The sequence below is a fragment of the Micromonospora solifontis genome (genome assembly GCF_003725545.1).
Taxonomy (GTDB): Bacteria; Actinomycetota; Actinomycetes; order Mycobacteriales; family Micromonosporaceae; genus Micromonospora; species Micromonospora solifontis.
Window position 1 is genome coordinate 1 of record NZ_RJLN01000014.1, and the last position, 89705, is coordinate 89705.

87 protein-coding genes, 1 pseudogene and 2 riboswitches are annotated in these 89705 nt (G+C 73.4%); of the genes and pseudogenes, 42 read left to right on the forward strand and 46 right to left on the reverse strand.

The features are described from left to right. Nucleotides 1–803: 803 nt before the first annotated feature. On the reverse strand, nucleotides 804–1487 hold the full coding sequence (locus EFE23_RS07125; RefSeq protein WP_123240102.1) for a response regulator: 684 nt from the start codon (nucleotides 1485–1487) through the stop codon (nucleotides 804–806). Nucleotides 1488–1510: 23 nt separating this feature from the next. Further along, the gene (locus tag EFE23_RS07130) at nucleotides 1511–2800 is read right to left on the reverse strand and encodes a sensor histidine kinase (protein WP_199736955.1); all 1290 of its coding nucleotides are present in this window, start codon (nucleotides 2798–2800) and stop codon (nucleotides 1511–1513) included. A 211-nt stretch (nucleotides 2801–3011) separates the two neighbouring features. Between EFE23_RS07130 and phoU the strand changes: the two genes are divergently transcribed. Next, the gene (phoU, locus tag EFE23_RS07135; protein ID WP_123240103.1) at nucleotides 3012–3665 is read left to right on the forward strand and encodes a phosphate signaling complex protein PhoU; all 654 of its coding nucleotides are present in this window, start codon (nucleotides 3012–3014) and stop codon (nucleotides 3663–3665) included. A 49-nt stretch (nucleotides 3666–3714) separates the two neighbouring features. On the opposite strand, the gene EFE23_RS07140 is transcribed toward phoU, so the two are convergent. Further along, on the reverse strand, nucleotides 3715–4482 hold the full coding sequence (locus EFE23_RS07140; protein ID WP_123240104.1) for a phosphoglyceromutase: 768 nt from the start codon (nucleotides 4480–4482) through the stop codon (nucleotides 3715–3717). 151 nt (nucleotides 4483–4633) lie between these two features. On the opposite strand from EFE23_RS07140, the gene EFE23_RS07145 reads away from it, so the two are divergent. Next, complete coding sequence (locus EFE23_RS07145; protein WP_123240105.1) at nucleotides 4634–5956, forward strand: MDR family MFS transporter; 1323 nt, start codon at nucleotides 4634–4636, stop codon at nucleotides 5954–5956. Nucleotides 5957–6202: 246 nt separating this feature from the next. Beyond that, nucleotides 6203–7456 (forward strand): MFS transporter, encoded by a 1254-nt coding sequence (locus EFE23_RS07150; RefSeq protein WP_123240106.1) that lies wholly within the window; start codon nucleotides 6203–6205, stop codon nucleotides 7454–7456. Nucleotides 7457–7784: 328 nt separating this feature from the next. Here EFE23_RS07150 and EFE23_RS07155 read toward each other — a convergent pair whose 3' ends face one another. From EFE23_RS07155 to mshA, 3 genes are all read right to left on the reverse strand, one after another. Next, nucleotides 7785–8663, reverse strand: coding sequence for a hypothetical protein (locus EFE23_RS07155; RefSeq protein WP_123240107.1), 879 nt, complete (start codon nucleotides 8661–8663; stop codon nucleotides 7785–7787). Nucleotides 8664–8739: 76 nt separating this feature from the next. After that, on the reverse strand, nucleotides 8740–9273 hold the full coding sequence (locus EFE23_RS07160) for a type III secretion system chaperone family protein (protein WP_123240108.1): 534 nt from the start codon (nucleotides 9271–9273) through the stop codon (nucleotides 8740–8742). 52 nt (nucleotides 9274–9325) lie between these two features. Next, nucleotides 9326–10690 carry a D-inositol-3-phosphate glycosyltransferase gene (mshA, locus tag EFE23_RS07165; RefSeq protein WP_123240109.1) on the reverse strand — a complete coding sequence of 455 codons (1365 nt, stop codon included), beginning with the start codon at nucleotides 10688–10690 and terminating at the stop codon, nucleotides 9326–9328. Nucleotides 10691–10862: 172 nt separating this feature from the next. Here mshA and EFE23_RS07170 point away from each other — a divergent pair, with 172 nt between their 5' ends. Beyond that, nucleotides 10863–11624: an SDR family NAD(P)-dependent oxidoreductase gene (locus EFE23_RS07170; protein WP_123240110.1), complete on the forward strand. Its 762-nt coding sequence runs from the start codon at nucleotides 10863–10865 to the stop codon at nucleotides 11622–11624. Nucleotides 11625–11628: 4 nt separating this feature from the next. Further along, nucleotides 11629–12408, forward strand: a complete 780-nt coding sequence (locus EFE23_RS07175; RefSeq protein WP_199736956.1) for a class I SAM-dependent methyltransferase — start codon at nucleotides 11629–11631, stop codon at nucleotides 12406–12408. A 99-nt stretch (nucleotides 12409–12507) separates the two neighbouring features. On the opposite strand, the gene EFE23_RS07180 is transcribed toward EFE23_RS07175, so the two are convergent. After that, a complete protein-coding gene (locus EFE23_RS07180) occupies nucleotides 12508–13599 on the reverse strand; it encodes a UDP-N-acetylmuramate dehydrogenase (RefSeq protein WP_123240112.1) in 1092 nt (363 codons plus the stop codon). A 70-nt stretch (nucleotides 13600–13669) separates the two neighbouring features. On the opposite strand from EFE23_RS07180, the gene EFE23_RS07185 reads away from it, so the two are divergent. From EFE23_RS07185 to EFE23_RS07215, 7 genes are all read left to right on the forward strand, one after another. After that, nucleotides 13670–14425, forward strand: a complete 756-nt coding sequence (locus EFE23_RS07185) for a maleylpyruvate isomerase family mycothiol-dependent enzyme (RefSeq protein WP_123240113.1) — start codon at nucleotides 13670–13672, stop codon at nucleotides 14423–14425. A gap of 280 nt (nucleotides 14426–14705) precedes the next feature. After that, on the forward strand, nucleotides 14706–16016 hold the full coding sequence (locus tag EFE23_RS07190) for an ABC transporter substrate-binding protein (protein WP_123240114.1): 1311 nt from the start codon (nucleotides 14706–14708) through the stop codon (nucleotides 16014–16016). A 72-nt stretch (nucleotides 16017–16088) separates the two neighbouring features. After that, complete coding sequence (locus EFE23_RS07195; protein WP_123240115.1) at nucleotides 16089–17081, forward strand: carbohydrate ABC transporter permease; 993 nt, start codon at nucleotides 16089–16091, stop codon at nucleotides 17079–17081. Continuing rightward, nucleotides 17078–17911: a carbohydrate ABC transporter permease gene (locus tag EFE23_RS07200; RefSeq protein ID WP_123240116.1), complete on the forward strand. Its 834-nt coding sequence runs from the start codon at nucleotides 17078–17080 to the stop codon at nucleotides 17909–17911. Before EFE23_RS07195 ends, EFE23_RS07200 begins: the two co-directional genes overlap by 4 nt. Then, on the forward strand, nucleotides 17908–19287 hold the full coding sequence (locus EFE23_RS07205) for a GH1 family beta-glucosidase (protein ID WP_123240117.1): 1380 nt from the start codon (nucleotides 17908–17910) through the stop codon (nucleotides 19285–19287). The genes EFE23_RS07200 and EFE23_RS07205 overlap by 4 nt, the downstream gene beginning before the upstream one ends. 19 nt (nucleotides 19288–19306) lie before the next feature. After that, nucleotides 19307–20314, forward strand: coding sequence for a LacI family DNA-binding transcriptional regulator (locus EFE23_RS07210; RefSeq protein ID WP_123240118.1), 1008 nt, complete (start codon nucleotides 19307–19309; stop codon nucleotides 20312–20314). Nucleotides 20315–20469: 155 nt separating this feature from the next. Next, nucleotides 20470–21375: a GNAT family N-acetyltransferase gene (locus EFE23_RS07215; RefSeq protein ID WP_123240119.1), complete on the forward strand. Its 906-nt coding sequence runs from the start codon at nucleotides 20470–20472 to the stop codon at nucleotides 21373–21375. On the opposite strand, the gene EFE23_RS07220 is transcribed toward EFE23_RS07215, so the two are convergent. Both EFE23_RS07220 and EFE23_RS07225 read right to left on the reverse strand, forming a co-directional pair. Beyond that, a complete protein-coding gene (locus tag EFE23_RS07220) occupies nucleotides 21368–21886 on the reverse strand; it encodes an O-acetyl-ADP-ribose deacetylase (protein ID WP_123240120.1) in 519 nt (172 codons plus the stop codon). The two genes, EFE23_RS07215 and EFE23_RS07220, sit on opposite strands and share 8 nt — an antisense overlap. Nucleotide 21887: 1 nt before the next feature. Continuing rightward, a complete protein-coding gene (locus EFE23_RS07225) occupies nucleotides 21888–22679 on the reverse strand; it encodes an EI24 domain-containing protein (protein WP_123240121.1) in 792 nt (263 codons plus the stop codon). A gap of 110 nt (nucleotides 22680–22789) precedes the next feature. On the opposite strand from EFE23_RS07225, the gene EFE23_RS07230 reads away from it, so the two are divergent. Next, complete coding sequence (locus tag EFE23_RS07230) at nucleotides 22790–23779, forward strand: helix-turn-helix transcriptional regulator (protein ID WP_123240122.1); 990 nt, start codon at nucleotides 22790–22792, stop codon at nucleotides 23777–23779. On the opposite strand, the gene EFE23_RS07235 is transcribed toward EFE23_RS07230, so the two are convergent. Further along, a complete protein-coding gene (locus EFE23_RS07235; RefSeq protein WP_123240123.1) occupies nucleotides 23770–24684 on the reverse strand; it encodes an SDR family oxidoreductase in 915 nt (304 codons plus the stop codon). The two genes, EFE23_RS07230 and EFE23_RS07235, sit on opposite strands and share 10 nt — an antisense overlap. A 77-nt stretch (nucleotides 24685–24761) precedes the next feature. Between EFE23_RS07235 and EFE23_RS07240 the strand changes: the two genes are divergently transcribed. Next, nucleotides 24762–25433 (forward strand): nucleotidyltransferase domain-containing protein, encoded by a 672-nt coding sequence (locus tag EFE23_RS07240; protein WP_123240181.1) that lies wholly within the window; start codon nucleotides 24762–24764, stop codon nucleotides 25431–25433. 2 nt (nucleotides 25434–25435) lie between these two features. On the opposite strand, the gene EFE23_RS07245 is transcribed toward EFE23_RS07240, so the two are convergent. The 5 genes from EFE23_RS07245 to EFE23_RS07265 form a co-directional block, all read right to left on the reverse strand. After that, complete coding sequence (locus tag EFE23_RS07245; protein ID WP_123240124.1) at nucleotides 25436–26173, reverse strand: alanyl-tRNA editing protein; 738 nt, start codon at nucleotides 26171–26173, stop codon at nucleotides 25436–25438. Between the two features lie 11 nt (nucleotides 26174–26184). Next, nucleotides 26185–27072 (reverse strand): alpha/beta fold hydrolase, encoded by an 888-nt coding sequence (locus tag EFE23_RS07250; protein WP_123240125.1) that lies wholly within the window; start codon nucleotides 27070–27072, stop codon nucleotides 26185–26187. Beyond that, entirely contained in the window at nucleotides 27069–27392 is a 324-nt protein-coding gene (locus tag EFE23_RS07255; protein ID WP_123240126.1) for a DUF2516 family protein, read from the reverse strand. The genes EFE23_RS07250 and EFE23_RS07255 overlap by 4 nt, the downstream gene beginning before the upstream one ends. A gap of 72 nt (nucleotides 27393–27464) precedes the next feature. Next, entirely contained in the window at nucleotides 27465–28127 is a 663-nt protein-coding gene (locus tag EFE23_RS07260) for a hypothetical protein (RefSeq protein WP_123240127.1), read from the reverse strand. After that, a complete protein-coding gene (locus tag EFE23_RS07265; protein ID WP_123240128.1) occupies nucleotides 28124–28741 on the reverse strand; it encodes a helix-turn-helix domain-containing protein in 618 nt (205 codons plus the stop codon). The genes EFE23_RS07260 and EFE23_RS07265 overlap by 4 nt, the downstream gene beginning before the upstream one ends. Before the next feature lie 111 nt (nucleotides 28742–28852). Between EFE23_RS07265 and EFE23_RS07270 the strand changes: the two genes are divergently transcribed. Further along, nucleotides 28853–29650 carry an alpha/beta fold hydrolase gene (locus EFE23_RS07270; RefSeq protein ID WP_123240182.1) on the forward strand — a complete coding sequence of 266 codons (798 nt, stop codon included), beginning with the start codon at nucleotides 28853–28855 and terminating at the stop codon, nucleotides 29648–29650. A gap of 164 nt (nucleotides 29651–29814) precedes the next feature. Here EFE23_RS07270 and EFE23_RS07275 read toward each other — a convergent pair whose 3' ends face one another. From EFE23_RS07275 to EFE23_RS07290, 4 genes are all read right to left on the reverse strand, one after another. Beyond that, nucleotides 29815–30774, reverse strand: a complete 960-nt coding sequence (locus tag EFE23_RS07275; protein ID WP_123240129.1) for an asparaginase — start codon at nucleotides 30772–30774, stop codon at nucleotides 29815–29817. Between the two features lie 94 nt (nucleotides 30775–30868). Then, nucleotides 30869–31696 (reverse strand): beta-keto acid cleavage family enzyme, encoded by an 828-nt coding sequence (locus EFE23_RS07280; protein WP_123240130.1) that lies wholly within the window; start codon nucleotides 31694–31696, stop codon nucleotides 30869–30871. Between the two features lie 118 nt (nucleotides 31697–31814). Beyond that, nucleotides 31815–32927: a CAF17-like 4Fe-4S cluster assembly/insertion protein YgfZ gene (gene ygfZ, locus EFE23_RS07285; protein WP_123240131.1), complete on the reverse strand. Its 1113-nt coding sequence runs from the start codon at nucleotides 32925–32927 to the stop codon at nucleotides 31815–31817. Continuing rightward, on the reverse strand, nucleotides 32924–33352 hold the full coding sequence (locus EFE23_RS07290) for a Fur family transcriptional regulator (RefSeq protein ID WP_123240132.1): 429 nt from the start codon (nucleotides 33350–33352) through the stop codon (nucleotides 32924–32926). The genes ygfZ and EFE23_RS07290 overlap by 4 nt, the downstream gene beginning before the upstream one ends. A 63-nt stretch (nucleotides 33353–33415) precedes the next feature. On the opposite strand from EFE23_RS07290, the gene EFE23_RS07295 reads away from it, so the two are divergent. Beyond that, nucleotides 33416–34276, forward strand: coding sequence for an aminotransferase class IV (locus EFE23_RS07295; RefSeq protein WP_123240133.1), 861 nt, complete (start codon nucleotides 33416–33418; stop codon nucleotides 34274–34276). An 89-nt stretch (nucleotides 34277–34365) separates the two neighbouring features. On the opposite strand, the gene EFE23_RS07300 is transcribed toward EFE23_RS07295, so the two are convergent. Further along, on the reverse strand, nucleotides 34366–34953 hold the full coding sequence (locus tag EFE23_RS07300; protein ID WP_123240134.1) for a heme-binding beta-barrel domain-containing protein: 588 nt from the start codon (nucleotides 34951–34953) through the stop codon (nucleotides 34366–34368). A 55-nt stretch (nucleotides 34954–35008) separates the two neighbouring features. Continuing rightward, nucleotides 35009–35113, reverse strand: coding sequence for a small membrane protein MtfM (mtfM, locus tag EFE23_RS29430; RefSeq protein ID WP_046570768.1), 105 nt, complete (start codon nucleotides 35111–35113; stop codon nucleotides 35009–35011). A 12-nt stretch (nucleotides 35114–35125) separates the two neighbouring features. Here mtfM and EFE23_RS07305 point away from each other — a divergent pair, with 12 nt between their 5' ends. From EFE23_RS07305 to EFE23_RS07315, 3 genes are all read left to right on the forward strand, one after another. Then, a complete protein-coding gene (locus EFE23_RS07305) occupies nucleotides 35126–35500 on the forward strand; it encodes a DsrE family protein (RefSeq protein WP_123240135.1) in 375 nt (124 codons plus the stop codon). 86 nt (nucleotides 35501–35586) lie between these two features. Further along, entirely contained in the window at nucleotides 35587–35970 is a 384-nt protein-coding gene (locus EFE23_RS07310; RefSeq protein WP_123240136.1) for an SCP2 sterol-binding domain-containing protein, read from the forward strand. Then, nucleotides 35967–38024: an amylo-alpha-1,6-glucosidase gene (locus EFE23_RS07315; RefSeq protein WP_439650832.1), complete on the forward strand. Its 2058-nt coding sequence runs from the start codon at nucleotides 35967–35969 to the stop codon at nucleotides 38022–38024. Before EFE23_RS07310 ends, EFE23_RS07315 begins: the two co-directional genes overlap by 4 nt. 49 nt (nucleotides 38025–38073) lie before the next feature. On the opposite strand, the gene EFE23_RS07320 is transcribed toward EFE23_RS07315, so the two are convergent. From EFE23_RS07320 to EFE23_RS07340, 6 genes are all read right to left on the reverse strand, one after another. Beyond that, nucleotides 38074–38841 carry a hypothetical protein gene (locus tag EFE23_RS07320; protein WP_204335095.1) on the reverse strand — a complete coding sequence of 256 codons (768 nt, stop codon included), beginning with the start codon at nucleotides 38839–38841 and terminating at the stop codon, nucleotides 38074–38076. A 275-nt stretch (nucleotides 38842–39116) separates the two neighbouring features. Beyond that, nucleotides 39117–39440, reverse strand: a complete 324-nt coding sequence (locus EFE23_RS07325) for a DUF1416 domain-containing protein (protein ID WP_123240139.1) — start codon at nucleotides 39438–39440, stop codon at nucleotides 39117–39119. Between the two features lie 2 nt (nucleotides 39441–39442). Further along, on the reverse strand, nucleotides 39443–40318 hold the full coding sequence (locus EFE23_RS07330) for a sulfurtransferase (protein ID WP_123240140.1): 876 nt from the start codon (nucleotides 40316–40318) through the stop codon (nucleotides 39443–39445). Nucleotides 40319–40524: 206 nt separating this feature from the next. Next, nucleotides 40525–40602 (reverse strand): Ms5788A family Cys-rich leader peptide, encoded by a 78-nt coding sequence (locus EFE23_RS29525; protein WP_311202345.1) that lies wholly within the window; start codon nucleotides 40600–40602, stop codon nucleotides 40525–40527. An 80-nt stretch (nucleotides 40603–40682) separates the two neighbouring features. Further along, nucleotides 40683–41465 (reverse strand): LmeA family phospholipid-binding protein, encoded by a 783-nt coding sequence (locus tag EFE23_RS07335; protein ID WP_123240141.1) that lies wholly within the window; start codon nucleotides 41463–41465, stop codon nucleotides 40683–40685. 145 nt (nucleotides 41466–41610) lie between these two features. After that, nucleotides 41611–42660 carry a hypothetical protein gene (locus EFE23_RS07340; RefSeq protein ID WP_123240142.1) on the reverse strand — a complete coding sequence of 350 codons (1050 nt, stop codon included), beginning with the start codon at nucleotides 42658–42660 and terminating at the stop codon, nucleotides 41611–41613. Nucleotides 42661–42911: 251 nt separating this feature from the next. Here EFE23_RS07340 and EFE23_RS07345 point away from each other — a divergent pair, with 251 nt between their 5' ends. The 7 genes from EFE23_RS07345 (at nucleotide 42912) to pstB (ending at nucleotide 50111) form a co-directional block, all read left to right on the forward strand. Next, the gene (locus EFE23_RS07345; RefSeq protein WP_123240143.1) at nucleotides 42912–43625 is read left to right on the forward strand and encodes a winged helix-turn-helix transcriptional regulator; all 714 of its coding nucleotides are present in this window, start codon (nucleotides 42912–42914) and stop codon (nucleotides 43623–43625) included. A gap of 177 nt (nucleotides 43626–43802) precedes the next feature. Beyond that, nucleotides 43803–44657 (forward strand): polysaccharide deacetylase family protein, encoded by an 855-nt coding sequence (locus tag EFE23_RS07350; RefSeq protein WP_123240144.1) that lies wholly within the window; start codon nucleotides 43803–43805, stop codon nucleotides 44655–44657. Between the two features lie 66 nt (nucleotides 44658–44723). Further along, nucleotides 44724–45653 carry a mycothiol synthase gene (gene mshD, locus EFE23_RS07355; RefSeq protein WP_123240145.1) on the forward strand — a complete coding sequence of 310 codons (930 nt, stop codon included), beginning with the start codon at nucleotides 44724–44726 and terminating at the stop codon, nucleotides 45651–45653. 301 nt (nucleotides 45654–45954) lie between these two features. Then, a complete protein-coding gene (gene pstS / locus EFE23_RS07360; RefSeq protein ID WP_123240146.1) occupies nucleotides 45955–47058 on the forward strand; it encodes a phosphate ABC transporter substrate-binding protein PstS in 1104 nt (367 codons plus the stop codon). A 32-nt stretch (nucleotides 47059–47090) separates the two neighbouring features. Next, nucleotides 47091–48170 (forward strand): phosphate ABC transporter permease subunit PstC, encoded by a 1080-nt coding sequence (gene pstC, locus EFE23_RS07365; RefSeq protein ID WP_123240147.1) that lies wholly within the window; start codon nucleotides 47091–47093, stop codon nucleotides 48168–48170. 58 nt (nucleotides 48171–48228) lie between these two features. Then, the gene (gene pstA, locus EFE23_RS07370) at nucleotides 48229–49314 is read left to right on the forward strand and encodes a phosphate ABC transporter permease PstA (protein WP_123240148.1); all 1086 of its coding nucleotides are present in this window, start codon (nucleotides 48229–48231) and stop codon (nucleotides 49312–49314) included. Nucleotides 49315–49334: 20 nt separating this feature from the next. Next, on the forward strand, nucleotides 49335–50111 hold the full coding sequence (gene pstB, locus EFE23_RS07375; RefSeq protein WP_123240149.1) for a phosphate ABC transporter ATP-binding protein PstB: 777 nt from the start codon (nucleotides 49335–49337) through the stop codon (nucleotides 50109–50111). A 66-nt stretch (nucleotides 50112–50177) separates the two neighbouring features. Here pstB and EFE23_RS07380 read toward each other — a convergent pair whose 3' ends face one another. Beyond that, complete coding sequence (locus tag EFE23_RS07380; protein WP_123240150.1) at nucleotides 50178–51365, reverse strand: epoxide hydrolase family protein; 1188 nt, start codon at nucleotides 51363–51365, stop codon at nucleotides 50178–50180. A gap of 63 nt (nucleotides 51366–51428) precedes the next feature. On the opposite strand from EFE23_RS07380, the gene EFE23_RS07385 reads away from it, so the two are divergent. Continuing rightward, the gene (locus EFE23_RS07385; protein WP_123240151.1) at nucleotides 51429–52409 is read left to right on the forward strand and encodes a helix-turn-helix transcriptional regulator; all 981 of its coding nucleotides are present in this window, start codon (nucleotides 51429–51431) and stop codon (nucleotides 52407–52409) included. 83 nt (nucleotides 52410–52492) lie between these two features. Here the strand turns inward: EFE23_RS07385 and EFE23_RS07390 are convergent, their stop codons facing one another. Continuing rightward, nucleotides 52493–53320, reverse strand: a complete 828-nt coding sequence (locus EFE23_RS07390; RefSeq protein ID WP_123240152.1) for an NUDIX hydrolase — start codon at nucleotides 53318–53320, stop codon at nucleotides 52493–52495. Between the two features lie 71 nt (nucleotides 53321–53391). Here EFE23_RS07390 and EFE23_RS07395 point away from each other — a divergent pair, with 71 nt between their 5' ends. Continuing rightward, complete coding sequence (locus EFE23_RS07395; RefSeq protein WP_123240183.1) at nucleotides 53392–54360, forward strand: Gfo/Idh/MocA family protein; 969 nt, start codon at nucleotides 53392–53394, stop codon at nucleotides 54358–54360. A 36-nt stretch (nucleotides 54361–54396) separates the two neighbouring features. Here the strand turns inward: EFE23_RS07395 and EFE23_RS07400 are convergent, their stop codons facing one another. The 3 genes from EFE23_RS07400 to EFE23_RS07410 all read right to left on the reverse strand — a co-directional run bounded on the left by EFE23_RS07400 (nucleotide 54397) and on the right by EFE23_RS07410 (nucleotide 57141). Then, nucleotides 54397–55401, reverse strand: coding sequence for an inorganic phosphate transporter (locus EFE23_RS07400; RefSeq protein WP_123240153.1), 1005 nt, complete (start codon nucleotides 55399–55401; stop codon nucleotides 54397–54399). 4 nt (nucleotides 55402–55405) lie between these two features. After that, nucleotides 55406–56032, reverse strand: coding sequence for a DUF47 domain-containing protein (locus tag EFE23_RS07405; protein WP_123240154.1), 627 nt, complete (start codon nucleotides 56030–56032; stop codon nucleotides 55406–55408). A 131-nt stretch (nucleotides 56033–56163) separates the two neighbouring features. Beyond that, complete coding sequence (locus EFE23_RS07410) at nucleotides 56164–57141, reverse strand: PPK2 family polyphosphate kinase (RefSeq protein ID WP_199736957.1); 978 nt, start codon at nucleotides 57139–57141, stop codon at nucleotides 56164–56166. Between the two features lie 363 nt (nucleotides 57142–57504). Between EFE23_RS07410 and sigJ the strand changes: the two genes are divergently transcribed. Next, the gene (gene sigJ / locus EFE23_RS07415) at nucleotides 57505–58461 is read left to right on the forward strand and encodes an RNA polymerase sigma factor SigJ (protein WP_123240155.1); all 957 of its coding nucleotides are present in this window, start codon (nucleotides 57505–57507) and stop codon (nucleotides 58459–58461) included. Between the two features lie 7 nt (nucleotides 58462–58468). Here the strand turns inward: sigJ and EFE23_RS07420 are convergent, their stop codons facing one another. Beyond that, nucleotides 58469–58975: a DUF402 domain-containing protein gene (locus tag EFE23_RS07420; protein ID WP_123240156.1), complete on the reverse strand. Its 507-nt coding sequence runs from the start codon at nucleotides 58973–58975 to the stop codon at nucleotides 58469–58471. Nucleotides 58976–59099: 124 nt separating this feature from the next. On the opposite strand from EFE23_RS07420, the gene EFE23_RS07425 reads away from it, so the two are divergent. Continuing rightward, a complete protein-coding gene (locus EFE23_RS07425) occupies nucleotides 59100–61241 on the forward strand; it encodes an ATP-dependent DNA helicase (protein WP_123240157.1) in 2142 nt (713 codons plus the stop codon). Between the two features lie 17 nt (nucleotides 61242–61258). On the opposite strand, the gene EFE23_RS07430 is transcribed toward EFE23_RS07425, so the two are convergent. Next, nucleotides 61259–62623: an AI-2E family transporter gene (locus tag EFE23_RS07430; RefSeq protein ID WP_123240158.1), complete on the reverse strand. Its 1365-nt coding sequence runs from the start codon at nucleotides 62621–62623 to the stop codon at nucleotides 61259–61261. 88 nt (nucleotides 62624–62711) lie between these two features. Here EFE23_RS07430 and EFE23_RS07435 point away from each other — a divergent pair, with 88 nt between their 5' ends. Together EFE23_RS07435 and EFE23_RS28425 are read left to right on the forward strand one after the other, a co-directional pair. After that, nucleotides 62712–63059 (forward strand): GroES family chaperonin, encoded by a 348-nt coding sequence (locus EFE23_RS07435; protein WP_123240159.1) that lies wholly within the window; start codon nucleotides 62712–62714, stop codon nucleotides 63057–63059. Nucleotides 63060–63140: 81 nt separating this feature from the next. After that, entirely contained in the window at nucleotides 63141–63308 is a 168-nt protein-coding gene (locus tag EFE23_RS28425; protein ID WP_199736958.1) for a hypothetical protein, read from the forward strand. Nucleotides 63309–63344: 36 nt separating this feature from the next. On the opposite strand, the gene EFE23_RS07440 is transcribed toward EFE23_RS28425, so the two are convergent. After that, entirely contained in the window at nucleotides 63345–64832 is a 1488-nt protein-coding gene (locus EFE23_RS07440; RefSeq protein WP_123240160.1) for a PrsW family intramembrane metalloprotease, read from the reverse strand. Nucleotides 64833–64855: 23 nt separating this feature from the next. Continuing rightward, nucleotides 64856–64976, forward strand: a riboswitch (SAM riboswitch). Nucleotides 64977–65026: 50 nt separating this feature from the next. Between EFE23_RS07440 and EFE23_RS07445 the strand changes: the two genes are divergently transcribed. Beyond that, nucleotides 65027–66289, forward strand: coding sequence for an aminotransferase class V-fold PLP-dependent enzyme (locus EFE23_RS07445; protein ID WP_123240161.1), 1263 nt, complete (start codon nucleotides 65027–65029; stop codon nucleotides 66287–66289). A gap of 85 nt (nucleotides 66290–66374) precedes the next feature. On the opposite strand, the gene EFE23_RS07450 is transcribed toward EFE23_RS07445, so the two are convergent. Further along, nucleotides 66375–67643 carry an FUSC family protein gene (locus EFE23_RS07450; RefSeq protein WP_123240162.1) on the reverse strand — a complete coding sequence of 423 codons (1269 nt, stop codon included), beginning with the start codon at nucleotides 67641–67643 and terminating at the stop codon, nucleotides 66375–66377. A 69-nt stretch (nucleotides 67644–67712) separates the two neighbouring features. Here EFE23_RS07450 and EFE23_RS07455 point away from each other — a divergent pair, with 69 nt between their 5' ends. Next, entirely contained in the window at nucleotides 67713–68351 is a 639-nt protein-coding gene (locus EFE23_RS07455; RefSeq protein WP_123240163.1) for an HD domain-containing protein, read from the forward strand. 105 nt (nucleotides 68352–68456) lie between these two features. On the opposite strand, the gene EFE23_RS07460 is transcribed toward EFE23_RS07455, so the two are convergent. Next, nucleotides 68457–68813 carry a DUF4031 domain-containing protein gene (locus EFE23_RS07460; protein ID WP_123240164.1) on the reverse strand — a complete coding sequence of 119 codons (357 nt, stop codon included), beginning with the start codon at nucleotides 68811–68813 and terminating at the stop codon, nucleotides 68457–68459. A gap of 57 nt (nucleotides 68814–68870) precedes the next feature. Between EFE23_RS07460 and EFE23_RS07465 the strand changes: the two genes are divergently transcribed. Continuing rightward, nucleotides 68871–70271, forward strand: a complete 1401-nt coding sequence (locus EFE23_RS07465) for an FAD-binding oxidoreductase (RefSeq protein WP_123240165.1) — start codon at nucleotides 68871–68873, stop codon at nucleotides 70269–70271. A gap of 3 nt (nucleotides 70272–70274) precedes the next feature. Here EFE23_RS07465 and EFE23_RS07470 read toward each other — a convergent pair whose 3' ends face one another. Next, nucleotides 70275–70778, reverse strand: coding sequence for a hypothetical protein (locus EFE23_RS07470; protein WP_123240166.1), 504 nt, complete (start codon nucleotides 70776–70778; stop codon nucleotides 70275–70277). 63 nt (nucleotides 70779–70841) lie between these two features. Further along, a complete protein-coding gene (locus EFE23_RS07475) occupies nucleotides 70842–72707 on the reverse strand; it encodes a glycerol-3-phosphate dehydrogenase/oxidase (RefSeq protein ID WP_204335082.1) in 1866 nt (621 codons plus the stop codon). Nucleotides 72708–72735: 28 nt separating this feature from the next. Between EFE23_RS07475 and EFE23_RS07480 the strand changes: the two genes are divergently transcribed. The 3 genes from EFE23_RS07480 to EFE23_RS07490 all read left to right on the forward strand — a co-directional run bounded on the left by EFE23_RS07480 (nucleotide 72736) and on the right by EFE23_RS07490 (nucleotide 76593). Beyond that, complete coding sequence (locus EFE23_RS07480; protein ID WP_123240167.1) at nucleotides 72736–75276, forward strand: S8 family serine peptidase; 2541 nt, start codon at nucleotides 72736–72738, stop codon at nucleotides 75274–75276. Between the two features lie 79 nt (nucleotides 75277–75355). Next, nucleotides 75356–76285 carry a GNAT family N-acetyltransferase gene (locus EFE23_RS07485; RefSeq protein ID WP_123240168.1) on the forward strand — a complete coding sequence of 310 codons (930 nt, stop codon included), beginning with the start codon at nucleotides 75356–75358 and terminating at the stop codon, nucleotides 76283–76285. Nucleotides 76286–76350: 65 nt separating this feature from the next. Continuing rightward, entirely contained in the window at nucleotides 76351–76593 is a 243-nt protein-coding gene (locus EFE23_RS07490) for a hypothetical protein (RefSeq protein WP_123240169.1), read from the forward strand. 69 nt (nucleotides 76594–76662) lie between these two features. Here the strand turns inward: EFE23_RS07490 and groL are convergent, their stop codons facing one another. The 3 genes from groL to EFE23_RS07510 all read right to left on the reverse strand — a co-directional run bounded on the left by groL (nucleotide 76663) and on the right by EFE23_RS07510 (nucleotide 80102). Continuing rightward, on the reverse strand, nucleotides 76663–78285 hold the full coding sequence (groL, locus tag EFE23_RS07495; RefSeq protein WP_123240170.1) for a chaperonin GroEL: 1623 nt from the start codon (nucleotides 78283–78285) through the stop codon (nucleotides 76663–76665). A 272-nt stretch (nucleotides 78286–78557) separates the two neighbouring features. Beyond that, nucleotides 78558–79790: a hypothetical protein gene (locus tag EFE23_RS07505; protein WP_123240172.1), complete on the reverse strand. Its 1233-nt coding sequence runs from the start codon at nucleotides 79788–79790 to the stop codon at nucleotides 78558–78560. A gap of 108 nt (nucleotides 79791–79898) precedes the next feature. Beyond that, the gene (locus EFE23_RS07510; protein WP_039909088.1) at nucleotides 79899–80102 is read right to left on the reverse strand and encodes a cold-shock protein; all 204 of its coding nucleotides are present in this window, start codon (nucleotides 80100–80102) and stop codon (nucleotides 79899–79901) included. 223 nt (nucleotides 80103–80325) lie between these two features. Here EFE23_RS07510 and EFE23_RS07515 point away from each other — a divergent pair, with 223 nt between their 5' ends. Further along, the gene (locus EFE23_RS07515) at nucleotides 80326–80856 is read left to right on the forward strand and encodes a GNAT family N-acetyltransferase (protein ID WP_123240173.1); all 531 of its coding nucleotides are present in this window, start codon (nucleotides 80326–80328) and stop codon (nucleotides 80854–80856) included. A gap of 66 nt (nucleotides 80857–80922) precedes the next feature. Here the strand turns inward: EFE23_RS07515 and paaN are convergent, their stop codons facing one another. Continuing rightward, entirely contained in the window at nucleotides 80923–82596 is a 1674-nt protein-coding gene (gene paaN / locus EFE23_RS07520) for a phenylacetic acid degradation protein PaaN (RefSeq protein WP_199736959.1), read from the reverse strand. A gap of 157 nt (nucleotides 82597–82753) precedes the next feature. On the opposite strand from paaN, the gene EFE23_RS07525 reads away from it, so the two are divergent. Beyond that, on the forward strand, nucleotides 82754–84964 hold the full coding sequence (locus EFE23_RS07525) for a hypothetical protein (RefSeq protein WP_123240175.1): 2211 nt from the start codon (nucleotides 82754–82756) through the stop codon (nucleotides 84962–84964). On the opposite strand, the gene EFE23_RS07530 is transcribed toward EFE23_RS07525, so the two are convergent. From EFE23_RS07530 to EFE23_RS07540, 3 genes are all read right to left on the reverse strand, one after another. Beyond that, nucleotides 84954–86126, reverse strand: coding sequence for a GNAT family N-acetyltransferase (locus EFE23_RS07530; protein ID WP_123240176.1), 1173 nt, complete (start codon nucleotides 86124–86126; stop codon nucleotides 84954–84956). The genes EFE23_RS07525 and EFE23_RS07530 overlap by 11 nt on opposite strands. Nucleotides 86127–86341: 215 nt before the next feature. Beyond that, nucleotides 86342–87631, reverse strand: a complete 1290-nt coding sequence (thrC, locus tag EFE23_RS07535) for a threonine synthase (protein ID WP_123240177.1) — start codon at nucleotides 87629–87631, stop codon at nucleotides 86342–86344. An 11-nt stretch (nucleotides 87632–87642) separates the two neighbouring features. Next, nucleotides 87643–87775, reverse strand: a riboswitch (SAM riboswitch). A 250-nt stretch (nucleotides 87776–88025) separates the two neighbouring features. Beyond that, complete coding sequence (locus tag EFE23_RS07540; protein ID WP_123240178.1) at nucleotides 88026–88991, reverse strand: DMT family transporter; 966 nt, start codon at nucleotides 88989–88991, stop codon at nucleotides 88026–88028. A gap of 90 nt (nucleotides 88992–89081) precedes the next feature. Here EFE23_RS07540 and EFE23_RS07545 point away from each other — a divergent pair, with 90 nt between their 5' ends. Both EFE23_RS07545 and EFE23_RS07550 read left to right on the forward strand, forming a co-directional pair. Then, a complete protein-coding gene (locus EFE23_RS07545; RefSeq protein ID WP_123240179.1) occupies nucleotides 89082–89387 on the forward strand; it encodes an ArsR/SmtB family transcription factor in 306 nt (101 codons plus the stop codon). Nucleotides 89388–89494: 107 nt separating this feature from the next. Next, nucleotides 89495–89705, forward strand: a pseudogene (locus EFE23_RS07550) (hypothetical protein); the annotation flags it as partial.

Here is an 89705-nt window from a genome sequence, read left to right on the forward strand (position 1 = left end):
GGCAGGACACCCCCACCGAAATCGGACACCCCGGCCACCGCGACCGGACAACCAGCTCACCGCGACCGGACCATCCAGCCCACCGTGATCGGACGGCCCACCCCAGCGGGACTGACAAACACCCCACAACGACCCGCTCGAACGGTCCGCGAGGCCTGCCGCCCGCGCCGCTCGCCATGCTCTTCTTCGGCCGGCCGCCGGAAGAGCTGCTCGTGAGCCGACCGCGACATCGCGGATGTGGCGGTATCCGACCGCCCCGGACACGCCCAACTCGCCGACCTGCACCGGCCGACCCCCGAACGGGGCACTCGGCCTGCCGCACAGGGCGGCCATCAGCAATCCGGACACCGCGACCTGCCGCAGCGTGGTAGCCGCGGCGTTCCAGCACTGGCCGGGCCTCCCCGGCCAGCACCGGGCATTCACCCCACAACGACCTGCCCGACCGGTCCGTGAAAGCCTGCCGCTCGCTGGCGGCCCCGCGGCCGACTGCTGTGCGCGGGGGCCCTTCGCCGATGATCGACTCGGGTTGCGGCGAGGTGGGGCTTCGGAGCGGCGGCCTGACCCCGGTCCGCGGCATGCCGAGTGGCTCCGGGTGGGGCCCGTGCAGGTCGCCGAGGTGGGCGTGTCCGGGGCTGTCGGATACCGCCAGTTCGGCGATGCGGTGTAAGGCCAAGTAGGGGACCCGCGCCCGGCCGGGTCCGCTCGACTCGCGACCCCACCTGCCGGTGCCCGTCCTCGACCATCCGGCCCGGCTGGCGGGGAGATGGGAGATCAGGCTGCCCGGGGCGAGGCGGGAGGGGCCGTCACGGCTCGAACTTGTAGCCCAGGCCCCGGACGGTGACGATGTAGCGCGGCGCGGACGGCTCCGGCTCGACCTTGGAGCGCAGCCGCTTGACGTGCACGTCCAGCGTCTTGGTGTCGCCCACGTAGTCGGCGCCCCAGACCCGGTCGATGAGCTGGCCCCGGGTGAGCACCCGGCCGGCGTTGCGCAGCAGCAGTTCCAGCAGCTCGAACTCCTTGAGCGGCAGTTGCACGGGCGCCCCGTCGACGGTCACCACGTGCCGCTCGATGTCCATCCGGACCGGACCGGCGGCCAGCGTCGGCGCACCCGACTCGGCCGCCTCCGCGCTCTGCCGGCGCAGCACCGCCCGGATGCGGGCGACCAGCTCGCGCGGCGAGTACGGCTTGGTCACGTAGTCGTCGGCCCCGATCTCCAGGCCGACCACCTTGTCGATCTCGCTGTCCCGCGCGGTCACCATGATGATCGGGACGTGCGACCGCTGCCGGAGCTGGCGGCAGACCTCGGTACCCGACATCTCCGGCAACATCAGGTCGAGCAGCACGATGTCGGCGCCGGTCCGGTCGAACTCGGTGAGGGCGGAGGGGCCCGTCGCGGCGACGGAGACCTCGAAACCCTCCTTGCGGAGCATGTAGGACAGGGCGTCGGAGAACGATTCCTCGTCCTCGACCACCAGTACGCGGCTCAACGGGGTGTTTCCTTTCCTGTCGGTCAGACCTGCCGGAGCTCGGCCGGGCCGGCCTCGATCTCAGCGGAGTTGAGTGTCGCCTCCAGGTCGTCCGGGGGACGGGCGGGCAGCCGGAGGGTGAACGTCGACCCCCCACCAAGAGTGCTCGAGACATCCACCCGACCGCCATGGTTGCTGGCGATGTGCTTGACGATGGCCAGGCCGAGGCCGGTGCCGCCGGTCGCGCGGGAGCGGGCCTGGTCGGCCCGGTAGAACCGCTCGAAGATCCGGTCGACCTCGTTCGGGGCGATGCCGATGCCCTGGTCGGCCACGGCGATCTCCACGTGCTCGTCGGTGGCCCGGGCGGTCACCCGGACCATGGTGTCCTCGCCCGAGTAGTTGATCGCGTTCTCCACCAGGTTCGCCACCGCGGTGGCGAGCTGGCTGTCGCTGCCGTACACGGTGAGGCCCCGCTGGCCGTCCACGGCGATCTCCACCCGGCGGGCGGCGGCCGCGGTCCGGGTCCGGTCCAGCACCTCGGCGATCACCCAGTCGACCGCGACCGGCTCAGGCGCGGGCTGCGGCTCGGCGCCCTGGAGCCGGGTGAGTTCGAGCAGCTCCTGGACCAGCCGGCCGAGCCGGGTCGACTCGTGCTGGATCCGTTCGGCGAACCGTCGGGCGGCGACCAGGTCCGCGGAAAGGTCCGCCGCGCCGCCGCCGGCCGGCTCGGTGGCGTCCACCAGCGCCTCGGCGAGGAGCTGGAGGGCGCCGATCGGGGTCTTCAGCTCGTGGCTCACGTTGGCCACGAAGTCCCGCCGGACCCGGGCCAGCCGGTGCGACTCGGTGACGTCGGCCGCCTCGATCGAGACGTAACCGGCGCCGAGCCCCATGGCGCGCAGATGCACGCCGAGCGGGTTGTCCCCCGCGCTGTCGCGGCCGCGTGGCAGGTCCAGCTCGATCTCGCGCCGCACGCCCGTGCGCCGGACCTGCCCGGCGAGGGTACGGATCAACGGGTGGGCGGCGATCGAACCCGGCGTCGTCCCGGTGCGGAGCAGACCCATCGCCCGCGCTGCCGGGTTGACCAGCACCGGCGTGTCGTCCGGGGCGAGCACCACCACACCGGCCCGGAGCGAGTCGATCGTCTTGCGGCCGAGAGCGGAGAGCCCGCCCAGCTCGTCGTCGGGAATCAGTGGCCTCCCTGCACTCCGGCGGAAGCTCTCGCCCCCCGATGCCGACCGGCGCCACCAGGCCCGGACGGGCTCGGACAGCAGCAGCCCGGCGACCAGTCCGGCCACCAGAGCCACGGCCACCCCGGCCGCCACCGCCCATTCCACCCGGCGATCGTAGGGTCATTGTTCACCTGGCGATCGGGCAGAAGGGGACGAACCACTCTCGCTTTCCGGGAAGTTCACTTCCGGGTCCCGCGTCGTTCACCGGCGTTCACCTTCCTGCCGGCTCCCCCGACCTACGGTTGTCGCGCACCTGCTCACGCCATGCACGGCCCTCTCCGGGCCGGGCGGCGACCACCGACCCCAGGAAGTGACGATGCGCGACGAGTTCCGGGCCGACCTGCAGATCGTCAGCCAGCTGCTGGTGGACATGGCGGAGGGGGTCCGCGCCGCCCTGCGCCAGGCCACCCGGGGCCTGCTCACCGCCGACCGCGCGGCGTCGGAGACCGTGATCGCGCGGGACGCCGAGATCGACGACCTCTACCGGCACGTGGAGGAGCGGGTCTGCGACCTGCTGGCCCGACAGGCGCCGGTCGCCTCCGACCTGCGTGCCATGATCACCGCCCTGCACGTGGCGGCCGACCTGGAGCGGATGGGCGACCTGGCCGACCACGTGGCGAAGACCGCGCTGCGCCGGCACCCGTCACCCGCGGTGCCGGCCGAGCTGCGGCCGGTCTTCACCGACATGGCCGGGATCGCCGACCGGATGGCCGAGAAGATCGCCGCGGTGCTGGCCAAGCCCGATGCCGACCTCGCGGCCGAGCTCGACCGCGACGACGACGCCATGGACGACCTGCACAAGAGCCTCTTCGGCGTGCTGCTCGGGGACGACTGGCCGTACGGGGTGGAGACCGCGATCGACGCCACCCTGCTCGGCCGCTTCTACGAGCGCTTCGCCGACCACGCGGTGAACGTCGGCGAGCACGTCGTCTACCTGATCACCGGCGAGGCCACGCCGTCGCCGAACTGAGCCGAACCCGACGAAGGCCCCGGGACCGGGGCCTTCGTCGTAGGGACGGTCAGCGGCCCTGGTTGGCGACCGCGGCGGCGGCCTCCTTGGCGGCCTCCGGGTCCAGGTACGTCCCACCGAGGACCTGCGGGCGCAGGTCGGGGTCGAGGTCGTACCGCAACGGGATGCCGGTGGGAATGTTCAGCTTGGCGATCGCCTCGTCGGAGATCTGGTCGAGGTGCTTGACCAGAGCGCGCAGCGAGTTGCCGTGCGCGACCACCAGCACCGTCCGCCCGGCCATGATGTCCGGCACGATCGAGTCGTACCAGTAGGGCAGCATCCGGTCGACGACGTCCTTCAGGCACTCCGTACGCGGCATCAGCTCCGGCGGGAGCAGCGCGTACCGGGGATCCCCGACCTGCGACCACTGGTCGTTGTCGTCGATCGGCGGCGGCGGCATGTCGTACGACCGCCGCCAGAGCATGAACTGTTCCTCGCCGTACTCGTCCAGGGTCTGCTTCTTGTTCTTGCCCTGCAGCGCGCCGTAGTGCCGCTCGTTGAGCCGCCACGACCGGCGCACCGCGATCCAGTGCCGGTCGGCGGCGTTCAGCGCCAGCTCGGCGGTGCGGATCGCCCGTCGCAGCACGCTGGTGTGCACCACGTCCGGCAGCAGGTTGTGCTCGCGGAGCAGCTCACCGCCGCGCCGCGCCTCGCTCTCACCCTTGGCGGTCAGGTCGACGTCGACCCAGCCGGTGAAGAGGTTCTTCGCGTTCCAGTCGCTCTCGCCGTGCCGCAGCAGGACCAGCGTCCCGACGGTGGGCCCCTCGCTCGCAGTCATGCGGATCATCCTGCCGTACCGCGTGCACGGACACGCGGGGAGCGGTCGTGACGACCACCACGTGGAAAAGCTGATGACCGGCGCTCGGGATCGGCACTAGGTTGTAAGGCGCTGAAGATATATCGGTCATTACCGAAACGGGGGCGTCGGGATGCGGACGGTACGGAGCTGGTTCCGGGACACGACAGGCGGGCTGCCGCGGGCGTTCTGGTACCTCTGGACCGGCACCCTGATCAACCGGCTCGGCTCGTTCGTGCTGGTCTTCCTCGCCATCTACCTGACCCGGGAGCGCGGCTTCTCGGCCTCGCAGGCCGGCCTGGTGATCGGGCTCTGGGGCGTCGGCGGCGCGGTCGGCACCACGGTGGGCGGCACTCTGACCGACCGGTGGGGGCGCCGACCCACCCTGCTCACCGCCCACCTCGGCGCGGCGACCATGATGCTCGCGCTCGGCCTGGCCCGGCCGCTCTGGGCGGTGGCCCTGGGCGCGCTGCTGCTGGGCACCTTCGCCGAGGCGGCCCGCCCGGCGTTCGGCGCCATGATGATCGACGTGGTGCCGGAGAAGGACCGGCTGCGCGCCTTCTCGCTGAACTACTGGGCGATCAACCTCGGCTTCGCCTGCGCCGCGGTCCTCGCCGGGTTCGCCGCTCAGGCCGGCTACCTGCTGCTCTTCGTGGTCGACGCGGCCACGACCCTGGTCACCGCACTGATCATCTTCGCCCGGGTGAAGGAGACCCGGTCGGCCGTCGCCGGCCCGACCGTCAAGCACGCCGCCCCGGCCGGGGCGCTGCGGACCATCCTCACCGACCGGGTCTTCCTGGGGTTCGTGACGCTCAACCTGTTCGCCGCGCTGGTCTTCCTCCAGCACATCTCGATGCTGCCGATCGCCATGGGCGACTCCGGTCTGAGCCCCGCCACGTACGGCTCGGTGATCGCGCTCAACGGGGTGCTGATCGTGGTCGGTCAGCTCTTCGTACCCCGGCTGATCAAGGGCCGGAGCCGCTCGCACGTCCTGGCCCTCGCCGCGCTGGTGATGGGCGTCGGCTTCGGCCTGACCGCGTTCGCCGGGGCGGCCTGGTTCTACGGCCTCACCGTGCTCGTCTGGACGGTGGGCGAGATGCTCAACTCGCCCTCCAACTCCACCCTCATCGCCGAGCTCTCCCCCGCCGCGCTCCGCGGTCGCTACCAGGGCGTCTTCTCGCTCTCCTGGCAGCTCGCGGGGGCGACCGCGCCGATCCTCGGCGGCCTGGTCCGGGAGCACGCCGGCAACACGACGCTCTGGCTCGGCTGCGCCCTGGTCGGCGGCGTTGTCGCGGTGGCCCACCTGGTCTCCGGCCCGGCCCGGGAGCGCCGGGCGGCGCAGCTGCGGACCCCGGCCACCCCGGCCCGGCCGGTCACGGTGACCCGCACCCCGGCGCCCGAGGCGGCCGAGGCCGCGGCTACCGCGCCCGCCGAGCCGGTCCGCGCCGCCCCCTGAGGTACGCCGGCCCCGGCCCCGTCGTCGCACCCCGCTGGGGCGTCCGGGCGGTGGGGGCCACGCATCCGGGCGGGGCCGCTGGCCGCAGGCTGATCCGTTCACGTCGTCAGGTTTGCAGGCGCTCAGACAGGTCATCTCCGGCAGCGGGACGAGGCGGCGGTAGGTGACCAGCGCCACGCTGGCGCGGGTCGGTCCGGCTGCCTACGGTCGACGGCGGAGCTGTTAACAAACCTTCATGGAGGACGGGTGCGCGGCCTGCGGCGCTGGTGGGACGACTCGGCCGGCGGACTCCCCGCCACCTTCTGGTACCTCTGGTCCGGTCTGCTGATCAACCGGGCCGGCGCCTTCGCGATGCTCTTCCTCTCGCTCTACCTGACCGCCGCGCGCGGGGCGTCGCCCGCCCTCGCCGGACTGGTGGTCGGGGCGTACGGGGCGGGCGGGGCGGCGGGCACGCTGCTCGGCGGGGTGCTCGCGGACCGGTGGGGCCGGCGGGCCACCCTGCTCGCCGCGCACCTCGGCGCGGCCGGGCTGATGGTGGCGCTGGCGTTCAGCCGGCACCTGCTGGTGATCGCCGTACTCGCCGCGCTGGTCGGGGTGGTGCACTCGATGCCCAGCCCCGCCTTCGTCGCGGCCATCGTGGACGTGGTGCCGGAGGATCGCCGCGCCCGCGCGTTCAACCTCCAGTTCTGGGCGTTCAACCTCGGCATGGCGGTGGCGTCGCTGCTGGCGGGCGTGCTCGCCGAGGCGAGCTTCCTCGCGCTCTTCCTGGTGGACGCCGGCACGACCCTGGCCGCGGCGGCGGTGCTCGCGCTGAAGGTTCCGGAGACGCTCGACCGGCGTATCCGGGTCCCCGCCACGACGGGCCGCCGGCCCGGGCTGCACACCGCGCTGACCGACCGCGTCTTCCTCGTCTTCGTCGGGCTGACCTTCCTGCTGGCCGTGCTCACCATGCAGACCTCGACGATCATGCCGCTGGCGATGCGCGACGACGGCCTGCGCCCCTCCGCGTACGGGATGGTGGTGGCCCTGGGCGGCGCCCTGATCGTGGCCGGGCAGCTCTTCGTGCCCCGGCTGATCGCGCCGTACCGGAAGGCGACCGTGCTGTCGGTCTCCACCGGCCTGATGGCGCTCGGCTTCGGCGTGCTGGCCGTCGCCGACGAGCTGCCGCTCTACCTGGGCGCGGCGGTGGTGTGGACGGTCGGGCAGATGCTCGCCGCGCCGCCGAACGCCCAGATCAACGCGGATCTCGCCCCGCCGGAACTGCGCGCCCGCTACCAGTCGGTCTTCTACCTGACCTTCCCGGCGGCGTCCTTCGTCGCGCCGGCACTCGGCGGCCTCAGCCTGGAGCACCTCGGCGAGCGCCACTGGCTGGTGGTCGGCGCCCTGGGACTGGTCGCGGCGGCCGGGCACCTGCTGGCCGGGCCGTCCCGGGAACGTCGGGTCGACACGCTCCGGGCCGCCGTGGCGGGCCGGGAGAAGGCGCTGGCCGGGAAGCGTTGAACGGCATCGAGCGCCCACCCTGACCCCCGTCAGGATGGGCGCTCGCACCGTACACCCGGCGGCGGCGGGCGACACTCACCCCCGTAAGCGTCGCCCGCACGCGCCGCCGGTTCCACGGGTGGCACCGTCCCCCAACGGTGTGCTCCACCCGATCCCTCGCGCCTCGCCTGCGCGGATCTGATCGATCCGTCGCTCCCCCGAACGATTACAAGCGTGGCGCGGTGCAATAAAGTTAGTTCGCCCGGATCTCCGGATTCAACTCAGATCGCTGTCTCGCCCGTCACAACGATGGCCAACAGCGGATCCCCGCCAGCCATTCCCGTAAACCTCACGCGTCCTCCCGATTCGGGTTCTCCGTACGGAAGAAGTTGCTCTGCCGCCCGTCCCGCATCTGCTCCTGGTAGATCAGGTTCAGACCGCGCTGGTCGAAGGTCCGGAACCAGTCGTCCCAGGTGACCTGGCGGATCCGGCTGCTCTCCCGGTACCCGGGGATGTTGAAGGTGAGCACCCCCGGACGGCCCTCCCGCTCGGTGCCGGCGATGGTGGCCGGCTTCGCGTTGCGGGCCCGCGCCCACCGCTGGATCACCTCATGGTTCGCCGTGACCAGGCTCCGGCCCGGACGCTCCGGACGGTCGCTCAACGAGGTGATCTGCTGGGACGAACTCACCGAACGGGACGCCGACCGCCCGCTGCGGACCGCGGTCGCCCCCGTACCCCGGGCGGGAGCGGCCCGGGACGGGGCGGCCTTACGGGCGGGCGCCGCCTTGCGGGCCCCCGTCGCCCTGGCCCGGGCGCCGGTGGCCTTCGCGGCCGGCGCCGCCTTGGCCCGCGAGGCCGGTGCCTTGGCCCGTGCGGAAGGCGCCTTCTTCGCGGCGGCCGTCTTCCGCGCGGCCGTGGTCTTCTTGGCGGCGGTGGTCTTCTTGGTCGCCGACGCCCGGCCGGCGGGGCCGGTGCTCTTCCGCGCCGCGCCGCCCCCGGCCCGGCTCTCCGACCGCAGGGTCCGGGCGAGCGTCTTCACCAACTCCGGCTTGCGCAGCGCGGAGATCCCGGAGACGCCGCGCCGGCGGAGCTGGCCCCGGATGTCGTCGACCTTCATCCGGGAGATCTCGGACTCGGAAATTCCCGGCGTGTTCGGGGTCTGGTTGCCGGTTCGCCGTTTGGTCCTGGTCGCCGTCGTGCCGCGACCTGAGCTGATGCGCTGAGCCATGGGACACGCTCCTCGACAGTCCGTCCTCGGCCCGCGGTGGGTCCCAAGTGCCGCACCGCGCGGTGCGGCATACCCGTCAGGACGGCTCCGAACCTCCGGCCCCGGAGGTCGCGCCCGCCGAGGGTTCGAAGAGGTGCGCGAAGGCGGCCAGGTTGGCGGTCGACTCGCCCCGCTTGACCCGCCACTCCCACTCCCGGCGGATGGCGGTGCCGAAGCCGATCTCCAGCATGCCGTCGAAGGACTCGTCGGCGTAGGTCAGCACGGCGCCGAGCAGCCGGTCCAGCTCGTCCTCGTCCACCCCCGACAGGCTGACCCGGCCGGTCAGGTAGACGTCGCCGACCGCGTCGATGGAAAAGGACACCCCGTACATCCGGGCGTTGCGCTGGAGCAGCCAGGCCCAGAGCTCCTCGCGGCGCTCGTCGGGCTGGCGCATCACGAACGCCTCGATCCGCAGCGCGTGCTCACCGACGATCAGGTTGCAGATCGTCTTGAGCTTGTGGGTGCCCGGCAGGGTGACCGCGTACGACGCCTCGCCGGTGGACTCCCACTCCAGCTCGCGCTCGGCGCAGACGGACTCGATCAGCGCGGCGACCTCACTCCTGCGGCTCATCGCACCCACTCTACGGTCGGTTCCGCACCCGCGCCGCGCGCCCGGCGGCCGGTCACCAGGAGCAGGACAGGGCCGGATCCCCGGCGAGCCGGCCGGCCAGCCGGGCCCGCTGCTCCGCGATCGCCTCGCCGTACACGGTGAGCAGGCCGGAGACCGTGCGGTGCCAGGAGAAGTCGCGGGCGTGCCGCTCCGCGCCCCGGCCCAGCGCCACCCGGCGCAGCCGATCGGGCAGCAGGCGAGCCAGCGTACGGGCCCAGTCGACCGGGTCGTGGCCGTCGATGAGCACCCCGCTGACCCCGTCCCGGACGGCGGTCACCAGCCCGCCCACGGCCGCCGCCAGCACGGGCGTGCCGCAGGCCTGGGCCTCCAGCGCGACCAGCCCGAACGACTCGTTGTACGAGGGCACCGCGACCAGGTCGGCGGCGCGATAGAGGGCGGGCAGGTCGTCGCCGGTCTGCGGCGGCAGGAAGCGCACCCGGTCGGCGACGCCGAGGGAGTTGGCCAGCTCGATCAGGGCGGTGGGCCGGTCCAGGCCGCTGCCGCTGGGGCCGCCGCAGATCACCACGGTCAGCTCGGCGGCCAGCGCGGGATCCCGCTCGCGCAGCGCGGCGGCCGCCCGGATCAGCACGTCGGGGGCCTTGAGCGGCTGGATGCGGCCGACGAAGGCCACCACGTACCCGGTGGTGGGCAGCCCGAGCCGGTGGCGGGCGGCGAGCCGGGCCGCCTCCCGGTCGCCGGCGGCCGGGCGGAACCGGTCCAGGTCCACGCCGGGCTCCACCACGGCCACCCGGGCCGGGTCGGCGGCGTACCGGTCGATCAGGTCGCGGGCCTCGACCCGCGTGTTCGCGACCAGCCGGTTGGCCTCGGCGACCACCTGCTCCTCGCCGATGACGCGGGCCTTCGGCTCGGGCCGGTCGCCGGCGGCGAGCTGGGCGTTCTTGACCTTCGCCAGGGTGTGCGCGGTGTGCACCAGCGGCACCCCCCAGCGTTCCTTGGCCAGCCAGCCGACCTGCCCGGAGAGCCAGTAGTGCGAGTGGATGAGGTCGTAGTGGCCCGGCGGGCGGGCCGCCTCGGCGCGCAGCACGCCGGCGGTGAAGGCGCAGAGCTGGCCGGGCAGCTCCTCCTTGGTCAGCCCCTCGAGCGGGCCGGAGGTCACGTGCCGGACGTGCACGCCCGGGGCCATCTCAACCACCGGCGGCAGGTCGCCCGAGGTGGCGCGGGTGAAGATCTCCACCTCGACGTCGGCCTCGGCGAGCCGGCGCGCGACCTCCAGGATGTAGACGTTCATGCCCCCGGCGTCACCCGTGCCGGGCTGGTGCAGTGGCGAGGTGTGCACGGAGAGCGTCGCGATCCGGCGTGGCCGCGGCCACGGCAGAACACCTCGCTGACGACCGACACCGGTGTGCAACTCCGCCACGTCCGCTCCCTCTGTCACGGTTGATGCCGTCCCCGCACGCCCGGCGCTTTTCGGACAACGTCCTCGCCGGATGTCATCTTCCCGATCGGCGGGTGCTAATGCGTGGGGGCGGCCCGCCGGCGTGACGGACCTCATCGCCGCATCGGGGCGTACGCCGGGAGAGAATGACCGGATGACCTCTGTCGCGATCGTCACCGGGGCCTCCAGCGGGATCGGCGCGGCCACCGCCCGCCGGCTGGCCACCGAGGGTTTCCACGTGCTCGCCGCCGCGCGGCGGACCGACCGGCTGGCCGGCCTGGTCGCCGAGATCGAGGCGGCCGGCGGCGCGGCCACGGCCGTGGCGTGCGACGTCACCTCGGACGAGTCGGTCGCCGCGCTGGCCGCCGCGGCCGCCGCCGCGCCCGGCCCGGTCACCCTGCTGGTCAACAACGCCGGCGGGGCGCGCGGCCTGGACCCGGTGGAGTCCGGCTCGGTGACCGACTGGCAGTGGATGTACGAGGTGAACGTGCTCGGCACGGTCCGGGTCACCCAGGCGCTGCTGCCCGCGCTGGAGGCGTCCGGCGCCGGCACCATCGTGATCATCGGCTCCACCGCCGGCCAGGTGGTCTACGAGGGCGGTGGCGGCTACACCGCCGCCAAGCACGCGCAGACCGCCGTCGCCGGCACGCTCCGGCTGGAGCTGTGCGGCCGTCCGGTCCGGGTCATCGAGATCGACCCGGGGATGGTGAAGACCGAGGAGTTCGGCCTGGTCCGGTTCGGCGGCGACGCCGACAAGGCCGCCGCGGTCTACGCCGGGGTGGCCGAGCCGCTGCTCGCCGACGACATCGCCGACTGCGTCGCCTGGTGCGCCACCCGGCCGCACCACGTGAACGTCGACCGGCTGGTGGTCCGCCCGCTGGCCCAGGCCGCTCAGCACAAGGTGCACCGGGTGTGAGCTGATGAAACCGCTGGGCGTCGCCACCCGCGGGACGACGAATCCCAACCGGCTCCGGCGGGTGGACAACTGGATCGTCGAGACCTGCGGCGACGCCCTGCGGGCGGCCGCCGACCCGCTGGTGGTCGACCTGGGCTACGGGGCCACCCCGATCACGGCGGTCGAACTCCGGGCCCGGCTCGCGGCCGGGGTCCGCGCCGACGTCCGGGTGGTCGGGCTGGAGATCGATCCGGTACGCGTGGCCGCCGCCCAGCCGGCCGCCGACCCACCCGGGCTGGTCTTCGCGCGGGGCGGCTTCGAGCTGGCCGGCCTCCGGCCCGCGCTGGTCCGGGCGTTCAACGTGCTGCGCCAGTACGACGAGAGCGAGGTGGCCGACGCCTGGCGTACGGTCACCGGTCGGCTGGCCCCGGGCGGGCTGCTGGTCGAGGGGACCTGCGACGAGTTGGGCCGGCTGGGCAGCTGGGTGCTGCTGGACCGGACCGGCCCGCGCACGCTGACCCTGGCCGCGCGCCCGACCACCCTGGAGAGCCCGGCGCAGCTCGCCGAGCGGCTGCCCAAGGCGCTGATCCATCGCAACGTCCCCGGCGAACGGATCCACGACCTGATCCGCGCCCTGGCGGACGCCTGGCAGGCCGCCGCCGGCTACGCCCCCTTCGGCCCCCGCGACCGCTGGACCCGCACGGTCGCCGCCGTGAAGGACGCGGGCTGGCCGGTCCTGGACCGCCCCCGCCGCTGGCGCCACGGCGAAGTCACCCTTCCCTGGCCCGCCGTCTCCCCCACCTAACCCCCCCCGGGTCCAACCCCGGCGATCATGAAGTTAGCTGTGCCGGACGCCCTATTTGTTCCGGCTAACCTCATGATCGACCGGGGTCTCGGGGGTGGGTCAGATGGTGCAGTTGATGAGGACGGGTTCGGGGTGGAGGGTTACGCCGAAGCGGTCGTGGACGCCGTCTCGGATCTCCCTCGCCAGGGCGACCAGCGCGGCCGTGGGGGCGGTGCCGCTGCGGTTGGTGAGGGCGAGGGTGTGTTTGCTGGAGATGGCGACCCCGTCCGGGCCCGCGTACCCCTTGCCGAAGCCGGCCTTGTCGATCAGCCAGGCGGCGCTCACCTTGACCACGTCGCCGGCGCCCGACCAGTGCGGCGGCTCGCCGAGGTCGGCGGCGCGCTCCTGGAGCAGCTCGTACGCCTCCGACTCCAGCACCGGATTGGTGAAGAACGAGCCCACCGACCGGGTGTCCGGGTCGTCCGCGTCGAGCACCATGCCCTTGCCCGCGCGTAGCCGCAGCACGGTGGCCCGGGCGTCGGCCAGCGGCACCCGGTCGCCGACCTCGACGCCGAGCGCACGGGCCAGCTCGGCGTAGCGGACCGGGCCGGAGACCGGGGAGCGGGTGAGCCGGAAGTCGACCGTGAGCACCACCCAACGGTCGCTGTACTTGAAGATGCTGCCCCGGTACGCGAATCCGCAGTCGGCGGCCTCGATCCGCACCACCGCGCCGTGGGTGCGGTCGTACGCCTCGACGGCGGTGATCGTCTCGGCGACCTCCTGGCCGTACGCGCCGACATTCTGGATCGGGGTGGCGCCGGCCGACCCGGGGACGCCGGAGAGGCACTCCAGCCCGGACCAGCCGCGCTCCACGGTGGCGGCGACCAGGTCGTCCCAGGGCTCGCCGGCCTCGACCCGGACGGTGACCGTGTCGGCGTCCTCGGCGACCACCCGGAATCCCCTGGACCGGATCAGCACGACGGTGCCCGGGAAGCCCTGGTCGCCGATCACCACGTTGCTGCCGCCGGCGAGGACGAGGACCGGCTCGTCCCGCGACTGCGCTTCCCGCACCTTCTGTACGATTTCGTCGGCGCTGGTGGCGGTCTCCAACCGGCCGGCGGCGCCACCGAGCCGGAGGGTGGTGTAACGCGCCAGGGTGGCCGGGTCGGTCGGGTCGGCTCCGGTCGCCGGTTCGGCGTAGACGTCTGACACGCCCTTCACCCTAGGCTGAGGGGTAGCCGCGGCACCCACTGGTGGCCCGGTCACCCCCGGGAGGATTGCGATGAGCAGACTGCACGGCACGAAGGACTTCTGGCTCGGCGCGCTGCGGACGGAGGGCCCCGCCTTCGCCGCCGCGGTCGCGGAGGCACCCCCGCAGACACCGGTGCTCTCCTGTCCCGGCTGGACGGTCTCGGACCTCGCTCACCACCTCACCCGGGTGTACATGTGGGCCCGCACGGTCGTGACCGCCGGGACCGCGACCCGGCCCGAGCGGCAGGACCCGGAGCCGCCGGCCGGGCTGACCGCCGCGCAGTGGTACCGGCGGGAGTACGACCAGCTCATGGCGCTCTTCGAGGGGCTCGACGTGGAGACCCCGGCGTGGAACTTCGCGCCGCAGCCGAAGAAGGCCGGGTTCTGGCCGCGCCGGATGGCGCACGAGACGGCGGTCCACCGCTGGGACGCCCAGCTCGCGATCGGCGCCGGGGAACCGATCGAGGCCAAGCTCGCCGCCGACGGGGTGAGTGAGGTGCTGGACACCTGGCTGCCGGCCGGCCGGCGGATCGAGTCCGGCCAGTGGCACGGGGTGGTGCAGTTGACCGCGACCGACGCCGCTCAGGACTGGTACCTGCGGCTGCGCGGCGAGGGGATGGCGCTGCTGGACACCGCGACGATCCTGGATCACGACGAGCACCACGCCCGGGCCCAGGTCAGCGGCACCGCGAGCGACCTGCTGCTGGCCCTGATGGGCCGGATCAGCTTCGACGCCCTCGGGGTGGCCGGCGACCGCCGGCTGCTGAGCGGGCTGCGGGTGGGCTGACCTGGCTTCTGGGTGACCCCGGCTGCGGGTGGGCGGGCGCCGCGGCGGGCCGCGGCAGGAGACATCGCTTCGGAGCGGCATGTCTGAGAGACGTGATCATGTCTGTCAGACATGCCGCTCCTGCATGGTCGGGGCTCGGCGGGCGGGCCGAGTTTCGTAACGGCCTGAGAGCGCTCTCTTGACAGGAGCCGGGGCAGCCACCACCCTCTTGTGAGAGCGCTCTCTGAGAACCGGAACCACTCTCCACCACCCGTAACGACCAAGAGGGGTCAGATAAGAGATGGGTACCTTCACGCGCCGCCGGCTGGCGGCGGTGGCTTTGGTCGCCACCACCGCGCTGCTCGGCGCCACCGCCTGTGGCGGCGGCGAGGACAAGGCCGCCGCCGACGGTCCGGTCACGCTCACCGTCGACGTCTTCGGCCAGTTCGGCTACGACGAGCTGTACAAGGAGTACATGGCCAGCCACCCCAACGTGAAGATCGTTGAGCGGGGCACCGGCAGCAACCTGGACGAGTACTCGCCGAAGCTCACCCAGTGGCTCGCCGCGGGCAAGGGCGCGGGCGACATCGTCGCCATCGAGGAGGGCCTGCTGGTCGAGTACAAGGCCAACCCGCAGAACTTCGTCAACCTGCTCGACCACGGCGCCGCCGACCTCAAGGGCAACTTCCTGGACTGGAAGTGGAACCAGGGCCTCACCGCCGACGGCAAGCAGTTGATCGGCCTCGGCACCGACGTCGGCGGCATGGCGATGTGCTACCGCAAGGACCTGTTCGCCAAGGCCGGCCTGCCCACCGACCGGGACGCCGTCTCGAAGCTCTGGCCCACCTGGCAGGACTACGTCAAGGTCGGCGAGCAGTTCAAGGCGAAGAACCCCGGGGCCGCGTTCCTCGACGCCGCCACCAACACCTTCAACACCATCCTGCTGCAGACCGCCGGCAACACCAGCGGCTACAGCTACTACGACACCAGCAACAACCTGGTGGTCGACAGCAACCCGGCGGTCAAGCAGGCGTACGACACCACGATGGACATCATCGACTCCGGCCTCTCCGGCAAGTACGGCTCCTGGTCGGAGGAGTGGGTCTCCGCGTTCAAGCAGGGCAAGTTCGCCACCATCGCCTGCCCGGCCTGGATGACCGGGGTCATCGAGGGCAACGCCGGCCCGGGCGCCAAGGGCAAGTGGGACATCGCCCAGGTCCCCGGTAACGGCGGCAACTGGGGCGGCTCCTTCCTCGCCGTGCCGAAGCAGGGCAAGCACCAGGCCGAGGCGATCGAGCTGGCCAAGTTCCTGACCAGCGCCAAGGGGCAGATCGGCGCCTTCAAGGCCAAGGGCCCGCTGCCCTCGTCGCCGCAGGCCCTGGACGACCCCGCGATCGTCGACTCGAAGAACGCCTACTTCTCGGACGCCCCGGTCGGAAAGATCTTCGCCGCCGGCGCCAAGAGCCTCAAGCCGGTCTACATGGGCCCGAAGAACCAGGCCGTCCGGACCGAGGTGGAGAACGCCGTCCGCACCGTGGAGCTGGGCAAGCGCACCCCGGAGCAGGGCTGGACCGACGCGGTCGAGAACGCCAAGAAGGCCGCTGCCAAGTAACCCGAGCCAGTGCGTGCGGGCGGGGCCCCGGCGACGGGGCGCCGCCCGCACGGCGGAAAGGAGTCACGGGCCATGGCAGTCCAGCTCGACGCCCGCCCGCCGGTCAGACCGGCGCACCGCATCGCCCGCCCCGGCCGGGGCGCCCGGCTCAGCCGGTTCGACACGAAGTACTCGCCCTACCTGTACATCGCCCCGTTCTTCCTGCTCTTCGGGGTCTTCGGGGCCTACCCGCTGGCGTACACGTTCTGGGTCTCGCTGCACGACTGGGACCTGCTCGGCGCCGAGCACCCGTTCATCGGTCTCGACAACTACAGCCAGCTCCTGGCCGACCCGGACTTCTGGCACTCGGTGGTGAACACCCTCGGCATCTTCGTCATCTCCACGGTCCCGCAGCTGCTGCTGGCGCTCTGGCTGGCCAACCTGCTCAACCGGCAGCTCCGGGCCCGGACCACCTGGCGGATGGCGGTGCTGATCCCGAACGTCACCTCCACCGCCGCGGTGGCGATCGTCTTCGCGGTGCTCTTCGGCCGCGAGTTCGGCATGATCAACTGGCTGCTCGACCACGTCGGCGTCGACGCGATCGACTGGAAGGCCAACCGCCTGGCCTCCTGGGTGGCCATCTCCACGATGGTCGACTGGCGGTGGACCGGCTACAACGCGCTGATCTTCCTGGCCGCCATGCAGGCCATCCCCCGCGACCTCTACGAATCCGCCTCGATCGACGGTGCGAGCCGATCGCGGCAGTTCTGGTCGATCACCGTGCCGCTGCTGAAGCCGACGATCATCTTCGCGGTCATCATCTCCACCATCGGCGGCCTCCAGCTCTTCACCGAGCCGCGGATGTTCAACTCCGGCACCAACGCGATCCGCGGCGGGCCGCTGCGCGAGTCGCAGACCGTGACCATGTACATGTTCGAGAACGCCTTCGCGCCCCACTACAACTTCGGCTACGGCTCGGCGATCGCCTGGCTGCTGTTCGCGCTGATCGCGGTGGTCGCGGCCATCAACGTCCTGCTCCTCCGCCGGCTCGGCGGCGGTGCCGCCCGCAAGGAGGACTCCCGATGACCCGCCTCTGGTCGGCCGGCCGGCTCACCTACCTGGCGCTGACCCTCACGGCCGTCCTGTCGATCTTCCCGATCTACTGGATGTTCGTGGTCGCCAGCAAGACCAGTGACGCCATGGGCCAGGTGCCGCCCCCGGTCGTCCCGGGTGGCAACCTCGGCGCCAACATCGCCAAGCTGTTCGACAACACCGACGCGTACTTCCTCACCGGTCTGATCAACTCGGCGATCGTGGCCGGCACGGTCACCGTCTCGGTGGTCTTCTTCTCCACGCTGGCCGGCTTCGCCTTCGCCAAGCTGCGCTTCCGCGGTCGCAACGCGCTGCTGCTGGTCATCGTCGCCACCATGATGGTCCCCACCCAGCTCGGCGTCATCCCGCTGTACCTGCTGATGACCAAGCTGAACTGGAACGACCGGCTGCCGGCGGTGATCGTGCCGGCGCTGGTCACCGGGTTCGGCGTGTTCATGATGCGCCAGTACGCGGGCCAGGCGGTCAGCACCGAGCTGATCGAGGCCGCCCGGATGGACGGCTGCAACACCGCGCGGATCTACTGGAACGTGGTGCTGCCGGCGCTGCGCCCGGCCGCCGCGGTGCTCGGCCTGCTCACCTTCATGACCACCTGGAACGACTTCCTCTGGCCGTACGCGGTGCTGAACGACCCGGAGAACCCGACCGTGCAGTTGTCGCTGCGGGCCCTGTCCGACGGCTACTACCAGGACATGTCGCAGGTGTTCACCGGAACGGCCATCGCCACCCTTCCCCTGCTGCTGGTGTTCATCGTGTTCGGCCGCCAGATCATCGGCGGCATCATGGAAGGTGCGGTCAAGGCGTGAGCGCGAGGAGTGAGCTTCGATTTCCCGAGGGCTTCGTCTGGGGTGCGGCCACCGCCGCGTACCAGATCGAGGGTGCCGTCCGGGAGGACGGTCGCGGCCCGTCCATCTGGGACACCTTCAGCCGTACGCCCGGAAAGGTGTTCCAGGGGCACACCGGCGACATCGCCTGCGACCACTACCACCGCTACCCCGACGACGTGGCGATGATGGCGGAGCTGGGCCTCCAGGCGTACCGCTTCTCGGTCGCCTGGCCCCGGATCCGGCCCGACGGCACCGGCCCGGTCAACCCGCGCGGCCTGGACTTCTACGACCGCCTGGTCGACTCCCTGCTGGCCCGGGGCATCGACCCGATCGTCACGCTCTACCACTGGGACCTGCCGCAGGGGCTGGAGGACCGGGGCGGCTGGACCACCCGGGAGACCGCCGAGCACTTCGCCGACTACGCGGTCGCCGTCCACCAGCGGCTCGGCGACCGGGTCCGCACCTGGACCACTCTCAACGAGCCGTGGTGCTCGGCGTACCTCGGGTACGGCAACGGGGTGCACGCGCCGGGCGGGCAGGACGCGGGGGACGCGTTCCGGGCCGTACACCATCTGCTGCTCGGCCACGGCCTGGCCACCCTGGCGCTGCGCGCGGCCGGCGTGGAGGTCCTGGGGATCACCCTCAACCTGGCCGACGTGCAGCCGGCGGACGCCGACAGCCCGGCGGACGCCGCCGCGGTGCGGCTGGTCGACGGGCTGCACAACCGGATCTTCCTGGACCCGCTGACCGGGGCCGGCTACCCGGACGACGTGCTGGCGCACGTGAGCCGGCTGGTCGAGCCGGACTTCATCCGGGACGGGGACGAGAAGGTGATCGCCGCGCCGATCGACCTACTCGGGATCAACTACTACGCGCCCACCTACGTGGCGGGCCGGGCGGGTGGCGCGGGTGGCAGCGCGTACCCGGGCAGCGCGGGCAGCGTCGAGTTCCTGCCGCCGGTCGGGCCGCTGACCGACATGGGCTGGATGATCGAGCCGGCCGGTCTCACCCGTCTGCTGGAGCGGGTGGCCGCCGACTACCCGGGCCTGCCGATGATCATCACGGAGAACGGCGCGGCCTTCCCGGACAAGGCCGGCACCGAGCGGACCGGGTGGGTGGCCGACACCGACCGGGTCGCCTACCTCGACGGGCACCTGCGCGCGGTGCACCAGGCCATCTCCCGTGGGGTCGACCTGCGGGGCTATCTCGTATGGTCATTGCTGGACAACTTCGAATGGGCCGAGGGCTACCGGAAGCGGTTCGGGATCGTGCACGTCGACTACCTGACCCAGCGGCGCACACCGAAGGAAAGTGCCCGCTGGTACCAGGGGGTGATCTCCCGGAACGGGCTGTGACGAGGTGGTGGTAACGGGGATGACGACGGCACAACGGCCGACCCTGGAGGCGGTGGCGAAGCGGGCAGGCGTGTCCCGGGCCACGGTCTCCCGGGTGGTCAACGGTTCCACCACCGTCGCGGAACCCATCCAGCAGGCGGTGCGCCGGGCGGTGGAGGAGCTGGGGTACGTCCCGAACCTCGCCGCCCGGAGCCTGGTCACCCAACGCACCGACTCGGTCGCGCTGGTGATGCCCGAGGCGGCCACCCGGGTCTTCTCCGACGACCAGGTCTTCCCCGGGATCATCCGGGGGGCGGCCCAGGAGCTGGAGGCGGCGGACAAGCAGCTCGTGCTGATGCTGGCGGGCTCGCCGGCCGGGCACGAGCGGGTCGAGCGGTACACCACCGGCCGGCACGTGGACGGGGTGCTCTTCGCCTCGCTGCACGGCGAGGACCCGCTCCCGGGCAGGCTGGCCCGGCTCGGCATCCCGGTGGTGTGCAGCGGCCGGCCGCTGGACGGCGCCGAGGTCCCGTACGTCGACGTCGACCACGTCGGTGGGGTCACCCGGGCGGTCCGGTACCTCATCGAGAACGGCCGGCGGCGGATCGCCACCATCGCCGGCCCGCAGGACATGGTCGCCGGCATCGAACGGCTGGAGGGCTACCGGAACACGATCACCGAGGCGGGCCTGCCGGTGCTGGTCGCGTACGGCGACTTCACCCGGGAGTCCGGCACGGCGGCGATGCGGCAGCTGCTGGCCGAGCACCCGGACCTGGACGCCGTCTTCGCCGCCTCCGACCTGATGGCACACGCCGCGCTGCGCACCCTGCGGGAGGCGGGCCGGCGCGTGCCGCAGGACGTGGCGGTGATCGGTTTCGACGACATCGAGACGGCGGCCTACACCGAGCCGCCGCTGACCACCGTCCGGCAGCCCATAGTGGAGCTGGGTCGGGCGATGACCCGACAGCTGCTGCGGATCGCCGCGGGCGAGGAGATCGAGCAGGCGCTCATGCTGCCGACCGAACTGGTCGTCCGCGAATCCGCCTGACGTGCAAGGAGGGGCCCCGGTTGACGCCAGGCGTAGATCCGGGGCCCCTTCCTGACACCCCGCCGCCGGCCGCCAGGGGTCGGCCGGCCCGTCCCGCCCGTACCGAGGATTAATCCGCTCGCCCGGTGGCGCGGGACGGATCTAGGGTCAGCCGGATGAGCGACGCCCTGATCCGCCCCGCCCGTCCCGAGGACGCGTCCGCCGTCGTGGCGCTGCGCGCGCTGGTCTACCCGTACCTGGTGCGCGGCGTCGAGTCGACCCGGCGCATGATCGTCCAGCCGCCGCCCGGCGAGGACTGGGCGGCCTGGGTGGCCGAGGCGGACGGGCGGCTGGTCGGCTGGGTGTCGGCGTACCGCAACTCGCAGACCTCGACCCCGGGGGTGGGCGAGGTCTCCACCCTGCATGTCGACCCGGCCCACCGGCGCCGGGGCGTCGGCACCGCCCTCCTCGACGCCGCCCTCGGTCACCTGCGGCGGATCGGCGCGACCCGGGTGCTCATCCACTGCCGCACCGAATCCCTGCCGTTCGCCCGGCGGCACGGCTTCACGCCCAGCCGCGAGCTGCGCTACTCGGCGCTCGACCTGCGGCCCGCCCCGCCGATGCCCGAGCCGCCACCGGGCGTACGGCTGCTGCCGGCCGCCGGGGTCGACCCGCGCCGGATCCACCGGGCGGACGCCGAGTCGTCGTTGGACGAGCCGGGCGACGTCCCCACGGACGTGCTCGGCTACGACCTCTGGCACCACGAGGTGTGGGACAACCCGGGGCTGGACCGGCAGGCCAGCACGGTCGCCGAGGTGGACGGCGAGGTGGTCGCCCTCAGCCTGGTCAAGCGGGACGGCGACCGGATGTGGTCGGACTTCACCGGCACCGTGCCGGGGCACCGTGGCCGGGGTCTGGGCCGGCTGACCAAGCAGGCCGCCCTGCACCGCGCCGCCGCCGCGGGGGTACGGATCGCGTACACCTCGAACGACGAGGCGAACGCGCCAATGTTGGCGATCAACGCCCGGCTCGGCTACCGGCCGGTGGACAGCCAGTGGTCCTGCCGACGCCGGCTCAGCTGAGCCCGGCGGCGACCCGTACGGCGGTCGCGTAGGTGTCCGCGCCGAGAAGCACCAGCCGGGCCTCGGCGACGTGCACCGGGTCGGCCCCGTGCAGCACGGTCAACGCCTGATGGACGGCGTCGTCGACCGGCCAGCCGTAGACACCGGCGGAGATCAACGGGAAGGCGACGGTCAGCGCGCCCAGCTCGTCGGCGACCGCCAGGCTGTTGGCGTAGCAGGCGCGCAGCAGCGCGGACCGGTCCTCGCGAGCCGCGAAGACCGGCCCGACGGTGTGGATCACCCAGCGGGCCGGCAGGTCGCCGGCGGTGGTGGCGACCGCCTGGCCGGTCGGCAGGCCCTTGCCGTAGCGGGAGGCGCGCAGGGTCCGGCACGCCTCGAGGATCGCCGGGCCGCCCCGGCGGTGGATCGCGCCGTCCACCCCACCGCCACCGAGCAGCGAGGAGTTCGCCGCGTTGACGATCGCGTCGACGGGCTGGGCGGTGATGTCCCCCTCCACCAGCATGATCTCCATGTCACCCCTCCTCGACGGGCTGCCCGAGCGACCGGCGGGCCAGCAGGGTGGCCCCGGCGACGGCGGCCGGCATGACCAGCACCGCGCCGAGCGGGATCAGGAAGCAGACGAAGACCGCGACCCCGAAGCCGAGGGTGGTCGGCCGGTCCGCCTTCAGTATCGACCGGCGGTCCGGCAGCCGCATGCCGCGCCGGTAGAAGGGCGCACCGGCCAGCTCCAGGGCGAGGAACCAGCCACCCACCAGCGCGCCGACCACCGGGACCACCGTCTGGCCCACCACCGGGAGGAAGCCGGCCGCGAAGAGGGGTACGCCGACCAGCGCGGAGATCGCCACCAGCCGCAGCGAGTCGACGATGCTGCGCCGCAGCGACGCCCAGAACGGCACGTCGACCGCGCCGGGCGTGCCGCCCAGCCGGTCCTCCACCCGCTCGGAGATCTTCTCGTAGAACGGGTCGCCGATGGCCAGGGTCACCGCGGTGAAGGTGAGCACCCCGAGCAGCCCGGCCAGTCCCACGACGGCCAGCCCGGCGACCACCCGGACCAGTCCCCGCCAGGTCCCGGACCAGTCGTCCGCGAACGGGGTGACCAGCACGGCCAGATCGTCCACGAAGTACAGCAGGGTGGCGAAGGCGGCGACGAAGAGCGCCCCGGAGATCAACGCCGGCACGATCCCCAGCAGCATCAGCCCAGGGCTGCGGACGTACAGGGCGAAGCCGCGCAGCAGCAGGCCGGCGCCGGCGACGAAGCGGGTGAGGGCGCCGGTCACGGGCGCGGCGAGGCGGGGTGCGTCCACGACCGGACAGCCTAGTGGCAGACCGCATCCCACCCGGTCAGCCCTGTTAGGAGGGGCCCCCTTTACTACCGGAGGCGTTAACAGGGGGCCCTTCCTTACACAATGGGCGGGTGCGTGCGTCCCGGCTGATCTCGTTGCTCCTGCTGCTGCAGGCGCGGGAGACGATGACCGCGGCCGAGCTGGCCCGCGAGCTGGAGGTCTCCGAACGCACCGTCTACCGGGACGTGCTGGCGCTCTCCGCGGCCGGGGTGCCGGTGTACGCGGACCGGGGCCGGGCCGGCGGCTACCGCCTGCTCGGCGGCTACCGGACCCGGCTGACCGGGCTGACCCGGGACGAGGCGGAGGCGCTCTTCCTGGCCGGGCTGCCCGGCCCGGCCGGCGACATGGGCCTGGCCGACGCGGTGGCCGCCGCCGAGCTGAAGGTGCTCGCCGCGCTGCCGCCGAGCCTGCGGGACGCGCCCGCCCGCACCGGTCAGCGGTTCCACCTGGACGTACCGGGCTGGTTCCGCGAGTCGACCCCGCCCCCGTGGCTGGCCGAGCTGGCCCGCGCGGTCTGGCGGGACCGGGTGGTCGAGCTGCGCTACCGGCGCGGCGAGCGGGAGGTGACCCGCACGGTGCAGCCGTACGGGCTGGTGCTGAAGAGCGGGGTCTGGTATCTGGTCGGCCGGGTCGGCGACGGGCACCGGACCTACCGGGTGGACCGGGTGGTCGGCGTCGAGACCGGCGCGGAGACCTTCGACCGGGACGAGGGCTTCGACCTGGGCGCGTACTGGCGGGAGCAGGCGGTGTCGTTCCTGCGCAGCATGCTGCGCGCCGAGGTCACCGTCCGGCTCAGCCCCGCCGGCCTGCGCGCGCTCCGGCACGTGGCCGAGGCCCCCTTCGCGTACGAGGAGGCGGTGGCCGGGGCGGGCGAACCCGACGGGCAGGGGTGGGTGGTGACCCGGCTGCCCGTCGAGTCCGTCCCGGTGGCGTACGACGTGCTGCTCCGGCTCGGGCCGGAGGTCGAGGTGCTGGACCCGCCGGAGCTGCGGGCGCGGTTCGCCGAGGCGGCCCGGCGCGCGGCGGCGCGCTACGGGTTCGGGCCGGAGGGTCAGCGGTAGCCCTTGTCGTCCGCCGGCTTGCCGGGCTTGATCACCTCTTCGTGATAGCGGAAGAAGTGCGGGCGGGTGCCGTCCAGGTCGGTGAAGCCGTACACCTGGGCCAGGCTGCCGGCGTCGACGGACTCGCCGTTCCAGCGGGCCCGGTCCGGGTCGGCGGCCAGGGCGGCCACCGCGCGCCCGACGAAGGCCGGCGTCTCCGACATGAGGAAGTTCGGGTCCTTCGCCGCGCCGTCGCGCCAGTTGGCCTCGGTGACCCCGAAGTGCTCCAGCATCGCCTCCGAGCGCAGCCAGCCCGGGGTGAGCGCGACCGCGGTGCACCCGTGCGGCGCCAGTTCGTGCGCCTGGGTGAAGGCGAGCCGGTTCACCGACACCTTGGCCAGGTCGTAGAAGACCGAGAGCCGGTAGTTGTCGTCGTTGTACGCCTTGGTGCCGTCACCGACCTCGACGACCAGACCGCCCAGGTGGCGGATCAGCAACGGCAGCGCGTAGTGGCTGGTGATGATGTGGGTGTCCACGGCCAGCCGCAGGGTGCGGAAGCCGGCGTCGAGGGGTTGCTCCCAGACCGGCTTCTCCCAGGTGATCAGCGGGTCGGCGCCCCAGATGTCGTTGACCAGCACGTCGAGCCGGCCCTGCTCGGTGTCGATCCGCTCGACCAGGCGGCGTACCTGGTCCCGGTCGAGGTGGTCGACCGCGACCGCGATCCCGGTGCCGCCGGCCGCGGTGACCAGCTCGGCGGTCTCCTCGATGGTCTCCGGCCGGTCGAGTTCCGAGCGGCGCTCGCGGGTGGTCCGGCCGGTGGCGTAGACGGTGGCCCCGGCGGCGCCGAGCTGGACGGCGATCTGCCGGCCGGCGCCCCGGGTCGCCCCGGCGACGAGCGCGATCTTTCCTGTCAGCGGTTTCGTCATGCCACCCACCCTCGCACCGATACCTGACAGCCCAAGTCCGGTTTTCCGGGTGATCCGGATCCGCCATCATGAGCGGCATGCACCTGCTGCTCTCCGGGATCGTCGGTTCGGTCGCGTACGGGCTGGCCGGCCCCGGGTCGGACGTGGACCGGATCGGCGTCTTCGCCGCGCCCACCGTGGCCTTCCACGGCCTGCACCCGCCGCGCGAGTCGGTGGTCACCACCGACCCGGACGTCACCCTGCACGAGGCGAGGAAGTACGCCCTCCTGGCGCTGAGCGGCAACCCGACCGCCACCGAGCTGATGTGGCTGCCCGACGACTGCTACGAGACCCGCACCGAATTCGGCGAGCGGCTGATCGCCATCCGTTCGGCCTTCCTCAGCGCGCCCCGGGTCCGCGACGCCTACCTCGGCTACGCCACCCAGCAGTTCCGCAAACTGACGACACGCGACTCCTCGACCGGCGGCCGGCGGCGTTCCGCGAAGCACGCCCGGCACCTGGCCCGGCTGCTGCACCAGGGGCGGGTGCTCTACGCCACCGGGGTGCTGGAGATCCGGCTGGCCGACCCGGAGTGGTTCCGGGCGTTCGGTGAGCGGGTCGCGGGCGGCGCGCTGGACGAGGCGGAGGCGCTGGTCGCCGCGGCCGGGCGGGACTTCGACCGGATCCGCACCCCGCTGCCGGACGGGCCGGACGAGGAGACCGTGGAGCGGTGGCTGCTCGACGTCCGGGCCGCCCACCTGCCCGGTTGAGTTCAGTCGACCAGGCGGACGCGTACCCGGCGGTTGGCCCGACCCTTGCTCTCCACCTTGACCACCTGGACCTTGCCGATCTGCGCGGTGGAGGCGACGTGGGTACCCCCGTCGGCCTGCACGTCCAGCCCCACGATGTCGACGATCCGGACCTGCTGCTCGTCGGGCGGGATCAGGTTGGACTGGGTGCGGATGATGTCCGGCAGCGCGAGGGCCTCGGCCCGCGGCAGCACCCGCACGGCGACCGCCCGGTCGGCGGCCACCTCGGCGTTGACCAGCTCCTCGATCCGGCCCTTGAAGTCCGGCGGCACCTCGGGGAGGTTGAAGTCCATCCGGGCCTCGCCGGGCTCCATGTTCCCGCCGGTGACCAGCGCGCCGAAGTCGCGGAAGACCACCCCGCAGAGCACGTGCAGCCCGGAGTGGGTACGCATCAGCATGGTCCGCCGGTCGTCCTCGACCGCGCCGGTGACGGCGGTGCCGACCGGCGGCAGCGGGTCACCCTCGGCCGGGATCAGCCACAGGTCGTCGCCCTTGCGGGTGCCCACGATCCGGGTCTGCGCCCCCTGCCACAGCAGCACTCCGTGATCCGGCGGCTGCCCCCCGCCACCCGGGTAGAAGGCCGACCGGTCCAGCACGATGCCCTGCTCGGGGTCGGCCGCCAGCACCGTGCACGCCCATTCCCGGAGGGTGGGGTCGGCGAGGTCGAGGCGGTGCGTACGGCCGTGGTGTGTGACGCCCATGACAGCGGAGGTTACCCGTTCAGGAACGTCGAGATCCGCTCGCGCAGGTCGGCGCGTTCCGTCCAGAGCACGCCCGGTCGGTCGTACACGTGCAGGGTGGCGTTCGGGAGCGCGGCGGCCAACCGCTCGGCGACCGGCACCGGGTGCAGGTCGTCCCCCGCGCAGGCGATCACCAGCGCCGGCGCGGTCACCGCGGCGAGCGCCCCGGCGTCGCGCAGCGGCGCCTGCTCCGGCAGGCTGGCCAGCCCCGGCGCGAGGCCGTCCCGGAGCAGTTGGTCGAGCCGCTGCCGCAGGTACGCCCAGCCCGCCGGGGTGTTGCGGACCGACGGCGGCAGCTCCAGCGACACCACGTCGGCCAGCGCCGAGGCGTCCCCGTCGGCCACCGCCTCCAGCAGGCCGGTCAGCCGGGTCCGGGCCACCTCACCGCGCGGCTCGTCGAGCACGGCGGGCAGGAAGAAGACGAGCTTCTCGAAGCGTTCCGGACTCTCGGCGAGCAGCCGGCAGAGCGCGCCCGCGCCGAGGCTGGCCCCGAAGGCCCGGGTGGCGCCCGCGAGGTCGGCGATCGCCCGCAGGTCACGGGCCAGTTCCAGGTAGGTCCAGGGTCCGGGGGGCGAGTCGGAACGGCCGTGCCCGCGGAACTGGAAGAAGACCTTCCGCCCGCTGACCGCGCTGCCGAACGGACGGGTGGTCGCGATGCCGTTGCCCAGCCCGTGCGCGAACACCGTCACCGGCTCACCGGTGCCGGTGACCAGTCGCTCCAGCCGTACCCCGTGCGGGGTGGTGACCAGCTCGGTCTCCGGCTCGGGCAGCGCCGGCCGGCCGGTCCGCGGTGCCCCGGGGCCGGGACCCCAGGTGCGCGGGCCGCCGTCGGGCGGCGGGGGCCAGCGGAAACCTCTCACCAGAAGCCCCGGCCGTCGTGCAGGTCGCGCAGCCCGACCCGCACGTCCAGCAGGTAGATCAGGGCGGCCGCGATGCCGACCAGCCCGAAGATGCTGATCGCGCCGCCGAATCCGAAGAACGGCAGGGTGAGCAGCATGCAGACCGCCAGGATGGCGATCCAGCCACCCTTGGGCAGGGTGCCGATCGCGGGGAACGCGTCGGAGCGCTGGGTGATCGCGTGCACCAGCGCCACTCCCTCGATGATCAGGGCGAAGACGAGCAGGAGCAGCTCGATCACATAGCGGACTTCGAACGCGAAGATCGGCGCGGCGATGGCCATGTCGGCAAGCTTATGCCGAGACCCCGGAAACGTCCGACAGGACGCTGTCCGGGGTCCCGGTCCAGATTCGACTCACTCGGCGGCGGGGCGGGTCCGCTTCGTGACCTTCGGCAGCTTGGCCGACGGGGTGGCGGGCTTGGTCGCACCGGCCTTGGCGGCGGTGGCCTTGGTGGCCCGGGTCCGCTTCACGGCGGCCGGCTTGCTCGCCACGGCCTCGGCCACCTCGGCCGGGGACGGCGCCTCGACCGGCTTCGCGGCCTCGGTGACCGGCGCGGCCTCGGTCGCCTCGATGTCGGCGTTCACCGTGTCGGCAGCCTCCAGCACGCCGGCGCCGACGACCCGCTCGCCCCGGGCGACCAGCTCGGCGTACGCCGCCAGGGCGCGCGCCTGGGCGGCCTGCGCGCCGGTCAGCACGGCGGCGGCGTTGCGGGTGGCGGCCTCACGGATCTTGTCCAGGGTGGCCACCTCGCGGAGCTTGTCCAGGTCGAGGTCGGCGGGGACGGCCTTCTCCCGCAGGCCGACGGCGGTCAGGTTGGCGGTCTTCAGCGTGGTGTTCGCCTTCTGGCGCAGCTCGACGCCGGTGACGACGGCCTTGCCGCTCAGGTCGGCGACGACCCGGGTGCCGAGGTCGCTGACCACGGTGGGGAGCTTGCGCAGCTGCTCGAGGGCCAGCTCGCCGGCGCCGGCGGCGGCGTAGACGGGGGCCGGAATGCGGTTGGTCTTCGGCTGGGTCATGACTTCTCCTCCTCGGCCGCACCGGCGGCCTTGCGGACCGCCCGACGGGCGGCCTTCTTCTCGGGGACGGCGGTGGTCGGGGTGGGTGTGGCGCCCGCCTCGGTGACGGCGACCGACTCGAGAACCGCCTCGGTCGGGGTGCCGTCCGGCGTCGTGGGGCCGGTCGCGGCCGGCGTGGCGGTGGCCGGGGCCTCCGGCGCGCTCCGGGGCTCGGCGACCTCGGCCGAGGTCGGCTCGGTGGCCGCCTGGGCGGCGGCGGTCGCCTCGGCGAGCCGGGCGTTCTCCCGGCGGAACGTCTCGTAGATCTGGGTGAGGGACTGCTTCTGGGCCATGGTCAGCTCGGGATCGACGGCGATCGCCGCGAGCACACCCTGCCCCTCCTTGTCGTCCAGCAGCCCGGCCCGCAGGTACATCGCCGGGGTGGAGACCCGCAGGGCGCTGGCCAGCTGTTGGAGCACCTCGGCGCTCGGCTTGCGCAGCCCGCGCTCGATCTGGCTGAGGTACGGGTTGCTGACGCCGGCCTGCTCGGCGAGCTGGCGCAGGGAAATCTTCGCGTTACGCCGCAGGTCGCGAATGAACCCGCCGACGTCGGGAAGGTCCTTACCGTTGGCCATGCCTCAACACTAGCTCGCGATGCTAGCTACTGCAAGCAAAGTGCTAGCCAGAGTTAGCGAGGTCACGAATTGGCGGTTGCGCACCCGGTGGACGGTCCGTACCGTGCCCCCGTGGTCAAGATCGAGGTCAACGGCACCCAGCTCGCGTACGACGAGGCCGGCAGCGGGAGCCCGGTGGTGCTGCTGCACGCCGGCATCGCCGACCGGCGGATGTGGCGGGGCCAGCTCCCCGCGCTCGCCGCCCGGCACCGGGTGATCGCCCCCGACCTGCGCGGCTACGGCGACTCGGAGCTGCCGCCGGCACCCTTCGCGCACCACGATGACGTGATCGGGCTGCTGGACGCCCTCGGCATCGCACAGGCGGCCCTGGTGGGCTGCTCCTTCGGCGGCCGGGTCGCGGTGGACACCGCGCTGGCGTACCCGGAGCGGGTCTCCGCGCTCGCCCTCCTCGGCGCGCCGGTCTCCGGCCACGAATGGACCGAGGAGACCGAGCGGCTCTGGAACGAACTGGTCGGCGACGTGGACCCGGAGGACTTCGCGGCCACCGCCCAGGGCGAGGTGCGGTTCTGGGTGGTCGGGCCGACCCGGGAGCCGGCCGACGTCGACCCGGAACTGATCCGGTTCGCCGTGGAGCTGGACCGCCGCGCGCTCGCCGCCGAGCAGGCGCTCAGCGCCGTCGAGGTGGGCGAGCTCGACCCGCCCGCCGTCGACCGGCTCGGCGAGCTGCGGATGCCGGTGCTGGCCGGGACCGGCGCGGACGACGTCGCGGACCTGCGCCGGCTCGCCGACCGGATCGCCGCCGAGGCCCCGCGCGGCGTCCGCCTGCCCGACGTCCCGGACGCCGCGCACCTGCTGCCACTGGAGCGCCCCGAGCCGGTCAACGCCGCCCTGCTCGACTTCCTCCCCTGACCGTCGCCCTGACGGGCGGGCGCCGCAGCCGGCGAGTCGCGGTGAACCGGGTCAATCTCGGGCCCGGACGACCCGACCTGCCGCATCCGGCGCGGACCAAGCCAGGCCACGCCCGCCGGAAAACCCGGACCTGCCGCATGCTGGTCGGGGTCGGGCGGGGTCGGTCACCAGACCGGGCGGACCGCCCCGACCGGGAGTCCGCCGCCGAGCAGCGGCACCTCGGCGTACTCCATCAGCACCGGGGCCTCGACGCCGAGCCGGCGCAAGGCCGCGACCAGCACCGGCATCCGGGCCCGCGCGCCGCCGTCGTCGATCTTGAGAGCGACCGCGCCGACCCCCGGCACCGCCGCCGCGATGACGCCCTCCGCGCCGACCTTCGCCAGCAGCCCCGGTACGCCCCGCATGAGCCGGGTGTCGTCGGCCTGGGTGCCGCCCACCAGCTCCGGGAACGTCCGCATCGCGTCCGCCACGGTCCGCTCCACCGTGCCCGGCTCCGCGGAGACCAACCGCAGGTACGCCCGCGCCAGCCCGGTCAGCGACACGGCGAGTACGGGCGCGCCGCAGCCATCCACCCCGACGGCCGCCGCCGGCTCGCCGGTGAACTCCTCGATGGCGGCGGACAGCCGCTGCTGGAGCGGGTGCTCGGGCAGCCAGTAGCCGTTCAGCGGCCAGCCGGCCGCGAGACAGGTGAGCAGCATCCCGGTGTGCTTGCCGGAGCAGTTCATCTGGATCCGCCGTGGCCCGCCGCCGGACCGCAGCACCGCGTCCCGCGCCGCGTCCCCGACCGGCAGGTCCGGCGGGCAGTGCAGGGCCTCCTCGTCGAGTCCGCCCCGGCGCAGCAGCCCGGCGACCCGCTCCACGTGGAACTCCTCGCCGGCGTGGCTGGCCGAGACGAGCGCCACGTCGGCCGGGTCGGTCAGCGGCAGGCCGGCCCGGAGCATCCCGATCGCCTGCATCGGCTTGTTGGACGACCGGGGGAAGATCGGCGAGGTGCCGTCCCCCGCCCCGGCCACGGGCGTACCGGCGGCGTCGAGCACCACCACGGAACCCCGGTGCAGGCCCTCCACGAACCCGGACCGGACCACCTCGGCGAGCGGCACGCCGCCCTCGTACGTCTTTCCCACGGAGTGGACGGTACCGAGAGTTCCGGAGGCGCCGGCACCGGGGTGACCAGCGGCGGCGTCCGGGGCCGTACAGGGGTGGCGGGCGGGGCGTGGCTTACAGGCCGAGCAGCGCCCGGGCCTCGGCGGTGGTCAGCGGCGGGCGCTGGGCGAGCTGGGCGAAGCCGACCGCGCGGGCGACCAGCTGCATGTTCGACTCGACCGGCCGGCCCTTGGCGTAGGTGACCGTGTCCTCCATGCCGACCCGCAGGTGACCGCCGGCCGACAGGGACGCCAGCAGCACCGGGATGGTGCTACGGCCGATCCCGGTCGCCGAGAAGGTGGTGCCCTCGGGCAGGTCGCGCAGCATCTGCTGGGCGGCGACCAGGGTCGCGGTGGTGCCCGGCATCCCGCCCGGCACCCCCATCACGAAGTCGACGTGCACGTGGCCGCCGTGCGGCAGGCCGTACTTGCCGAGCAGGCGCTGGAGCGCGGTGAGGTGGCCGAGGTCGAAGATCTCGTACTCGGGGACGACGCCCTTCTCCTGCATCCGGGTGTGCAGGTCGACGATGAACTCCCAGCGGTTCATGAAGACGTCGTCGCCGAAGTTGACCGTGCCCATGGTGCAGGAGGCCATGTCCGGCCCGGCGTCCAGCACGGCCAGCCGGTCGGCCTCCGGGTCGGTGACCGCGCCGCCGGAGGAGAGCTGCACGATCAGGTCGGTGCTCTCCCGCAGCGCCGCCACGGTCTCCCGCAGCCGGCCCTGGTCCAGGGTGGGCTTCGCCTGGTCGTCGCGGATGTGGACGTGGATCACGGCGGCGCCGAGCGCCTCGCACTCCTTGGCGGTCAGCAGCAGCTCGTCGAGGGTCACCGGCAGCGCCGGCACCTCCGCCTTGGCCGACTCCGCGCCGGTGGGGGCAACCGTGATCAACGTCCCTGTCGTCATGTCGGGATCCTAGACCGCCGGCTCGCCTCCGGTCGACAGCCGCGAGGCAACAGAAATCCGCGTCTCAGCCGCGTCAAACGGGAAATCTTCCGCTTGACGCCCGTTGAGGCGGCACCCCTTACGCCGGCTCGATGGCGGCGGCCGTCTCCCCGACCATCAGTCGGGCGTCGTCGGCGACGTTGCGCTTGACCACCGCGAGGGCGATCTGACCCAGCTCGTAGTGGTGCACCGCGGTGCCCACGAAGCCGACCGTGCGGCCGTCCAGGGTCACCGGCGTACCGGCGACCGGCGGCTGGTCGGTGGTCACCCCGTCCAGGTGCAACAGGACCAGGCGTCGCGGCGGCTTGCCCAGGTTGTGCACCCGGGCCACGGTCTCCTGGCCCCGGTAACAGCCCTTGTCGAGATGCACGGCCGGAGCGATCAGGTCCACCTCGGCCGGGATCGTCCGGTGATCGGTGTCCACTCCGGCCCGGGCGCGCCGGGCGGCCACCCGGACCGCCTCGTACGCCCACAGCCCGGCCACCGGCACCCCGGCGCCGCGCAGCTCGTCCACCACCTGGGTCATCGCCTCCCGGGGGATCAGCAGGTCCACGCCGAGCGCCACCCGTCGGGCCCACCCGCCGATCGGCAGCGGCTTCACGTCGTACACCACGGTGGGTCGGGGCGGCAGCTCACCGGAGCGGAACTTCGGGCCCGGCACCGCGACCACGTCGGGCGCGGCCAGCCCGGTGACCCCCAGGGTGTCGAGCGCGCCGGCGGCCTCCGGCCCGACCAGCGAGAGCACGGCGTGGTCGGCGGTGGCGTCGCGCGGCTCCACCTTGCTGAAGAACCGCATCCTCTCCAGGTACGACAGCAGGCCGGTGGTCATCCCCGGCTCGGTGTCCAGCCAGGTGGTCTCGCCGTCCTCGGTCACCATGGCGTGCTGGTCCACGTGCCCGTGCGGGGAGAGGACCAGCAGCTCGGTGCCCTGCCACGGGCCCAGCGCGGCGAGATGCTGGCTGGTCAGAGTGTGCAGCCAGCTGCTCCGCTCCTCGCCGGGCACCGCCACCACACCGCGGTGCGAGCGGTCGACCAGACCGACCCCGGTGGCGAGGGTGCGCTGCTCGCGCATCGGGTCGCCGTAGTGAGCGGCGACCGGGCCGACCCCGGCCGCCCGGTGGACCGGCTCGGGCTGGTCCCGGGTCTCCTCGTCGATGGCCTCGGTGGTCACCGCACCCGCGATGTCGATCATTCTCGTCCCCCGTCCTCGCACTGGCCGCAGACGCCGAAGAGCGCCACGTGCCCGATGTCGACCTGGAACCCGCGTTGCCCGGCCAACTGGTCGGCCAGCGGGCGGAGCAGCTCCGGCTCGATCTCGTCGATCGCGCCGCACTCCCGGCAGACCAGGTGTACGTGCTGGTGCTCGCCCGCCGCGTGGTACGTCGGCGAGCCGTGCGACAGGTGGGTGTGGGTCACCAGGCCGAGCCGCTCCAGCAGCTCCAGCGTCCGGTAGATGGTGGTGATGTTGACCCCGGCGGCCACCTCACGGACCGCCGTGTGCACCTGCTCCGGCGTGGCGTGCCCCAACTCCATGACCGCCTGGAGGACCAACTGCCGCTGCGCCGTCAGCCGCAGCCCACGGGAGCGGAGCAGTTCCGCGAGGGAGGATTCGGACACCGTCCGATCATAGTTCGGCCGCCGCACCGAACCGGCCGCCGTACGCCGCTACCCTCGGCGGTCGTGGTGACCTCGCGGGTGGCGGTGCTGGGCCGGGGCGTCGTACCGGCCGGGGAGCCGGTGCTGCGCGGCGACGACCGGGGCGTGCTGCACGGCGACGGGCTGTTCGAGACCATGCACCTGCGCGGCGGGGAGCCATGGCTGCGCGACGCACACCTGAACCGGCTGCGCGCCGGCGCGGCGGCGATCGAACTGGACCTGCCGCCCGCCGGCGCGCTGGTGGACCTGATCGACACGGTCCGCGCCGGGTGGCCGCCTGAGCGGGAGGGGGCGCTGCGGCTGGTCTGCACCCGAGGCCCGGAGGGCGGCGGGCCGCCGACCGTCTACGCCACCCTGGCCGAGGTCCCGGCGGCGGCGAGGCGGGCCCGGCGGGACGGCGTGACGGTGGCCACCCTGCCGCTCGGGGTCACCGCCCGGGCCCGACCGGAGCTGGACTGGCTCCCGGTGGGCCTGAAGTCCACCTCGTACGCGGTGAACACCGCGGCCCGGCGCTGGGCGGCCCGGACCGGCGTGGACGACGTGCTGTGGGTCTCCACGGACGGGTACGTGCTGGAGGGGCCGACCGCCAACGTCGTCTGGCTCAGCGGCACGACGCTCGGCACGGTGCCGGCGGCGGCCACCGGGATACTGCCCGGGGTGACCGCCGGCTGGCTGCTGGACCGGGCGCCCGAACTGGGCCTGCGGGCGGAGGAACGCCTGATCACCCCGCCGGAACTGCACCGCGCGGACGCCATCTGGCTGACCTCGTCCATCCGCGGCCTCGCGGAGATCAGATCCCTCGACGCCACCCCCCGCGCCCCCTCCCCCCTGACGGCCCCCCTCCTCACCCTCCTCGGCTTCCCCCGGCCTCCGCGTCGATCATGAAGTTAGCGGCGACGAATGTCCCATTCGTCGCCGCTAACTTCATGATCGCCGGGACAGTGGAGGGGTGGGAGGGGGGTGGGGGTGGGGGGTTAGCCGGCTACGCGGGTTAGGCGGGCGGAGAGGTGGGGGCTCAGGGCTTGGCCCATGGCGGCCATCTCCTGGGCGTAGAGCAGGGCGCCCTCGACGATGCCGAACAGGCGGGCACCGGCGGTGACCTCCTTGGCGGTGGCCGTCCGGATCACGGCGTCCGTCGCGAACTCGATCTGGGTGCCCGTCCGCTTGCCGATGTGCAGCTCCATCACGCCCGTCGGCGTGGTCATCAGCGCTTCCAGCTCGTCGGTGACCCGGTCGCCGTCCATCACCGGGCGCCACCAGCCCACCTCACGCCCGGCCGGCCGGACCGGGCGGCTCTCCTCGTCGAGGATCCAGGCCCGGGACTCGTAGAACAGGAACGGCCGGCCGTCGTGGCTGATCCGGATCTCCTGCGCGTAGTCGAAGTCCTCGATGGTGGGATAGCCACCCCGCCCACGCCCGCGCCACACCCCGATGTACGGCAGCAGCCCGTCCAGGCTCCGGTGCAGCTTCGGGCCGACGCGCAGGTCGTGACTCTCCTCGTACGGGTAAGGGTCGACCGGCGGCGCGTTCAGCCACGGGGGCTGGAGCGGGTTCTCGCTCACCGCGCCACCTTCGTTCGCGACTGCGGGGCTCGCAAACCCGGCTCACTCCTCACGCTCACCATTTTCCTCTCGAGATGCGAACAGCCAGGTACACCAGGCCACCGGCGAGCGCGCCGAGGCCGGCGACCAGCAGGCTGACGAACCCGATCTCGGTAACCATCCGGGCCATCCTATGCTGGGCGGCATGGCCCGCACTCTCGTCGTCAAGGCCACCGCCGGCGCCGACGCCCCGGAGCGTTGCGCGCAGGCCTTCACCGTCGCCGCCACCGCGGCCGCCGCCGGGGTCGACGTGTCGCTCTGGCTGACCGGGGAGTCGACCTGGTTCGCGCTGCCCGGGCGGGCGCAGGACTTCGAGCTGCCGCACTCCGCGCCGCTGGCCGAGCTGCTGCACGTGATCCTGGCCACCGGAAAGGTGACGGCCTGCACCCAGTGCGCGGCCCGCCGGGACATCGGCCAGGACGACGTCATTCCCGGCGTACGCATCGCCGGCGCGGCGGTCTTCGTCGAGGAGGCGATGGCCGAGGGGGCGCAGGCGCTGGTCTACTGAGGCCGCTCGCCGCGACGGAATGTTCGTTCCGGGGGCGGAGCGCCGATATTGACCCGACATTTCCGACTGCTGCCTACCATTCGGATGTGGGCGAGGCGATCGAGCGGTTCTTCGCGGCACTGCCGGCGCGTGCCCCGGCGGTGCTGCGCGGCCCGACCAGTGGCCTGCTCCAGATCGACCTGACCTGCGGCAACCGCACCGAGCACTGGTACGTGGAGTTGGCGCCCGGCACGGTCCGGGTGAGCCAGGAGCAGGCGCGCCCCGCCGACGCCGTCTTCACGGTCAGCAGCGAACTGTTCGAGGAACTGGTCACCGGCCGCGAGGCCGGCATGGCCGCGGTGCTGCGCAACGAAGCCACGTTCAGCGGCAACGTGGTGCTGTTCCTGCTCTTCCGCCGGTTCTTCCCCGACCCGCCCGGCACCCGGGACCCCCGGGAGACCGCCCGCCGACACGTCGGAAGGTCCGGATGATGAAGGAGCGGGTCAGCATCCTGGACGGCAACACCTTCCTGGTCAGCGACCGACGCGGCAACATCGAGCCCTCCTTCGACTTTCCCACCGGGCTCTTCTCCTTCGACACCCGGTTCATCTCGACCTGGGTCCTCACCCTCAACGGCGAGAAGCTGCACGCCCTGTCCATCGACGACTCGCAGTCCTACCGGACGCGCTTCTTCCTGGTGCCCGGCGAGCCCACGCACTACCTGGACGCCAAGGTCTCCCTGATCCGCAGCCGGTCGATCGGCGGCAGCTTCGACGAGGAGCTGACCTTGCTCAACCACGCGGAGCAGGAGGTCGAGTTCAGCCTTCGACTCGACATCGGCTCCGACTTCGCCGACCTGTTCGAGATCAAGCACAAGCGGCGGAAGAAGGGCCGGACCACGCCGACGGTCGGGCAGGACGAGCTCCGGCTCACCTACCGCCGGGAGGGGTTCCACCGGGAGGCGGTGATCACCACGACCGCCCCGGCCGCCATCGACGAGAGCGGCATGACCTTCCGGATCCGGATCGGGCCGCACGGCGAGTGGACCACCCGGTTGCACACCGCCACGTTCATCTACGGCGCCCGTGGCGAGGACATCCGGGCCACCCTGCCGCTGGGCGGCCACCGCTCGGTCGCGGCCATCCACGCCGAGCAGGACGAGCTGATCGCCCGCGCCCCGAAGCTCGGCTGCGACTGCCAGCCGCTGGCGGGGGCGTACCGGCGCAGCCTGAACGACCTGGCCGCCCTCCGCTACGAGTCGATCGCGCTCGGCGTACGGCTGCTCGCCGCCGGGCTGCCCTGGTTCATGACCCTGTTCGGGCGGGACAGCATCTTCACCTCGCTGCAGGTGCTGCCGTTCCTGCCCGAGCTGGTGCCGCCGACGATCCTCATGCTGGCCGCGCTCCAGGGCAGCCGGTTGGACGACTTCCGGGACGAGGAGCCCGGCAAGATCCTGCACGAGCTGCGCTACGGCGAGACCGCCGGCTTCGGGGAGCAGCCACACTCCCCGTACTACGGCTCGGCCGACTCGACCGCGCTCTTCGTGATCCTGCTCGACGAGTACGAGCGGTGGACCGGTGACGGGAAGCTGGTCCGGTTGCTGGAGCACGAGACCCGGGCGGCGCTGGCCTGGATCGACACCTACGGGGACCTGCTCGGCACCGGCTACGTCTGGTACCTGACCCGCAACCCGGAGACCGGGCTGCAGAACCAGTGCTGGAAGGACTCCTGGGACTCGATCTCCTACTCCGACGGCCGGATGCCCGAGTTCCCCCGGGCAACCTGCGAGCTCCAGGGGTACGCGTACGACGCCAAGCTGCGCGGTGCCCGGCTGGCCCGCACCTTCTGGAACGACCCCGCCTACGCGGACCGCCTGGAACGCGAGGCGGCGGCGCTGAAGGAACGGTTCAACCGGGACTTCTGGATCCCGGAGCGGGAGTACTACGCGCTGGCCCTGGACCCCGACGGGCAGCAGGTGGACGCCCTCTCCTCGAACATCGGCCACCTGCTGTGGAGCGGCATCGTCGACGAGTCACGGGCGGCGGCGGTCGCCCAGCACCTGCTCGGACCGCGGCTCTTCTCCGGCTGGGGGGTGCGGACCCTCGCTGACGACCAGGCCCGGTACAACCCGATCGGCTACCACGTCGGCACGGTCTGGCCGTTCGACAACTCGATCATCGCCTGGGGCCTGTGGAAGTACGGCTTCCGGGAGGAGGCCGGCCAGATCTGCTCGGCGATGCTCAACGCCTCCCGCTTCTTCCAGGGGCGGCTGCCGGAGGCGTTCGCCGGCTACGAACGCAACCTCACCGACTACCCGGTGCAGTACCCGACCGCGTGCAGCCCGCAGGCCTGGTCCGCCGGGACGCCGCTGCTGCTGCTGCGGGTGATGCTCGGCCTCGAGCCGCAGGGCGAGCATCTGATCATCGACCCGTCGGTGCCGGACGGGATGGGCCGGGTGGAGCTGCTCGACATCCCCGGCCGCTGGGGCCGGGTGGACGCGCTGGGCCGCAGCCGTGGCCCGCACGACCACGAGCGCGACGACTGATCCACCGGTCGGTGAGCCGCCGGCCGGCCTCCGGGGCAGCCGGCGCGGGTCAGCCGGCGCAGCCGGTGGAGGCGACCAGGCGGAGCTTCCCGCCGGTGCTGTCGGCCAGCACGGCGACGGAGCCGACGCGGTAGGCGTACAGCTCGGGGCGGTCGACCACGACGGCGCCGAGCGGCCGGAGCGCGGCCAGCGAGGCGGGCACCGCGCCGGCGGTGACGCCGACCGTCCGGGCGAGCCCGCCCCCCGGGCAGGGAGCCGCGGCGACCTGCGCGGCGTCCGGCGGCGGCGCCTGGCCCAGCGCCCGCAGCGCCGCGGTCAGCTCCGGCCCGACGGGATGGCCGGGCAGCAGCTCGACGAGTTCGGTGTCGGCCGGGCGGCAACCGGTGGCGGCGGAGAAGCGGACCAGGCCGTCGGCCACCACCCGGCCGTCGACCGCGATGAACTCCCCCGCGTCGGCCCGCAGCCGGGGCCGGCCCGCCTCGGTGGCCACCCCGGCCCGCCAGTCGGCGGGCAGCCGCTGCGCCACCCGGTCCAGCAGGGCCCGCTCGCTCCCGACGGGCACCGGCACGTCCAGTCCCCGGGTCAGGGTCGCGCCGTCGGACAGCGGGGTGACCCGGCAGCCCCGCGCCACCCGCACCGGGGTCAGCTCCCAGGCGTCGTCGTCGAGCGCGGCCACCAGGCGGCCCATCGCCCGGTCCACCACCGGCGCCGCCTCGCCGAGGGTGCGCTGTTCCTTCACGGTCGGCGGGTCGTGCCGCACCGACCACCAGGTCAGCCCGGCGAGCAGCACCGCCCAGACCACCGCCGCCGGCACCAGCCAGCGCCGGCCGGGCGCCGGCTGGTCGGGACGGCTCGGCGGGGCGTAGCCCGCCTGGAGGGCACCACTCACCGGGCCATCGTGTCACGCCCGCACGACCCACCCCGCCACCCCCGCACCCCTCCGACCCGAGACGGGGCCTGATTCACGGAAAGAGTGGCCTCCGCAGCTCGGAAGGCCACTCTTTCCGTGAATCAGCGCGCACCGAGGGCGGGGGGAACGCCGTGGCCCGCCGCCCCCACGGGGGCGGCGGGCCACGAGCGGCAGAGCGTGGGTCAGGCGGCGACCGTGACGGTCACCTCGTTGATCCCGCGAGCGGCGGTGACGGCGGTGTCGCCGTTGCCGTGCCGGGAGAGCGCCCGCAGGGTCCAGTCACCGGGCGCGGCGAAAAACCGGAACTGGCCGGCCGGAGAGGTCACCACCTCGGCGGTGAACTCGCCGGTGGCGTCGAGCAGCCGGACGTACGCGCCGGGGACGGCCTCCCCGGACTCGGCCTTGACCAGGCCGGTGATCACGGTCTCCTTCTCCAGGTCCAGGCTGGCCGGCAGCGGGGCGGCCTGGTCCGGAGCGGCGCAACCGGCGGCGGTGGGAGCAGTCATGATCAGGCCTCCCCGACAGAGCTGTTGGGCCCGGCTTCGCCGGGCGTGTCGCCGAGCGCCACCGGCACGCCGACCAGCGAGCCGTACTCGGTCCAGGATCCGTCGTAGTTCTTCACGTTGCGGTGGCCGAGCAGTTCCTGCAGGACGAACCAGGTGTGCGAGGAGCGCTCGCCGATCCGGCAGTAGGCGATGGTCTCCCGGCTGTCGTCCAGCCCGGCATCGGCGTAGATCTTGCGCAGCTCGTCGTCGGACTTGAAGGTGCCGTCCTCGTTGGCCGCCTTCGACCACGGGACGCTGATCGCGGTCGGCACGTGGCCGGCGCGCTGGGCCTGCTCCTGCGGCAGGTGGGCGGGGGCGAGCAGGCGGCCCGCGTACTCGTCGGGGCTGCGCACGTCGACCAGGTTCCGGGTGCCGATCGCGGCGACCACCTCGTCGCGGAAGGCGCGGATCGAGGTGTCCGGCTCCTGCGCGACGTACTGCGTCGCCGGGCGGGTCACCGCGTCGGTGACCAGCGGACGGGCGTCCAGCTCCCACTTCTTGCGGCCACCGTCGAGCAGCTTCACGTCGCGGTGTCCGTAGAGCTTGAAGTACCAGTACGCGTACGCGGCGAACCAGTTGTTGTTACCGCCGTAGAGGATGACGGTGTCGTCGTTGGCGATGCCCCGCTCGGAGAGCAGCGCCTCGAACTGGGCCTTGTTGACGAAGTCCCGGCGGACCGGGTCCTGGAGGTCGGTCCGCCAGTCCAGCTTGATCGCACCGGCGATGTGGCCGGTGTCGTAGGCCGAGGTGTCTTCGTCGACCTCGACGAAGACGACGCCCGGGGCGTCGATGTTCTTCTCGGCCCACTCGGCCGAGACGAGTGCGGTGTCGCGACTCATCAGATCACTCCCTGGTGAGGATGGATGGTGAGCCTGCGCGCGGAGATTGAAGTTGGTGATTGTCGCACCACGCGCGGGACCCAGAGCTAGGAACGGATCACGGGTACGTGCGACGGCGCCGCTGCCGGGCGATCAGGGGGAAAACCGGAGGGTACGCGGACCCTGTGTGCCGGTGGCCGCCTAGGCGGCCGAGGACAGCCCCGCCGTCAGATGACGGGGCGACACAGGCAGGTGGCCACGCGGCACAGGTCGACCGCGCGCCGTTTGGTGAGGAGCGTCCCCATGAGGTGGGAGACTACCAGCCACTCCGCCCGAAGCCACCGGGCCGACCAGCATCCGGGACACCCGGCGGGCGGGTCCGGTCTCAGCTCACCGAGTTGATCGGCACGTTCTTCGCGTCGGCGGTGACGACCAGCCCGTCCGGCTTCGGTTCCACCTTGCGGACGTTGAGCTGGAACGGCAGCTCCGGCAGGGGCACGTCGATCGAGATGCCCTTGGCGTAGTTGGTCAGCACCTGTCGGGCCAGCGGCAGGTTCGGCAGACCCTCGGCGGTCAGCTCGTTGAAGCGCAGCGCGACCTTGCCGCCGGCGACCGTGACGTCGGCGGTGCCGTGCACGGTGAGCTTGACGCCCAGCACGTCCACCGGCGCGGTGACGGTGAGCTTGCCGTTCTGCTCACCCAGCTTCAGCCCGGGCCGGTCGAGCAGCTTGGCGAGGCTGTCGTAGGTGACCGTGCCGCGGCCGTCGACCGTCTCGGCGGTCACGTCCCCCTGCCGGCTGCGGAGGGTGTCCAGCGACGCCTTCACGTTGCGGGCGTCCACGTCGAGCCGGGGCACGTCGACCGCGTCGCCCTGCACCTTGCCCTGCACATCGGTGAGCACGATCGAGATGTGCTGGTACTTCCCGGCCAGCACCTGGGTGAGGAACGGGAAGCCGGCCACGTCGACCTTCGGGGGCGCCGAGGTCGCGTCCTGCTTGGCGACCTCCTGCTCGACCTGGTCGGCGATGGCCCGTTCGGCCGCCCCGGCCGCCAGCCGGTCGGCGACCACCAGCAACCCCGCCAGGACCAGCAGCAGGACCACGAAACCGGTCAACACCCGGCGACCACGTCGCCGGGGTCGCTCCTCGTACGCCGGGGCCTCTGCCACGCCGCCTCCTGTCCACCTGCCGGACGCCGCGGCGCGGCGCACGGTCCTCACGCTCGGGTCGCCGTCGTGCGCCGGGCCCGGTGGCCCGTCGCCGTCCGGCGGCGCAACGGTACTTACCCGACGCGCCGATCCCCCAACCGTGCGCTCAGAGGAACAGCACGCACATGGCGTACGCGGCCGGCGCGGCGAGCGCGAACCCGCCCAGCGGACCCTGCATGTGCCGGGCGATCCACATGGTCGGCGGCTCGCCGGCCATCAGCCGGCCCGCCTCGGCGTACCCGACGGCGAGGTCGGCCAGCACGGCGGTGGCGGCGGTGACCAGGCCGACCAGGGCGGCGCTGGTCGGCGTGAAGCCGACCAGGTAGCTGCCGAGGACCGCGCTGGTCAGCGTGCCGAGCATGGCGCCGGCGACCACCCCGGCGGCGCCCCGGGGCACCTGCGGGGCGAGCCGGGGCCACGGCGCCACCGCGTCGGTGAGCCGGGCCACCAGCAGGGCGACGCCGGTGGCGGTGAGGCAGACGGTGATCGCCTGGGTGCCCTTCGGGATCCGGCTGAGCACGATCAGGGTGGCGAACGCGACCACCCCCACCACGATCAGCAGGGTGCCGCCGAGCGAGTCGGTCACCCGGACCCGGTCCACCCGGCGGACGAGCTGACCGAGCACACCCAGCACGAACCCGGCCGCCGCGGCGTACCCGAGGGGGGCCAGCCCGGCGATCTCCGACTGCACCGCCGCAACGTCGGCGATGCCGGCCGCCGCGGCGCTGACCAGCGCGACCACCAGCAGCGCGGGTGGCCGCATGGCCATCGTCCAGGCCAGCACGAAGAGCAGTTGGACGCCGAAGATGATGGCCGCGAACGGCAGCCGGTGGCCGGGGCCGGCGGTCTGCGCGCCGAGCACCAGGCCGACGCCGAGCAGCGCGGCGAACCCGGCGACGGTGAGGGCCAGCGGGCGGCGAACCGGGACCGGCGGCACCTCCTCCTCGGGCGCCTCGTCGGTCTCGTCGTCCGGACGCCGACCCGGGCCGCCCTTGCGGAGCCGGCGCGGACCCTTCCGCTCCGGCCGCTCCCCACCGTCGTCGGCCGGGCCGGTACGCGGAGCCGGCGGGTAGCCACGGGAGGGACCGACCGACCCTGAGCGGGCGTCGTCGGTCCACGGGTCGCGGCCGGTCTCGGGCGAGGTCGAGGGAAACACGCCCCGATCGTGCCAGACCAGGCCGCCCGGGCGGAGGTCACGGTTTCGGCAACGTTAAAACCTGGGCCGCGATCGGGGGCAGATCCGACAAACAGGAAAGGGCACGGAGGTGAAGGCCGGGCGATCCGTTACGCTCAAGCCGTTACCCGCCCGTCAGCGACGCCGGGACCCACGCAAGTTCTCAGCGCCTCCCCTGCCGGAGTGCCGCTGGTCGCGCGCGGCCGACCGGCCGCCGGGACGGAGGTGATCGTGTGGAGATCCTGCTGCTGGTGACCGCGCGCGCAGGTGAACCATCCGTGGTGCTGCCGGCACTCGACCTGCTGCCGCACTCGGTGCGGACGGCCCCACGGGACGTCCGCACGCTGGTCTCCGGCCCGAGCCCCGACGCCGTGCTGGTGGACGCCCGCTCCGAGCTGAGCGAGGCCCGCGCGACCTGCCGGATGCTGCACGCCACCGGGCTCGGCGTACCGCTGGTCGCGGTGGTCACCGAGGCCGGCCTGATCGCGCTGAACGCGGACTGGGGCGTGGACGACGTCATCCTGGCCGGGGCGGGGCCGGCCGAGGTGGAGGCCCGGCTGCGGCTCGCGGTCGGCCGGCTGAGCAACGCCACGGCCGGCGCCGGCGGCTCGATCCGGGCCGGCGAGCTCACCATCGACCCGGACACCTACGCCGCCAAGCTCAAGGGCCGCCCGCTGGACCTCACCTACAAGGAGTTCGAGCTGCTGAAGTTCCTGGCCCAGCACCCGGGCCGGGTCTTCACCCGGGACCAGCTGCTCCGCGAGGTCTGGGGGTACGACTACTTCGGCGGCACCCGCACCGTGGACGTGCACGTGCGGCGGCTGCGGGCCAAGCTCGGCTCGGAGTACGAGTCGATGATCGGCACGGTGCGCCAGGTCGGCTACAAGTTCGTCGTGCCGCCGTCCCGCTCGCTGCCGGAGTCGGAGCCCGCCCCGCTGCCGGTCTGACCGGATCCGCGCCCGTCCCTCCCTTCGAGGGACCGTTTCCTGATTGCCCTTTTTGCCCCTGAAGTCGGACCTATTCTGACTGCCGGATTGGTCCGGGGCAGAGGGGGCGATGGTGCGTGCGGTGACCACGGGGGCGACGAGGGCTGCGCGCCCCGCTCCGAATGGGCGGGCCGGCTGATGTCGCGGACCACCCTGCGCGCGGCCGGCCTGGTGACGCTGGTGATCGCCGCGCTGCTCGGCTCGGCGTACGCGCTGGGACGCAGCCTGGTGCCCGAGCAGCAGGCGCGCCGCGCCACCGGGGTGACCGCCGGCGCGAACAGTCCGCACTACGCCGACCAGCCGCCCAGCCGGGAGTTCCCCGCCCCGCCGCCGGACAGTCCGAGCCCCACCAGGAGCGACTCGGCGCCGCCGGCCGGCGACGCCGGCGACGGCCCGTACGGCAGCCGCATCTCCACCGGCTCGTCCCGGATCGCGCTCACCTTCGACGACGGCCCGGACCCGCAGTACACCCCGCAGGTGCTCGCCCTGTTGAAGGAGTACGGCGTCAAGGCCACCTTCTGCGTGGTCGGAGAGAACGCCGAGAACCACCCGGACCTGATCCAGGCGATCGTGAACGACGGCCACACCCTCTGCAACCACTCCTGGAACCACGACGAGAACCTGGGCAAGCGGTCGCCGGACGCGATCCGGGCCGACCTGCTGCGCACCAGCGACGCGATCCACGCCGCCGCGCCGGACGCGCGGATCGCGTACTACCGGCAGCCCGGCGGGAACTGGACGTCCCGGGTGGTGTCGACCTGCGAGGACCTGGGCATGACCCCGCTGCACTGGGCGGTCGACCCGGCGGACTGGACGGCGCCGGGCGCCCAGAAGATCATCAACACGGTCATGACTCAGGTCGAGCCCGGCTCGATCGTGCTGATGCACGACGCCGGCGGCAACCGCTCGGGGACGGTGCAGGCGCTGCAGTACCTGCTGCCCGAACTGCTGGACCGCTACCAACTGGAGGCGCTGCCCGTCGGCAGCACGTGACCGCCGCCACCACGCCGTGCCCGCGTCCGGCATGATCGGCGCCCCGCCGGCCGCTACCGTGACGGGATGAGCAGCAGCGAGCCCAGGACGGCGGACCGCGTCGCCCGCGCCGACCGGCTGGCACCGGTCGAGGTGGCCGAGGTGCTGGCGCTGGCCCGTACGGCCGGGGACGCCGACGGCGCGGACCCGCTCGACGAGCACGTGCTGCTGCGGCTGCGGGACCCGGAGGCGGCGGCCGTGCACCTCGTCGCCCGGGCCACCGACAACACCCTCACCGGGTACGCCCACGTCGACACCACCGACCCGGCGAACGGCATCGGGGTGGAGTTGGTGGTGCACCCGGCGTACCGGCGACGGGGCACCGGACGGGCGCTGGCTCGCGGCGTGCTGGTGGCGGCCTCCGGACCGCTGCGCGCCTGGGCGCACGGCGACCACCCGTCGGCCGCCGCGCTCGCGGTCGACCTGGGCTTCGCCCGGGCCCGGGTGCTCTGGCAGCTGCGCCGGCCGTTGACCGCCGCGCTGGCCGAGCCGGCCCTGCCCGAGGGCGTGGAGCTGCGCGCGTTCCGCCCCGGCGAGGACGACGAGGCGTGGCTCGCGGTCAACAACGCGGCCTTCGCCCAGCATCCCGAGCAGGGCCGGTGGACCCTCGCCGACCTGCGGGTACGTCTCGCCGAGCCGTGGTTCGACCCGGCTGGCTTCCTGCTCGCGGTGGAGTCCGCGACCGGCCGGCTGCTCGGCTTCCACTGGACCAAGGTGCACGAGCGGCCCGGCTCGGCCCCGATCGGCGAGGTCTACGTGCTCGGGGTGGACCCGGGCGCGCACCGGGGTGGGCTGGGCCGGGTGCTCACCGCCGCCGGCCTGGCGTACCTGCGCGACCGGCGCGGGCTGGACCGGGTGATGCTCTACGTCGACGAGTCCAACACCCCGGCGGTGGCGCTCTACGAGCGGCTCGGCTTCGCCCGCTGGTCGGCCCACGTCAACTACCAGCTCGGCTGACCCGCCGCCGGCTCGCCGGCGTCCCGCGGAGCGGTCACGGTGGTGTCACGCGGTGGACTCGACCGGATAACGGCTGCCCGGAAAAATAGTATTAATAGCGATAGCGGGCCGCGAGTTCACGTAACGGACAACACTTCCTCGGCCCACGGCCACCCCGTCGGTCGCACCTGTTCATCCGCCGTTCACTTCCGGCCGGCAAACCGTCCACCTGGCACTTCTAACTTTCGTGTCAGCCGGTCAGCGCCGGCACCCGGGCCACGACCCGGGCGACCTGACCAAAGACGTGAAGGGAAACCCTCAGGTGAAGCTCCAGCGGCACGGCGCCATCGCCTGCCTCGCTCTTACCGCGGTGCTCGGTCTCAGCGCCTGCGGCTCGGACAACAACGAGCCGACCGGCACCTCCGCCTCCGGCTCCGCCGCCGCCGTCGACTGCGGCAAGGGCACGCTGAACGCGCAGGGCTCCTCCGCGCAGAAGAACGCCATGGCCGAGTGGATCAAGGCCTACCAGCAGAAGTGCGCCGGCACCACGATCAACTACGAGCCCACCGGCTCGGGCGCCGGCATCCAGGCGTTCATCGCCGGCACCGCCGACTTCGCCGGCTCCGACTCCGCCCTCAAGCCCGAGGAGCAGCCGCAGGCCGACGCCAAGTGCGCCGGCGGCCAGGCCCTCAACCTGCCGATGGTGATCGGCCCGGTGGCGGTCGTCTACAACGTCAGCGGCGCGGACAACCTCCAGTTCAGCCCGGCCACCCTGGCGAAGATCTTCGCCGGCAAGGTCACCAAGTGGGACGACCCGGCGATCAAGGCCGACAACCCGGACGCCAAGCTGCCGTCGACCGCCATCCAGGCGGTGCACCGCTCCGACGAGTCGGGCACCACCGACAACTTCACCAACTACCTCGCCAAGACCGCCGAGGCGGACTGGACCTACGGCAAGGCCAAGGCCTGGAAGGCCCCGGGCGGCGTCGGCGCCGCCAAGTCCGACGGCGTGGCCAGCAAGGTCAAGAGCACCGACGGCACCATCAGCTACGTCGAGCTGTCGTACGCCGAGAACTCCGGCCTGAAGAAGGCCAAGGTGAAGAACGGCGCCGGTGAGTTCACCGAGCTGACCGCCGAGTCGGCCGGCAAGACCATCGCCGGGGCCAAGTTCGAGGGCCAGGGCAACGACCTCAAGATGTCGATCGACTACAACACCAAGGAGGCCGGGGCGTACCCGATCGTCCTGGCGACCTACGAGATCGTCTGCAGCAAGGGCCTCGCCGCCGACAAGCTGCCGCTGGTCAAGGGCCTGCTGGGCCACGCCGCCAGCGCCGAGGGCCAGCAGGACCTGGTCGAGCTGGGCTACGCCCCGCTGCCCGAGAGCGTCCGTACCAAGGTCGAGACCGCGGTCAAGAGCCTCTCCTGACACCACCTCCTCTACGCGAAGCGAGCGAGCAGATGGGTGACACCCCTCAGCGCTCGGCGCACGCCGGCACCGGCGGGACCACCGTGGCCACGAGCCACGGCTGGCCCGCCGGTGCCTCGGCGCGTGTGGCCGAGCCCTCCGGTAACCCTGGTACGCCCGGTCCGGGTGGCGGCGACGCGCTGCCCCGGGCCAAGGCCTTCGGGGCGGAACGCGCATTCCGCGGCCTGACCCTGGCCGCCGGCACCTTCGTGCTGGTGGTCATCGCGGCGATCGCGATCTTCCTGATCGCCAAGGCCGTCCCGGCACTGCGGGCGAACAGCGAGTCGTTCTGGACCTTCGAGGGCTGGTTCCCGAACGACAACCCGCCGAAGTTCGGCATCGGCGCGCTCGCCTTCGGCACCGTGCTCACCGCCCTGCTGGCCCTACTGATGGCGGTGCCGGTGGCGCTGGGCATCGCCCTCTACCTGTCCCACTACGCGCCGCGCCGGCTGGGCAACGGCCTCGGCTTCCTGGTCGACCTGCTGGCCGCGGTGCCCAGCGTGGTCTTCGGGCTCTGGGGCCGGGACTACTTCGCCCAGCCGGTCGCCGACCTGTCGGCCTGGCTGAACCGGTACTTCGGCTGGATCCCGATCTTCGGTGACGGCCCGTACGGCAACTCGATCCTGCTCGGATCGGTGGTCCTGGCGATCATGGTGCTGCCAATCGTCACCTCGCTCTCCCGCGAGGTGTTCCGGCAGACCCCGACCGCCAACGAGGAGGCCGCCCTGGCGCTCGGCGCCACCCGCTGGGAAATGGTCCGCACGGCGGTGCTGCCGTACGGCCGTCCCGGGGTCATCGCCGCGGTGATGCTCGGCCTGGGCCGGGCCCTCGGCGAGACCATCGCCCTGGCGCTGACCCTCGGCTCGACGTACGCCATCTCGTTCAACGTCCTGGCCAGCGGCGGCAACACCATCGCCGCGAACATCGCGAACCGGTTCGCCGAGGCGAACGACACCGGGCGGGGCGCCCTGATCGCCTCCGGCCTGGTGCTCTTCGCGATCACCCTGATCGTCAACATCACCGCCCGGGCGATCATCTACCGCCGCCGTGAGTTCACGGAGTCTGCGGCGTGAGCGCGAGGAGTGAGCCGGGGTTGCGAGCCCCGCAGTCGCGAGCTGAAGGAAGCCCAGCATGACAACCATCACCACCCACCGCCCGCGGCCGCCGGCACAGCCGGCCAGCCTGCGGGCCAGGCGCCTTCCCGGGTACGCCCCGCCGGCCATCGCCGTCGTGGCGCTCCTCGCGTCGGCCGGCATCGTGTACGGCGCCGGCATCGGCGGCGCGGTCCTGGTCGTGGTCGTCGCGGCGCTGCTCTACCTGGCCGGTCTCTTCCTCGCCGCGAACGCGGTCGAGGGCCGCCGGTCCGCCCGCAACCGGACCTGGAGCGCGCTGATCCACTCGGCCTTCGTGCTGGCGGTGCTGCCGCTGGCCTCGGTGGTCTGGACCCTGGTCAGCAAGGGCTCCGCGCGGCTCGACGGCAACTTCTTCGGCACCTCGATGAACAACATCGGGGCCCGGGACGCCAACGGCGGCGCGTACCACGCCATCGTGGGCACGCTGGAGCAGGTCGGCATCGCCACGCTGATCACCGTCCCGCTCGGGGTGCTCTGCGCGATCTACGTTGTCGAGTACGGCCGGGGCCGGTTCGCCTTCACCATCCGCTTCTTCGTGGACGTGATGACCGGCATCCCGTCGATCGTCACCGGTCTGTTCGTACTGGCCTTCTGGGTGCTGATCGTCTCGCCCGTGTTCAACGACGGGCGGCCGGGCTTCTCCGGCTTCGCCGCCGCACTGGCGCTGAGCGTGCTGATGCTGCCCACCGTGGTCCGCTCCACCGAGGAGATGCTCCGCCTCGTGCCGGCGCCGCTGCGCGAGGGCTCGTACGCGCTCGGTGTGCCGAAATGGAAGACCATCCTGCGGGTCGTGCTGCCGACCGCGCTGCCCGGCATCGTCACCGGCATCATGCTCGCCATCGCGCGGGCCGCCGGCGAGACCGCGCCGGTGCTGCTCGTCGCCGGCGGCGGCGCGGCGATCAACTTCAACCCGTTCGAGAACAACCAGTCCTCGCTGGCCCTCTTCGTCTACCAGCAGGCCGGCGAGGCCTCGAAGTACTCGCCGGCGCGGGCCTGGACCGCGGCGCTGACCCTGGTCGCCCTCGTCCTCGTCCTGACCGTCGCGGCGAAGTTGCTGGCCCGTCGCAACCGGCTCGGCCGATGAACCCCGGAGGTACCGCCACCATGGCCAAGCGCATCGAAGCCACCGACGTCACCGCGTACTACGGCGGTTTCAAGGCGATCGAGAACATCAACCTGACCGTCGAGCCGAAGACGGTGACCGCCCTGATCGGCCCATCGGGCTGCGGCAAGTCCACCTTCCTGCGGTCGATCAACCGGATGCACGAGGTGCTGCCGGGTGCCCGGGTCGAGGGCAGCCTGACCATCGACGACCAGGACATCTACGACCGGGACGTGGACGTCACCGCGGTCCGCCGGATGATCGGCATGGTCTTCCAGCGGCCCAACCCGTTCCCCACCATGAGCATCTTCGAGAACGTGGTGGCCGGCCTGCGGCTCAACGGTGTCCGGCGCAAGTCCATCCTGGAGGAGGCGGCCGAGAAGGCGCTCCGCTCGGCGAACCTCTGGGACGAGGTGAAGGACCGGCTCGGCAAGCCGGGCGCCGGCCTCTCCGGCGGGCAGCAGCAGCGGCTCTGCATCGCCCGGACCATCGCGGTCGAGCCGCAGGTGGTGCTGATGGACGAGCCCTGCTCGGCGCTGGACCCGATCTCCACGCTGGCGATCGAGGACCTGATGTTCCAGCTCAAGGACAAGTTCACCATCATCATCGTCACGCACAACATGCAGCAGGCCGCCCGGGTGTCGGACCGGACCGCCTTCTTCTCGATCGAGAAGACCGGCGACCCGGGCCGCCTGATCGAGTACGACAACACCCAGAAGATCTTCAGCAACCCGAGCCAGAAGAAGACCGAGGACTACATCACCGGCCGCTTCGGCTGAGCTGCACGGAGGGGCCCCTTCTCAGCGCTGTTCGCGGAGGAACGGGCCCCTCTTGACGTCCCGGGCTCAGCGCAGCTTCGCGAAGAACTGCCGGATGTCCGCCACCAGCAGATCCGGGGCGTCGTGCGCGGCGAAGTGGCTGCCCCGGTCGTACGTGTTCCAGGAGACGATGTTCTTGTGGTCCCGCTCGGCGAGAGTGCGGATCGACGCGAAGTCCCAGGCGAAGTTGGCCAGCCCCAGCGGCACTGTGGTCGGCTCCAGCGGTTCCGCTCCCCGGCCGTTCACCTTCTGGGTCGGCGGCACCGCCTCCGCGTCCTCGTAGTAGTAGCGGGCCGACGAGGCGGCGGTGTTGGTCAGCCAGTAGATCATCACGTTGGTGAGCACGTAGTCCGGGTCGAGGAACTCCCCCATCAGCTGCGCGCTCCATCCGAGCAGGCCGGCCGGCGAGTCGGCCAGCGCGTGCGCGACGTTCTGCGGCTCGGTCGAGTGCAGCTTGTCGTAGCCGCCCTTGCGCTGGACGAACCAGTCGGCGAACGCCACCTTGCCGCGCTCCTCCTCGGTCAGCGCGGCCAGCTCGGCCGGGTCGCCCGAGGGCAGCGAGAACACCTGGGTGACGTGCACTCCGAGCACATGCGCGGGATCGGCCCGACCCACCTCCGGGGCGACGAAGGAGCCCAGGTCGTTGCCGGCGGAGCCGTAGCGGTCGTAGCCGAGGCGGCGCATCAGCTCGGCCCAGGCACGGGCCACCCGGAACCGGTTCCAGCCGCGCTCCCGGGTGGGACCGGAGAAGCCGAAACCGGGGACCGACGGGACGACCAGGTGGAAGGCGTCGGCCGGGTCGCCGCCGTGGGCCCGGGGATCGGTGAGCGGGCCGATCACGTCCAGCCACTCGACCACGGTGGTGGGCCAGCCGTGGGTGAGGATCAGCGGGGTGGCGTCCGGCTCCGGCGAGCGGACGTGCAGGAAGTGCACGCTCTGCCCGTCGATCTCGGTGGTGAACTGCGGGTACGCGTTGAGCTTCGCCTCCCAGGCCCGCCAGTCGTACGTCGTCCGCCAGCGCTCGACCAGCCGCCGCACGTAACCGACCGGGACGCCGTACTCCCAGCCGGGCGGGACCGGGCCGGCGGGGGTCGCGCCGGGGTCGGCGGGCAGTTCCTCGGCCCAGCGGGTCCGGGCCAGCCGGTCGGCGAGGTCGTCCAGCTCGGCCTGCGGGACATCGATACGGAACGGAACGATCGCGGTGTTGTCTGCCATGCCACCGACACTAGGGATCGATTAGGAACACTTCGTTCCTAATGATCGGGCATTCTTGGCGGCATGTTGGAAACCTCGGCCCGGCTGCTGCGCCTGCTGTCGCTGTTGCAGACCCCCCGCGAATGGACCGGCACCGAGTTGGCCGAGCGGCTCTCGGTGAGCACCCGGACGGTACGCAACGACGTGGAACGGCTGCGCACCCTCGGTTATCCGGTGCACGGCACCCGGGGCGCGGTCGGCGGCTACCGGCTCGGCGCGGGCGCCGCCCTGCCGCCGCTGCTCCTCGACGACGAGGAGGCGGTCGCCGTGGCGGTCGGGCTGCGCACCGCCGCCGCCGGCGGCGTCGCCGGCATCGAGGAGACCTCGCTGCGGGCGCTCGCCAAGCTGGAACAGGTGCTCCCGCACCGGCTGCGCCGCCGGGTCGGCGCGCTGCACACGCACACCGTCGGGGTGCCGCACGACCGGCCCGGCCCGACCGTGGACGCGGAAACCCTCAGCGTGCTCAGCGCCGCCTGCCGCGACCGGGAACGGGTGCGCTTCGACTACGTCCGGCACGACGGCACCGCGGACCGGCGGGAGGTCGAGCCGTACCGGCTGGTCATCTGGGGCCGCCGCTGGTACCTCGTGGCCTTCGACCCGGCCCGGGACGACTGGCGGACCTTCCGGGTGGACCGGATCAGCCCGCGTACCCCGGCCGGCCCCCGCTTCGCGCCCCGGGAACTGCCCGAGGACGTGGTGGACCGGGTCCGGCACGGCGTCTCCTCGGCCGCCTGGCGGCACCGGGCCCGGATCCGGGTGCACGCCCCCGCCGAGGCGGTGGCCGAGCGCATCAACCCCGCGGTCGGCACCGTCGAGCCGGTTGACGCGGAGACCTGCCTGCTGCACACCGGCGCCGACCGGCTGGAGACCATCGCGGTCTGGGCGGGCCTGCTCGACCTCGACTTCACCGTCGAGGACCCGCCCGAACTGGCCGACCTGCTGCGTACCCTCGCGGCCCGCTACCTCCGCGCCACCGACGGACCCCCGCCGCTGGCAGCGTCATGATCAACTCGACGGCGGCGGGTCGGGGCAGCCAGGCCGCCGGACACCGCGGGTTGCCGCGCATCGCGCGGACCTCGTGGGCGGGATCAGCGCAGGTGAAAGCGGGCCTCCCCGTCGTCGGACAGGTCGAGGCGGGGGGTGACCGGAGTGGCGGCGTCCCGGGTGGCGGCCGCCGCCGCCACCCCGGCCAGGTCGCCGGCGGCGGCGACCTGGGCCAGCGTGACCATGGTGGGCGGAAGCATGTTCAACTCGCCGGACTCCGCCCGGGCCAGGGCGTCCGCCGGGCGGATCCACAGGGTGTGGTCGGCCTCCCCGGAGACGTCCCGGGTCCGCTGCCCCTCGGGCAGCAGGGACACGAAGAAGTACGTGTCGAAGCGACGCGGCTCGAACTCGGGGGTGATCCACCGGCTCCACGGCAGCAGCAGGTCGGAGCGGAGGGTGAGCCGGCGGCCCGCCAGCAGATCCGCGAAACCGGTACGGCGGGCCTCCAGGTCCTGCCGGGCGGCCTCCCAGTCGTCGCCGCTCACGTCACCCACCACGGTCGCCGCGCCCGGGCCGGCCAGCAGCACCCCGGCCTCCTCGAAGACCTCCCGGGCGGCCGCGCAGACCACCGCCTGGGCGGCGTCCGGAGCGAGCGCGAGGCGCTCACCCCACGCGGCCGGGTCGGGTCCGGCCCAGTCCAGGTGCGCCTGCGAGTCCGAGGCGTCGACCCCGCCGCCGGGGAACGCGTACATTCCGCCGAAGGCCATCGCGGCGACCCGGCGGATCAGGTACACCTCGAAGTCGGCGCCGGACGGGCGGAGCAGCAGCACGGTGGCCGCGACCCGGGGCGCGGCCGGGACGCCACCCTGGGCGCGGAACCGGCGGGCGTGCTCCACCAGGGCGGGGGGTGCGGCGAAGCCGTCGTTGGTCATCCCGCGAGCCTAGTTCCCGCTGGGTGGATCATCCTCCCGGCCGCCGGGCGGTAGGGGATACCGTGCCGGACATGACGCGTTGGGGGATCCTGGCCACCGGACACATCGCCGGCCGTTTCGCCGAGGACCTGCGGCTGGTGCCGGGGGCCGAGCTGGTCGCGGTCGGCTCGCGGACCCGGGAGAGCGCCGAGCTCTTCGCCGCCCGGCACGGCGTGCCCCGCGCGTACGCCTCCTGGGCGGAGCTGGCCGCGGACCCGGACGTCGACGTCATCTACGTGGCCACCCCGCACGCCGCGCACCACGAGGCGACGATGACCTGCCTGGCCGGTGACAAGGCCGTGCTGGTCGAGAAGCCCTGCACCCTCGACCTGGCCACCACCACGGAGCTGGTCGAGACCGCCCGCCGCCGTGGCCTCTTCCTCATGGAGGCCATGTGGATGCGATGCAACCCGATCATCCTCCGGGTGGTCGAGCTGATCGCGGCGGGCGCGATCGGCGAGGTGACCCACGTACGGGCGGACTTCGGGGCGGCCGGGCCGTTCCCGCCGGAGCACCGGATGCGGGCCCGGACGCTGGGCGGCGGCGCGCTGCTCGACCTGGGCGTCTATCCGATCAGCCTGGCCCACCTGCTGCTCGGTGTGCCGCAGCAGGTGCGGGCCTGGGCGCGGCTGAGCCCGGAGGGCGTGGACGAGAACACCGGCCTGGTGTTCGGCTGGGACTCCGGCGCGGTGGCGACGCTGAGCTGCGGGATGGTCGGCGCCACCGCGATCACCGCGGCGATCACCGGCACCACCGGCCGGATCGACCTGCCCGAGCCGTTCTACCGGCCCGGCGCGGCGGTGCTGCACCGGGCCGGGGCCGAGCCGGAAACCATCCCGGCGGACCTGACCGGCGGCGGCTACCAGCACGAGGCGATCGAGGTGCAGCGCTGCCTGGCCGCCGGGCTGACCGAGAGCCCACTGGTGCCGCACTCCGCCACGCTCGAGGTGATGGCCCTCCTCGACGACATCAAGGCCGAGATCGGCGTCTCCTACGACTGAGGGCCCCCGGCCGGGGGCCCTCAGCGCGTCGGCTGCTCAGAAGAGCGGGCGGACCAGCAGGTACGCGAGGCAGGCGATGGCCGCCGCCGCCGGGAAGGTGATGATCCAGGCGATCACGATGTTGCCGGCCACGTTCCAGCGCACCGCGGAGAGCCGCTTGGTGGCGCCGACACCCATGATCGCCGAGGTGATCGTGTGGGTGGTGGAGATCGGGGCCTTCAGCACCAGGGCGTTGAAGTAGAGCACCGCGCTGGCCACCGTCTCGGCCGCGAAGCCCTCCGGCGGACCCAGGTCGATGATCTTGCGGCCGAGGGTCCGGATGATCCGCCAGCCGCCGGAGTACGTGCCGAGCGCCAGCATGGCCGCCGAGGTCCAGAACACCCACTGCGGGATGTGCGTCTTGTCGTTCTGGTAGCCGCCGGTGTAGAGCGCCAGCACGATGATGCCCATGGTCTTGGCCGCATCCTGCATACCGTGGCCGACCGACATGGCGGCGGCCGACACGGTCTGTGCCCAGCGGAAGCCCCGGTTGAGCTTGCCCGGCTGCCCCTTCCGGAAGAGCCAGAGGATCGCCAGCATCACCAGGAAGCCCAGGATCAGGCCGACCACCGGCGAGAGCACCATCGGGACGATGACCTTCTCCCAGATGTTGCCCCACTGCACGACACCGCCGGTGGCGAGCAGGGTCGCACCGACCAGACCGCCGAAGAGGGCGTGCGAGGAGGACGACGGCAGGCCGAAGTACCAGGTGATCAGGTTCCAGGCGATGGCGCCGAGCACCCCGGCGAAGACCACGCCGAGGCTGGGCATCCCCTTCGGGAGCGTGACCAGGCCGTCGCCGACCGTCTTGGCGACGCCGGCGCCGAAGTGGGCGCCGACGAAGTTGCCGACGGCGGCGAGGGCCAGGGCGACCCGGGGGGTCAGCGCCCGGGTGGAGACGCTGGTGGCGATCGCGTTGGCCGCGTCATGGAAACCGTTCGTGTAGTCGAACGCCATCGCGGCCACGATCACCGCCAGTACGGCGATGAGTTCGGGACTCACGGGATCAGGACTCCTTGACCGTGATGGTCTCGACGGTGTTCGCCACGTGCTCGAAGGCGTCGCAGGCGGCCTCCAGTTCGTCGGCGACCTCCTTCATCTTCAGCACGGTGAGCGCGTCGTACTCGCCGGAGAAGAGCCGGACCAGCAGCATCCGGTACGCCTGGTCGCCGTCGTTCTCGAGGCGGTTGCACTCGATCCAGTAGGGCTCGAGGTTCTTCATCGAACGCAGCTGGGGCATGGCCTCGGCGGTGAGCTTGGCCTGCTGGTCGAGCACGTTCACCAGCTCGTGCATCTCCCGCGGCAGGGACGGCAGCTTGGTGAGGCCGTACAGGTAGAGCAGGTTGCCGACCGCCTCCAGGTGGTCCATCACGTCGTCGAGCAACGAGCCCAGACGGTAGATGTCCTCCCGGTCGAAGGGGGTGATGAAGGTAGAGTTGATCTTCTTGTACAGCTCGTGGGTGATCTGGTCGCTGTCGTGCTCGACCTCGGTGAGCCGTTCGCTGACCGACTGGACCTCTACCCCCGGCAGAGCCAGCTCGTTGAGCAGCTCGGTCCCCTTCACCAGGTTCTGCGCGGCCCTGGTGAAGAGCTCGTAGAAGGCGCCCTCGGTGGGACGGAAGGAAAACTTCACAGCACGGACCTCGTCGTGTCGGTGGAAGGGTGGCCGTCGCCCCGAAAGGCGCGTGCTCTGGGCATGCTAGGTACCCCGCGGAACCGGGCAATCGCCGGCCCACCCCTGGTCAGGCCCGATTCACCGTCCGTTCACCCGCCGTTCACCTTCGCCCTCCCGCTCTCGCCCCGCAACCGGCGGCGCTCACGCTCGACGTCGAAATCGGCAGGCGGATACCCCAGATCAAGTGCGTCGAACGTCTCCCGGAGCAGGTGGGCGACCGCCCAGTCCCGGTACCACTTGCGGTCCGCCGGCACCACGAACCAGGGCGCGTCGTCCGTGCCGCACCGGGCCAGGGCATCGGCGTACGCGGCCTGGTAATCGTCCCAGCGGGCCCGGGTGTCCAGATCGCTGGGGTTGTACTTCCAGTACTTCGTCGGGTCGGTGAGCCGCTCCATCAGCCGCTCGCCCTGCTCGGCGTACGAGATGTGCAGCATCACCTTCACCAGGGTGACCGAGTTCCCGGTCAGTTCCCGCTCGAATTCGTTGATCAGGTCGTACCGGGCCCGCCAGGTCGGCTCGTCGACCAGCGACTCGACCCGGGCGACCAGCACGTCCTCGTAGTGCGAGCGGTTGAAGATCCCCACGTACCCGGGCGGCGGCAGCGCCCGCCGGATCCGCCAGAGGAAGTCGTGCCGCAGCTCCTCCGCCGTGGGCGGGCCGAACGAGCGGATGTGCAGCCCGAGCGGGTTCATGGCGCCCGCCACCCGCTTGATCGTGCCGTCCTTGCCCCCGCAGTCCATCGCCTGGAGCACCAGCAGCACCCGGCGTGGGCGTCCACCGTCCAGGTGTGCGCCGGCCTGGCTGGGGGCGCCGGCGGGAGCCGCCGGCCCGGCGGCGCCCTTCGCGGCCGCGTACAGCATCTCCTGCCGCCGGCCGAGTTCCGCGCCGAGCAGCTCGACCTGCGCCCGCGCCCACTGCTTGCGTCCCTTCCCGCTCCCGGCCGCCGCCGGCAGCCCCGGGGTCGACCGGGGATCGATCGCCGCCAGGTCCACCGCGCCCGGAGCCGCGCGCAGCAGCTCCCGCACCGACCCGCCCGCGGGAAGCACGACCTCGTCCACACCGCTCATCCCTCGATCCTCACCCACCCCGCCCACCCCCGCCTCCCGAGCACCCCCCCCCGCCGCATCGGCCGGGGCCGCCACGCCGCCCGCCGCGAGGCCACTCTTTCGGGGAAAGAGTGGCCTCGGCCGCGCGTGAGGCCCCTCTTTCCGTGTTTTTGCGCGGATCTTGTGGCGGGGCGGGGCGGCGCGGGGCGGGGCGGGGCGGGGCGGGGCGGGGCGGCGCAGAGGGCGGGGCGGGGACGGGGCGGGGAGCGCGGGGGCGGGGCGGCGCAGGGGCGGCGGGGGCGCGGAACACGGATGTGTCACGTTTGGGGGCGGCGGGGCGTCCAGTGGGACGGGGAGAATGTGGGCGCGGGGAGGGAGCGGACGGTGGGCGATCTGGCGACGGAGTTCGAGGCGGAACGCGGGCACCTGCTGGCGGTCGCGTACCGGATGCTGGGCAGCCGGAGCGAGGCCGAGGACGCGGTGCAGGAGACCTGGCTGCGGTACGCGGGCGCGCTCGCCGACCCGGCCGCCCGCGCCCAGGTTCAGCAGCTCCGCGCCTGGCTCACCACCACCTGCTCCCGGATCTGCCTCGACGTGCTCCGGTCCGCCCGGGTCCGCCGGGAGGCGTACCCGGGTCAGTGGCTGCCGGAGCCGGTGGTGCGTGACGTGCAGACGGCCGACGGGTTCGCCCCCGACCCGGCCGAGCGGGCGGTCCGGGCCGACCAGCTCGGCACCGCGTTGCTGGTGGTGCTGGAACGGCTGAGCCCGGAGCAGCGGGTGGCGTTCGTCCTGCACGACGTCTTCGCCGTGCCGTTCGCCACGGTCGCCGAGGTGCTCGGCACCACACCGGCAGCGGCCCGGCAGCTCGCCTCTCGGGGCCGGCGGGCGGTCGCCGCTCCGGACGCCCCCCGGCACACCGCCGACCTGGCCGAACAGCGGCGGGTCCTCGACGCGTTCGCCGCCGCGGTGGAGTCCGGTGAGCTGGACCGGCTGGTGCAGGTGCTCGCCCCGGACGTGATGCTCATCGGCGACAGCGGCGGGCACTTCCCGGCGGGCCGCCGGCCGGTGATCGGGGCCGAGATCGTGGCCCGGTTCATCCTCGGCATCTACGGTCAGGCGGGCCGGCACGGTGGCCCGCTGCGCGCCCGGCCGGTGCTGGTCGACGGCGCCCTCGGCTGGCAACTGGAGACGACCTACCGGGACGGCCGCCCGCTGCGCATGGTCTGCGCGTACGCGGTGCACGAGGGGCGGGTCAGCGGCGTGTTCCACCAGCTCAACCCGGAGAAGCTGAGCCACCTGCCGGAGTTCGGGCCGGACGACGTGTGGCCGCCGCGGTGGTGAGGCCGGCTCAGACCACCAGGGCGAGCCACTTCCGGTACGACGTGGCGAACGGCTCGGTGCCGTCGCCGAGCGCGCCGAAGAGCCAGCGGGCGGCCGCCTCGGCCTCGGCCACCAGCTCGTCGGGGTAGCCCCAGCGGGCCCGGTGCTCGGCGAACTCGTCCTCGTCGCGCAGCTCGACCACGCCGGTCTCCCGCCGGCGCACCACGTCGAGGTCGAGGTCGACCAGGTGGACGATGTCCTGCCCCTCCCACCGGGCCGGGGTGGCGATGTCGCAGTAGACCTCGCTGGTCCGGGGTGGCGGGTTGAACATGCCGGTCCACCAGCCGTGCCGGGGCACCAGCAGGACGAACGGGATCTGCTCGACCGAGGGCCGGCCGTGGTAGACCGACTCGGTGCCGGCCGGTACGCCGAGCCACACGCCGAGATCGTCCTCGGCGAGCCGGCGGGCCGGGTAGTCGCGATGGGCGCTGCCGTCGTACTTGCGGTAGATCACACGGACCACGTCGCTCGGCATGAGTGGCACCCTAGCCGATTCCGGCCACGCGACGCATTCGGCAGGTAACCCGGCGCGACCCGCCCGGCACGCCACGCGGTGGAGGGGCACGGCCGGTGTCGGGCGGGGCGGGTACGGTCGCACGGTGACCCCGCCTCGCACCGCCACCGGTTCCGCCGTGCCGAAAAAGCGTCGAGGTGCCCGGCCCGGCGGTGGCGAGTTGCTGGCCGCGGCGGTCGGCGCGGTCCCCGGCGGCGCGGCCCGCCCGGGCCAGCAGCAGATGACCGAGGCGATCGAGCGGAGCGTCGCCACCGGCGAGCACCTGCTGGTGCAGGCCGGCACGGGCACCGGCAAGTCGCTGGCGTACCTGGCGCCGGCGCTGACCGTGGACGGCCCGGTGGTGGTCTCCACCGCCACCCTGGCGCTGCAGTCCCAGCTGGTCGACCACGACCTGCCCCGGCTGGCCGACGCGGTCGAGCCGCTGCTGCACCGCCGCCCCACCTTCGCGGTGCTCAAGGGCCGGCACCACTACCTCTGCCTGGCCCGGCTGGACAGCTCCACCGAGGAGGAGCCGGAGGACACCCTCTTCGACACCCCCCGTCCCGGCGGCGGCACCAAGTGGCTCGGCGAGGCGGGCCGGCTGGGCAAGCAGATGCAGCGGCTGCGCGACTGGGCGGAGGAGACCGCCACCGGCGACCGCGACGAGCTGGACCCGGGCGTCGACGATCAGGTCTGGCGGACCGTCTCGATGCCGGCCCGGGAGTGCGTCGGCGCGACCCGGTGCCCGTTCGGGCAGGAGTGCTTCGCGGAGGCCTCGCGGGCCCGGGCCCGCGAGGCGGACATCGTGGTCACCAACCACAGCCTGCTCGCCGTCGACATGCTCGCCGGCCGGCACATCGTGCCGCCGCACAAGCTGCTCATCGTCGACGAGGCGCACGAACTGGCCGACCGGGTCTCCTCGGCGGCGCAGGCCGAGCTGGTCCCCGAGCTGATCGACCGGTCCACCCGCCGGGCCCGGCCACTGCTCCGCCCCGAGATCGCCGAACGACTCACCGAGGCCGGTGACGCTCTGGCGGTCGGGCTGGCCGAGGCGCCGGCCGGGCGGCTCACCGCCGGCCTGCCGCCCGCGCTGCGCGAGGCGTGCACCCTGCTCGACGCGGCGACCCGGGCCGCGCTGGAGGCCATCGGCGACATCAAGTCCGACGACCCGGACCCGGTCCGCAAGCAGCAGGCCAAGGCGGTGCTGGACGAGCTCTCCACCACCGCCCAGCGGCTGCTGGAGGAGGCCGACCACGACGTGGCCTGGGTGGAGAAGCCGGAGAACGGCAGCCGGCGGGCGCTGGTGGTCGCGCCCCTCTCGGTCGCCGGCACGCTCGCCACCCACCTGTACGACGAGCGCACCGTGGTCGCCACCTCGGCCACCCTGGCGCTGGGCGGCCGCTTCGACACGGTGGCCCGGGCGCTGGGGCTGGAGGCACCGCCCCCCACCCCGCCCTCGCCGGCCGCCGCCGCGCTGGCCACCGCGGCCGCCGCCGGCCGGGCCACCGCCCCCGCCCCGGTGGCGAGCACCGAGGGCAGCCGGGCCGCGGTCGGCACGGTCCCGGCCACCGAGGGGCCGGGCTGGAAGTCGCTCGACGTCGGCTCGCCCTTCGACTACGCCCGGCAGGGCATCCTGTACGTCGCCGCGCACCTGCCCCGCCCCAGCGTCTCCGGGCTGCCCGAGGCGGCTGGCGAGGAGCTGCTGGCGCTGGTCGGGGCGCTCGGTGGACGTACCCTCGGCCTCTTCTCCTCCCGACGCGCCGCGCAGCAGGCGGCGGAGCTGCTGCGCGCCCGGACCGACCTGCCGGTGCTGCTCCAGGGTGAGGAGGCGCTGCCGCTGCTGGTCCGGCGCTTCCGCGAGGAGCGGGAGAGCTGCCTGTTCGGGGTGATGTCGCTCTGGCAGGGGGTGGACGTGCCGGGCGACTCCTGCCAGCTCGTGGTGATCGACCGGCTGCCCTTCCCCCGGCCGGACGAGCCGTTGGCGGCGGCCCGGGCGGCGGCGGTGGACGCCGGCGGCGGCTCGGGGTTCGCGGCGGTCAGCGTGCCGATCGCGGCGGTCCGGCTGGCCCAGGGCGTCGGCCGGCTGATCCGGGCCACCGGCGACCGGGGTGTGGTGGCGGTGCTCGACTCCCGGCTGGAGACCGCCCGGGGGTACGGCCCGTTCCTGCGGCGCTCGCTGCCGCCGTTCTGGTACACCACCCGCCCCGACGTCGCCCGCGGCGCCCTGGAACGCCTCGCCAAGAGCTGAACCGGCGCCACCGGGGGTCAGGGTGCCTGGGCGGCGACCACCACGGCGTCCGGCGGGGTGTCCGGCACGGTACGCGCGGCCAGCCGGCGGACGGCCGTGTTCAGCACCGCGATCAGCGGCACCGCGACCAGCGCGCCGGCGATCCCGGCGAGCACCACTCCGGCGGCGATCCCGATGATCACGGCGAGCGGGTGAATGGCCACCGCCCTGCCCATGATCAGCGGCTGGAGCACGTGCCCCTCGACCTGCTGCACGCCGATCACGGCGCCCAGGATGATCAACGCGGTCACCGGGCCGCTGTCGACCAGCGCCACCAGCACCGCCACCACGCCGGAGAGGGTGGCCCCGACGATCGGGATGAACGCGCCCAGGAAGACCAGCGCGGCCAGCGGGAACGCGAACGGGATGTCGAAGATGACGAGGAAGATCCCGATGCCGACCGCGTCGATGAAGGCGACCAGCACGGTGGCCCGGACATACGCGCCGAGCGTCGCCCAGGAGGCCCGGCCCGCGTCATCCACCTTCCAGCGCGCCTTCACCGGCAGCAGCCGGACCAGGAAGCGCCAGATCTTGTTGCCGTCCCGGAGGAAGAAGAAGGTCGCGAAGAGCACCAGGATGGTGCCGGTGAGCACCTCGGCCAGGGTGGCGGCGGTGTTGAGCGCGCCGCTGGTGAACGTCTTGGTGTTCTCGTCCACCCACTTCTGCGCCTCGTCGATGTAGTTGTTGAGCTGGCTGTCGGACAGGTGCAGCGGGCCGGTCTTGAGCCAGTTCTGGATCTGCCGGACGCCCTGCGACGTCTTCTCGCTCAACTCCGGCACGCCCTGGATGAACTCGTTCACCACGAGGGTCAGCGTGCCGACCACCGCGGCCAGGCCGCCGACCAGCACCACGCCGGTGGCCAGCGACCGGGGGAAGCGGGCCCGGAGCAGCCAGCCGACCGCGGGGGCGAGCAGCGCGGAGAGCAGCAGGGCCACCGTCAGCGGGATGATCACGATACGGATGGTGCCGATGATCTGGAGCAGCGCCCAGGTGACGATGCCGACCACGATCAGCCGCCAGGACCAGGCCGCCGCGATCCGCAGTGCGTGCGGCACCTCGGTGTCGTCCCGGCTGGACGTCGTGGCGTGCATGACGGCGGGCGGTTCCGCGCCGACCACGGTCGCCGCGGGCGGGGCGGCCGGGCCCGGCGAGGACGGCGTGGCCACGCCCGACTCCCCCGGCGCGTGCTCGGGGTCGCTCCGGCGGGCCCGCGCCGATTGCCGGCCGGACTCGTACGCGCGGCGGAGCCGTCCGCGCAGCGCCTCGAAGCGGCTCAAGCGCACCTCCGGAAACTTTGGCCCGCCCACGTCACAGGGGGGACAGGATACGTCCGTCCGCCCCACCCTAGGGGGACTCCGCCACACATTGCCCCTCCCCGGTCACGCTCAACCACGGGAGGATCGACCGTGGCGCACGCGGTAGCGTCTTCGCGTGACCGTCGACCAGAACCTCGACACCGGCCTGCCGATCCGCCTGCTGCACGACCGTGTGCTGGTGCGTACGGAGAACGGCGAGGGTGAGCGCCGCTCCACCGCCGGCATCGTGATCCCCGCGACCGCGGCCGTGGGCAAGCGGCTGGCCTGGGCCACCGCGGTGGGCGTGGGCCCGCACGTGCGCTCCATCGTCGCCGGCGACCGGGTGCTCTTCGACCCCGACGACCGCTCCGAGGTCGAACTGCACGGCCGGGCGTACGTGCTGCTGCGTGAGCGGGACGTGCACGCCGTCGCCGCTGAACGGGTGGAGCGGGAGTCGACCGGCTCGACCGGCCTCTACCTCTAGGACCCCCACCCGCCCCAGGGCGCCGTTTGCACCGCTGCCCGGCGGGAAGCCCAGGCACCTCAGCGCCCTGGGGAGGGGACCATGCCGGTACTCGTGAAGAAGATACTGACCTGGGGATTCGTCATATTCCTGATCTACTTCATGGCGTTCCGGCCGGACGGCGCCGCGCAGGTGTTCAAGGGGATCGGGGTGGCCCTGATGGCGATCTTCCAGGGCTTCGGCGACTTCCTCACCGGCCTGATGAGCTGACCGCGGCACGGCGCCGGACGAGCCGGGCGCGGGCCGTCAGGCACCGGGCGGCCAGGGGGCGGCCGGGCGCGGACCGTACCAGCCGGGCGGGCCGTAGCCGGTGAGGTGGGCCGGGGGCGGGGGTGGGGCGAGCACCACCGGGATCGGCACCACCGGCTCGTCCGGTGCCTCGACCGCCCGCTGCGACCCGTCCGGGAACCGCAGGTGGTAGCGCTGCCCGTCCCAGACCCCGACCGGCGCCTGCGGGTCCCGGCCCACGAAGAACGACCGGTACGCGCTGATCGCGTCCAGCAGCTCCCGTTCCTCCCGCACCGTCCTTTCCCGCTCGGCCGGCTTGCGGTCCAGTCCCCGGCGCATGCCGTCACGCAGCAGCGCCAGCCGGGTGGCCGCGAACTGGTAGCCCCGCATCGCCTTCACCCCGCCGTCGCCGGCCACCCGCCGGGCCCAGGTGCGCGCGGCGTGCCGCCGCCCCAGGCTGCCCAGCGCGGCCACCTCGGGCGGGGTGAGCCAGCCGGCCCGGACGTAGTCGGGCAGGGTCCGCTCGGTCAGCCGCCCCTCCCAGGCGCGCAGCCAGATCGCCAGCCCGACCATGCCGAAGAAGATCGGCACCATCACGCCGATGTAGCCGTACAGGGCGATCAGCGGCTGGCCGGTCGCGGCGGCCAGCGAGGGCAGCAGGTTCCAGGTGCCGTGCAGCATCATCGCGAGCAGCAGGCCGGCGATCGGGGCGAGGAAGCGTACCCGCCGGTCGGCGGTGCGCGCGGCGACCCCGAGACCCACCCCGGTCATCGAGGTGAACAGCGGGTGGGCGAAGCCGAAGAGCAGGATCCGGACGATGAAGATGGCGATCACCTGCTGGGCGCCGGTGGCCGGACCGTACTCCTGGACGCCGCTGCGGTAGCCGTACCCGCCGAGGTAGAGGATGTTCTCCACCATGGCGAAGCCGATCGCGGAGAGCCCGCAGTAGACGAGCGCGTCGGTGATCCCGGAGAACTCCCGGCGCCGGAAGATGAGCAGCAGGATCGGCCCGGCGGCCTTGGTCAGCTCCTCGATGAACGGCGCGACCAGCACGGCGGTCAGCGCGGTGGGCAGCCCCCAGTCCTTGAAGAGCTTCGCGCCCGTCTCGTTGACCAGCAGCGAGATGGCCGTGGAGACGAACGCGCCCCAGGCGAAACAGAAGATCAGATACTTCAGCGGCTCCGGCTCGTACCGGTCCAGCCAGAGGAAGCAGGAGACCAGGACCGGCACCGGCAGGATCGCCGCGATCACGCCCACCAGCAGGGCCTCGGCGCCCAGGCTCTCGCCCAGGGTGAAGACCATGAACACCGCGCCCGCGGCGATCAGCAGCACCACCCCGGCGAGCGCCAGGATCCGCCGCCAGCCGAGCCGGCGCAGCGGCATCCGGGGCGCCGACGACCCGGGCGGCGGGACGGCGGGCGCGGTCGGCGGCGGCAGGGCTCCGCCGGGCGGGGTGTCGGCCATGCGGTCAGCGTAGTCATCCCGGGCCCGCTTCTCCGGCCGCATTCCGCCCGCTATGCTGCGGGGCAGGTCACGAGCGCCAGCGTCAAGCCCCGGCTTGCTGGCCGGCAACCCTCGTCGAGTTCGCGGTGGGGTGCCCCGGGTGATGACCGGGCCCAGCCCGAACGGCGTGCTGGGCAAGCGCGGACCCCGTCCCGGTGCCCATACCCCGGGGTCCCCTGGACCCGGGAGGCTCCGGCATGACCGTCACCCTCGTACCCTCGCTGACCACGCCGCCGGTACCGGCCCGGCCGGACCCGCTCGGCGTGCTCGGCGTACCCGGGGAGATCAACCTGGACCACGCCGCCAGCGCGCCGTGCGCGCGGGCCGCGGCCGACGCGGTGGCCGAGCTGCTGCCCTGGTACGCGAGCGTGCACCGCGGCGCGGGGGCGCTCTCGCGGCGGTGCACGCTGGCCTACGAGCGGGCCCGGCAGACCGTCGGCGACTTCGTCGGCGCCCGCCCCGACGACCACGTGATCTTCACCCGGAACACCACCGACGCGATCAACCTGCTGGCCCGGGCGCTGCCCGCCGGCACCACCGTGGTCACCTTCGCCGGCGAGCACCACGCCAACCTGCTGCCCTGGCCGCGCGGCTCGGTCCGGCTGCCGGTGCCGGCCGGCCCCGCCGAGGCGGTACGCGCGCTCGACGCCGCCCTCGGCGAACTGTCCCGCGACGCCCGGCCCGGCCTGCCGGTCCTGGTCGCCGTGACCGGGGCGAGCAACGTGACCGGGGAACGCTGGCCGGTGGCCGAGCTGGCCCGGGTCGCTCGGCGGCACGGCGCCCGGATCCTGCTGGACGCCGCCCAGCTCGCCCCGCACGCCCCGGTGGACCTGGCCGCGCTGGACGTGGACTACCTGGCGCTCTCCGGCCACAAGCTGTACGCCCCGTTCGGCGCGGGCGTGCTCGTCGGGCGGGGTGACTGGCTGGACGCGGCCGCGCCGTACCTGGCGGGCGGCGGGGCCACCAGCCACGTCGGCGCGGCCACCCACGAGGTGCGCTGGGCGACCGGGCCGGCCCGGCACGAGGCCGGCACCCCGAACCTGCTCGGCGCGGTGGCCCTCGCCGCGGTCTGCGCGGCGCTCGCCGACGCGGACCGGGACGTCCTGCACGCCCGGGAGCAGGCGCTGCTGGCCCGACTGCGGGACGGCATCGCCGCGCTGCCGCACGTGGTGGAGCTGCGCACGTTCGGCGCGGGCGCGCCCCGGGTGGGCATCGCCTCGTTCGTGGTCGCCGGGCGGGACTCCGCCGACGTCGCCGCCCACCTGGCCCGGACGCACCGGATCGGGGTACGGGACGGGCTGTTCTGCGCCCACCCCCTGGCCCGACGGCTGCTGTCCGAGGCCGCGGCGAGAGCCGGCCGCACCGACCTGCCCCCCACCGCCCTGCGGGCCAGCCTCGGCCTCGGCACCACCGAAGCCGACATCGACACCCTCCTCACCGCCCTGGCCACCCTCCCCTGACCGCCGTCCGCGCCCCCTGCAAGATCGCACTGATTCACGGAAAGAGTGGCCACTCTTTCCGTGAACGAGGGGCTCGATGGGGAGGTCAGCCGACGGGGGGCGCAGTGGGGGGTTTGGGCGCGGGGCTCTGCTCGGTGGTCTCGCCGGTGCGCTGCTCCTTCTCGCCGAACGCCTGCCGGACCAGCCGGTTCGCCTCGTCCTGGTCAACGCCGGAGGCCACCATCAGGTCGCTGGCGGTGGTCCGCACCTGGGCGATCACCACACTGCCCGAGAAGCCGACCCCCTCCGCGTACGCCCGGCCGGCCTCGCTGACCGCACGCAGTGACCGCTCCCGGGCCTGCTCCGGCTCCTCTCCGGCGGCGAACTCGTGCCGGAGCAGGCGGACCGACTCGGCCAGGTGGGCGATGGCGTCCGGCATCGGCGCCGGGACCGGCTCCTCGTCCTCGATCAGGGTGACCGAGCGGCGGATCAGCGTGCCGCTGTTGCGCATCGAGCGGTCGATCGGGTCGGCCGCCTCGGCGTAGTGGGTCAGCTCGCTGCGCCGGTGCCAGCGGGCCGGCGAGATGGTGATGGTCTCCTTCGCGCCCTCGATCGCCTCGGAGAGCGCGGCCAGCTCCTCCTTGTTCTCCCGGAGCCGCAACAACGCCTGCTGGGCCGCGCTCCGGTCGCGTCTTCGCAGGGCGTCCGCACACACGTCGAGCTGGGTGGCGAGCAGGTCCAACGCCGGCCGGGCGGCCCGGTTGATCACCCGGAGCGGGTTGAGCGGCAGCAGGATCGCGGTCACCAGCAGGGCGATGCCACCGCCGACGAACGCGTCGACGAAGCGCGGGAACTCCAGGTTCTGAGTGGACGGACTGAGCGTCACGATCAGCACGGCGGTGGCCGCCGCCTGGATCACGATGGCCACGCTGGCCCCGGCGAAGATGGTGAGCAGGATCGCCGCGGTCACCACCAGGCCGAGCTGCCAGGCGCCGGTGCCGAGGAAATAGATCAGGGCATCACCGACCGCGACCCCGACCGCCACCCCGACGATCAGCTCGATGGTCCGGCGGAACCGCTGGCCGACGGAGGCCGCCAGGGTGCCGACCGCCGAGATCGGCGCGAACACCGGTTGCGGGTTGCCGAGCAGGCGGTGGGAGACCAGGTAGGCCAGCCCCGCGGCCAGGCCGGCCTGGACGGCCAGCCCCGCGGCGGTACGCACCCGGTGCAGCCGGTCGTGCAGGGTCGCCTTGCTGCGGTTCCGCAGTTCGTCCATGGCCGAGGCGATCCGCGGCCCGTCCAGGTCGACCAGCCCTTCCCGGAGCGGGGCACGGCGCAGAAACGACAACCGTCGTCGCTCCCGGGCCTCGGCCATGGCCGGGACTACCCGTCCCGCACCCGCTGAATCCTCGCGCCCGACGAGTGGTGCGGCAGACTCCACCGGGTGACGGAGTTGATCCAACGCTGGCGGGACACGGCCGGCGCGGCGGGCGCGTCCGACCCGGCCGGTGTCGAGCGGGCCGGGGCCCGGCTGCTCGCCGCCTGGCAGGAGCCGCACCGGCACTACCACGGCGTGGCGCACCTGCGGGCGGTGCTGGACGTGGTCGACGCGTACGCCGGGTCGGCCCGCCGCCCGGACCTGGTGCGGCTGGCGGCCTGGTGCCACGACGCGGTCTACGACCCCCGGGCCGACGGGGACGCCAACGAGCGGGCGAGCGCGGAGCTGGCCGGCGAGCTGCTCGCCGGGGCCGGGCTCCCGGCGGCGGCGGTGACCGAGGTACGCCGGCTGGTGCTGCTCACCGCCGGGCACGCGGTCCCGCCCGGGGACCGGGACGGCGCCCTGCTCTGCGACGCCGACCTGGCGATCCTGGCCGCCCCGCCCGCCGCCTACGACCGCTACGCCGCCGCCGTCCGGCGGGAGTACGCGCACGTCCCCGACCCGGCCTTCCGTGCCGCCCGTGCCCAGGTCCTGGAGCAGCTCCTGGCCCTCCCGACCCTCTACCGCCTCCCCGCCCCGCACGCCCGCTGGGAAACCCCCGCCCGGGCCAACCTCACCCGCGAACTCACCACCCTCCACCCCTGAGCCGCCGGCTGGTGATCGACTCGTTCTGCGGCAGGTCGGGGTCTCCGGTCCGCTGGTGACCGCGGTTTGCGGCATACCCGACCGGATCACGCCGACGGGTACAGATCACCCGGAATGGTCAACCAAAAGTGCAAGATCGCCGGGGGCGGAAGGCGGGACGGGAGGCGGGGCGGAGGGCGGGACGAGGGGCGAGGGCGGGGTGGGGTGGAGGTGTTTGGGGCGGCGGAGGCCGGCGGCGTGGAGGCGGCGGACGAGCTCGCGGGAGGGGACGACCTGGGCGCCGAGCCAGACGGCCATCGGGAAGCGCTCGGCCGGCAGGTCGTAGTGGTCGCGGTCGAAGGCCCGGCGGGGGGCGCCCAGCGCCTCGGCGAAGGCGTGCAGCTCGGCGTACGAGACGTCGCTGACCAGATGTGACCAGAGCCGGCCCCGCCAGGGCACCGCGGGCCGGTCGACGTAGAGCATGGCGACCAACGGTACGCCCGGTTGATGATCACGCGGACCCGACCTAGCCTTCCCGGCATGGCCGCCAATCCCCTCCTCGACGAGCTGCGGGCCGCCCTCGGTGACGCCGCCGTGCTGACCGACCCGGACCTGCTGCGCGTCCACGCGCGGGACGAGGCCGACCTGTGCGCGGCGGGTACGCCGCTGGTGGTGGTGCGTCCGCGCAGCACCGGGGAGGTCGCGGCGGTGGTCCGGGCGGCGGGCCGGCACGGCGTACCGGTGGTGCCGCAGGGGGCGCGGACCGGGCTGGCCGGCGCGGCGAACGCGGTCGACGGCGCGGTGCTGCTGAGCACCGTGGCGATGGACCGGATCGTCGAGATCGACCCGGTGAGCCGGATCGCGGTGGTGCAGCCCGGCGTGGTGAACGCGACGCTGGCCGGTGCGGTCCGCAAGCACCAGCTCTGGTACCCGCCGGACCCGGGCTCCTGGGAGTCCTCCACCATCGGCGGCAACGTCGCCACCAACGCCGGCGGGATGTGCTGCGTCAAGTACGGCGTGACCACGGAGTACGTGCTCGGCCTGGAGGTGGTGCTCGCCTCCGGTGAGGTGCTGCGCACCGGCCGGCGGACCGCCAAGGGGGTCGCCGGGTACGACCTGACCCGGCTCTTCGTCGGTTCCGAGGGCACCCTCGGCGTGATCACCGAGGTGACCCTCGCGCTGCGGCCGGCGCCCGAGGAGTCACTGACCCTGGTCGCGGTCTTCCCCACCACCGCCGCGGCCGGCACGGCGGTCGCCGGGATCGCCGAGCGCGGGCTCACCCCGAGCCTGCTGGAGCTGCTGGACCGGACCCATCTGCGGGCCATCGAGGCGTACCGGCCGATGGGCCTGCGCACCGACGCGGAGGCGCTGCTGCTGGCGGCGGTGGACACCGGCGCCCGGGCGGCCGGCGACCTGGCCCGGCTCGCCGAGGTGTGCGAGGCGGCCGGCGCCGACGAGGTGTACGCGGCCACCGACGCTACCGAGGCCGCCGCCCTGCTCCAGGCCCGGCGGCTGGCCCACCCGGCGATGGAGAAGTTCGCCGCCGACACCTTCCCCGCCGGCAACGGCGGCCTGGTCATCGACGACGTGGCGGTGCCGCGCGGCGCGCTCGCCGCGCTGCTGGACGGGGTGGCCCGGATCGCCGCGGAGTGTGCCGTGCCGATCGGCGTGGTCGGGCACGCCGGCGACGGCAACATGCACCCGAACATCGTGGTCGATCGCGCCGACCCGGCGAGCGTGGCGCGCGGCCGGCGGGCCTTCGACGAGATCATGCGGCTCGGTCTGGAACTCGGCGGCACCTGCACCGGCGAGCACGGTGTCGGGCTGCTCAAGCGGGACTGGCTGGCCCGCGAGATCGGCCCGGTGGGGGTGCGGGTGCACCAGGCGATCCGGGCGGCGCTCGACCCGGCGGGGCTGTTCAACCCCGGCAAGGTGTGCTGATCGTCAGCCCTTGTCCTCGGCCGGCGTGGTCTGGGTGAGCAGCAGCAGGATCTGGTAGGCCACCGGTGGCTTCGCCTCGCCCGGGCAGTCCTGCATGGTGACGGTCAGCTCCGGCGTGATCAGCAGGCTGGAGGTCAACGCGTCGATGCAGCCCTGCTTGTACTGGCGGGCCTCGTCGGTCTCCTTCGCCAGGGCCGGGTCGGTGAGCATCCGCTGCAACCGCTGGGTCTGCTCCGGGTTGAGCTGGCCGGTCGAGTCGACCCCGTCGCCCGCGCAGTCCCGGCACTGCCACCGGCCGCTCGGGTCCACGTCGAGCGTCCGGACCGGGCCATCCGTGCCGAGCCGCTGCACCAGCGACACCCGCTGCCCCGCCGCTGCGGTCGGCGCTCCGCCCGGGGGTGTGGTGGAACCCTCGGCCCGATCGAACAGGGAACAGCCGGCCAGGGAGACGACCAGCAGGACACCGGCGGACAGAGCGAGGACGCGCGACCAGAATGGGCGAACCACGCACGGGAACCTACACTTCCGTAGGTAGCGCCCGGTACCCTCCGGAGCGACGTTACCCGCCGGTCACCGGGCGGACGGCAGCTCCGCGCTGTCCCCGTCGACACCCCGGTCGGCGGCGAATCCGCGGACGTCCGGCGCACCCAGCCGGGCCGCGTCGGCCGCCACGTCGTCCGGCATCTCCTGCGACAGCCGTTCCGCCTCGACCCGCGCCCGGTAGTGGGCGACCTCGCGGGCCCGGGTGGCCTCGTCCCAGCCGAGCACCGCGCCCATCAGCTCCGCGGCGTGCTCCGCCGACTCCAGGCCGCGGTGGCTGGTCTCGATGGAGATCCGGGTACGCCGGGTCAGCACGTCCTCCAGGTGCAGCGCCCCCTCGGCGCGGGCCGCGTACGCCACCTCGGCCGCCAGGTATTCCGGGGCGCCGGCCAGCGGGGAGCCGAGCAGCGGGTCGGCGTCGACCAGGGCGAGCAGGTCGAGGGTGAGCGTGCCGTAGCGCTCCAGCAGGTGCTCGACCACCCCGACCGGCACCCCGTGCCGGCGGGCCAGGTCGGCCCGGTCCCGCCACATGGCCGCGTACCCGTCGGCGCCGAGCAGCGGCAGGTCGGCGGTGCGCGACGGCCGCGTCCAGCCGAGCCGGTGCACCGCCCGGTCGACCACGTCCGAGGCCATCACCCGGTACGTCGTGTACTTGCCGCCGGCCACCAGGAGCAGCCCGAGCATCGGCTCGATGACGGCGTGTTCCCGGGAGAGCTTGGAGGTGGAGTCCGCCTCGCCGGCCAGCAGCGGGCGCAGCCCCGCGTAGACGCCCTCGATGTCGTCGGTGGTGAGCGGGCGGTCCAGCACCGTGTTGACCTGCTCCAGCAGGTAGTCGATGTCCTTGGCGGTGGCCGCCGGGTGGGACCGGTCCAGCCGCCAGTCGGTGTCGGTGGTGCCGATGATCCAGTGACCGCCCCACGGGATGACGAAGAGCACGCTGCTGGGGGTGCGCAGGATCAGGCCGGTCTCGCCGGTGATCGCCGAGCGCGGCACCACCAGGTGCACGCCCTTCGACGCCCGGACCCGGAAGCCGGGACGCAGCCCGACGTCGTTGAGCATCCGGGACATGTCGTCGCTCCACACGCCGGTCGCGGCGATCACCGTGCGGGCGCGCACCTCGAACTCGGCGTCCGGCGAGCCGGCGGGGGCCTCCAGGTCGCGGACCCGGACCCCGGTGACCTCCCGGGCCTGCCGGATCAGGCCGACCGCGCGGGCGCTGGTCACCACGGTCGCACCGAGGCTGGCCGCCGTGCGGGCCAGGGTCACCACGAGGCGGGCGTCGTCGACCTGCCCGTCGTAGTAGCGGATCGCACCGGCCAGCTTGTCCGGACGCAGGCTCGGGAAGATCCGGCGCGTGCCCTCCCGGCTCAGGTGCCGGTGCAGCGGCATGCCGCGCCCGCCGCCGAACACGCCGGCGAACACGTCGTACGCGGCCACCCCGGCGCCGTAGTAGGAGCGGCGGAAGAACCGGCCGGCCAGGTCGCGCACCCCGCCCTCGGCGGGAAGCGGCACGAGGATCGGCACCGGGCGCACCAGGTGCGGGGCGAGCCGGGTGGCGAGCAGCCCCCGCTCGGTCAGCGCCTCGTGCACCAGGTGGAACTCCAACTGCTCCAGGTAGCGCAGGCCGCCGTGGATCAACTTGCTGGACCGGCTGGAGGTGCCGGCGGCGTAGTCGCGCGCCTCCACGAGGGCCACCTTGAGGCCACGGGACGCGGCGTCGAGCGCGGCGCCCGCCCCGGTCACGCCACCGCCGATGACCAGCACGTCGAACCGCTCGGCGCGGAGCCGGCGCAGGTCGTCGGCGCGACGCTCGACGGAGAGCTGTCCGGCCGCGGATCGGGACACGTTGGGGTCGCGCACCCGTCCACCGTAACCGTCCGGGCGCTGCGGCGACATCTACCGGCCGGGCCGTACCGTGAAGGTCATGCTGCCCGGTCCGCTCGCCGCTCCGCCTCCGCCGCCGGCTCCCGGGCCCCGGGAGGGCGGGCCGTGGCCGGTGGTCGCCGCCGTGTTCACCGGCGTCTGGGCGGTGCTGGTCACCGTGGTCGGCCAGCTCGCCGGCTGGGTCTTCGACCAGGCGGTGCTGACCGCCGGCCGGGACCGGGTGGTGCTGCTCTGGCCGGTGATCGCGCTGGTCACCGTGCTGCTGGTGGGCGCGCCGACGCTGGCGCTCGCGCTGCTTCCCCGCTCCCCGGCGGTCCGGGCCACCGGTCGGGTCTGGCTGGTCGGCACCCTCGCGCTCGGCGCGGCGACCCTGCTCCGCGCGCTGCCGCCGGTGCACCAGGAGGCGTACCTGGCCGCGCTGGCCGCGGGCGCCGCCCTGCTCGCCCTGGTCGTCGCACGCCGGCCGGGTCGCCCCGCCGGCACCGCCCTCGCCAGCACCCCGGCGGCGTCGGGCGGCGGGGCGCGGATCGGCCCGGACAGCCGTTCGACCAGGCCGGACGACGGCCCGTCCGGCGGTGGCCCGGACCGTGCGGGCGGCACCGGACCGGCCCGGCCACGCCGGTTCGACGCGGTGGCCCTGCTGGCGGTGGCCGGCGGACTGGCGATGCTGCTGCCCTGGGCCTGGCTGGGGGCGCTCGGCGGCTTCCTGGAGACGGTGCTCGCCGGGCTCGCGGCCGCCGCGCTCGGCGCGCTCGCCGGGGTGCTGCTCGACGCCGGGTTCTGGGGCCGGTTCGCGGTGGGCGAGCCGCCCCGGCCGGCCCGGCTGGTGCTGGTCGGCGGCCTGGTCGCCGGGGTGGCCCTGGTGCTGCTGGCCGCCGGGGCCGGGCAGTCCGGCGCGCAGCTGCCCGGGCTGTTCCTGCTGCCGCCGCTCGGCTTCGTGCTGGGCGCGCTGGACGCCGCCGCTCGGCACGGCCGCCGGCCGGGCGGGCGCGCCCCGGCCCGCTGGCTGGTCGGTCTCGCGCTTTTCGGGCCGCTGGCGTTCACCGACCCGGAGGAACTCACCCTCCTGCTGGCGACCAGCCGCGACGTGCCGTTCTGGGCCGCGGTCGCGACCGGCGCGGCGCTCGCCGTCGCGGTGCTGCTCGCCGTCGGGTACGGCGTGCTGCTGGCCCGCCGCCGGGCCGGCGCGCCCCGGCGTGGGGTGGCCGGGCTGGTCGCGGCGGGCCTGCTCGCCGCCGTGGCCGTGGTGTACGTGGTCCCCGGCCAGCCCGGCCTGTACGGGGAACGGCTGCTGGTGGTGCTGCGCGAGCAGGCCGACCTGACCGGGCTCCCGGCCGGCGCGCCCGGGCGGGCGGGGCGGGACGCCCGGGCGGCCGAGGTCTACCGGCGCCTGGTCGCCACCGCCGACCGGACCCAGCGCGACCTGCGCCGCGAGCTGACCCGACTGCGCCTGCACCCGACGCCGTACTACCTGGTCAACGCCGTCGAGACGGACGGCGGCCCGGAGGTGCGGGCCTGGCTGTCCGGCCGGCCGGAGGTGGCCCGAGTGCTGGTCAGCCAGCGACTGCGCCCGCTGCCGGCGGCACCTCCCCCGGCCCGGGGCGACCAGCCGGCGCCGGCCGGCCCGGCCTGGAACGTCTCGCTGATCGGCGCGGACCGGGTCTGGTCGGAGCTGGGCGTCACCGGCGCGGGCGTGGTGGTCGGCAGCTCCGACTCCGGGGTGGACGGTCGGCATCCGGCGCTGGCGGCGGGCTTCCGGGGCGGCGCCGACTCCTGGTACGACCCGTGGGAGCACACCCGGACGCCCGGCGACCGGGGCGGGCACGGCACCCACACGGTGGGCAGCGCGGTGGGCCGCAACGGCATCGGGGTGGCACCCGGGGCGCAGTGGGTCGGCTGCGTCAACCTGGAGCGGAACCTGGGCAGCCCGGCCCACTACCTGGACTGCCTGCAGTTCATGCTGGCCCCGTTCCCCGCCGGCGGGGACCCGTTCACCGACGGCCGGCCGCAGCGCGCGCCGGACGTGCTGACCAACTCGTGGGGCTGCCCGCCGATCGAGGGCTGCGACCCGGGGGCGCTGCGGCCGGCGACCGCCGCCCTGGCCGCGGCCGGGATCCTCGTGGTGGCCGCCGCCGGCAACACCGGCCCGTACTGCGGCTCGGTGGCCGACCCGCCGGCCCCGTACCAGGACGTGTTGACGGTCGGCGCGGTGGACCGGGCGCGGCAGCTCACCCGCTTCTCCAGCCGGGGCCCGGCGGCCGGGGGCCTCGCCAAGCCGGACCTGGTCGCACCCGGGGCAGGGGTGCCGTCCGCGTTCCCCGGCGGCTCCTACGCCACCCTGGACGGCACGTCGATGGCGACGCCGCAGGTGGCGGGGGTGGTGGCGCTGATGTGGTCGGCGAATCCGGCGCTCGTCGGCGACCTGGCCCGGACCCGGCGGATCCTGCTGGACACGGCCGGCCCGGCGGGCGTGCCACCGGGCGCGGATCGGTGCGGTGGTGACCGGGACCTGGTCGGCGCGGGGCTGGTCGACGCCTACGCCGCCGTCCGGGCCGCAGCGCAAGCAGGGGCCCCCTCTTAACGCCTCAGGTAGAGCAGGGGCCCCCTTTTAACGGGTCGACCCTGTAAACAAACCTGGCAGTTGAGTAGGGTCGGCGACCATGGACGCGGAGATCATCGAGCTGGACCTCGACCGCCTGCCCGCCGTCGTCGACCTCTGCCGGCGGGCCCTCGACCTGCCGGAGGACGCCGCCGAGGCGCCGGCGATCGTGGACACCCTGGCCGCCCGCGCGGCGGCCGACCGGCCGGTGCTACGGCTCGGCGCGGTACGCGCCGGCGAGCTGATCGGGGTGCTGGTCGGCTCGGTCTCGCGGTGGGATTCCCGGCTCTGGCACGTCGACCTGCTGGCGGTGGCCCCGGCGGAGCGGCGGCAGGGGGTCGGGCGGGCCCTCCTCACCGAGGCGGAACGGCGGCTCGCCGGGCTCGGCGCGGCCGAGCTGTTGCTGGCCGGGAACCCGCCGTACTACGCCTGGCCGGGCATCGACGTGCGGTACACCCCGGCGGTCTGCGCCGCGCTGCGCCTCGGCTACCGGCAGGACCGTACCGCCTGGAACATGACCGCGGACCTGGCGGCGGGGTCACCGGCACTGCGCTCGACGGAGGCCGCCGAGCGCCGGCTGGCGGACAGCGGCGTCGCGGTACGTCGGGCCGAACCGGCGGACCTGCCGGCGCTGGTCGCGTTGGCCCGGGACACCTTCGGCGGGACGTGGGACGGCGAGCTGGCCGGCTCGGTCGGCCGGCCGGACGCGGGCGCGCACCTGGCCGAACGGGACGGTGAGATCCTCGGTTTCGCCGCGTACGGGTCGTCCCGGCCGAGCTGGTTCGGTCCGATGGGGACGGTCCCGGAGGCGGAGGGTTCGGGGATCGGCGGGGTGCTGCTGCGCCGCTGCCTGCGTGACCAGGCGGCGGCCGGGATCGGCGCGGCGCAGATCGGCTGGGTGGGGCCGGTGCCGTTCTACTCGGGCGCGGCGGGTGCCCGGATCGAACGGGTCTTCTTCCTGTATCGCAAGGAACTTAACGGACATAAGTAACATAACCCCATTCCGCCTCACCGCTCATCGACCGCCGCCTACCGTCGGTCGTAGAGGAGGCAGCCATGACCATGGAAGACGAACGCACCGACGACCCGGCGATCAGCTGGCGACCGGTCGACGAACTCCCCGGGCAACTGCCGTTCGACCGGCTCGACTACGGGGACGCCGAGCAACTCGCGGAGATGACCGGCGGTGGCGAACCGTCCACCGAGGAGCCACGGCAACCGGTGGACGAGCCGATCCGCATCCTGCCGCCGTACGACCGGGCGTACAAGCGACGCAACCAGCGGCCACTGCCGACGTGACAGACATGCGGAGAGGGGGCGGACCGCTGACGCGGCCCGCCCCCTCTCGGCGTACTGGTGGAACTGGACTCAGAAGTCCATCTCCCCGCCACCCGGACCGGCCGGGGCGGCCGGAGCCTTCTCCGGCTTGTCCGCCACAACGGCCTCGGTGGTGAGGAACAGCGCGGCGATCGACGAGGCGTTCTGCAGCGCGGAACGGGTCACCTTGGCCGGGTCGATGATGCCCGACGCGAGCAGGTCGACGTACTCGCCGGTCGCGGCGTTGAGGCCGTGACCCGGCTCGATGTTGCGGACGTGCTCGACGACGACGCCACCCTCGAGGCCGGCGTTGACGGCGATCTGCCGCAGCGGGGCGTCCAGCGCGATCTTGACGATCTGCGCGCCGGTCGCCTCGTCGCCGGTCAGGTCCAGCTTGTCGAAGGCGGTCTTGCCGGCCTGCACCAGCGCGACGCCACCACCCGGGACGATGCCCTCCTCGACGGCGGCCTTCGCGTTGCGGACGGCGTCCTCGATGCGGTGCTTGCGCTCCTTGAGCTCGACCTCGGTGGCCGCGCCGACCTTGATCACCGCGACACCGCCGGCCAGCTTGGCCAGGCGCTCCTGCAGCTTCTCGCGGTCGTAGTCGGAGTCGCTCTTGTCGATCTCGGCCCGGATCTGGTTGACCCGGCCCTGGATCTGCTCCGCGTCGCCGGCACCGTCGACGATGGTGGTCTCGTCCTTGGTCACCACGACCTTGCGGGCGCGGCCCAGCATGTCGAGGCCGACGGCGTCGAGCTTGAGGCCGACCTCCTCGCTGATGACCTGGCCACCGGTGAGGATGGCGATGTCGGTCAGCATGGCCTTGCGGCGGTCACCGAAGCCCGGCGCCTTGACCGCGACCGACTTGAAGGTGCCGCGGACCTTGTTGACCACCAGGGTGGCCAGGGCCTCGCCCTCCAGGTCCTCGGCGATGATCAGCAGCGGCTTGCCCGACTGCATGACCTTCTCCAGGATCGGGAGCAGGTCCTTCACCGAGGAGATCTTGCTGTTGGCGATCAGGATGTACGGGTCGTCGAAGACGGCCTCCATACGCTCCGGGTCGGTCATGAAGTAGGCGGAGATGTAGCCCTTGTCGAAGCGCATACCCTCGGTGAGCTCGAGCTCCAGGCCGAAGGTGTTGCTCTCCTCGACGGTGATGACGCCTTCCTTGCCGACCTTGTCCATCGCCTCGGCGATGATCTCGCCGACGCTGGTGTCACCGGCCGAGATGGAGGCGGTGGAGGCGATCTGCTCCTTGGTCTCCACGTCCTTGGCGAGCTTCAGCAGCTCCTCCGAGACGCTGGCCACGGCGGCCTCGATGCCCCGCTTCAGGGCCATCGGGTTGGCACCGGCGGCCACGTTGCGCAGGCCCTCACGGACCAGGGCCTGGGCCAGGACGGTCGCCGTCGTCGTGCCGTCACCGGCGACGTCGTCGGTCTTCTTCGCGACCTCCTTGACCAGCTCGGCGCCGATCTTCTCGTACGGGTCCTCGAGCTCGATCTCCTTGGCGATGCTCACACCATCGTTGGTGATGGTGGGGGCACCCCACTTCTTCTCGAGCACGACGTTGCGGCCCTTGGGGCCGAGGGTCACCTTGACGGCGTCAGCGAGCTGGTTCATGCCCCGCTCGAGGCCGCGGCGCGCCTCTTCGTCGAACGCGATCATCTTGGCCATACGGCGTTGTCCTCCTGGACACTCACGGGCCACCCGGGATCCCGGATGGGCCGCCTGGTGTACGCACCTTGGGGACGTCGCCACCTGGCGACGACGACGTCTCCTCGGTCGGGCCGGACAGCCCGCGACGACCGGCCCGTGCCGCTCCGGCGCCATCGAGACGCCGGCTCGGCCGTGGCCCTACCGCCCCGACCATTTGGCACTCACCGCATGCGAGTGCCAATGACTTGTTTAGCACTCTCCCTAGCCGAGTGCAAGCACGATGCCGCCGCTCAGCCGAGTTCCGCGGCCAGCCGGGCGACGTTCACCGGCTCGGACTGCGCACGCTGCTCGGCGTACGCGACGACCAGCCCGACGAGCTGGAACAGATAGGCCGGGGTGGCCAGCACGGCGCTCAGCACGGCCACCAGGACGGCACCCGTCGCGGTGCCCGGCGCGCTCATCGGGTCCGCCCCGAACACCAGCTTGCTCACCGCCTCCAGCACGCCGTTGACGACCGCCACGACCACGAGCGCCGCCACGACCAGCGCGACCCGGCCCAGCACCATGCCGAACCGCTTGTGCAGCATCCCGAACGAGCGGCCGATCGGGTCCTTCCGCTCGAAGAGGTAGACCGGGCCGAAGAGGGCGACCGCGAAGATCACGTAAATGCCCGGCAGCACGCAGGCGCAGAACCCCACCATGATCAACAGTGAGGCGACGATGGTCCAGCCCCACAGCCCGACGGCCCGACGCCAGCCGTACCGGAAGGCGGCGCCGGCGGTGACCGGCTCGCCGGTCGCCTGCCGGGTGACCAGCCAGGTGCCGGCGGCCCAGCCCGCGGCCTGGAGCGGGCCGAAGACCAGGCCGGCGAGCAGCACCGCGCCGTAGAAGACGAAGATGTCCCGGAAGTACCCCGCCGGCAGGGCCGGGTTGCCCGCCGGCCCGGTGACCGGCTGGCTCTCGGGGGCGAGGCCGACCGAGAGGACGGCGATCACCGCCGCCGGCACGGCCTGGCTGAGCAGCATGATCGGAAGCAGCTGCCGCCAACTGCGGCGGAGCGCGCCGGCGCACCGCTCGAACCAGCCGCCGATCCCCGCGTGCGGGGGCGGGACCAGCGGGTCAGCCGGGTCGATGCCCGGATACCAGCCGTACGGCTGGTATCCGGGCAGCGGCGGGCCGGGGTAGACCCCGCCGGGCAGCGGCGGCGGGCCGGGATACGTCCCGCCCGGCACCGGGCCGGCCGGGGCCGGCCAGGACCAGCCGTGCGGCCCGGCCGGATCGGCCGGCTGGGGCCCGCCGGGAACCGGACCCGCCGGGGCCGGCCAGGACCAACCGTGCGGCTGGCCCGCCGGATCAGGCGGGTACGCCGCCCAGGGCTGTCCACCGGGCATGGCCGGCTGCCCGGGCGCCGTGAATCCGGGCTGGCCGGGCGGGGGGAACCCGGGTGGCGTCGAACCGGCCGGGGCACCGGACGACGCCGGGGGCACCGGCTCGGTGGGGCCCGACGGGGGCTGGTCGGACATGAACCCTCCTCAGCGACGATGGCTGGAACGGCTCACGATCTTCCCTGGTGCGCGCCGGCAGCGCAGCCCCCTGATCGGGGTGGAGGTCCGCCGGAGGGCGGAGACGGATCAGGCGATGACGCGGACGTGCTCGGCCTGCGGGCCCTTCTGGCCCTGGGCGATCTCGAACTCGACCCGCTGGCCGTCGTCCAGCGCCTTGTAGCCGTCCATCTCGATCGCGGAGAAGTGGACGAAGACGTCCTGCCCGCCGTCGACGGCGATGAAGCCGTAGCCCTTTTCGGCGTTGAACCACTTGACGGTGCCCTGTGCCACGGTGCACTTCCTCACTCTGCGCGGCGTTCCACAACCCCGGCAGCCGGCGGACCGGCACCGGAGGACCACCGGTTCGGCGATCGGCGACGGCCGCTGAATCGGTGACCGAAATCGCACGCTACACGAGGCGTGACGACGGCGCACGACCACAAATCGGGCATATTTCGGCCGGCGTCGGCCCCGCCTGAGTGCCGTACCACGACGCTCCGGTATGCATGGCCACATGACCAGCGCGCCCACCCTGACCGCGGCCGGCACCGCGAACGTCCGCCGGATCCGTCCGGAGGACGCCGCCCGGATGCGCGCACTCCGGCTGGAGATGCTCGCCGACTCGCCGTTGGCCTTCCTGGAAACCGTGGCGGAGGCGGCCGCCCGCCCGCACGCCGAGTACGCGGCCCGGATCGCCGCGGTCTCCCGGGGCAGCGGCAGCGCCCAGTTCGTCGCCGATCCGGGCGGCCGCTTCGTCGGGCACGCCGGCGGCGTCGCCGCCCCGGACGAACCCGGCCTGACCATCGTCTACGCCGTCTACCTGACCCCGGCCTGGCGGGGCAGCGGGCTGCTCGACGCCCTGGTGGACCAGGTGGCGGCCTGGTCCCGGGCGTGCGGCCGGCCCGAGCTGATGATGGAGGTGGTGGTCGGCAACGACCGCGCCTACCGGGCGTACCAGCGCCTCGGGTTCGTCGACACCGGCGTCCGCGTCCCCCACCCGAGGATCCCCACCCTCAAGGAACTCCAGATGCGCAGGGCAGCCTGACCGCAGGGAGGTCAGGAAGGGGCCCCTGTGCTACCGGAGGCGTTGACAAGGGCCCCTCCCTGCACCTCAGACGTGCCGGCGCGACTGGACGATGCGGAAGCGGTTGGCGACGTAGGCGCCATCCGTGAGGGCCGAGTTGGCCGCCGGGTTCGCCCCGGAACCGTGGAAGTCGGAGAACGCCGCCGACTGGTTGACGAACACCCCGCCGGTGAGGTTGCAGGACAGGTGCACCCCGGCGTCGATCGCCGCCGCCTCGGCCGCGTCGAGCACCGCCTCGTCGGTGGAGTAGACGCCGGCCGTGAGCGCGCCCTTCTCCCCCACCGTCTCGCGCAGGATCCGCAGGCTGTGCTCGGTCGAGTCGGTCGCGATGGCGAACGAGATCGGCCCGAACCACTCCCGCGAGTAGGTCGGGGTGTCCGCCGCGTCCAGCTTCACGATGGTCGGCGTACGCACCACCGCGCCGGGGAAGGACGGGTGCTCGACGGTCCGCGACTCCAGCACCGGCTCACCGACCTTGGTCACCTCCTCCAGCCGCTCCAGCACGCCGTCGTTGACGATGGCCCCGGTCAGCTCGACGCCCCGGGCCGGGTCGGCGGTGAGCTTGCCGACCGCCGCGGCGATGCCGGCGGCCACCTCGTCGAAGCTCTTGTGCCCCTGGTCGGTCTCGATGCCGTCCCGGGGGATGAGCAGGTTCTGCGAGGTGGTGCACATCTGCCCGCTGTACAGGGTGAGCGTGAAGCCCAGGTTGCGGCAGAGGCCGGCGAAGTCGTCGGTGGAGTCGATCACCACCGTGTTCAGGCCGGCCTTCTCGGTGTAGACGGCGGCCTGCCGCGCGTTGGCCTCCAGCCAGTCGCCGTACTCGGTGGAGCCGGTGAAGTCGACGATCCGCACGGCCGGGTGCAGGGCCAGGGTGGAGGCGAGCTTCTCGTCCGCCGCCTCGGGGGCGAGCTGCACCAGGTTCGGGTCGAAGCCGGCCTCGGCGAGCACCTGGCGGGCGTACCGCACGGTGATCGCCAGCGGCAGCACCGCACGGGGGTGCGGCTTGACGATCACCGGGTTGCCGGTGGCCAGCGAGGCGAAGAGCCCGGGGTACGAGTTCCAGGTCGGGAAGGTGTTGCAGCCGATCACCAGGGCCACGCCGCGGGGCACCACGTGGAACGTCTTGCTCATCCGCAACGGGTCGCCCTTGCCGGCGGCCTTCTCCCAGCCGGCCGTCCCCGGGTGGCGGGTCATCTCGGCGTACGCGTAGGCGATCGCCTCCAGCGCCCGGTCCAGCGCGTGCGCGCCGCCGGCCTGGAAGGCCATCACGAACGCCTGGCCGCTGGTGAACTGCACCGCGTTGGCCAGCTCGAAGATGTTCTTGTGCAGCCGGTCGAGGATCTCCAGGCAGACGCCCACCCGGGCCTGCGGGCCGGCGTCGCGCCAGGCGGGCAGGGCGACGCTGGCGGCGGCCACCAACTGGTCGGCGCCCGCGTGCGGGTAACGCACGTTCAGCTCCAGGCCGAACGGGCTGACCTCGGTGGCGACGGTCCCCCCGTCGGTCGCCTGGTCAAGGGGGAAGTCGGCGTTCAGGTACGCCTCGAAGGCGGCCTTGCCGTCGGCGGCTGCGGTCTCGCCGTACACGCGGGGGCTGGGCGACTCGGGGTAGGCGGACCAGTACCCGCGCTCCGTGATCGCGGTCAGCGCACGGTTCAGGGTGTCGGCGTGCCTGTCGTACAGGGGGTGCGGGGTCTCCGTCATGCCCGCCATCATGCAACAGGAAGCCACCAGATCAGTAGGGGCGTGTCACAAGTTCGATCGTCGCCCGCCACTGGTCGAGCTGCCCCAAACCGCCCGGGAATGACCGGACCGGCACCGGGTAACCCCGCGGCCGACGACCAGGAGAGGACGGCGGCGGGTGCGGACGACCGAGATCCGGGTGCACGGCGTCGCCGACAAGGGGCCGGAGGCGATCCTGGACCGCCCGGTGGTCGTCCGGGTGGCGGGTGACCGGGACGCCGGCTTCTACCGGGTACGCCCGGGCTTCGGCGAGCCGACCGGACCGGGCGGTTCGGACCTGGAGGCGTACCGGTGGAGCGGCCTCACCGGCGGCACCGCCATCCGGACCCTCTCGCTGGTGCTGCTCCTGCCCTTCATGCTGGCCAACATCGCCATCTGGATGCTGCCCCCGGGCCGGGCCTCGGCGACGCCTGGGCGGGCGCTGTGCCGGCTGCTCGCCGCCAGCCTCACCGCGATGTACGTGCTGTCGGCCGTCGGGGTGGCGCTCGACCTGATCGGCTGGCAGTGCGCGGATTTTCCGCGCTGCCTGGAGGGACGGCGGGAGATCTCGTGGCTCGGCGGGGTGCCCCCGGGGCAGCGGCTGGCCATCCTGGCGCTGCTGCCGATCCTCGCGGTCGGGCTGGTCCGCCGGACCAGCGACCGCACCTGGCAGCTCCCCGAGGACGCGGCGACGAGGCCGCAGGGGGTGGGCGCCGACCGGCTGGACACCCGGCACTTCTGGGACAACCGGGCACTGCTGCGCCGGCTGCGTTCGCTGCACCTCGCCATCGCCCTGGGGGTGCTCGACCTGGCGCTGCTGCTGGTGCTCGTCCCGCACGACCGGAACCTGCCCGGGTATCTGCTGCTCGCGGCGGCCATCGGACTGCTGCTGGCGGCCGCGGCGCTGCTCTGCCTGCCCCAGCTGGACCGCAGGGACGCCCAGCCCTGGCTGGGCCGGGCCACGGGTGGGGCGCGGTGGGGGACGGTCGCCCTCACCGCGCTCACCGTCGGCTACGCGGCCGCGCCCCGGTCGCCCTGGTCGGCCGGCGGGGGAATGCCCGGGTACGACGTCCTCGTGGCCGCCGTCTTCACCACCCAGCTGGGGTTGCTGCTCCTCCTCGCCGGCGTGGTGCTGGCGCGACCGGCCGGACCGCGGGCATCCGCGGTGCTGGGTGGCCTGGGCGCGCCGGTCCTGATCTCCGCCGCGATCGGCCTCGCCGTGGCCTTCTCGTCCGGTTTGAGCTACGGGGTGGCCGAGTACCTGGACCGGGGTTCCAGCCCCACCCCGGCGCGACCGCTGCCACCGGGCGCCCCGCCGCTCGCTCCGCCGGTGGCGTACCGGTGGGCCGCCCTCGGGTTCTCCTTCGCCGTGGTGCTGGCCGCCGTGGTGGCGCTGGCCGGCCGCCGGTGGCACCGGTCCCGCCGTCGGCGGGAGACCGAGGAGCTGATCCGGCAGGACTTCCCCGAGGCGGCCGGGGTGCCGCCGGAGCGGGTCCGGGCGCTCCGGGACCGGATCGTCCGCGCCCGGCTCGCCGGCCGCCTCGGGCCGCTGCTGCTGGGGGCGTACGCGCTGCTGGCCGTGCTGGCCCTCGCGGGAGCGGGGCTGTCGGTCGCGCACCAGGGGCCGGAGTCGATCGCCGCCCGGGCCGGCGGGACGACCCTGGCCGGCCCGGTGATCTTCGCGACTGATCTCGGCGGCCTGCTGATCGGCCTGTTCGCCGTGGTGTTGGCCGGTGCCGGGCTGTTCGCCTACCGGTCGCCCGCGATCCGGGCGGTCGGGGTGCTGTGGGAGCTGGCCACCTTCTGGCCTCGGGCCGCGCACCCGCTGGCCGCGCCCTGCTACACCGAGCGGGCGATACCCGACCTGACCCGCCGGATCGCCCAGCTGACCGGGGACGGCGGCGCGATCGTGCTCTCCGGCCAGAGCCACGGCAGCGTGCTGGTCGCGGCCACCGTGCTGCAACTGCCCGAGTCCTGCCGCGCCCGGGTGGCCCTGCTGACGTACGCGACCCCGCTCGGTCCGCTCTACCGCCGGGTCTTCCCGGCCTACTTCGGCCCGGAGGTGCTGCGCGAGATCGGCGAGCGGCTGGACTGGAAGTGGATCAGCCTGTGGCGGAACACCGACCCGATCGGGGGGCGGATCTTCCCGGCGGGGCTGTCACCGGACGACCCGGCCGCCGGGGTGGACCGCCGGGTCCGCGACCCGGGGACACTGCTGATCCCGCCCGGGGACACCGTGCCGCCGCCGATCGGCGGACACCGGTTCGAGCCGGACGAGGACTTCCACCGGGCCGTCCGGGAGCTGGCCCGCCGGCTCGGCCGGCCGGGGGCCGGCGGGCTCAGAGCGTGAGCTGCCAGTCCGTCGAGCCGGCCACGGGCCGGAAGCCGAGCTGCTCGTTGATCGCGATCATGTGCGTGTTCTCCGCCGCGTTGTAGGTGTCGATCACGCGCAGCTCCGGCTCGTGGCTCAGGGCGTACGCGAGGTTCTCGGCCTTGCAGAGCAGTCCGAGACGGTGGCCGCGGTGCGCCGGGTCGACGATGGTGATCTGCTGCCAGGCATGTCGGACGCTGCTCGCGTCGAAGCTGAGCTGGCTCCACGCGACCAGTCGGCCGGACGCCTCGTGCACCGCGCCGACGTTGTACCGGCGGACGCCCCGGCCGTCCAGCGCCCGCTCCACGCCCCGGATCCGCTCCGCGTCCATCTGCTCCTGCTCCCACGCCAGCTCCCCGAGCGGGGCGTCGAGCAGCAGCCGGCCCTCCAGGTGGGCGACGTCGGTGACGTGCTCCTCGGGGACGTGGTCCCGCCAGCGGACCGCACGGTAGCCGTCCGCGGTTGCCCGGGCGCCGGCGAGCAGGGCCGCCAGCCGGGACCGGTCGAGCGTGGTGACGTCGAGCCGGCGGCGGACATCGGCGAGCGCCGGCCGCGCGCCGACGGCGGCGGCGAAGGCGGCCCCGGGCAGCTCCCGATGCTCCTCGCCGGGCAGCGGGGTGACGGTCGAGCCGACCATCCGCTTGCCACCGTGCTCCCGCAGCACCGTCAGGCCGTGTTCGTGCAGCGCCCGCCCCACCCCGCGCCGCCGGTACGCCGGGTCCACCACCAGGTCCACGCTGGCGTTCTCGGTGTTGTCGAGGGTGTGCAGGTACAGCCGGATCCAGCCGACAGGCCCCCCGTCGAGGCGGGCCACCGACCACCGGGCGTCGATGCCGGGCATCGGGTGCCACAGCGGCGCCTCGAACCGGCGCCGGCACGGCGGCGGAAGGTCGGGCTCGTCCACGGCCTGGGCCGCGACCGCCGTGCGGTAGACCGCGTCAAGGGTCGCCCGGTCGGCGGGGTCGAGGGGGGTGACGGAGATACCCATGCGGGTGAGCCTGCGCCACCCACAGCGAAGGGGCCAGCGGTTTTCCGCCGGCCCCTTCGGACGTTGGTCGGGAGGGACGTCCGCACAACGCCTCCGGCGTTGGGTCGCAAGAACTTGAAAAGTCTCCGGCGGATGCCCTCCCGCACGGAGCATCTTGCGCCGTCCGGTTCCTGCCGTCAAGTCCTTGTCGGCGGGTTTCCCGTACTCACAGCAAATCGCCAGTTACCCACCGGATCTTTCCGATCCCCCGCCCGGGCGATCCGCCCTCCCCCGCCCGGTCGAGTTGATCAAGGGGTTTGCGTCGGAATCGGCCCTTCCGGTGACGCAAACCCCTTGATCAACGACCTGGGGCGGGGGGCGGGGTGGGGTCAGGAGAGGAGGCCGGCGTCGCGGGCGGCGCGGAGGGTCGGCTTGATGCGGTGGGTGGGGCCGACCTGGGGGGCCACCGCGTCGAGGGTCTTGAGGCCCTCGCCGGTGTTGAAGACGACGGTCTCCGCCGCCGGGTCGAGCCGGCCGGATTCGACGAGCTTGCGCAGCACCGCGACCGTGACGCCGCCGGCGGTCTCGGCGAAGACCCCGGTGGTCCGGGCGAGCAGCCTGATCCCGGCGCGGATCTCGTCGTCGTCGGCCTGGTCCATCCAGCCACCGGTCCGGCGCACCGCCTCCAGCGCGTAGAGGCCGGCCGCGGGGTCGCCGATGTTCAGCGACTTGGCGATGCCGGTCGGCTTGACCGGGGTGATGGCGTCGGTGCCGGCGTGCAGCGCGGTGGCGATCGGGTTGCAGCCGGCGGACTGCGCGCCGAACACCTTCCAGCCGCCGGCCGGCGCCTCGACCAGGCCGATCTCGACCAGCTCGGAGAACGCCTTGTCGATCTTCGTGAGCAGCTCGCCACTGGCCATCGGGATGACGACCTGGGCGGGGATCCGCCAGCCGAGCTGCTCCGCCACCTCGTAGCCGAGGGTCTTGGAGCCCTCCGCGTAGTAGGGCCGGACGTTGACGTTGACGAAGGCGGTGTCCTCGAACTCGTCGGTCTCCACCAGCTCGCCGCAGAGCCGGTTCACGTCGTCGTACGAGCCGTCGATGGCCACCAGGTCACCGCCGTAGACGGCGGTGGTGACCACCTTGCCCTGCTCCAGGTCGCTGGGGATGAAGACCACCGAGGGCACCCCGGCGCGGGCTGCGTGGGCGGCCACCGAGTTGGCCAGGTTGCCGGTGGAGGCGCAGGCGTACCGGGTGAAGCCGAGCGCGCGGGCCGCGGTCAGCGCCACCGAGACCACCCGGTCCTTGAACGAGTGCGTCGGGTTGCCGCTGTCGTCCTTGACCCAGAGCGGCGCGGTGAAGCCCAGCTCGGCGCCGAGGCGCGGAGCCGCGACCAGCGGGGTCAGCCCCGGGTCGAGGGTCACCCGGGTGGCCGGGTCCTGGCCGGCGGGGAGCAGCGCGGCGTACCGCCAGAGGTTCTTCGGGCCGGCCTCGATCTGCTCCCGGGTGACGGTGGCCAGGGCGGCGGCGTCGTAGTCGACCTCCAGCGGGCCGAAACACTCGTAGCAGGCGTGCTGCGCGGCGAGCGGGTAGCGCGCGGAGCAGGCGCGACAGATCAGGGCGCGGGCCGGGCTGAGGGTGGTGTCGATGCCGGACGTGGCGGGAAGCGTCGACGTCATGTCGAGGAGTCCTCTCATCTTTCCCCGCATCGCCTCGTGCGGCGGGGACGGAATTGGCACCTGCCCGCCGTCGCTCGTCGTCGAGCGCGCGGGTGGTTGCCGGGGCGTCATCGGGCCGTATCCCTCAGCCCCTCTGGATGAGGTATGCAGTTGTGCCGCCGAGTCTATGCGCAGTCCGCGCGCCCACCCCCTCGGGTTCCCACGCTGTGAGCCGCCGCCCCGCCCCCTCCCGCCCTGCCGCCCTGCCGCCCTGCCGCCCTGCCCCAAGATCCGCCCTGATTCACGGAAAGAGTGGCTTCCGAAGCTCCGGAGGCCACTCTTTCCGTGAATCAGCGCGCATCTGGCGCGGGTGGAGGGCGGGTGGGGGCGGGGGCGGGTGGGGGCGGGGGCGGGGTTAGCGGGCGATGACGGCGACGGGGTCCACGACGGCGGGGCGGTCGATCACGGCGGTCGCGGGCCGGGCGGCGGACGGCTTGCGGGTGCGGGTGGCGAGGTTGGCGGCGACCAGGGCGGCGATGGTCAGCGCGGCGCCGGCCAGCTCCACCGCGCCGGGCCGGTAGCCGCGCAGGGTCTGCACCAGGAACGTGGTCACCGGGACCAGGTTCATGAAGAGCGCGGCGTCCGCCGCACCGAGCCGGCGTACCCCGGTGTTCCAGGCCAGGACCGCGAGGACCGCGGCGACCAGCACGGCGTACGCCAGCTGCGGGGCGACCGCGACGAGGTCGGCGGCGGCCGGCGCGTGCTGGAGTCCGGCGACGTCGGCGACGGCGCTCGCGGCGAGCATGGCGAGCGTGCCGGCGACGGCGGTCAGCGTGGTGTAGCGCAGCGGGGAGTACTCGGGGAAGCGGCCGGCCCCGTGCGTGTAGACTGCCCAGCTGACCACCGCGCCGATCATGAGCAGCCCGCCGGGGCCGAACTGGCCCAGCCCGTCGAGCCGGCCCCGGGTGATCACCAGGCCGACGCCGACCAGGGCGACCAGCGACAGGCCGAGCAGCGCCGGCTGGGGGCGTACGCCGTCGCGCGCCCAGCGGACGAGCTGGGTGACCAGCGGGGTGGTGGCCGCGAAGAGGGCGATCTGCTGCGGCGCGGCGTGCCCGAGGGCGAGGTTGGTGAGCACGTTGAAGCCGGCGAAGCCGACCACGCCGAGCAGCACCAGCTCGGTACGGCGCCGGCCGGCGCGGAGGGCGGCCAGCCCTTCCCGGGCGAGCAGCAGGGCGAGCAGCACGGCGGCGGCGAGCACGTACCGGGCGGTGGTCAGGTTGAGCGCGTCCACCCGGGTGAGCGCGCTGGCCAGGACGGGGAACATGACGCCCCAGCTCAGCACGGCGAAGAGCGGGAAGGCGGCGTGACGAGAGCGCATCACAGCTCCAATGTTCGAGTATCGTCGAACCAACGAACCCGACCATAGGAGGTTGTTCGACGAATGTCGAACATGGGTTACCCTGGTCACATGGAGCTGCACGAACCCGAGCTGCGGGACGTACCGGTCACCGCCGTGCTGGCGGCGCTGGCCGACGACGTACGGCTGCAGATCGTCCGGGCCCTCGCCGAGGGCGGGGAGTACGCCTGCGGCACCTTCGAGTTCGGGGTCTCCAAGGCGACCCGCAGCCACCACCTCAAGGTGCTGCGCGAGGCCGGCCTGACCCGCACCCGGGTCGCCGGCACCAGCCGGTACGTGCGGCTGCGCCGGGACGAGGTGGACCGGCTCTACCCGGGGCTGCTCGACGCGGTCCTCACCGCGCGCACCCCGTCCTGAGGCCGGTCCGCCGACGGGGCGGCCACGGGCGGCCGAGCGGCCGATGATCCGGGTGGCGCGGGCTCAGTACGGTGCGGGCACCTTCCCCCAGAGAGGACCGCCCGCCCATGCGCCGGACCCTGCCGAGCCTCGCGACCCTCGCCCTGCTCGGTTTCCTGACCGCCTGCGGAGGTGACTCCGGCGCGGTCTCCTCGGCGACCAGCACGGTCACCTCGTCCGCCGAGGCCCCGACCGCTCCGGCCGCCTCGACGCCCGCCGCGATCGCCCCCAGCGCCACCCCGAAGACCGCGCCCACGACCAGGCCGGTCGTCGCGCCCA

Excerpts from the sequence above, each read along its gene's own strand:
- phoU (WP_123240103.1), top strand. The coding sequence starts at position 3,012 with ATGCGCGACGAGTTCCGGGCCGACCTGCAGATCGTCAGCCAGCTGCTG.
- EFE23_RS07140 (WP_123240104.1), bottom strand. The coding sequence starts at position 4,482 with ATGACTGCGAGCGAGGGGCCCACCGTCGGGACGCTGGTCCTGCTGCGG.
- EFE23_RS07145 (WP_123240105.1), top strand. The coding sequence starts at position 4,634 with ATGCGGACGGTACGGAGCTGGTTCCGGGACACGACAGGCGGGCTGCCG.
- EFE23_RS07155 (WP_123240107.1), bottom strand. The coding sequence starts at position 8,663 with ATGGCTCAGCGCATCAGCTCAGGTCGCGGCACGACGGCGACCAGGACC.
- EFE23_RS07160 (WP_123240108.1), bottom strand. The coding sequence starts at position 9,273 with ATGAGCCGCAGGAGTGAGGTCGCCGCGCTGATCGAGTCCGTCTGCGCC.
- EFE23_RS07170 (WP_123240110.1), top strand. The coding sequence starts at position 10,863 with ATGACCTCTGTCGCGATCGTCACCGGGGCCTCCAGCGGGATCGGCGCG.
- EFE23_RS07175 (WP_199736956.1), top strand. The coding sequence starts at position 11,629 with ATGAAACCGCTGGGCGTCGCCACCCGCGGGACGACGAATCCCAACCGG.
- EFE23_RS07185 (WP_123240113.1), top strand. The coding sequence starts at position 13,670 with ATGAGCAGACTGCACGGCACGAAGGACTTCTGGCTCGGCGCGCTGCGG.
- EFE23_RS07190 (WP_123240114.1), top strand. The coding sequence starts at position 14,706 with ATGGGTACCTTCACGCGCCGCCGGCTGGCGGCGGTGGCTTTGGTCGCC.
- EFE23_RS07195 (WP_123240115.1), top strand. The coding sequence starts at position 16,089 with ATGGCAGTCCAGCTCGACGCCCGCCCGCCGGTCAGACCGGCGCACCGC.
- EFE23_RS07200 (WP_123240116.1), top strand. The coding sequence starts at position 17,078 with ATGACCCGCCTCTGGTCGGCCGGCCGGCTCACCTACCTGGCGCTGACC.
- EFE23_RS07210 (WP_123240118.1), top strand. The coding sequence starts at position 19,307 with ATGACGACGGCACAACGGCCGACCCTGGAGGCGGTGGCGAAGCGGGCA.
- EFE23_RS07215 (WP_123240119.1), top strand. The coding sequence starts at position 20,470 with ATGAGCGACGCCCTGATCCGCCCCGCCCGTCCCGAGGACGCGTCCGCC.
- EFE23_RS07220 (WP_123240120.1), bottom strand. The coding sequence starts at position 21,886 with ATGGAGATCATGCTGGTGGAGGGGGACATCACCGCCCAGCCCGTCGAC.
- EFE23_RS07235 (WP_123240123.1), bottom strand. The coding sequence starts at position 24,684 with ATGACGAAACCGCTGACAGGAAAGATCGCGCTCGTCGCCGGGGCGACC.
- EFE23_RS07240 (WP_123240181.1), top strand. The coding sequence starts at position 24,762 with ATGCACCTGCTGCTCTCCGGGATCGTCGGTTCGGTCGCGTACGGGCTG.
- EFE23_RS07245 (WP_123240124.1), bottom strand. The coding sequence starts at position 26,173 with ATGGGCGTCACACACCACGGCCGTACGCACCGCCTCGACCTCGCCGAC.
- EFE23_RS07255 (WP_123240126.1), bottom strand. The coding sequence starts at position 27,392 with ATGGCCATCGCCGCGCCGATCTTCGCGTTCGAAGTCCGCTATGTGATC.
- EFE23_RS07260 (WP_123240127.1), bottom strand. The coding sequence starts at position 28,127 with ATGACCCAGCCGAAGACCAACCGCATTCCGGCCCCCGTCTACGCCGCC.
- EFE23_RS07265 (WP_123240128.1), bottom strand. The coding sequence starts at position 28,741 with ATGGCCAACGGTAAGGACCTTCCCGACGTCGGCGGGTTCATTCGCGAC.
- EFE23_RS07280 (WP_123240130.1), bottom strand. The coding sequence starts at position 31,696 with ATGACGACAGGGACGTTGATCACGGTTGCCCCCACCGGCGCGGAGTCG.
- ygfZ (WP_123240131.1), bottom strand. The coding sequence starts at position 32,927 with ATGATCGACATCGCGGGTGCGGTGACCACCGAGGCCATCGACGAGGAG.
- mtfM (WP_046570768.1), bottom strand. The coding sequence starts at position 35,113 with ATGGTTACCGAGATCGGGTTCGTCAGCCTGCTGGTCGCCGGCCTCGGC.
- EFE23_RS07305 (WP_123240135.1), top strand. The coding sequence starts at position 35,126 with ATGCTGGGCGGCATGGCCCGCACTCTCGTCGTCAAGGCCACCGCCGGC.
- EFE23_RS07315 (WP_439650832.1), top strand. The coding sequence starts at position 35,967 with ATGATGAAGGAGCGGGTCAGCATCCTGGACGGCAACACCTTCCTGGTC.
- EFE23_RS07325 (WP_123240139.1), bottom strand. The coding sequence starts at position 39,440 with ATGACTGCTCCCACCGCCGCCGGTTGCGCCGCTCCGGACCAGGCCGCC.
- EFE23_RS07330 (WP_123240140.1), bottom strand. The coding sequence starts at position 40,318 with ATGAGTCGCGACACCGCACTCGTCTCGGCCGAGTGGGCCGAGAAGAAC.
- EFE23_RS29525 (WP_311202345.1), bottom strand. The coding sequence starts at position 40,602 with ATGGGGACGCTCCTCACCAAACGGCGCGCGGTCGACCTGTGCCGCGTG.
- EFE23_RS07350 (WP_123240144.1), top strand. The coding sequence starts at position 43,803 with ATGTCGCGGACCACCCTGCGCGCGGCCGGCCTGGTGACGCTGGTGATC.
- mshD (WP_123240145.1), top strand. The coding sequence starts at position 44,724 with ATGAGCAGCAGCGAGCCCAGGACGGCGGACCGCGTCGCCCGCGCCGAC.
- pstC (WP_123240147.1), top strand. The coding sequence starts at position 47,091 with ATGGGTGACACCCCTCAGCGCTCGGCGCACGCCGGCACCGGCGGGACC.
- pstA (WP_123240148.1), top strand. The coding sequence starts at position 48,229 with ATGACAACCATCACCACCCACCGCCCGCGGCCGCCGGCACAGCCGGCC.
- pstB (WP_123240149.1), top strand. The coding sequence starts at position 49,335 with ATGGCCAAGCGCATCGAAGCCACCGACGTCACCGCGTACTACGGCGGT.
- EFE23_RS07380 (WP_123240150.1), bottom strand. The coding sequence starts at position 51,365 with ATGGCAGACAACACCGCGATCGTTCCGTTCCGTATCGATGTCCCGCAG.
- EFE23_RS07385 (WP_123240151.1), top strand. The coding sequence starts at position 51,429 with ATGTTGGAAACCTCGGCCCGGCTGCTGCGCCTGCTGTCGCTGTTGCAG.
- EFE23_RS07390 (WP_123240152.1), bottom strand. The coding sequence starts at position 53,320 with ATGACCAACGACGGCTTCGCCGCACCCCCCGCCCTGGTGGAGCACGCC.
- EFE23_RS07395 (WP_123240183.1), top strand. The coding sequence starts at position 53,392 with ATGACGCGTTGGGGGATCCTGGCCACCGGACACATCGCCGGCCGTTTC.
- EFE23_RS07410 (WP_199736957.1), bottom strand. The coding sequence starts at position 57,141 with ATGAGCGGTGTGGACGAGGTCGTGCTTCCCGCGGGCGGGTCGGTGCGG.
- EFE23_RS07420 (WP_123240156.1), bottom strand. The coding sequence starts at position 58,975 with ATGCCGAGCGACGTGGTCCGTGTGATCTACCGCAAGTACGACGGCAGC.
- EFE23_RS28425 (WP_199736958.1), top strand. The coding sequence starts at position 63,141 with ATGCCGGTACTCGTGAAGAAGATACTGACCTGGGGATTCGTCATATTC.
- EFE23_RS07440 (WP_123240160.1), bottom strand. The coding sequence starts at position 64,832 with ATGCGGCCGGAGAAGCGGGCCCGGGATGACTACGCTGACCGCATGGCC.
- EFE23_RS07445 (WP_123240161.1), top strand. The coding sequence starts at position 65,027 with ATGACCGTCACCCTCGTACCCTCGCTGACCACGCCGCCGGTACCGGCC.
- EFE23_RS07450 (WP_123240162.1), bottom strand. The coding sequence starts at position 67,643 with ATGGCCGAGGCCCGGGAGCGACGACGGTTGTCGTTTCTGCGCCGTGCC.
- EFE23_RS07460 (WP_123240164.1), bottom strand. The coding sequence starts at position 68,813 with ATGCTCTACGTCGACCGGCCCGCGGTGCCCTGGCGGGGCCGGCTCTGG.
- EFE23_RS07465 (WP_123240165.1), top strand. The coding sequence starts at position 68,871 with ATGGCCGCCAATCCCCTCCTCGACGAGCTGCGGGCCGCCCTCGGTGAC.
- EFE23_RS07475 (WP_204335082.1), bottom strand. The coding sequence starts at position 72,707 with ATGTCGCCGCAGCGCCCGGACGGTTACGGTGGACGGGTGCGCGACCCC.
- EFE23_RS07480 (WP_123240167.1), top strand. The coding sequence starts at position 72,736 with ATGCTGCCCGGTCCGCTCGCCGCTCCGCCTCCGCCGCCGGCTCCCGGG.
- EFE23_RS07485 (WP_123240168.1), top strand. The coding sequence starts at position 75,356 with ATGGACGCGGAGATCATCGAGCTGGACCTCGACCGCCTGCCCGCCGTC.
- EFE23_RS07490 (WP_123240169.1), top strand. The coding sequence starts at position 76,351 with ATGACCATGGAAGACGAACGCACCGACGACCCGGCGATCAGCTGGCGA.
- groL (WP_123240170.1), bottom strand. The coding sequence starts at position 78,285 with ATGGCCAAGATGATCGCGTTCGACGAAGAGGCGCGCCGCGGCCTCGAG.
- EFE23_RS07505 (WP_123240172.1), bottom strand. The coding sequence starts at position 79,790 with ATGTCCGACCAGCCCCCGTCGGGCCCCACCGAGCCGGTGCCCCCGGCG.
- EFE23_RS07515 (WP_123240173.1), top strand. The coding sequence starts at position 80,326 with ATGACCAGCGCGCCCACCCTGACCGCGGCCGGCACCGCGAACGTCCGC.
- paaN (WP_199736959.1), bottom strand. The coding sequence starts at position 82,596 with ATGACGGAGACCCCGCACCCCCTGTACGACAGGCACGCCGACACCCTG.
- EFE23_RS07530 (WP_123240176.1), bottom strand. The coding sequence starts at position 86,126 with ATGCTCCGTGCGGGAGGGCATCCGCCGGAGACTTTTCAAGTTCTTGCG.
- thrC (WP_123240177.1), bottom strand. The coding sequence starts at position 87,631 with ATGACGTCGACGCTTCCCGCCACGTCCGGCATCGACACCACCCTCAGC.
- EFE23_RS07540 (WP_123240178.1), bottom strand. The coding sequence starts at position 88,991 with ATGCGCTCTCGTCACGCCGCCTTCCCGCTCTTCGCCGTGCTGAGCTGG.
- EFE23_RS07545 (WP_123240179.1), top strand. The coding sequence starts at position 89,082 with ATGGAGCTGCACGAACCCGAGCTGCGGGACGTACCGGTCACCGCCGTG.